Genomic DNA, 112,458 nt, shown 5'->3' on the forward strand with positions numbered 1-112,458 from the left:
ATCCGTCCGGCGCGTCCCACTTAGGCGGCGCTCCGCCCACGAGCGCGCCGGCCGCGGCACCCGCCGCGGCGCCGGCGCCCGCCACGACGGCGGCTGCGCAGGCCGTGAACGCGGATGCCGCCAACATCGTGTACGAGCGCTCGCGCCTGAACACCGACCTGACCTTCGAGAACTTCGTGACCGGCAAGGCGAACCAGCTCGCGCGCGCCGCCGCGCTGCAGGTCGCCGAGAATCCGGGCACGTCCTACAACCCGCTGTTCCTGTATGGCGGCGTGGGCCTGGGCAAGACCCACCTGATCCATGCCATCGGCAATGCGATGGTGGCGGCGGGCACCGGCGTGCGCGTGCGCTACGTGCATGCCGACCAGTACGTGTCCGACGTGGTGAAGGCCTACCAGCGCAAGGCGTTCGACGATTTCAAGCGCTACTACCATTCGCTGGACCTGCTGCTGATCGACGACATCCAGTTCTTCTCCGGCAAGAACCGCACGCAGGAAGAATTCTTCTACGCGTTCGAAGCGATGGTCGCGCAGCGCAAGCAGATCATCATCACCAGCGATACATATCCGAAGGAACTGTCCGGCATCGACAGCCGGCTGATTTCGCGCTTCGATTCCGGCCTGACGGTGGCCATCGAGCCCCCGGAACTCGAAATGCGCGTGGCGATCCTGCTGCGCAAGGCGGAATCCGAAGGCGTGCCCATGCCCGAGGAAGTGGCGTTCTTCATCGCCAAGCATCTGCGCAGCAACGTGCGCGAACTGGAAGGCGCGCTGCGCAAGGTCCTGGCCTATGCGCGCTTCCACGGCCGCGACGTGCTGACGGTGGATGTCTGCAAGGAAGCCCTGAAGGATCTCCTGTCCGTTTCCAACGGGCAGATCACCGTCGAGAACATCCAGAAGACGGTGGCGGATTTCTACAAGATCAAGGTGGCCGACATGTATTCGAAACGCCGGCCCGCGAATATCGCCTTGCCGCGCCAGGTTGCGATGTACCTGGCGAAGGAGCTGACCCAGAAAAGCCTGCCGGAAATCGGCGATCTGTTCGGTGGCCGTGATCACACCACCGTGCTGCATGCCGTACGCAAGATTTCCGATGCCCGCGCCAAGCAAGCGGAACTCAACCATACCCTGCACGTGTTGGAACAAACTCTAAAAGGATGAACATGCAACTCGTACAAACCACACGCGATGCATTGCTGAAACCGCTGTCGACCGTGGCGGGCATCGTCGAAAGACGCCATACCCTGCCCATCCTGGCGAACATCCTCATGCGCAAGGAAGGCAACAAGGTCGCCTTCATTGCGACCGACCTGGAAGTACAGATCACCACGCATGCCGACTTCGGCGTGGGCCAGGACAACGAGTCCACCACCGTCGCGGCGCGCAAGCTGCTGGACATCCTGAAGGCGCTGCCGGACACGGGCGACGTGCGCCTGGCGCTGGCCAGCAACAAGCTGTCGGTGCAGTCGGCCAAGAGCCGCTTCGCGCTGCAGACGCTGGCCGCCAGCGAATTCCCCACCGTGGCTCAGCCCGAGCAGTGGGACGTATCGCTGACCATGCCGCAGCGCACGCTGCGCCACCTGTTCAACATGGTGCACTTCGCCATGGCGCAACAGGATATCCGCTACTACCTGAACGGCATGCTGCTGGTGTTCGAGCCGGGCCGCGTGCGCGCGGTCGCCACCGACGGCCACCGCCTGGCCCATTGCTCCACCGAAGCCGACGGCATCAGCGAACGCCACGAAGTGATCGTGCCGCGCAAGACCGTGCTGGAAATGCAGCGCCTGCTGGAAGACTCCGACGAGCCCGTCTCCATCGACGTGGCGCCGGGCCAGATCCGTTTCCGTTTCGGCGACGTCGAGCTGGTGTCCAAGCTGGTCGAAGGCAAGTTCCCCGATTTCACGCGCGTGATCCCGACGAACTACACGCGCCATTTCCTGGTCGGCCGCGAAGCGCTCCAGGGCAGCCTGCAGCGCGCCGCCATCCTGACCACCGACAAGTTCAAGGGCGTGCGCCTGCAACTGGCGCAGAACCAGATGAAGATCTCGTCGTCCAACGCCGAGCAGGAAGAGGCGCAGGAAGAGATCGACATCGACTACGGCCATGAAGCGCTGGACGTCGGCTTCAACGTGGGCTACCTGCTCGACGTGCTGGCCAACGTGAAGGTCGACAACATCCAGTGGTCGGTCATGCCCGACGCCAACGCGTCGGCGCTCATCACCTTGCCCGAAGACGACCAGTTCAAGTACGTCGTCATGCCCATGCGGATTTGATCCGCGCGCCTATCGTGGGTTTGTGCCGCTTGCGGGCCTGAGGGCTCGCGGGCGGTCCGGCCGCCAGGCCGTTCTTTAAAGCGTTATCGATACAGACATGTCAGATCAGCAGAACACCACTCCCGAGAACAGCGGCTACGGCGCTGACTCGATCAAGATGCTCAAGGGGCTGGAGGCCGTGCGCAAGCGCCCCGGCATGTACATCGGCGACACGTCCGACGGTACCGGCTTGCACCACATGGTGTTCGAAGTCGTCGACAACGCCATCGACGAAGCCCTGGCCGGCTATTGCGACGACATCGTCGTCACGATCCACACCGACAACTCCATTTCCGTCACCGACAACGGCCGCGGGATCCCCACCGACATCCACAAGGACGACGAATTCCACCGCAGCGCGGCGGAAATCGTCATGACCGAACTGCATGCCGGCGGCAAGTTCGACCAGAACTCCTACAAGGTGTCCGGCGGTCTGCACGGCGTGGGCGTGTCTTGCGTGAACGCGCTGTCCGAATGGCTGCGGCTGACCATCCGCCGCAACGGCCAGGTGCATCAGATGGAGTTCCGCCAGGGCGAGCGCGTCGCGCCCCTGGCGGTGACGGGCACGACCGACAAGCGCGGCACCGAAGTGCGCTTCCTGGCCGACCCGCTCATCTTCAACAACATCGAATACCACTACGAGATCCTCTCGAAGCGCCTGCGCGAGCTGTCGTTCCTGAACAATGGCGTGAAGATCCGCCTGATCGACCAGCGCCAGGGCAAGGAAGAGAACTTCGCGTTCTCGGGCGGCGTGAAGGGCTTCGTCGAATACATCAACCGCAGCAAGACCGTGCTGCACCCGAACGTGTTCTCGGTCAGCACCGAGTCCGCCGCCGGCGGCGTGTCGGTCGGCGTCGAAGTGGCGATGCAGTGGAACGACAGCTACAGCGAAAGCGTGCTGTGCTTCACCAACAACATCCCGCAGCGCGACGGCGGCTCGCACCTGACCGGCCTGCGCGCGGCCATGACCCGCATCCTGAACAAGTACATCGCCGACAACGAACTGGCCAAGAAGGCCAAGGTCGAGACCTCCGGCGACGACATGCGCGAAGGCCTGGCCTGCGTGCTGTCGGTGAAGGTGCCCGAACCCAAGTTCAGCAGCCAGACCAAGGACAAGCTGGTCTCCAGCGAAGTGCGCCCGGCCGTGGAAGAAGCCGTGGCCCGCACGCTGGAAACCTGGCTGCTGGAACACCCGAACGACGCCAAGGCGCTGTGCGCCAAGATCGTCGAGGCCGCCCGCGCGCGCGAAGCCGCGCGCAAGGCGCGCGAAATGACGCGCAGGAAGAGCGTGCTGGAAGGCGCCGGCCTGCCCGGCAAGCTGGCCGACTGCCAGGAAAAGGACCCCGCGCTGTGCGAGCTGTACATCGTCGAGGGCGACTCCGCGGGCGGCTCGGCCAAGCAGGGCCGTGACCGCAAGTTCCAGGCCATCCTGCCGCTGCGCGGCAAGGTGCTGAACGTCGAAAAGGCGCGCTTCGACCGCCTGATCGCCAGCGAACAGATCGCCACGCTGATCACGGCGCTGGGCACCAGCATCGGCCCGGACTTCAACGTGGACAAGCTGCGCTACCACCGCCTCATCATCATGACCGACGCGGACGTGGACGGCGCGCACATCCGCACCCTGCTGCTGACGCTGCTGTACCGCCAGATGCCCGAGTTGGTGCAGCGCGGCTACGTCTACATCGCCCAGCCGCCGCTGTACAAGGTCAAGGTCGGCCGTGAAGAGCGCTACCTGAAGGACGACCAGGAAGAAGCGCAGTTCATGCTGTCGCTGGCGCTGAAGGACGCCGAGATCATTTCGGGCGGCAACATCATCCGCAGCGAAGAGCTGAACGAACTGGCCCGCCAGTACGTCGCCGCCGACGGCGTGATCGCCCGCCTGTCGCGCGTGTTCGACACGGCCGCGCTGTCGGCCATGGCCGAAGGCGTGGAAATCAACCTGGAGACGGCCGAGTCCACCGCCGATTCCGCCCGCCGCCTGGCCGAGGCCATGCGCGACCCGGTGAGCGGCAACGGCGTGGACGTCGTTGCGCAGTTCGACGAAGCGACCGAGCGCCACCGCCTGTCGGTGCAGCGCATGCACCACGGCAACGTGCGCGTGAGCCTCATCGACGCGGACTTCGTGAACGGCTCGGACTATGCCATCCTGTCCAAGGCCGCGAAGAGTTTCTCCGGCAAGGTGGGCCCGCGCTCGCTGGTCGCCCGCGGCGAAGGCGAAAAGCGCAAGGAGCAGACCGTGTCCGACTTCCGCGAAGCCATGCAGTGGCTGCGCGGCGAAGCCGAGCGCGGCATCTCCAAGCAGCGCTACAAGGGCCTGGGCGAAATGAACCCGGACCAGTTGTGGGAAACCACGATGGATCCGAAGGTGCGCCGTCTGCTGCGCGTGCAGATCGAGGACGCCATCGCGGCCGACGAAGTCTTCACCACGCTGATGGGCGACGATGTGGAGCCGCGCCGCAACTTCATCGAGACGCACGCGCTGTCGGCGGGGAATATCGACGCGTAGGCATGCAGGATCCCATGTAGGATCCCGCACGCGCCTGGATTCCTCTCGGGACATCCGGACTTCGTAATAGGGGCTGCTTTGGCAGCCCCTATTTCTTTTATCCGCGCCGGCGAGCGCCCTGCGCCGTCGAGAATCCGGGCGGGCCACGGCATTCGCAGCGCTACTTGGGAACGGCGGTCATGTCGGTCGGATTCGACGGATTGGCCCATTTATAGCCAGGGGCCGGGACCCAGGAATCGGGTGTGGCGCCCGCGAGGAGCACAGGGTTGTTGCGGTGTTTCATCCCTGGCGTCCACACTACCGGGCCGAGGTTCGGCGGATCCTTCCATTGATACCCGGGTAGCGGAATCCACCGATTTTCGGATTGCGCGGCAACGACATGCTCATAGTCGGGGTGCTTCGTTCCCGGCGACCAGGTCACGGGGCCGAAGCGGTCCGGGTTCTCCCATTGATACCCGGCCGCGGGACGCCATTTTCCTCGTTCGCTGCCCGCCACCACGTGCGCCAGTCGCGGATGCGGCGCGCCCGGCTTCCATTCCGTTTCCTTGCAGGATGGATCGTTCGGTTCGAGCATGCATGCGAAGACCTGAAGCATCGCGTTCGCGCTGGCGGCCTCGTCCTCATCGTTCTGGCTCTGGGTCAGCAGCCTTTCGGGAGCGACCCAATCGACGGCGCCGTTCGGGAAAAGCACTTTGATCTTCCGCGTCGCCGCGTCGATGGCGACCACCGTGACGAGCACGTTGTCGTCAAGGTCCCGATGCACGTAGTACGAGTCGCCCACGTCTATCCGTGCCAGGGGAACCGCCTGGGCGGCATTCCCCGATCCCAACAACAGGCCGGCGGCGACAACAGCGCAAATGGGTCGCATGATCCTCTCCCGTTAGAGAAGCTGTATTCCAAGACAGCCAATGCAACCGCTGGTGACGAGGTAGTGCGGAAAAACTGTAGGCGAAAAGTCCCGCGGCGTCTCTCCAGCCTTTGGATGGCGCGTCGCGGGCCAGATACCATCCGCGGGCCGCGATGATCTTTGCCGTCGCCATGGAAACCGCTAGGGAAAACACCCATATCCGCTGCCTCCCCATTGCCGCAGAATCGCAAAAATTGTTCAACAATCCTGGCCCGGAAAATGCCTTCCGGCATGGGGCAGACCCAGTCTTGCCGCGGGTTCCAGGGCGTTCAATAGGGGAAATCATGTCCACTACGATTCTGGCGGCATCGCGTCGCGGCATCGCGCGAGCCCTGGCCGCATTCATGTTGTGCGCAGCATCTCCGCTGGCTTTCGCAGCCGCCACCATCAAGGCGGACAGCCTTACCGTGGGCTCGGATCTCACCTATCCGCCCTATGCCTACATGGACGCGGGCAAGCCCGCCGGCTTCGACGCGGATTTCTCCCGGCTACTCGCTTCCAAGCTGTCGCTGAAGCCGGTGTTCGTCGACACGCGTTTTCCCGACTTGATACTGGGCATGCGGGCGCATCGTTTCGATGCCGTGGCGTCCGCCCTGTACGTCACGCCGGAGCGCACCAAGCTGATCGATTTCATTCCGTACCTGAAGACTGGCGCGTCGCTGGTGGTGCTGGCCGCCAGCCAGTACGCGCCCGCCGGGCCGGAGGCGCTCTGCGGCAAGCGGGTGGCGTCGATCAAGGGCGCGTCGTGGACGCCGAAGCTGCAGAAGGTCTCGCGCGAGACCTGCCAGCCCAGGGGACAGGGCGAAATCAAGGTGCTGGAGTTTCCGACTTCTCCCGAGGCGATGATGGCGCTGCGGTCGCAGGCCGCCGACGCGATGATCGAGGACGCCGCGGTGGTGCACGGCATGCTGGCGCAGTCCAAGGACAGCCTCAAACTGACCTCCACCACCTTGCTCTACCCGATCGTGATCGGGCTGGGCATCAACAAAGAGTCGAAGGAGCTTCAGGGCGCGTTGGCCGGCGCGCTGCAGCGCGCTCGCGAGAGCGGCGAGTACCAGGCGCTATTGGCTCGCTACGGGCTGGAGGAGCCGTCCGCGGCGGAAATTCAGGCCGCCCTGATGGCCCCGGGCCGGTAACGCGCCAGGGAAGCCGGAAACATGCATTTCGATTGGGACTATGCCGTCAGCCTGCTCTGGGACACCGATTTCTGGAAGGCGTGCTGGGTGGTGGTGAAGCTGAGCACGGCGACCTGGGTGATAGGCGTGGCGGCGGGTTTCCTGCTGGCGCTGGGCAAACAGGCGAAGAATCCCGTCGTCAGCCGGCTGGCGGGCCTGTACATCTGGTTTTTCCGCAGTTTGCCGCTGCTGGTGCTGCTGGTGTTCATCTACAACCTGCCGCAGGTCTTTCCGGCGGCCGGCGCATTGCTGTCGGATCCGTTCTACGCGGGCCTGACGGCCCTGGTCGTGAGCGAGACCGCCTTCATCGCCGAAATACACCGCGGCGGGATCCTGGGCGTGCCGCGCGGGCAGATCGAGGCCGGGCGCGCGCTGGGCATCCGCTACGCCGGCATCCAGCGCATGATCGTGATTCCGCAGGCATTGCGCATTGCGCTGCCGGCCCTGAGCAACGAGTTCATCACGATCGCGAAGCTGACCTCGCTGGTGTCGGTGATCTCTCTGGCCGAGATCCTGCTGGTCGGGCAGCGCCTGTATACGCAGAACTTCCTGGTGTTCGAGACCATGCTGGCGGTGGCGCTGTACTACGTGCTGATCGTGACGCTGTTCGACAAACTGCTGGGCTGGCTGGAGTCGCACATGAACATCCTGCGGCGCACGCCCAAGCCGCTGGCGCTGGACGAACAGGCGCGCCGCGCGATACGGGAAAGCACGTCGGGGGCCGCGATGAAGGCCGCCGGCGACGAGCCCGCGCTGGAAGTGCGGCAGGCGCGCAAGCGCTTCGGCGACCACGAGGTGCTCAAGGGCATAGACCTGACGGTCCAGCCCGGCGAGGTCATCAGCATCATCGGCCCATCGGGTTCGGGCAAGACTTCCCTGATCCGCACCTTGAACGGTCTGGAGACGCTGGACGGCGGCGAGGTGCTGCTGCATGGCAAGCCCTTCCTCGGCTCGCCCAAGACCGGCGCGCAGGCGGGGCCCGGCGACCGGATCCTCGACATCGGCATGGTGTTCCAGAGCTTCAACCTGTTTCCCCATAAAACGGTGCTGCAGAACGTGATGCTGGCGCCGACCTACCACGGGCGCGGCAACGCCGATACGCTGCGGCGCGAGGCGCTCGCGCTGCTCGACAAGGTGGGCATGCTGGACCACGCGCACAAATACCCGCATCAGCTTTCAGGGGGGCAGCAGCAGCGCGTTGCAATCGCCCGCGCCCTGGCCATGCGGCCGTCCATCATGTTGTTCGACGAGCCCACCTCGGCGCTGGATCCCGAGCTGGTGGCGGAAGTGCTGAAGGTGGTGGAGACGCTGGCGCGCGAGGGCATGACAATGCTGATCGTGACGCATGAAATGGGTTTCGCGTTCAAGGTATCGGACCGCGTGGTCTTCATGGAGGCCGGCCGTGTTCTGCTCGACGCGCCGCCGGCACAGGTGCTGGGCAGCGCGGACCCGCGCGTGAAGGACTTCCTGAGCCATGTCCATGTATCTTGACCGCGATCTGTCTTTCGGGGCTGTGTCGGAATGCCTGGCGCGGGCGGCGGCGGAACCCGTAGCCGCGGCGCAAGCCCTGCTCTCCCGCCGCGACGAGGAGGCGCTGGCCGAGGCGCGCGCGCGCGACGCGCTGCGCGGGCTGGCGCCTAGCGGCGAACCGCTGGCCGGGATGGTGCTGGGCGTGAAAGCCTGTTTCGACGTGCGGGGATGGACGACGCACGCGGGTTCGCGGGTATTGGCCGACGCCCCGCCCGCCGCCGAGGATGCCGCGCTGGTGCGCGCGCTGCGGGCGGCGGGGGCGGTACTGCTGGCGCAGAACAATATGACCGAGTTCGCCTACGGGGCGCTGGGCTTGAATGCCGCCTACGGAACGCCGCTCACGCCGTGCATGACCGACGCGCCGCGCGTGGCGGGCGGCTCCAGCAGCGGCGGCGCGGTGGCCGTGGCGCTGGGCATGGCGCATGTCGCGCTGGTGTCCGACACCAGCGGATCGGCGAGGATTCCCGCCGCGTTCTGCGGCGTGGCCGGCTTCAAGCCGTCCCGAGGCCGATACGACGATGGCGGCATGATGTATCTGTCGCCCACGTTCGACGTGCCGGGCATCATCGCCGCGGACGCCGCCGGCTGCCTGCGTGTGGATAAGGCGTTGGCGCCCGACAGCGCGCTATCGCCGGCGTCCGCAGCCTGCGGCGCGCCGCCGCTGGCGGGCAGGATTTTCGTGGTGCCGGATCACGTCGAGGATATGCTGGTTCCCCAAGTGCGGAACACGTTCTCGGCCTGGCTGGAACGCCTGAGGGAGGCCGGCGCCGTGCTGCGGCGCATGCCGATGCCTTGCATCGCCCAGGCAGGGGCCGTGGCGCGTGACGGCGGCATCATCGCGGCCGAGGCCTATGCGCTGCACGCACCGCGCCTGGCGGTCGACTCGGCCCGCTACGATCCCCGCGTGGGGCCGCGCATGCTGCTGGGCGCGCGCGCGCCTGCGCATGCCTATCTTGCCGCGCAGCGCCGGCTGGCGGAATTGCGCGGGGAATACGACGCCTTGATGGCGGGTGCCGACGCGGTGCTCACGCCGACGGTGCCCATGCTGCCGCCGCCGGTGGCGATGCTGGACGACAACGACGTCTATCTGCGCGAGAACGCGCGGGCGTTCAGCCTGACGGAATTCGCCAACCGCCTGGACTTGCCGAGCATTTCGTTGCCGGGCGCTCCGGCGGCCGGAAACGCCGTGGGCCTGATGGCGACGGGGCTGCGCGGCGGCGACCGCGCGCTGCTGGCCGCCGCGGCGCAGATCGAAGACGTGCTCGGATCGGCTGCGCGCCGACGGAACTGATTTTCTCCACTCATTGCGGATCCGCATCCATGATAGTTATCCACAGCGACGACCTGACCGACACCGAACGCCATGCCCGGGGACCGGGCTGGGAAAGCAAGCGCATCATCGTCAAGCGCGACGGCATCGGTTATTCGGTGCACGAGACCCGCGTCTTCGAAGGCGCCGAGCTGCGCCTGCACTACAAGCACCACTACGAAGCGAATTACTGCATGGAGGGCGAAGGCGAGGTCGAGGACGTGGCCACCGGCACTGTGCACGCCATCAGGCCCGGCACCTTGTACGCGCTGGACAAGAACGACCAGCACGTGCTGCGGGCGGTGAAGGGGGACTTGCGGCTGGTCTGCGTGTTCAATCCGCCCTTGAGCGGGCAGGAAACGCATCGGGAAGACGGCAGCTACGCGGAACCGGAAACGCAGGCGTAGGCGCGTGCCGGAGGCAGCCGGGCGTGCGCCCGGCCGGCCTTATTTGGCCTGCTGTTTCAGGCGCGTCAGGACCGCCATCAGCGTGCGTTCCGAATCGTCCAGGTAGTCCGTCAGGGATTGCGCGGCCAGGTCGCGCCGGCCTTCCACCAACAGGCCGTGGATATGGCGTTCGCGCTCGATCCAGTCGGGCGTCTGGATACGGCTTTCATCGACCTCGGAGGCAAACACCAGGCGCAGTTGCGCACAGAGCGTGAGAAAGAACTCGTCCAGCAGCCGGCTGCCCAATTGCGCGACGATGTGCTGGTGCACTTGCAGGCTCAGCGTGCCGACGTTGCGCCATTGCTTTTTCGACAGTGCGCGCTCGGCCGCGTTGATGGCGGTGTGCATCTTGTCCAGCAAGGCGGGCTGCAGCGGCAGCCCGCCGGCGATGGCCTGTAGTTCCAGCGCGCGACGCGCGGCGTAGATTTCGCGCAGGTCCTTGCGTTCCATGCGGCGGACCACGACGCCCTTGTGGCGGATGAACGTGGCCAGCCCTTCGCGGCCGAGCTGGTGCAGGACTTCGCGGATCGTGTTGCGCGATGCGCCGTAGTCCGCCGCCAGATCGACCTCGACCAACTGCGTGCCGGGCGGCAGCTTCCCTTCCATGATGTCGTCGCGCAACTGGTGGCTGATGCGTTCGGCGATCGAGATTCCGCTGTCGCGTTCGGCGGGCATGATGGCATAGGCTCCTGTAGAAAAGCGCCGCGGTTTGGCCGCGACGCTTGTTTTTCCGCTCGGCTGCCCCGAGGTAAACAGCCCCCTCGGGGGGCGGCCAGCCGAAGGCGCGGCGTTGGGGGGGTATTTTCCCCTTTTATTTCCACTCGACCTTTTCAGGGTGCAGTCCGTGGACGCCCTTATACGGTGAAACCTCGGGCGGTGTCCAGCCTCGCAGCAAGGCCGGATCCAGCGCGTAGACCTCTACGCCCAGCGGGCGGCAGACGTCGATGGGATCGCGCGCCTCGGGGCCCCACATCGGCACGGACAGGTCGCCGCCGGGGCAGGTGGACAAGGCGCACAGCAGGTCCATTTCGGCGAAGAACTCCAGGTAGTCGCCGGGCTTGGCCGGGCACGCCTTCATGAAGTACTTGTCGTCGTCGTTCAGCCCGGTGACCTGGAACACGTTCAGGACGTCGTGGACGTCGAATTCGGTCAGGCCGTGCGGCGCCACCGCGCGCGTCAGGTTGGAATGGCAATGGAAGTGGAAATCCTCGCCCGTCAGCAGCTTGTTGACGTAGGGATCGCAGCGGGTGCCCAGCAGGTCGTGGACCCGGCCGCCGTCGCTGTCCGTGCCGTAGCCGGCCAGCGTGTCGTCGGTGATGGTCACCATGGGGCGCAGATACGGCAGCGTGGACCAGATGCGGTCGTGCGTGCTGACGTGGGCCTGCTGGAGCTGCCGCGTGCGGGACGCCCACATGCGTTCGCGCGGATTGTGCAGGTTCCACATATTGAAGTCCGCCACCTGCGGGCCTTCCAGCGTGACGATGCGGAAAACATGGCCGGCGGGCACCTTCCAGGCGTAGCCGCTGCGGATGGGAACGACGTGCGATTCGACGAGCTTGCGCTTCGCCGGGTCGGCGACCAGCGTCCGGTAGAAATCCCGGTCCACGTTCAATACCGAACCCTTGCTTACCTGATACGCCGCGGGGTAATTCGACATGGCCTGCCTCCTGAAAACGCTCCCGGATCCGATGCCAGGATTGTTGAACAATCTTGGAGGAGTATACAGGAGCGAAGAGCGGCGGGAAGCCCCGCCTTGGGCAAGCGCGGTTCGTGGGGGTCGGCTACAGCGAGCTGCCCAATTTCCGCATCGCCGCGCGGACTTCCTCGCCGGGAATGTCCCGGAATCGGCGGCCGGTGTCGAGGGATAGAACTGCGGCGACCGCGGCGGCGCGGCCGTATTCGAAACATTGGGCGGTGACGCGGGCCGAAGCCAGCGCCTCGTGCTCGGCGCTCAGGCAGCGGCCGGCGACGACGAGATTCTCCCCGTGTTCCGGCACCAGCGCGAGATACGGGACTTCGTAGTAATCGTCCAGCAACCAGTGCAGCTTCGGTTTTTCACCCGCATGCAGTTCGATCGGCCACGGTACTTTGCATATGCCGTCGTCCCGCTTGCGGCAGGACAGCACGTCGTCATTGGTCAGCGTCTGCACGCCAACAATGCTGCGCGTCTGGCGCACGCCGACCTGCGTGCCGGTATTCATCACGTAGCTGGCTTCGCAGCCCGGGATGTTATCCGCCAGGAAGGCGGCGTACTCGCGAACCTGGCGGCGGCCGGCGATTTCGGCTTCGGTAAAGTCTTCCGGATCGATAACGTTGAGCATGCGGCCGTCGCGCGCCGTCAGGCGGGTCGCGTTGACCAGCAGTTCGCCCGGCCGGGTGGTCGGGAAGATCCAGATCTTTTTGCGCGGCAGATCGTAGCGCCTGTCCGCGTCGGCCTGCGCGATGGCGTCGCTGACCTTGGGCGGATTGATGGTGTCCTCGCCCCAGTACGCCAGAAAGCGCGGGATATCTATCTGGCCCAGCCGGAAGAACATGGTTGGGTTCTGGATCCTGCCGTGATCGCCGAAGACGTACCGGTATCCCGCGCGCGCGATGACCGCGGCATCGCCGGAGGCATCGATGATGCGCTTGGCCAGCACCACGGAACGTCCCGCAGCCGATTCGAGAACCACCCCGGTGCACGCGCCCTGCTGCACGATGACTCCGCTCACGCTGGTATGGAACAGTGTCCTGGCGCCGCTTTCCTCGACGAACCTGTCGGCGGTCTCGCTCCACATCAGCGGGTCATGCGTGACGGTCCAGGTCTTGCCGTAGCGCTGCGGCCCGGTGACGCCGTTGCGCTGGGCCAGCGCCGCGCGAAAACGTTCGGTGAATCCTTGCACGACCTGCCGCGGTTCGGCGTGAAGATCGCTCGCCAGGTACATGCCGCAAATGGTGCCGGACATGCCTGCCACCGCCGCGCCGCCGAAGAAACCGTAACGCTCGATCACCAGGGTGGACTTGCCATGTTCGGCGGCCGTGGTCGCGGCGGCCACACCGGCGGCGCCGCCGCCGACCACCAGCACATCGACCTCGGCCAGGACGGGCAGGTCTGGCACGGTGTCGTAGCGGCACTCCAGATGCCATGCCGGAAAATCATTGTTGCTGTCCATGCTGTCTCCTTCAAATGCGGAAGCCGCCGAGGCCGGCGGCTATACCGCTTTAATCGATTTCCTTGTGCACGGTTTCAGGCCCCAATGCGAGCGCGATCACAGTCAGCAGCCCCATGGCTCCCATGTAGACGACAATGGGCCACCAGTGCTGATAATAGGTGTAGAGCGCCGTGGCGATAAAGGGGGCCAGGCCGCCCGCCAACAACGATCCCAGTTCGCGCGAGAAGGCGAAGCCCGCGAGCCGGAATTCGGTGTCGAAGAGTTCGGCGTACCAGGCCGCCTGCGGCGAGAGCATGGCGGGATAGGCGAGGCCCAGACCCACCGCGAACCCTAGAGCCACCGCCCAAAAGGCGTGCACGTCCAGCAGCATGAAGAAGGGCGCGAGCCACAGTATCGAGAAGATTACGCCGGCCAGATAGACTTTCTTGCGGCCGACGCGATCGGACAGGGCTCCGTAGAAGGGAATGGTGACCAACTGGATGGCCGACGCGATGATGACGGCCCATAGGGCCATCGATTTCTCCATCTTCAGCGTGGTCACCATGTACGACACGCAGAACACAGGGTAGAGGTAGGCGAAGCCGTTCTCTCCCATGCGCGACCCGATGACGATGAAGAAGCTGCGCGGGTGATGCTTGATGGCCGAAAGCAGGCCGATCTTCTTGAACTGCTGGGATTGCTGCGCCTTTTCGAAGGCGGGAGGTTCTTCGATGTTGCGGCGGATCAGATAGCCGACCAGCACGCACGCGGCGCCGAGCAGGAAGGGAATACGCCAGCCCCAGGCCATGAATTGCTCTTCGCTAAGTACGTTCAGGAAGAAGAAAAACACGGCGTTGGCCAGCAAGGTGGCCGCGGCGAAGCCCAAGGGGGCCCAGGCGCCTGCCGCGCCGCGCTTGCCCTTCTGGGCGTGCTCCACCGACAGCACGACTGCGCCAGCATATTCGCCGCCCGCGCCAAAGCCTTGCAGCAGACGCATGAGGACCAGCAGAACGGGCGCCCAGACGCCTATGCTGTCGTAGCCAGGAAGCAGGCCGATCGCGGTGGTGGCGCCGCCCATCAGGAAGAGCGTCAGCACCAGCACGGTCTTTCTGCCGACCTTGTCGCCCAGATAGCCGAGGAACAGCCCGCCCAGAGGACGGGCGAGAAAGCCGACAGCATAGGTGGCGAAGGCCGCCAGCGTGCCGACCAAGGGGTCGCTGTTCGGGAAGAAAACCTTGTTCAGCACAATGGCCGCAGCGGTGCCATAGATGATGAAGTCATACCATTCCAGTACGGTTCCGATGAACGCCGCCAAACCCGCTTTTCTGGACTTCTGTGCCTCTGTCTGTGTGGACATGATGGGCTGTCTCCGTGTGTCGTTGTTCTAATGCACCTTGCCGGAGCGCCCGGGAAAGGGCGCCCCCCGGCAGGTCAGGGAATGTGTGCGTGGACCTTGCGCTTGCCCAGTACCGCGCCTTGTTCGATGGGCTGCACCAGTTGGGCGTACTGGAGAAGATAGGTACTGCTACCGCCGCCCAATTCCAGCTCTCTGGGGCGCCATTCGCTCAAGCGGCGTTGTATCTCTACTGCCGGGACATCCATGTCGATACGCCGATTGACGAAGTCGATATGGATGGTCTCGCCCTGCTGGACCACCGCGAGCGGGCCGCCGGCAGCGGATTCGGGCATCAGTTGGCCGACGATGATGCCTCGGTTCAGGCCAGACAGTTCCCCGTCGGTGACGACCGCTACGAACTCGGCGATGCCGGCCCCGTTCAAGGCCGCCACGAAGCTGCATGCGAACACTGTGCCGGGGCCCCCGCTGGGGCCCATGTTGCGCAGAACGATCACGTCGCCCTTGTTGATCTTGCCTTCGCCCAGGGCGGCAATGGCTTCGTCCTCACCTTCGTAAATGTTGGCGGGGCCGGAAAACTCGGCACGTTCGCCTGGAACGGCGGACAACTTCACGATGGCGCCATTGGGTGCGAGATTGCCGCGCAGGATGCCGACGCCAGGCCTGTGGCTGACGGGGTCGGCCAGCGAACGGATGATCTTGCTGTCCTTGACCCGCGCGTCGCGGATGTTCTCGCCGACGGTCTGGCGCGTGACCGTCAGGGCGTCGAGGTACAGGTGCTCGCGCAATTGGCTCATGACGGCGGGCGTCCCGCCGGCCGCTTCCAGGTCTTCCGTGCGGAAGGGGCCGTTGGGACGCACGGCGGTCAGCAGCTTGATGGCCTTGCCGTATTCCTCGTAGAGCTTGACCACGTCCAGCGGCAGTTCCGCTTCGGTGGCGATGGCGGCGATGTGGCGCACGGTGTTGACCGAGCCCCCGACGGCCAGCACCATCATTACCGCATTGCGGATGGCCTTTTCGGTGATGATCGAGCGCGCGGAGACGCCGTGACGGGTCAGCTCGACGATCTGGCGCCCCGCCTGTTGCGCGTACTCGTTGAGACGGCGGCCATTGGCCCAGATGGGTGAATTGCCGGGCAGCGTCATGCCGAGCGCCTCGGCCACGATGTGCATGGAGTTGGCCGTTCCCAGGCCGGCACAGACGCCGGGCGACTGGATGGCGGCGTCCGTCATATCGGTGAGGTCCTTGAGCGTGATCTGGCGGGTCGCCAGCGCTCCGATCTGCTCGTAGACGTCATCGATGTCAAAGAACTGGTCCTCGAATTTCTCGTTCGAGCATTTGCCGCCGATCTGGTAGCCGCAGGTGAGAAGCAATGACGGCACGTCCAGGCGCGCGGCCGCCATCAAATGGGCGGGCGTGGTCTTGTCGCACGAGGACAGGCAGATCATTCCGTCCAGCACCGCGCCTTCCATCATGCACTCCACCTCGTTGACCATCAGGTCGCGGGTCGGCATGAGGTAACGCGCCTTCTTGCCCGCGCTGGTGACGAAGTCGCTGGGCGCGACTGTGCGCACTTCGAAGGCGAGGCCGCCGGCATCCCGGATGGCCTGCTGGACCAGGGCGCTGATGCTGTCCAGGTGCACATAGCAGCAGGAGAGCTTGTTTGAGGTATTGATGATCGCGATCTTGGGTTTTTCCATGTCCTCTTCACGGATTCCCATGCTGCGCCACTGGCTGCGCCGCACCGCCCAACGAGTGGAGCCGGGTTCGAAATTGCTTCTGTACATCGCTGCTGTCTCCTGGTTTCGCTGTCCGCGCGCGCATTCATCGCCGGCGGCCGAGCCCTTGGTAACCGGTATGCTATCCGACTTAAAGTGGTAGGACAACTTACCAATTAATCCAAATTATCCCCTATTGATGGCAGGATTGAAGTGGTGTACATGGAAGTGGACGGACCATTTGGCCGAAGAATGGTAAAGTCCAACGTCCCAGTTTTCGGATGTCCGGCATCGAGTCCACATGAGCAAGCCCCGTTTCTCAATGCTCCCCATCAAGCGGACAGACATCTTTCAGGAGGTCTGTCAGCAACTCGAGAATCTCCTGAACAGCGGCGAGTTCCAGATCGGCGACAAGCTGCCTTCGGAGCGTGAGCTGTCGGAGAGTTTTTCGGTAAGCCGCTCTTCGATCCGGCAGGCGCTCAAGGTCCTGGAGGCCGCCGGACGCATCGAGACGCGGGTCGGCAGCGGCACCTACTTCGTCGAGAAGCAGGCCGTCGCCAGCGGCAACGACAATCTGAACGCACTGCTGGCGCTGGGCGTCACCAAGGAGTTCATGCAGCAGTTGATCGCCGCACGGACCGCGATCGAGCGGGCGATTTTCGAGGCCTATGCCGTCAAGGCCAACAAAAGCGGCATCCGCGCGTTGAAAGAGCTGATCGACGAGAATGCCCAGGACAAGACGGCCAGCGGCGAGTTCGAAGAGAACGCCGGCCTGGATATGAGCTTCGAGGCCAAGGTGGCCGAACTGGCCGGAAATCCCATCCTGTCCGCCCTGCAGCGGCAGATCCATCAGTTATGGATACAAGCCTGGCGCGTGTACGGCTTCGTGCCGGAAAGCCGCCAGACCCTGCATCAGGAACACTGCGCGATCATCGAGGCGCTCGCTTCGAAGAACACGCCGCGCGTGATCGACTTGGTGGTCCAGCACGTGGACAAGGAAGTCGAGTAAAGCGGCCGGCCGCCGCGTCACCGCGCCGCCCGCGCCTTCAAATCCCCCATCTCTTCCAGCATGAGCTGGTGGGCATAGCGCGAGAACACGCTGACCAGCCGCGTGCGGGTATGGTACGGCGGGTAGAGCAGCGCCACGGTTACCGGCACCGCGGGGCTGAAGGGCCGCACTTCCACACCGTTGGTCTCGAATTCCTCGCGGGCCGCCAGCGGGTTGATGAGCGCCACGCCCAGGCCCGCGCCGACCAGGGCGCAGATGGACGAGCCCAGTCCGGCCTCGGCCACGGTCTGCCGCTCGACCTTGGCCGCCTTGAACACATCGTCGATCCGTTCGCGCAGCGGCGTGCCGCTGGTGAAGGCCACGAACGGCTCGCCGGCGAAGTCGGCGGGCTTGAGCTTTTTCAGCCTGGCCAGGCGGTGCCCTTTCGGCACCACGGCCACGCAGCTCATCGACAGCACGGGCTCCACCTGGATGCCGGGGGATTCTCCCGACAGCATGGCCAGGCCGGTGTCGCAGAACCCCGAACTGATCCAGTTGTGCACCGTGCTGGCGTTGCCGGAATGGATGGACACCATGACGTCCGGGTATTCGGTCTTGAAGGCGGCGACGATGCGCGCCAGCAGGCCGCCGGCCAGCCGCGGCATGGCCGCCACGCTCAGGCGGCTGGCGCTGAATGAACGGATGCTGGCCGCCGCCGACTCCAGCCCGGCCAGGCCGATGAAGGTTTTCTCCACTTCCTGGAAGAAGCGCGACCCGTCCTGAGTGGGGGTCAGGCGGCTGCCGTTGCGGTCGAACAAAGGGAACTGGGTGATGGCTTCCAATTGCGCGATTAAGCGGCTAACGTGCGGCTGCGAGGTATGCACGCGCCGCGCGGCGGCCGTCATCGAGCCGGTCATCATGACGGCCCGGAACGCCTCGATGTGTCGCAAGCCCATCCGTGGAATGGCCATGTCAAATCCGTATAGAGGAATACTCGATTGGAACTGGATAAAACCATACTGCTAGTTGATACTTTTCGCCAGCCGCGGGGCTCATCGCGGGACGAGGCGGCCGCCAGCCAGACTGGAGCCGTTGGTCGTGAACATAAGCATGCGCCGCTCGAACGGCGCCAAGGGAATCAGATGAAAGCACTTGCTGCGATCTCCGTCGCCGCGGCCCTGCTTGGCAGCGCCGCATCCGCCCACGCCGAAGGCCCGAGCCGCCTGGACAAGATCAAGGAAACCGGCGTGATCACGCTGGGCCATCCCGAGACCTCGGTGCCCTTCGCCTACCTGGACGGCAACCAGAAGCCGATCGGCTACACGGTGGAGATCTGCCAGAAAATCGCCCAGTACGTGAAGGCCGCGCTGAAGCTGCCCAAGCTGGAGGTGCGCTACAACCCGACCACGTCGGCCACGCGCATTCCGCTGCTGGCAAACGGCACCATCGACCTGGAATGCGGCAATACCACCAACAATCTCGACCGCCACAAGCTGGTGTCGTTCGCGCCCACGACCTTCGTGGCCCAGGTGGTGCTGGTGGCGCGCAAGGACGGCGGCGTGGACCCCAACAACCTGGAGTCCTTCCGCGGCAAGTCGATCGCCGCGCAGGCGGGCGGGCAGACTTTCCGGCTGATTTCCCAGTTGAACGCCAAGGGCAACCTGGGCATCACCATGGCACCCACCAAGGACACGGCCGAAACCATCCTGATGGTGGAGTCAGGCCGCGCGGCGGGGTCGGCCAATGACGACGGCATCGCCTATGGCGCGGTGGCCTCGTCGAAGAACCCCGATGCGTTCGTGATCGGCACGAAGGGCCTGGAAATGGCGCCCTACGGCATCATGGAGCCCAAGGACGACCCCGCCTTCAAGAAGGTGGTGGACGACGCCGTGCGGGACCTGATCAAGACGGGCAAGGTGGCCGCGATCTACGACAAGTACTTCAATTCGCCGATCCCGCCCAAGCAGATCAACCTGAAGTACCCGATGAGCGACGCCCTGAAGCGCGCGCTGGCCAATCCCACCGATTCCGGCGACCCCAAGGCCTACGAGTAGGCAGGCGGCCCGCGGGAGGCGAACCTTCCCGCGGCCCTTGCCGCAGCATGGATGCCGCCCGCCGGGCGCGGACGGCATCGCCATCGGGGGAAAGGCATGAACTACAACTGGAGTTGGGACGTTTTCCTGGAGATGTCGCCGGATGGCGTGCATACGTTCCTGGAGACGATTCTGATCGGCGTGGGCTGGACCCTCGCGCTGGCCCTGACGGCGTGGGTATTCGCGCTGGCGCTGGGGTCCTGGCTGGGCGTGATGCGCACCGCGCAGTCGCGCCTGATGAACGCGGTCGGCGCGACGTACGTGGAGGTGTTCCGCAACGTGCCGCTGCTGGTGCAGATGTTCCTGTGGTATTTCGTGCTGCCCGAGCTGCTGCCGCATGCCTGGGGCCTGGCCATGAAGCAGATGCCGCAGCCGTGGGGCCAGTTCGTGCCGGCCGTGCTGTGCCTGGGATTCTACGGGTCGGCGCGCGTGGCCGAGCAGTTGCGCGCGGGCATCCAGTCGCTGCCGCGCGGCCAGTTCCAGGCGGGCACCGCGCTGGGCCTGACCGAGACGCAGGTCTATCGCTACATCATCCTGCCCGAGGCATACCGCATCGTGCTGCCGCCGCTGACGTCCGAGTTCATGGGCACCATCAAGTATTCGTCGGTGGCGCTGACGATCGGCCTGCTGGAACTGACCGGTCAGGCGCGCTCGATGGCGGAGTTCAGCTTCCACATCTTCGAGGCGTTTTCCGCCGCGACGGTCGTGTACCTGATCCTCAACGGCATCGTCGTCTTCGGCATGCGCACGATCGAACGCCGGGTGGCGGTGCCCGGCCTGATCGGCGCCGCGGGCAAGAGCTAGCGCCATGGGCAAATTCGATTTCGACGTTATCGGCAGCGCCCTGCCGTATCTGTTCCAGACGGGCATGGCGTTCACGCTGACGCTGACCGCGCTGGCGGCCGTGATGGGGCTGGCGCTGGGCACGCTGCTGGCCATGATGCGCCTGTCGCGGTACCGGATACTGTCGGTGCCGGCGGGCATCTATGTGAACGTGATGCGTTCGATCCCGCTGCTGCTGGTGATTTTCTGGTTCTACTTCCTGATGCCCTACATGGCCGCCTGGGTGGTGGGGTCGCCCACGCCGCTGCGCGTGGGCGCGTTCAACTCGGCGGTGATCACCTTCACGCTGTTCGAGGCCGCGTATTTCTGTGAAATCATGCGCGCGGGCATCCAGTCGATCGCGCGCGGGCAGGTGTCGGCCAGCATGGCGCTGGGCCTGACGCCCTGGCAGGGCATGCAGTACGTGGTGCTGCCGCAGGCGTTCCGCAACATGGTGCCGGCGCTGCTTACGCGCGTCATCATCCTGTTCCAGGACACCTCGCTGGTGTACGTGCTGTCCCTGACCGACTTCCTGGGCGCGGCGTCCAAGATCGGCCAGCGCGACGGCCGCCTGGTGGAACTCTACCTGTTCGTCGCGGTGGTGTATTTCGTCATCTGCTTCACGGCGTCCCGCCTGGTCAAGCGGCTGGAGAAGCGCACGCGGGTGCTGCGCTAGCCGTTTCCCGTCCCTTCCAAGTTATCCACAGGTTCAACGATGCAAGATATCCCCAAGCCTCCGATGATCGAGATCAGCCGGGTCAGCAAGTGGTACGGCGCGTTCCAGGTGCTGGACGATTGCTCGACGACCGTCGGCCGCGGCGAGGTCGTGGTGGTCTGCGGCCCGTCCGGGTCCGGCAAGTCCACGCTGATCAAGACCGTGAACGCGCTGGAACCTTTCCAGAAGGGCGACATCGTGGTCAACGGTATTCCGGTGGGCGATCCGCGCACCGACCTGCCCAAGCTGCGCGCCGTGGCCGGCATGGTGTTCCAGCATTTCGAGCTGTTCCCGCACCTGTCGGTGACCGAGAACCTGTGCCTGGGCCAGGTCAAGGTGCTCAAGCGCGGCAAGGACGAGGCCCGCCAGCGCGCGCTGGCGCTGCTGGAGCGAGTGGGCCTGTCCGCGCACAAGGACAAGCACCCCGGTGAACTGTCCGGCGGCCAGCAGCAGCGCGTGGCGATCGCCCGCGCGCTGTCGATGGATCCGGTGGTGATGCTGTTCGACGAGCCGACCTCGGCCCTGGACCCCGAGATGGTCAACGAAGTGCTGGACGTGATGACCGACCTGGCGGGCGACGGCATGACCATGATGGTGGTGACCCACGAAATGGGTTTCGCCCGCCGCGTCGCCGACCGCGTGATCTTCATGGACGGCGGCAAGATCGTGGAGGACTGCGCAAAGGAGCAGTTCTTCGGCAATGTGGAGGAGCGTGCCCCGCGCACGCGCCAGTTTCTTTCAAAAATTCTGCAGCACTGATAGCCATGACCCAGCGTATCCCCGCCGCCCGGCGCGCCCGCGTCGACCTGCGCAGCGACACCGTCACCCACCCCACCGAGGCGATGTACGAGCGCATGCGCGCCGCCCCGATCGGCGACGACGGCCTGGACGGCGATCCCACCGTGCGCGAGCTGGAAGCGCACGTGGCCGCCACCCTGGGCAAGGAAGCCGGGCTGTTCGTGCCGAGCTGCACCATGGCCAATCTGCTGGCGGTGCTGGCGCAGGGGCTGCGCAATGAACAGGCCGTGCTGGAATCGTCGGCCCATATGTACACCTCGGAGCGCGGCGCCGCCACGTTCACCGGGCTGTTCTACCTGGGCGTGGCCGGCGCCGACGGCGCCATGGACCTGGGCCGCCTGGAAGAGGCGCTGCAATCCGGCGGGCACCGGCTGAAGACTTCGCTGGTGGCGATGGAAACCTCGCACAACAACGCGGGCGGCACGGTGCTGCCCCTGGACCACATGCAGGCGGTCTACGGCATGGCGAACGCGGCCGGCGCGGCGGTGCACCTGGACGGCGCCCGCCTGTTCAACGCCGCCGTGGCGCTGGGCGTGGCGCCCGGAGCCATTTCCCGCCACGCCGACACGGTGTCCCTGTGCCTGTCCAAGGGCCTGAGCGCGCCCGTGGGCGCCGTGCTGGCCGGAGGCCGTTCCGTCATGGCCAGGGCGCGCACGCTGCGCCGCATGCTGGGCGGCACGCAGCGCCAGTCCGGCATCATGGCGGCGGCCGGCCTGGAAGGCGTGCGGACGATGGGCGGCCGGCTGGCCGAGGACCACGTCCGCGCCCGCCGGCTGAGCGACGGCGTCAACCGGCTTGCGCCGGCGCTGTCCGCGACCGTGCCGCAGACCAATATCGTGCAGGTGGAGACGGCCGGCACCGGCATGAGCAACGCGGAGTGGGTCGCGGCGCTGCTGGCCGCCGGCCTGTTGGTCCGCCCCTGGGGCCGCACGCGCCTGCGCTGCGTAACGCACCGCCACATCGGCGACGAGGACATCGATGCCGCCGTGCGCGCCTTCGAAATGGTGCTGAACGCCCGCTGATCTGCTCCGTTCTCCGGGGCGCGCCCGGTGCGATAATGCCGCATGTCCACGACCCACCTTTCCCGAAAAGACTATCTCTGCGCATTGGCGGTCGTTGTCATCTGGGGTTCGAACTTCGTCGTCATGAAGATCGGCATGCGGGGCCTTTCCCCCATGATGCTCGGCGCTTTGCGCTTCGCCCTGGCGGCCTTCCCCCTGGTCCTCTTCGTGCGTCCGCCGCGCCTGCCCTGGCGCTGGGTCGCGGCCTACGGGCTGGTGCAAGGCCTGGGCCAGTTCGGGCTTCTCTTCACGGCGCTGAAGTTCGGCATGCCGGCCGGCATGGCTTCGCTGGTCATCCAGACCCAGGCGTTCTTCACGCTGCTGCTGGCCGCGCCCGTGCTGCATGAGCGCGCCCAGCGGCACCATTGGATCGGGCTGTGCGTGGCGGCGCTGGGGCTGGCGGTCATTGCCGGCGGCCGCGGCGACGGGCCCGGCCAGATGACGATGCTGGGCTTTGCGCTGACGCTGGGCGGCGCCTTCATGTGGGCCGTGTCCAATATGATCGTGCGCCTGGCCAGCCGCAAGGCGCCGGGCTACGACCCGTTCGCCTTCATCGCCTGGAGCAGCGCCGCGCCGGTGCTGCCCTTCCTGCTGCTGGCCGTGCTGATCGACGGCTGGGATCCGGTGGTCGGCATGGTGACGGGCATGGGGTGGGGCGAGGCGCTGTCGGTGCTGTACCTGGCGGTGCTGGCGACCTTGCTGGCCTACACCCTGTGGACGCAGTTGCTGACGCGCCACGCGGCCGCCAAGGTCGCGCCGTTTTCGCTGCTGGTGCCGGTGGTGGGGTTGTGGGCGGCGTCCGCGGCCTTCGGCGAAAGCCTGCTGCCGATGCAATGGCTGGGGGCGGCCGGCGTCCTGGCCGGGCTGGTGCTCAACCAGTTGGGCGGGCGCTGGCTGCGCACCCGCTGAGCCTGGCGGCCGGCCCTCTCCAGCGCCTCCGCCGTTTCTCCCCCTATCGGACTACGCCTCGCCGCCGGGCAAGGCTGGGGGCCCTATAGCTGCTCAAAGCGGATGTAACGCTTGTCCGTGTACTCCCTGCGCGTCGTGAGCTCTTTCACGTCCGCGCCCGGGGGGCCGCGCCGCAGCCATTCCAGCATGTGGTCGACCTGGTCGGGCGTGCCTTGCACCATGGCCTCGACCGTGCCGTCCGGCAGGTTCTGCACCCAGCCCGTCGCGCCCAGCAGATGGGCGCGGCGGACCGTGGCATGGCGGTAGCCCACGCCCTGCACCGTGCCGCTGACGGTGACGTGGACAGTTTCGATGTGGGAGGCGGAGTTGGGGTCTTGCATGGGTTTCCTTCGGATGATGCGCCGCCCTTGGCGATGTGCGTAGGCGGTATTGGCTACAGCGGATGGTCTATAGGCCCCGGGGGCATCGAAGCGATACGTTAGAGCTCATGTCAAAACGTGCCAACGGGGACACCCACTACCAGAGCTTGGAGAAGCCATTATGGAAGAGACCAGTTTGTTGTCGGAAGCAGAGACAGCGCGCTACAGGGAACAAGGGTATCTGGCCCTGAAGGACATGTGCCCGCAGGACGAGGTGGGGTACATCCGCAGGACCCTGATGGATCTGTTCACGAACAAGACCGGCTACAACGAGGGTGCGCAGTACGACTTCGTCAGCCGCGACGATCCGTCCAAGCCCGCCAAGTTTCCCAGTTTGCACGATCCGCGCCATTATGCCCCGGGCCTCCTGAAGACCACGTATCACGAGCGCACGCTGGAGCTGGCTCGCCAACTGCTGGGCGAGGACGCGGCCCTCTATGGCGAGCACGCCCTGCTCAAGCCCGGCCCCAACGGTCCCGAGACCCCCTGGCACCAGGACGAGGCGTTCCGGTCGCCGGATTTCGTCTACAACGAACTGAGCATCTGGCTGGCGCTGCAACCCGCCACGACGGAGAACGGCTGCATGCAGTTCATCCCGGGCTCGAACAAATGGGAGGTGCTGGAGCATCGGTCGCCGGGGGGCGACAAGAGCCTGCATCCGCTGGAATGCTGCGGCGATTTCCCCCGCGAACAGGCGGTGCCCGAGCCGCTGGCGCCGGGCGGCATCACGGTGCACGACGCCCGGACGCTGCATTTCACCGGCCCCAATACCTCGCAGGCGCCGCGCCTGGCCTACATCCTGATCTACAACACGCCGCCGGTCTACAAGCCGGGCCGCCGCGAATTTCCATGGCTGGAAGGCCGCTGGACCGACAGCCAGACCCGCAAGAAACAGTGGCACAAGCGCGGCGGACTGGCCGTGGACGTGATGCGCCGCCTGCCGGCGGCGCGGCTGACCAGCCCGCGCTGGGTGGCGTGGGCCACGATCCGGGCCGTATCCAAGGTCTGGCCACGATAGGGGGCGCAGGGGACGGAAGAGCCCTTGCGGCAGGGGGGCGACCGAGGCCGGCAAGCGACGCTTGCCGGCCTCGGCGCGTATACTGGGCGGCGCCGCGGGGTTCGTGAGCCCGGCGGAACCGCCTGGGCCGCCCGCAGCCGGTGGCCCCGGGATCTAAAAATAATGAATCGCAACTGGCGCCCCCCTCACTCCAAAGACCACTCCATGACCGCTAACCTTTCTACGATCACCTGCATCGAAGATTTGCGCGCCGTTGCGCAGAAGCGCGTGCCGCGCATGTTCTACGACTACGCGGATTCCGGCGCCTGGACCGAAGGCACCTATCGCGCCAACGAAAGCGACTTCCAGAAAATCAAGCTGCGCCAGCGTGTGGCGGTGAACATGGAAGGCCGGTCGCTGCGCACCACCCTGGTGGGCCAGGACGCGGTCATGCCGCTGGCGATTTCGCCCACGGGCCTGACCGGCATGCAGCATGCCGACGGGGAAATCCTGGCGGCCAAGGCGGCGGCCGATTTCGGCGTGCCCTTCACGCTGTCCACCATGAGCATCTGCTCGCTGGAAGACGTGGCGGAGGCGACCCGCAAGCCGTTCTGGTTCCAGCTCTACGTCATGCGCGACCGCGAATTCGTGGGCAACCTCATCGACCGCGCCAAGGCCGCCGGCTGCTCGGCGCTGGTGCTGACCCTGGACCTGCAGATCCTCGGCCAGCGCCACAAGGACATCAAGAACGGCCTGTCGACCCCGCCCAAGCCCACCCTGCGCAACCTCATCAACCTGGCGACCAAGCCGCGCTGGTGCATGGGCATGCTGGGCACCAAGCGCCGCACCTTCGGCAATATCGTCGGACACGCAAAGGGAGTGAGCGACCTGTCGTCGCTGTCTTCGTGGACGGCCGAGCAATTCGACCCGCGCCTGAGCTGGGACGACGTCCAGTGGATCAAGCAGCGCTGGGGCGGCAAGCTCATCATCAAGGGCATCCTGGACGTCGAGGACGCGCAACTGGCCGCCAACAGCGGCGCCGACGCGCTCATCGTCAGCAACCACGGCGGACGCCAACTGGACGGCGCCATGTCGTCCATCGCCGCCCTGCCCGCGATCGCCGATGCCGTAGGCTCGAAGATCGAGGTGTGGATGGACGGCGGCATCCGTTCGGGCCAGGACATCCTGAAGGCCGTGTCGCTGGGCGCGCGCGGCACGATGATCGGCCGCGCGTTCCTGTACGGCCTGGGCGCCTACGGCCAGGCCGGCGTGACCCGCACCCTGGAGATCCTGTACAAGGAAATGGACACGACCATGGCGCTTTGCGGCCGCCGCTCCATCGAGCCCGGCGACCGCAGCATCCTGCTGCCGGGGACCTACCCGACCTGAAAAGGCCGGCACCGACGAGAAAGCCTGGACGCGCGCGTCCAGGCTTTTTTTGTCGCTGAATCACAAGAGGCTCAAACGCGGGAGTCACCATGACGGACAGGAAAAAGAGCGCGGCGCGCTGGCGGCGCGCGGGGAAATGGCTGCTGGGCGCCGCCTTCGCGGCGCTGCTGCCGGCGGGCGCGCTGGCGCAGCAGAAGACGCTGTACGTCGGCATGAACGGCGGCGACATGGAGCGCGCGTTCACGCAATACGTGTTTCCGGATTTCGAGCGCGCCAACGATGTGAAGATCGTCGTGGTTCCGGGCACCTCGACGGACGTGCTGGCCCGCGCGCAGGCCTTCAAGGACAAGCCGCGGATGCACGTCATGTTCCTGGACGACGGCATCATGGCGCGCGCGATCTCCATGGGCCTGTGCGAGCCGCTCAACGACGATCCGGTGCTGAAAGAGCTGTACCCCACCGCGCTGATGAAGGGCCGCATGGCCGCGGGCATCGACGTCGGAATGACGGGCCTGGGCTACAACACCCGGATATTCGCCGACCGCGGGTGGGCCCCGCCGGCCTCCTGGATGGACCTGGCGGATCCGAAGCACAAGGGCAAGGTCGTGTTCCAGTCGGCTTCGGGCAGCACCTTCGGCCTGCATGCGTTCCTGATGTTCAACCGCATCCAGGGCGGCGACGACCGGAATCTCGAACCGGGCTTCCGGCAGTGGCCGGCCTTCATCGGCCCCAATGTGCGGGAATACATTCCCAATTCGGACAAGCTGGCGGAGATGATCCAGTCCGGCGAGGCCGCGATCTTCCCGCTCACGCCGACCGCCATTTCCCGTCTGAAGCGGCGCGGGATCCCCGTGGAGTACGCCCATCCGAGGGAGGGGGCGGTGATCCTGATGGTGGGCGAATGCGTGGTCGCCGGGAACAGCGAGCCCGAACTGTCGCAGAAGCTGGCGCTGTACCTGCTTTCGGCGCAGGCGCAGGCCAAGGCGCTGGAATGGGCGGGCAACTTCCCGTCCAACAAGAACGTCCAGGCGCCCGCCGACAACGCCGAGGCGCTGAAACGCTTCCAAGGGTATATGGCGAACGCTAAGATCGTGGACTGGGACCAGATCAACGCGGCCCGGCCGGCCTTCAACGCCCGCTGGAACCAGACGATCGAACGTTGAACCGAAGGACCGACATGCGGCTCATCATCAATTCCGGCGGGGCTCAGGCCATCGACGACTGGCGCGCGAACTTCCAGGCGTTCGCGCCCGGACTGGAGGTGGCCGGCTGGCACGATGACGTCGACCCCGCCAGCGTGGACTACGCCCTGGTCTGGGAGCCCGACCCCGGCCGGCTGGGCACGTTCCCGAACCTGAAGCTCATCATCAGCGCCGGCGCCGGAGTGGACCACATCCTGGCCGATCCGCAGTGGCCGCGCCACGTGCCGATCGCGCGCATGGTGACCGCCCGCACCCAGACCGAAATGGCCGAATTCGTGCTGACGTCGGCGCTGATGCTGACCCGCGACATCAAGCGGGCTGTGGACAACCAGGCGCGCCGGCACTGGGAGTTCTTCGATTCCGTGCGCATCGCCGCCGATCTGCGGGTCGGCATCATGGGCCTGGGCCACCTGGGCGTGGCGTCGGCGCAACTGCTGTCGCGCGTCGGCTTCCAGGTCAGCGGCTGGTCGCGCGGGGCGAGCCGGCTGGAGGGCCTGCCGAGCTACGCCGGGCAGGACCAGTTCGGCGCGTTCCTGGCCGCGGCGGACATCCTCGTCTGCCTGCTGCCCGCCACCGATTCCACCCGCGGCATCCTCAACGCCGCCACGCTGTCGCGGTTGCCCCGCGGCGCCTGTCTGATCAACGCGGGCCGCGGCTCGCACATGGTCGCGCGCGACGTCGTCGCCGCCCTGGATAGCGGCCAGTTGAGCCAGGCCGTCCTGGACGTGTTCGACGAGGAACCCCTGCCGCCGGAATCCCCGCTGTGGTCGCATCCGGGCATCATCGTCACGCCGCATTGCGCGGCGATTCCGGACCGCCGGGAACGCGCGCGGCATACCGCGTTCCTGATCGCCGCCAACGAGCGCGGCGACGCCTTGCCGAACGTCTACGACGCGCGGCGGGGATACTGACCGGCGCCGGGCGCGCCTGCGGCCTAACCGAGCACGCCGGCCAGGTACTGGCGCAGCCAGGCGTGCGCGGGATCGTCCTGGTAGCGTTCGTGCCAGTAGAGCGACACCGCGATCGGCGGCAGCGTCAGCGGCACCTTCTGCGTGACGATGCGCGCGCTGCCGGCCATGGCGCGGGCGATGCTGACGGGCATGGTCGCGATCAGGTCCGAGCCTTCCACGATGAACGGGCACACCAGGTAGCTGGACAGGGTCGCCACGATCTTGCGGCTGCGGTTGTGGCCCATCAGGATGCGGTCGATCGCGGTGCTGAAGTAGCGCGTGTGCGCGGCCAGGTCCAGGTGGCCGTAGCTCAGGTAGGCGTCCAGGTTCCAGCGCTTGCGCAGGCAGGGATGGCCTTCGCGCACGATGCATACGGCCGGCTCCTGGTACAGGAAGCGCGTGCGCAGGTCGGGCGCCGGGTCGGGAAAGTAGCCCGCGATCAATTCCACGTGGTTCGTGTCCAGCATGCTCAGGCCATGTTGCGGCCGGGCCGGCACGATCTGTAGCTGGAAGTGCGGCGCGTCCACGGCCAGCCGGGGAATCAGCCTGGGCAGCAGCGTGTATTGCACATAGTCGGTGGCGTAGAACGATAGCGTGCGCGACGAATGCGCCGGATCGAAGGCCTCGCGCGTGCGCGTGGCGCGATGCCAGCCCTCCAGCAGCGGCTTGAAGTTCTGGTGCAGTTCCAGCGCCCGCAGGCTGGGCTGCCAGGCGCCGCCCTCGCGCACCAGCAAGGGGTCGCCGAATAGCTGGCGCAGCCGGTTCAACGCCGCGCTCATGGCCGGCTGGCTGATATCGAGCAGTTCGGCCGCGCGCGACACGTTGCGGCAGGCCATCAGCGCATCGAAATGCAAAAGCAGGTTCAGGTCCGGATTCTTCACCGAGGCGCCCCTATAAATGGCGTTTATACAAATATAAACCTGCGGGGCTGCTGTCATCGAATCCACAGGCCTAGCATGGCCTTGTTGTTGCAGTGAACGAGGATTCGGCGGGCTCTTTCCGAGGCGCCGGACATAGGCCGGACACGCATGATCCGGCCACAAGGAAGTTCTATCAACAAGGGGAAACCAAGCATGGACCTAGGGCTTTTACGCAGTTGCTGTCGCATTGCCGCCGGTGTCGCATTGTCTGTGGCGGCCGGTTCGGCCAGCGCCGCCTGGCCGGAAAAAGTGATCCGCATCGTGGTGCCGTTCGCCGCGGGCGGGTCCACCGACCTGATCGCGCGCAAGGTGGCGGAAGGGCTGGGCCAGCGCCTGTCCGCCAACGTCATCGTCGAGAACCGCCCCGGCGCGGGCGGCACCGTGGGCACGGAGTACGTGGCCCGCCAGCCGGCCGACGGCTACACCATCCTGATGGGATCGGTCAGCACGCACGGCAGCGCGCCCTGCGTCTATTCCAAGCTGCCCTACGACGCCGTCAAGGACTTCACGCCGCTGGCCGTGGTGGCCACGATTCCCAACGTGATGTCGGTGAACCAGTCGGTGCCCGCCAACAACCTGCAGGAATTCGTGGCGCTCTTGAAGAAGGAACCCGAGAAGTATTCCTTCGCCTCCAACGGCCAGGGCACGTCCAATCACCTGGCCGCGGAACTGTTCAAGACCACCGCCGGCGTGTCCATCGTGCACGTGCCGTACCGCGGCTCCGGACCGGCGCTGATCGACCTGGTGGGGGGGCAGATCAATATGATGATGGACGTGGTGATGACGTCCTACCCCTACATCAAGGACGGCAAGATCAAGGCGCTGGCGGTCACGTCGCCGCAGCGTTCTTCCATGCTGCCCGACGTGCCCACGGTGGCGGAATCCGGCTACCCGGGCTACGAGGCCATGGTGTGGTTCGGCATGCTGGCGCCGGCGGGCATGCCCGAACCGCTGCGGCAGAAGCTCACCGACGGCCTGGTGCAGACCCTGCACGCGCCCGCCATGAAGACCTATCTGGAGCAGCAAGGCGCGCAGGTGTCCGACGTGGCGGGCCCGGCGTTCGGCACCATGATCAAGGACGAGATCAGCAAATGGTGCAAGGTGGTGAAGCAGGCCGGCATCCACCTGGACTGATCCCCCTCTTCCGCGCGCCGCCGGCACGGGATTCCGTGCGGCATCCAGCCCGCCGGCACGCGCGGCGGCCGGGGAGGATTTTTTTCCGCGAGGCCGGCGCAGGCGGCCTGGCAAGACTTTATCTGGAACAAAAACATGTATCGCATAGGGATAGACGTCGGAGGCACGTTTACCGATTTCACGATGATCGACGAGGACGCCGGCGTGGTGCACTTTCACAAGGTGCCTTCCACGCCGCACGATCCCTCGGAGGCCATCGCCACCGGCATCGGCCAGATGCTGGCGGAGCACGGCGTGTCGCCCTCGCAGGTGTCGCACGTGGGGCACGGGACGACGGTGGCCACCAATCTCATCATCGAGCGCAAGGGCGCGCGCGTCGGACTGATCACCACGCGCGGCTTTCGCGACGTGCTGGAGATCGGCCGCCAGACGCGTCCGCACCTGTACGACTACAGCGTGGGCAAGCCGCCGGTGGCCGTGCCGCGCGAGTTCCGCGCCGAAGTCGACGAGCGCGTGAACGCGGCCGGCGAGGTCCTGAGCGCCCTGGACGAAGAACAGGTGCGGGCGGCGGCGAACCAGTTCGCGCAGGCCGGGATCGAGGCGGTGACGATCTGCTTCCTCCACGCCTACCGCAACCCGGCGCATGAGCGCCGCGCGGGGCAGATCGTGGCCGAAGCCATGCCGGATGCCTACATCAGCCTGTCTTCCGACGTGCTGCCCGAATTCCGCGAGTACGAGCGCCTGTCCACCACGGTGCTGAACGCGGCGGTGGGGCCGAAGATGGCGCGCTATCTCGAACGCTTTCTTCAGCGGGTGCGCGACCTGGACATCCGCCACGAGCCGCACACCATCCATTCCAACGGCGGCCTGATGTCGATCGCCACGGTGCGCCAGTATCCCGTGCGCACCTGCCTGTCCGGCCCGGCCGCGGGCGTGGTCGGCGCCGCGGCGGTGGGCCGCGCCATCGGCAGCCCGGACCTGGTGACCTTCGACGTGGGCGGCACCAGCACGGACGTATCGCTGGTGTGCGACGGCCGTCCGTTGTTCACGTCGCACCGGCACGTGGCGGGATATCCGGTCAAGACGCCGATGGTCGACATCCACGTGATCGGCGCGGGGGGCGGCAGCATCGCGTGGCTGGACGACGCGGGCGCGCTGAAGGTGGGCCCGCACAGCGCGGGGGCGGTGCCGGGCCCGGTGGGCTACGGCCGCGGCGGCCAGGAACCGACCATCACCGACGCGGAGATCGCCTTGCAGCGCCTGAATCCCGTGGCCCTGCTGAACGGCCGCATGCCGGTGCATGCGCAGGCCGCCCGCGAGGTCATCGAGCGGCGCGTGGCCGAACCGCTGGGGCTGGGCATGGAAGCGGCGGCCGAAGGCATCCTGCGCATCGCGGCGGCGAACATGAGCCGCGCCATCCGCGCGGTGTCGACCGAGCGCGGCTACGACCTGTCGCGCTTCGCGCTGTACGCCTACGGCGGCGCGGGGCCGCTGCACGCGGTGGAGGTGGCCGAGGAATGCGGCATTCCCACGGTGATCGTGCCGCAGGAGCCCGGCACCATGTGCGCCCGCGGCATCCTGCTCAGCGACATTTCCTTCGACTTCGTGCAAAGCGAAATCTCGCTGGCCGGCGAAGCGACCTGGCCGGCGATCTCCGCCATCTTCGACGGACTGCGCGCGCAGGCGCGGGACTGGCTGGCCGCCGAGCGCGTGGACCCCGCGCTGCGCGTCTGCCACAGCGCGATCGACGCGCGCTACGAAGGCCAGAACTTCGAAGTGCAGGTCGGCCTGGACGATACCGGCGCCGGCGGGTACGCCGAGTTCGCGCGCCGCTTCGCCGAGGCGCACGAACGCGAATACGGCTACACGGTGGACGACCGCAAGGTGCAGATCATCAACTGCCGCATGCAGGCCGTGGGCCAGGTGGTGAAGGCGCCGCTGGCGCCGCGCCACGTGGGCGGCGCGCTGGAAGACGCCAGGATCGGCGAGCGCAAGACCTATTTCGGCGCCGGGCGCGGCTGGCTGGATACGCCGGTCTACGACCGCGACCGCGTGCCCACCGGCGCGCGCTTCACCGGCCCCGCGCTGCTGGAGGAAATGAGCTCCACCACTGTCGTGGGCGTGGGGCACGACGTGACCGTGGACGAATACGGCAACCTGATCATCCGTTTGCAGTGAGGCTTGCATGAACAAACCCAATAATCCCGGCGCCGCCGCCGCGCTGTCGGACCCCATCGGCATGGAGGTGTTCTGCAACCGCCTGCTGTCCATCACCGAGGACATGAACAACACGCTGGTGCGCGCATCGTTCTCGACCAACATCAAGGAACGCAAGGACTGCTCCGTGGCGCTGTTCGACGCCCAGGGCCGCCTGGTGGCCCAAGGCACGCAGATACCCTTGCACCTGGGTTCGCTGGACGGCGCGATGGGCGCGATCCTGCGCGCCTACCCCCTGGACCGGATCCGCGAGGGCGACGTCTTCATCTGCAACGACCCCTATCTGGCCGACGGCAGCCACCTGCCGGACATCAACGTCGTCACCCCGGTATTCTGGGACGGCGCGCTGCGCTTTTTCGCGGCCAATATCGCGCACCATTCCGACGTGGGCGGCGCGGTGCCGGGCTCGATCGCGGGCGGGCTGAAATCCATTTTCGAGGAGGGCATCCGCATTCCCGCCTGCCGTATCGCGAAGCACGGCGAAACGGACGAAGACATGCTGCGCCTGATCTGCGCCAACACCCGCGACCCCGAGGAGCGCGTGCTGGACCTGCGCGTACAGATGGCCACCAACCGCCGCGGCGCGGCCGCCGTGCAGGGCCTGATCCGCCAGATGGGCCTGGAGGCGGTGCTGCGTTCGGTGGACGACGTGATCGCCTATACGCGCCGCCGCCTGCTCAACCGGATCGCCGAATTACGGCAGGGCAGCTATACCTTCCGCAGCGACCTGGACGACGACGGCATGGGCGGCGACCCCGTGCCCATCCAGGTGACGCTGACCGTCGGCCCGGACAACCTGCACTTCGATTTCGAAGGGTCGGGCAAGCAGGCGCGCGGCGCGATGAATCTGCCGTTCAATGCCTTGCGGGCCTGCGTGTACTACGCCGTGAAGGCCCTGCTGGATCCGGACCTGGCACCCAACGCGGGCCTGTTCGATCCCATCACCCTGTCCGCGCCCGTGGGCACCATCACCAATCCCGAGCATCCCGCGGCGGTGGGCGCGCGTTCCATCACGGCGCAGAAGGTGGCCGGCGCGATCTTCGGCGCCTTCCGCGGCCTGCTGCCGCCGGAGAAGATCATGGCGTCGAGCAACGATTGCTGCCCGGCGATCGTGTTCTCGGGCCGCTGGCGCGAGCGCGCCGGGCATTTCGTGTACCTGGAAACGCTGGGCGGCGGCGCCGGCGCGCGCCTGGATACCGACGGCATGGACGCGGTGCACGTGCACATGACCAACACGTCGAACCTGCCGGTGGAAGCGCTGGAAAACGAGTATCCGCTGCTGATGGACGAGTATGCGCTGATCCAGGATTCGGGCGGCGTGGGCCGCACGCGCGGCGGCATGGCGATCGCCAAGCAGATCCGCGCCGTGGGGCCGGGCATCGTGTTCTCGGCGCGCTCGGACAGCCACACGGTGGGCGTGGCGGCGGGCGTGGACGGCGGCGGCGATGGCAGGCGCGCGCGGCTCATCCGCAACTTCGGCACGCCGCGGGAAGAAGAGTTGTTTTCCAAGACCGCGAACATCGCGCTGGCGCCCGGAGAAAGCGTGCGCATCGAAACGCCCGGCGGCGGGGGATACGGCGCGCCCGCCGAACGCCCGCGGGCGCGCATCGAGCGGGACCTGGCGGACGGCAAGATCAGCGCGCAGGCGGCTCGCGCTGCCTATGGCGAGCGCGCCGCGGGGGACGTCACCCCACGTTGAGGGTCATGGAGTACTTCATTTTGTCGTGGGGGAACGTGGTGATGGTGGCCAGCAGCAGCACGCCGCCATCGCCGTAGTAGCGGCGCGTGATGACGAAGCCCGCCGTCCTGGGTTCGACCTGGAGCTGCCTGGCCATCGTTACGCCGATGGGCGTGGCGGAGAACTCCTGGTTGACCTCGGTGATGCGGTCGCCGAAGTGGTCTTCGATCAGGCGCAGGAGCGAGATGCGCGATTTGATTTCGACCCGCAGGTCCGAATGCGCGGGATCGGTGTAGATCAGCGTGCAGGCGGCGGCGGTGTCCTGGTCGTCCAGCGTTTTGATGGAGTTGATATGCAGCCAGGACAGGCCGGGTTCGCAGCCCAGCGTTTCGGCGAGCCGCTTGCCGAGCTTGATGGTGCGCACGTCCTGCACCAGCAGCGCGGCGTTGCGGGCGTACTGCAGCAGGTCGGGGAACTGCGAAATGCGTTGCGTGAAGCGGGTGCGGGCGCTGGCGGTCTCCACGCGTGTGCCCACGCCGGGGCGGCGCGAAACCATGCCCGCCACGGTCAGCATGCGGATCGCTTCGCGGATGGTGTGGCGGCTGGCGTTGAACTGATCGCAAAGCTCGTGCTCGGTGGGCAGCAGCGTCATGACGGGGTAGCGGCCCGAGCGGATGTCCTGGGAAAGCGTTTGGTAAATGCTCTTGTAGCGGGGGCCGCCGGACGTGCCGCCGGGAGCCGGCGACTCCGGCTTGCCGTGCGCTTGCCGTGCTCCGCCGGGGCCGGCCGCGCGCTCGGAGGATCGGGTCATGGGGAGGCTCCTAGGATCGTTATATGGGGTTTGTACCGACAGTAACCCATTGACAAGGACATGTTGCCGGATTCATTATTTGTCCGGACATTCATGTACGGACAAATTGTACGCGGACATGAAGTCCAGGAACGTGGGAAGAGGAATTTTTGTGCCGCGCCGATCGCCCGGCCATTCCCGCGGATCTGGCGGCATTCGGCAGTTCTTGCAGTTTCTTCCAATATTCGGGGGTTCTCATGGGCAAGGTACTCGCAGTGCTAGCGGCGGCAACGGTGGCCGCCGGACTCAGCGCCAATGCGGCGGCGCAGAAACTGGTGGTGGCCGGATACGGCGGCTCTTTCGAAGACATCATGCGCAAGGACATCTTCCCGCCCTTCGCCAAGCAGCACGGCGTCGAGCTGGACTATGTGGCCGGCAACTCCACCAACACGGTGGCGCGGCTGCAGGCGCAGAAAAGCAATCAGCAGATCGACGTGGCCATCATCGACGACGGCCCCATGTACCAGGCCATCGCGCTGGGCTTTTGCGAACCCATCAAGGGACTGCCGGCCGACGACATCTACGGCACGGCGCGCTACAAGGACGACAAGGCGGTGGCCATCGGCATCGTGGCGACCGGCATCATGTACAACAAGAAGGTCTTCGACGAAAAGAAGTGGGCGCCGCCCGCCTCGTGGAAGGACCTGAAGGATCCCAAGTACAAGAAGCAACTGGTGATCCCGCCGCTGAACAACACCTACGGCCTGCACGCGCTGGTGGAATACGCGCGCGAAGGCGGCGGCGGCGAAAAGAAGATCGATCCCGGCTTCGCCACCTTCAAGAACGAGGTCGGCCCGAACGTGCTGGTCTATGAACCCTCGCCGGGCAAGATGACGGAGCTGTTCTCCAGCGGCCAGGCGGTAATCTCGGTCTGGGGCAGCGGCCGCGTCAAGGCCTTCGCCGATACCGGATTCCCGGTGGGCTTCGTGTATCCGCAGGAAGGCGCCTACGCCCTGCTGTCGTCCGTCTGCCCGGTCGCCAAGTCCAATGCCAACCCGCTTGCCCAGGCCTTCGTGCAGTACCTGGTCTCTCCCGAGGTGCAGGAGAAGCTGGCGACCGCCTACGGCTACGGCCCGGTCAACAAGAAAGCCAAGGTCACCGACGATCCCCGCGTGCCGCTGCCTATCGGCAAGCGGGCCGCCGACCTGATCGTGATCGATTGGGACACGGTCAACCAGAATCGGGACGACTGGAACAAGCGCTGGACGCGGGAAATCGAGCGCTGAGGGCCGACATCCATGACCTACCTAGTGTTGAACCGCCTGAGCAAGCGCTACGGCGACACAGTCGCCGTGCAGGACTTGAGCCTGTCCGTGAACCGGGGCGAATTCATTTCGCTGCTGGGGCCGTCCGGCTGTGGCAAGACGACCACCCTGCAGATGATCGCGGGGTTTGTCGAGCCCACCGGCGGCAGCATCGTGCTGGACGGCAGGGACGTCAGCAAGGTGCCGGCCAACAAGCGCGGGCTGGGCATGGTGTTCCAGAACTACGCCCTGTTCCCGCACATGACCGCGGCCGAGAACGTGTCGTTCGGGCTGGAGATGCAGCGGGTCAGGAAGGACGAGCGCGAGGCGCGCGTGGCCGACGCGCTCAAGCTGGTGGGCCTGGAGCACCTGGCCGACCGCCATCCCGCGCGCATGTCCGGCGGCCAGCAGCAGCGCGTGGCGCTGGCGCGCGCGCTGGTCATCCGGCCCAGCGTGCTGCTGCTGGACGAACCGCTGTCCAACCTGGATGCCAAGCTGCGCGAGGAAATGCAACTGGAGCTGCGCAGCATCCAGCGCACGGTCGGCACCACCACCATCCTGGTGACGCACGACCAGTCCGAAGCGCTGGCGCTGTCGGACCGGATCGTGGTGATGAACCAGGGGCGCGTGGAACAGGTGGCCGAGCCCTTCCAGGCGTATGAAGGGCCGGCCAGCCAGTTCGTGGGCGGCTTCCTGGGCAAGGCCAACGTGTTCACGCCGCAGGCCGAACAGTACGGCGGCGAAACGCGCGCCCGCGTCGGCGAGGCGCACGTTTCGATGGAAGGGGCGCCCGTGCCGCTGGGCGCGGTGATCGTGCGCCCCGAAAAGATCCTGTTCTCCGAGCCGGCCGCCTGTGCCCTGCCCGGCCGCATGAAGACCCGCGTGTTCCAGGGCAACCACTGGCTGTGCCAGGTGGAAACCTCGGTGGGCGAAGTGATGGTGATCCGCCAGAACGACGGCGTGCCCGTGCCGGCCGAAGGCGAAACCGTGCACCTGCGCTGGCGCGCGCGGGACATGTGCGAGGTGGCTCCGGCGCCGCCAGGGCGGGCGCCATGAGCACGCGCGTCAATCCCTGGGTGCTGAGCACGCCGGCGCTGGCGGTATACGCCACTTTCCTGGTGGTGCCGATGGCGCTGGTGATCCTGATCAGCTTCTTCGATTTCCAGTTCTACGGCGGCATGCAGGCCACGTTCACATGGAAGAACTACGTCGAGATCCTGTCCGACGGCTACTACTACGAGATCTACGCCCGTACCTTCGGCGTCGCCGCCGCCGTGACGCTGGCCTGTCTGGTGCTGGGCACGGCGGAGGCCTACGTGCTGTCGCGCATGGCCAACCCCTGGAAGGGACTGTTCCTGATGGTGGTGCTGGGTCCGCTGCTGATTTCGGTCGTCGTCCGCACGCTGGGCTGGGCGCTGCTGTTCGGTTCCACCGGGCTGATCAACAAGGTCTTGATGGGCATCGGGCTCATCTCCACGCCGGTCGACCTGATGTACAGCAACCTGGGCGTGGCCATCGCGCTCACGCACGTGCTGGTGCCCTTCATGGTGATTTCGGTGTGGGCGTCGCTGCAGCGGATCAACCCGTCGACGGAAGCGGCGGCGCTGTCGCTGGGCGCGACGCAGTTCACCGTTATCTGGCGGGTCGTCATCCCGCAGGTCATGCCGGGCATCCTGTCGGGCGCGATCATGGTGTTCGCGATGGCGGCCAGTTCCTTCGCCACGCCGGCCATCATCGGCGGGCGCCGCCTGAAGAACGTGGCCACCGCCGCCTACGACGAATTCCTGAACACCTTGAACTGGCCGCTGGGCGCGGCGCTGGCGGTGGTGCTGCTGCTGGCGACGGTCGTGGTGCTGCTGTCGGCCAACCGGATCATCGAGCGCAAGTACGGCGCGGTCTTCAATCAGGCGGGAGGCTGACATGCAGTTCAAGAACGGCCCCATCGGCCTGCTGTTCCACACGCTTTTCATCCTCTTCATCCTGGCGCCCATCGTCATGGTCTGCGCGGTGGCGTTCACGTCGGAAGGCTTCATCTCGCTGCCTTCGGGCGGCCTGTCGCTGCGCTGGTTCCGCGCCATCCTGGACAACCCGCGCTTCGTCGAGGCCTTCTGGTTCAGCCTGGGCCTGGGCACGCTGTCGGCCAGCCTGGCGATTGTGCTGGCCGTTCCCAGCGCGCTGGCGCTGGCCCGCAACCGCTTCCGCGGCCGCGAGGCGCTGGTGGCCTTCTTCCTGTCGCCGCTGATGATTCCGCACGTGGTGCTGGGCCTGGCCTTCCTGAAGTTCTTCACGACGGTGGACCTGGCGGGCACGTATGTGGGCCTGGTGGTGGCGCACGTGATCCTGATCATGCCCTACGCGCTGCGGCTGGTGCTGGCCTCGGCCACGGGCATCGACCCCGCGCTGGAACGCGCCGCGCAGTCGCTGGGCGCGTCCAACTGGACGGCCTTCCGGCGCGTGGTGCTGCCGCTGCTGCTGCCCGGCGTCGTCAGCGGCTGGGTGATCGCGTTCATCACGAGCTTCGACGAACTGACCATGTCCATCTTCATCGCATCGCCCTCCACGACCACGCTGCCGGTGCGCATCTTCCTGCATATCGAGGACACGATCGACCCGCTGGTGACCGCCGTGTCGGCCGTGCTGATCTACGTGACGATCATCGCCATATTCATCCTGGACCGCGTGGTCGGCCTGGAAAAGTTGTTTGTAGGAAAGGGACGCCAATGACGGACGAGAGAGAACTGGCGCCGCGCGCGCCCGCGCATCGCGGGATATACGACGCGGCGGTGATAGGCGGGGGGCTGGTCGGGTCGGCCGTCGCCTACGGCCTGCGGCGCGAGCTGGACCACGTGGCCGTGCTGGACGAAGGCGACGTGGCCTACCGGGCCTCGCGCGGGAACTTCGGGCTGGTCTGGGTGCAGAGCAAGGGCATGGGCCTTCCGCGCTACGGCGTGTGGACCATGACCTCGGCATCGGGCTGGCCCCGGCTGGCCGCGCAGTTGCTGGAAGAAACCGGGGTGGACGTGCACCTGGAACAGCGCGGCGGCCTGCATGCGCTGCTGAGCGACGAAGAACTGGAGGCCCGCGTCAAATTCATGCAGACCCTGCTGGCGCAGCCGGGCATGGCGAAGTACGACTGGAAGCTGCTCGACCGCGCCGAGGTGGCCGACCTGGTGCCGGGGATCGGCCCGGACGTGCGCGGCGCGACCTGGACGCCGGTGGACGGCATCGCCAATCCGCTCAAGCTGCTGCGCGCGCTGCACACGAGTTTTGCACAGCGGGTTGTGGATTACCTGCCGCGTCGTCCGGCGCAGCGCGTCCGCCAGCGCGACGGCGTGTTCGAGATCGAAACGCCGGCCGGCACGGTGCGCGCGCACAAGATCGTGCTGGCCTCGGGGCTGTCGAACAAGGAGCTGGGCGCGCAGGTGGGCCTGGACGTGCCGGTGCGCCCGCAGCGCGGCCAGATCGTGGTGCTGGAACGCACGCGCCGCATGCTCGAAACGCCATTGTCCACCTTGCGCCAGACCGACGAAGGCACCTGGCTGATCGGCGATTCGCAGGAAGAGGCGGGCTACGCGGACAATCAGGTGGGCCTGCCCATCCTGGGCACGCTGGCCGACCGCGCCGTGCGCACCCTGCCCGCGCTGCGCGAGGTGCGCGTGGTGCGTAGCTGGGCGGCGCTGCGCGTGATGTCCAAGGACGGCTTTCCCATCTACCAGCAATCCGAAACGTGCCCGGGGGCCTTCGTCGCCACCTGTCATAGCGGCGTGACGCTGGCCGCCGCGCACGCGCTCAATCTGGCGCCCATGATCGCCGCCGGCTCGCTGGCCGGCGACATGGCGCCCTTCTCGACCCGGAGGTTCCATGTTCAAGAGGCTTGACGAGGCGCAACGCCAGGCGCAGGGCGCGCCGGTGCGCGTAACGGTCAACGGGACCGAGCTGTTGTGCCGCCAGGGCGACAGCGTGGCCGCGGCGCTGTTCGCCGGCGGCGTGCAGGCCTGTCGCGATACGGCGGTCAACGAAGTGCCCCGCGGACCCTATTGCATGATGGGCGTGTGCTACGACTGCCTGGTCACCATCGACGGCCAGGCGAACCAGCAGGGCTGCATGATGGCCGTGCGCGAGGGAATGAAGATCGAGCGCCAACTGGGCGCGCGCAAGGTGCAGGCATGATCGATACGACGCAATGCGATTTGCTGGTGGTGGGCGCGGGCCCGGCCGGACTGGCGGCGGCGACGCTGGCCGCGAAGCTGGGCGTGGACACGGTGCTGCTGGACGAGCAGCCGGCGCCGGGCGGCCAGATCTATCGCGCCATCACGACCACGCCCGTGACCGACCGCGCCATCCTGGGCGAAGATTACTGGCACGGCGCGTCGCTGGTGGCGCCCTTCCAGCAGTCCGGCGCGCGTTACGTGCCGGGCGCCACGGTGTGGGCGGTGGCCGAGCGCACCGCGCCGCAGCCTGAAAAGGGCTTCGAGGTGGCGTATTCCGTGGCGGGCGAGGCGCGCATCGTGCATGCGCGCCGGCTGCTGCTGGCCACCGGCGCCCAGGAACGCCCGTTTCCCATTCCGGGATGGACCCTGCCCGGCGTCATCACGGCCGGCGCCGCGCAGATTCTGCTGAAGTCGGCCGGCGTGGTGCCCGCCGACCGCACGGTGCTGGCGGGCAGCGGCCCGCTGCTGTACCTGGTGGCCTGGCAGTACCTGAACGCCGGGGTGAAGATCGACGCCCTGCTCGAGACCACGCCGCCCGGACGCATGGGCCAGGCGCTGCCCAAGATCTGGGGCTTCCTGCGCTCGCCATACCTGGGCAAAGGCCTGAAGCTGCTGCGCGCGGTCAAGGCCGCGGTGCCCATCACGCGCGGCGTGACGGCGCTGGAAGCCGTCGGCGACGGCAAGCTGCAAAGCGTGCGCTACACGGCTGGCGGCGTCACGAAGACGCTGCCCGCGGAGCAACTGATGCTGCACCAGGGCGTGGTGCCCAACGTGAACCTGTCGCGCGCCGTGGGCGCGGAGCACCGCTGGAACGAGGCGCTGGACTGTTGGGAGCCGCAGGTCGACGAATGGGGCCTGACCTCGGTGGATGGCATCGGGATGGCGGGCGACGGCGCGGGCATCGCGGGCGCGCTGGCGGCGGAACACCGGGGCCGACTGGCGGGCTTGCAGGCCGCCCATTTGCTGGGCCGCATCGACGCGGCCGCGCGCGACCGCGAGGCCGCCGCGCCGCGCGAGGCGCTGGCCCGGGCGGTGCGGGGGCGCGAGTTCTTCGACGCGCTCTACAAGGCGCCCGACGCCTTCCGGCGGCCCACCGGCGACACCATCGTGTGCCGTTGCGAGGAAGTCACCGCGGCGCAGGTGCGCGAGACGGTGAAGCTGGGATGCAGCGGGCCCAACCAGATGAAGGCCTTCCTGCGCTGCGGCATGGGACCGTGCCAGGGCCGCTTCTGCGGGCTGACGGTGTCCGAGCTCATCGCCGAGGAACGCGGCGTGCCGACACCGGAGGTGGGCTATTACCGCCTGCGGTTCCCGACCAAGCCGCTGACGCTGGGGGAGCTGGCATCGCTGCCGCAGACGGACGATTCGCGGCAGGCCGTCGTCCGGCTGAAAAAGTAGACCGAAGGAGTAGACATGACCGGTGCCACGCGGTCGGCGGAAGTCATCATCGTCGGCGGGGGGCTGCACGGCAGCTCGGCGGCGCTGCATCTGGCGCGCGCGGGGGTGCGGGCCCTGGTGATCGAGAAGAACTACGTGGGCCGGCACGCGTCGGGCGTGAACGCGGGCGGCGTGCGCACCCTGTCGCGGCATCTGGCCGAGGTGCCGCTGGCCCTGGCCTCGCGCGAACTCTGGTATCGCATTGGCGATCTGGTGGACGACGATTGCGGCTTCGAACAGCACGGGCAGGTGCGCGTCGCGGAGAACGCCGCGGACGCCGCGCTCCTGCGCGACCGCCTGCGGACCATGACCGGCCACGGCTATACCCACGAGCAGTGGATAAGTGCCGAAGACCTGCGGGACTTGATTCCGGCGCTGGCGCCGACCGTGCAGGGCGGGCTGATCGCGCGCGAGGACGCCGCGGCCGACCCCTACCGCACGACCCTGGCCTTCCGAATGAAGGCCGCCAGCCTGGGCGCTAGGTTCATGGAGGGAGTGCGCGTGCGTGAAGTGGCGCGCCGCGACGGCCAGTGGTGCGTGGAGACGGATGCGGGCGTGTACACCGCCCCGCAGGTGCTGAACTGCGCGGGCGCCTGGGCCGACCGCATCGCGGCGCAATGGGGCGAGCCGGTGCCGCTGACCGCCATCAGTCCCATGATGCTCGTGACGCTGCGCATGGACCATTTTCTGGACCCGGTGGTGCTGGGAACGGGCCGCGCCCTGTCGTTCAAGCAGCGCGCGAACGGCACGGTGCTGATCGGCGGCGGCCGGCGCGCCTGGGTGGACCGCGACGCGGAATGGACCGAGCTGGATTTCCGCTCGCTGGCCGAAGGCGCGCGCACGGTCTGCGACCTGTTCCCGCACATGCGGGATGCGGTCGTGAACCGGGGCTGGGCGGGCATCGAGGCGGCCATGCCGGACGAGATCCCCGTCATCGGCCGCAGCAGCCGCCACGAGACCGCGTTCCATGCCTTCGGGTTCTCGGCCCATGGCTTCGAACTGGGGCCTATCGTGGGCCGCATCATGGCCGACCTGATCACCGCCGGCGCGACGGATATGCCGATCGCGCCGTTCAGGATCGAACGTTTCACGGACGCCGCGCCGGGGTCCGATCCATCCGAAAAGGAGCAAGACGAATGACTGATATCGTGCGCAAGGATTCCAACCAGCGCCTGAGCCGCATCGTGATCCACGGCGATACGGTGTACGTGGCGGGAGTGACGTCGTCGGCGGCCGGAGGCATCGTCGGGCAGACCCGCGACGCGCTGGCGAAGATAGACGGTTATCTGGCGCAGGCGGGCACGGACAAGTCGCGCCTGCTGTCCGTGCAGATCTGGCTGAAGGACATCGACCGCGATTTCGCCGGTATGAACGCGGTGTGGGCCGAGTGGGCGCTGCCGCAGGCGATGCCCACCCGCGCCACCTGCGAGGCCAGGCTGGCCGCGCCGGAGCTGCTGGTGGAGATCATCGTGACGGCGGCGCGGCGCCCTGGCGCCGTCAGCGGGCCGGTGTCTGAAAGCTGACCTGGCCGGGACGTCCGGGCAGGTTCAGGGTGGCGGTGGCGGGCGGCGTGGTGGCGATCACGTTGCCGCCGCGCATCACCATCAGGCGGGTGGCGCGCAGGCGCAGCGCTTCGACGGGATCGCGCGCCTGCAGCAGCACCAGGTCGGCGCGCTTGCCGACCGCCAGCCCGGTTTCGTCCAGCCCCAGGATCTGCGCGGGCGTGGCGGTCACCGCAGCGAAACAGGCGCGCATGGCGTCCTGGCCCGTCATCTGGGCGACGTGCAGGCCCATGTGCGCCACTTCCAGCATGTCGCCCGACCCCAGGCTGTACCACGGGTCCATCACGCAATCGTGGCCGAAGGCCACCGGCACGCCGGCCGCCAGCAGTTCAGGCACGCGCGTCATGCCGCGGCGCTTCGGATAGGTGTCGTGCCGGCCCTGCAGCGTGATGTTGATGAGCGGATTGGCGATGGCGGCCACGCCGGCCTCGCGTATCAGCGGAATCAGCTTGGACACGTAATAGTTGTCCATGGAGTGCATGGACGTCAGGTGCGAGCCCGTGACGCGGCCGTGCAGGCCCAGGCGCTGCGTGTGGCAGGCCAGCGTCTCGATGTGGCGCGACAGCGGATCGTCGCTTTCGTCGCAGTGCATGTCCACGCGCAGGCCGCGTTCGGCGGCCAGTTCGCACAGGATGCGCACGGATTCGGCGCCGTCCTGCATGGTGCGTTCAAAGTGCGGAATGCCGCCCACCACGTCCACGCCCATGTCCAGCGCCCGCTTCAGGTTGTCCAGCGCGCCCGGCGCGCGCAGCACGCCGTCCTGCGGGAAGGCCACCAGTTGCAGGTCCAGATAGGGTTTGACCTTCTCGCGCACGTGCAGCAGCGCTTCGGTCGCCAACAGGCGCGGGTCGCACACGTCGACGTGCGAGCGGATGGCCAGCAGGCCGCGTGCCACCGCCCAGTCGCAGTACGCCAGCGCGCGTTCCACCAGCGCTTCCTGGGTCAAGAGCGGCTTCAGCTCGCCCCACAGCGCGATGCCTTCCAGCAAGGTGCCGGACTGGTTCACGCGCGGCAGTCCGAAGGACAGCGTGGAATCCATGTGGAAGTGCGCGTCCACGAAGGGCGGCGACACCAGTTGCCCCGCGGCATCGATGGTCTGGCCGGCCTCGGCCTTCAGCGCCGGCTCCAAGGCCACGATGCGGCCATTGGCGACGCCGATGTCGATGTCCTGGCGGCCGTCCGGCAGCGCGCAGTGTCTAAGAATCAGATCGAGCATGGGGTTCCCTGCGGGAGGTTTCAGTTGTTCATGGTACTGCGCAAGAAGCAGGCACCCCCCCAATCGGGGTCGCACGGAGCCGGCTCCGCCGGTCCGTAGCGACGCCCCTGGGGGAAGCGCGCAGCGCTTCGGGGGGGGCCTCTACCTTTCGCCCTTGCGGTACGGCTTCATCAGGGCCTGCGGGTAGGCGGCGCGGCGCGCCATCATCACCAAGGCCAGGATGGACAGGATGTACGGCAGCATCAAGTAGACCTGATAGGGCAGCTCCGGCAACCCCGGAAGCGCCGCCCCGCCCTGCTGCATGCGCAGTTGCAGTGCGTCGAAGAAGGCGAAGATCAGCGCGCCCAGTAAAGCCTTGCCGGGGCGCCACGAGGCGAACACCACCAGCGCCACGCAGACCCAGCCGCGGCCGTTGACCATGTTGAAGAAAAAGGCGTTGAACGCCGCCAGGGTCAGGAAGCTGCCGGCCACGCCCATCAGCGCCGAGCCGGCCACGATGGCGCCCATGCGCAGGCGCGTCACTGACAGGCCCTGGCCCTCGGCGGCGGCGGGGTTTTCGCCCACCATGCGGATCGCCAGGCCGACCGGCGTGCGGTTCAGCACCCAGGCGAGTATCGGCACTGCGGCCAGGGCGATCAGCGTCATGGGCGTCTGCCCCGCCAGCACCGGCCCGATGAGCGGGATGCCGGCGAGGAACTTCATTTCGGCGAACGGCACGATGGTGGGCGGCGTGTCCACGCTGGGGAAGGTGACGCGATAGGCGAAGTAGCTCAGGCTGGTGGCGAGCAATGTCACGCCCAGCCCGGACACGTGCTGCGACAGGCCCAGCGGCACGGTCAGCACCGCGTGCAGCAGGCCGAACACGGCGCCGGCCAGCGCCGCGGCCAGCACGCCCACGTAGAGCGGCGCGCCCAGGTACACCACCAGCCAGCCGGTGAAGGCGCCGGCCACCATGATGCCTTCGATGCCCAGGTTCAGGACGCCGGCGCGCTCGCACAGCAGCACGCCCAGCGTGCCCAGTATCAGCGGCGTGGCCAGGCGCAGCACGGCGACCCAGAAGGCCGGGGAACTCATCAGATCCATCCATTCCATGATTCAGCCCCGGTTGTGGCGCAAGCGGTACTGCGCGAATAGCGTCGCGACCAGCATGGCGAGCAGCGAGGTGGCGACGATGACGTCGGCGATGTAGTTGGGGACGGCGATGGCGCGGCTCATGCTGTCCGCGCCCACCAGCATGCCGGCCACGAAGAGGCTGGCCAGGATCACGCCCAGCGGGTGCAGCCCGGCCAGCATGGCCACCACCACGCCCGTGTAGCCGTAGCCCGGCGACATGTCCAGGGTGACGTAGCCGGTCCGGCCCGCCACCTCGATCGCGCCCGCCAGGCCGGCCAGCGCGCCGGAAAGCATGGCGGTGCCCAACATGACGCGGTTCACGGGGAGCCCCAGGAAGCGCGAGGCGTGGGTGTTGGCGCCCACGGCGCGCATCTGGAAGCCGAACACCGTGTAGCGGTTCAGCAGCCACAAGCCCAGCGCCAGGCCGGCGGCCCACAGCAGGCCGGTGTGGGCGCGCGTGCGTTCGATCAGCTTGCCCAGTTCCAGGTCGCCGTTGAGCGCCACGGATTGCGGCCAGCCCATGGCCATCGGATCCTTCATCGGGCCGTCGAGCATCATGGACACGAACAGCAGCACGATGAAGTTGCCCAGCAGGGTCGTGACCACTTCGTCCACGCCCAGGCGGGTCTTCAGCAGCGCGGGGATGAGCAGCAGCAAGGCGCCCGCCAGCGCGGCCGCCAGCATCATGCCCGCGAACAGCGCGGGCACCGGCAGGTCGAAGCCGGTGCCGTCGTGCAGCCCGCCCACGGCGACCGCCGCCAGCGCGCCCAGGTACAGTTGGCCTTCGGCGCCGATGTTGTAGAAGCGGGCGCGGAACGCCACGGCGCAGGCCAGTCCCGTCAGCATCAGCGGAGTGGCGCGCGTGAGCGTTTCCGACAGGGCGAAGCGCGAGCCGAACGCGCCCTCGAACAGCAGCGCGTAGGTGCGGCCCACGGGCGCGCCGGCCCAGGCCACCAGTACGGTGCAGACCGCCAGCGTGAAGAGGATGGCCGCGATGGGGGCCAGGGCCAGCGCCAGCCGGCTGGGCTCGGGGCGGCGTTCCAGGATCAGTTTCATGCGAACAATGCTCGATAGAAGGGGATGCGGCGGTCCATCAGGCGCGGGTGCCCGTCATGGCCAGGCCCACCGTGGCGGGCGTCCAGTCGGCCACCGGCTTGACGGCGACCAGCTTGCCGCCGCACAGCACGGCGATGCGGTCGGCCAGCGCGAAGATCTCTTCCAGGTCCTCGGACACCAGCAGCACGCCGGCGCCGCGCTTGCGCGCGGCCAGCAACTGCTCGCGCACATAGGCCACCGCGCCGATGTCCAGGCCCCAGGTGGGCTGGTCGGCCACGATGAAGCGCGGTTCGCGCGCCAGCGTGCGGCCCAGGATCAGCTTCTGCATATTGCCGCCGGACAGGCTGCGCGTGCGCACGTCCAGCGAGGCGGCGCGCACGTCGAACTGCCGGGCCAGCGATGCCGCGTAGGCCTTGCCCGCGCGCGCGCGGATCAGGCCGTAGCGCGCGAAGCGCTTGTCCTTCAGGTCCTCGACGATGGCGTTTTCCCACAAGGGGCTGTCGCCGATCATGCCTTCGCCGTGGCGGTCCTCCGGAATGCGGCCGACGCGGGCGGCCGTCCAGCCAGCCGGCGTCGTGGGCGCGGCCGCGTGCTCGGGGCCCAGGCGTATCGTGCCCTCGGACGGCTGGCGCAGCCCGGTCAGCACCGACACCAGCGCCTGCTGGCCGTTGCCGGCCACGCCGGCGATGGCGACGATTTCGTGTTTGTGCACCGTCAGGTCCAGGCCGTCCAGGCGCAGCGCGCCGTCGCGGCCGTCGCGCACACAGACCTGGGACAGGGTCACCACGGGCGCGGCCTGCTCGGCCGCCGCCACGGCCTCGGCGTGCGGCATGACGACCTTGCGGCCCACCATCAGCTTCGCCAGTTCGGCGGGGCTGGTGCCGGCGGTGTCGCGTTCGGCCACCAGCTTGCCCTGGCGCAGTACCGCCACGCGGCGCGACACGGCCATCACCTCGTCCAGCTTGTGCGAAATGAAGATGACGGCCAGCCCTTCGTCGACGAAGCCGCGCAGGGTGGCGAACAGATCCTGCACCTCCTGCGGCGTGAGCACGGCCGTGGGTTCGTCCAGGATCAGCACGCGGGCGCCGCGGTACAGCGCCTTCAGGATCTCGACGCGCTGCTTCTCGCCGACCGACAGCGCGCCGACGCGCGCGTCCGGATCCACGCCCAGGCCGAAGCGCTGGCCCAGCTCCACCAGGCGCTTGCGCGCCTTGCCGCGGCCCGACGCCAGTTTCCACAGGGATTCCGTGCCGACCATGATGTTGTCCAGCACGGTCAGGTTGTCGGCCAGCGTGAAGTGCTGGTGCACCATGCCGACCCCGGCCGCCAGCGCGGCGTCGGGCCGGCCGGCGGGCAGGGGCTGGCCGAAGACCTCGATGCCGCCGGCGTCGGCCACATAGTGGCCGAACAGGATCGACACCAGGGTCGATTTACCGGCGCCGTTCTCGCCCAGCAAGGCCAGCACTTCGCCCTGGGCGAGCGTCAGCGATATGTCGTCGTTGGCCGTCAGGCTGCCGAAGCGCTTGGTGATCCCCGTCAGTCGCAGGGCGAGAGGCGCTGGTTTCATCGTGCCGAGGACTTGGGTTCTTTGTCGACGACCTTCACGCTGAAGCTGCCGTCCAGGATGGCTTTCTGCCTGGCTTCCACCTTGGCCACCAGGTCGGCGGGAATCTTGGCCGCGAACGTGCCCAGCGGCGCCAGCGACGAGCCCTGGTGCTTCATCAGCGAATACTGGCCGTAGTCGTCGGCCTTGAAGGTGCCCGCCTTGACCTGCTTGAGCGCTTCGTCGATCGTGGGTTCCATGCTCCACAGGGCCGAGGCGACCACGGTCTCGGGGTATTGCGGCTGCGTGTCGATCACGTTGCCGATGGCCAGCTTGCCGCGCTCCTTGGCGGCGTCCGACACGCCAAAGCGCTCGGCGTAGAGCACGTCCGCGCCCTTGTCGATCATGGCGAAGGCGGCTTCCTTGGCCTTCGGGGGATCGAACCAGGACCCGATGAAGGTCACGGTGAACTCGGCCTGCGGGTTCACTTCCTTGGCGCCTTCGATGAAGGCCTGCATCAGGCGGTTCACTTCGGGGATGGGGTAGCCGCCCACCAGGCCGATCTTGCCGGTCTTGCTCATGCCGGCGGCGATCATGCCGGTCAGGTAGGCGGGTTCCTGGATGTAGTTGTCGAACACCGAGAAGTTGGGCTGCTGCGGCTTGCCGGAGGAACCCATCAGGAAGGCGGTCTGCGGATAGTCCTTGGCCACCTTGCGGGCGGCGGCTTCCACCGCGAAGGCCTCGCCCACCACCAGCTTGTTGCCCTGCTCGGCATACTGGCGCATGACGCGCTCGTAGTCGGCGTTGGTGACGTTTTCCGAGAACGTGTAGTCGATCTCGCCGCGGTCGCGGGCGGCCGTCAGCGCCTTGTGGATGCGCGATACCCATTGTTGCTCGACCGGCACCGTGTAGATGGCGGCGACCTTGGTCTTGGCGGGCGCCTGGGCTTGGGCGGCGCCGGTGAACAGCAGCGCGCCGGCGGCGACCGCCGCCAGCTTGAGCAGGCCGCGGCGGGCGATGGCGCCGGACAGGGGGAACAGGGCTTTCATGCGGGTGACTCCTACGCGGGAAGGAAGGGGATCGGGAGTATGGCGGGACGCGCCGCAGAATGGCGGCCGCCGGCGGGCAGGCCGGGGCGAGCGGACGGAAGCGAGGGCGCGGGATCGGTCATTGGACGGGAAGCGCAAGGCAGGCGCGTCCCATCCGAAGGGGCGAGTTCGCGGCCAGTCCGAGCGAAGCAAGTTGTATGCCATGGGGCATTCCCGCGACAAGTCGGGGAAACCTGATGGCCGGGCAGGATTATAGGCACCCTGGCGGGGAAGCGCGGCACCGATGTGGTGCGCGCCGTTCCAGAAGGCGGACGATGCTCGCCCGGAACGGGCCGTTGCGGCGCCGGAGGCGATCCGGCGCGGGCCCGCGAGCCTAAAATCCGGGAATGAGCCGCGCGCGGCGCGGCGAGCTGGAAGACCCCATGCAAGATATTCAACTGCTGCTCGAACAGTACGGCGGGTGGCTGGTGTTCGCCAATGTGCTGGTCGAGCAGGCCGGCCTGCCGGTGCCCGCTTATCCCATGCTGATCGCCGCCGGCGCCCTGGCCGGCGCGGGCGGCTGGGCCGTGCCCTGGCTGGCGGCCACCGCCGCCTGCCTGCTGGCCGACACCCTGTGGTACCTGGCCGGCCGGCGCTACGGCTCGCGCCTCCTGGGCGTGATCTGCAAGATGTCGCTGTCGCAGGATTCCTGCATCCGGCAGACGCAGCGCCTGTATTTGCGCATCGGCGTGCGGGCGCTGCTGGTGTGCAAGTTCCTGCCGGGCGCGGGGGCCTTGTCCACCGTGATGGCGGGCCTGACGGGCACGGCGTACCGCCGCTTCCTGCTCTACGACCTGGCGGGCTCCCTGTTCTGGGTCGGTTCGGCCCTGCTGCTGGGGGGCCTGTTCCACAACGTCGTGAACGACGTCCTGGAGATCCTGGGTACCTACGGCGCGATGGGCCTGGGCGTGCTGGCGGCGGTGCTGGCGCTGTACATCCTGGCGCGCTTCCTGCGGCGCAGGATCCTGCTGCGCAGCCTGCGCGTCATTCCCCGCCTGTCGGTGGACGAACTGATGCAATGGCGGCAGGACGGACGCAATACGCTCGTCTTCGATGTGCGCCCGCAGGCGCTGCGCGACGAGCAGCGGATCCCGGGCGCGATCGCCGTGGACCTGAAGGCGCCCTTGCCCGAACTGGGCGCGAATGCGCTGGAGTCCGACATCGTCGTCTATTGCGCCTGCCCCAACGAGGTATCGGCCGCGCTGCTGGCCTCGCGGCTGCGCGCCGCCGGCTATCCCAACACCTGGGCCCTGCGCGGCGGTTACGAAGCCTGGGCCGAGCGCAAGCGCCCGGCGCCCGGGCAAGGCGCATAATTCCGCCATCGGCCCGCGGCATCGGCGGGCGGCCATGACAGGAGAGAGACATGCGGTTGTTGTTCTTGGGCGCCGGCGGCACCGGCGGGTATTTCGGAGGGCGCGCCGCCCAGGCGGGCGCGGACGTGACGTTCCTGGTGCGCGAACCGCGCGCCGCGCGGATCCGCGAGCACGGCCTGCGCATCCAGAGCCCGCTGGGCGACGTCACGCTGCATCCCCAACTGGCCACGCAGGATACCCTGCAGGGCAGCTACGACGTGGTGGTGCTCAGTTGCAAGGCCTATGACCTGTCCAGCGCCATCGAGGCGATCCGGCCCGCCGTCGGGCCGGACACGGCCGTGCTGCCCATCATGAACGGCGTGCTGCAATACGACGTGCTGGACCGCGAATTCGAGCCCCATCGCGTGCTGGGCGGCCTCTGCCAGATCAACGCGACGCTCGGGCCCGAGGGCGAGGTGGTGCACCTGGGCAAGTACGCCAGCATCGTCTTCGGCGAGCGCGCGGGCCCGGCCCGCAGCGCGCGCTGCGAGGCCCTGGAGCAGGCGCTGGCCGGGGGCGAGTACACCAGCCGCCTCAGCGGCGAGATCTACCAGGACATCTGGGAAAAGTACGTGTTTCTGACGACGCTGGCGGCCGGCACCTGCATGATGCGCGGCTCCGTCGGGCAGATCGCGTCCACCGACGACGGCGCGGACGTCCTGAGCATGCTGCTGCAGGAATCCCAGGCCGTGGCGGCCGCGTCCGGCCATGCGGTCCGGCCCGAGGCCGACGCGTCCGCGCGCAAGATCCTGGCCGACCCGTCCCAGTCCATGACGGCCTCGATGTTCCGGGATCTGCGCCAGGGGCTGCCGGTCGAGGCGGACCACATCGTCGGCGACATGGTCCGCCGCGCCCGCACGCTGGGCGTGGACGCGACCTACCTGCGCGCCGCCTACGCCCATCTGCAGGTCTATCAGGCGCAGCGCGCCGCCGGCTGAGCGCCCGCCGGTCCGCGGCCCCTGTTCAAGCGGGGCCGCGGGGTGCACACTGGCATGGCGGTCCGGGCCGTTCGATTCGCCTTCTTGGCCTCATCCGATCCCATGGGATTGGTGCATGAAATGCAAAAAACTCTTCCGCTTTTGCGGGTTTTTTGATCGGATTCGACCGAATAGTATGGCTTTGCCTGAGCCGGACGACCCGGCTTCCCCTACCTAGGAGCAAGACCATGAAAGTCGCATTGATCGGAATTACCGGCCGCGTGGGTTCGCGCGTGGCGGATGAATTGCTCAAGCGCGGCCACCAGGTCACGGGTGTCGCCCGCAACCTGTCCGACGTGAATCCCCAGCCCGGCCTGACCATCAAGCAGGGCGACGCCACCGACCCGGAGGCATTGACCGCCATCCTGGCCGGCCATGACGCCGTGATCAGCGCATCGCGCTTCGTCTCGTCCGACGCCAAGCCGCTGCTGCATGCGGTAAAGGACGCCGGCGTGCCGCGCCTGCTGGTGGTGGGGGGCGCGGGCAGCCTGATGGTGGCGCCCGGCAAGATGCTGATCGATACGCCCGAGTTCCCGGACGCCTACAAGCCCGAGGCCCGCGCGGGCGTGGTGTTCCTGGACGCGCTGCGCCAGGAAAAGGTGCTGAACTGGACGTTCCTGTCGCCTTCCGCGCTGTTCGAGCCGGGCGAGCGCACCGGCAAGTTCCGGGTGGGGGACGACACCCTGCTGGCCGACGAGGAAGGCAAGAGCTGGATCTCGATGGAAGACTACGCCATTGCGCTGGTCGACGAGCTGGAGACGCCCAAGCACTCGCGCCGCCGTTATACGGTCGGATATTGACCCTGCCGGAGGGCGGAGGGAAAAAAAGGGCCCGGTCGGGCCCTTTTGCCATTGGGGAAAAGGCCGCGATATCCGCCCTTTTATTTGTAAACTGGCACACCGCGCCAACCGGCGTCACGACCTGAGTTGTCCTGTATGCGTATGAAGTTGAAATCGTTGGCCCTCTGTATGCTGGTCGCCGCCGCCACCCTGGCGATCGCGCCGGCGCGCGCGGCCGGGCCCCAGTCCAACAAGGACATCGTGGTGGCGTTCTTCCGCATGATGTTCCAGGACCGCAACGTCGACGAGGCGGTACGCCGGTACGTCGGTCCGGGCTATACGCAGCACAATCCGTACATGCAGGACGGCGTGGAACCCATGGTGGACTTCTTTCCAGCCTATTTCGAGCAGCATCCGCAGTCCATCGTCGAGATCAAGCGGGTGATCGCCGAAGGCGACCTGGTGATGATCCACAACCTGTGGCGCGATTCCCCGGAAGATCGCGGCCAGGCCGTGGTCGACATCTTCCGGGTGGAAAACGGCAAGATCGTCGAGCACTGGGACGTGAGCCAGGAAATTCCGGAGAATCCGGCCAACAAGAACGGCATGTTCTAGACCATGTCTTCCCGCATCGAACCCGTCGACCTGCCGCGCGCCTACCTGCTGCTGAACCACGGCCCCACGGTGCTGGTGACCAGCGCGCACGGCGAGGCGCGCAACGTCATGGCGGCCGCCTGGGCCATGCCCCTGGATTTCAGCCCGCCCAAGATGCTGGTGGTGGTGGACAAGAACACCTATACGCGCGAACTGATCGAAGCGTCCGGCGAGTTCGCGCTGTGCATCCCCTCGCGCGCGCAGGCCCAGGCCACGCTGCGGGTGGGTTCGCATTCCGGGCGCGGCGAGGACAAGTTCCTGGCCAGCGGCCTGACGACGTTTCCGGCCAGCAAGATCGGCGCGCCGCTGGTCAGCGGCTGCCTGGGCTGGCTGGAGTGCCGGGTCGTGCCCGAGCCGCACAACCAGCAGGCCTACGATCTGTTCATCGGCGAAGTCGTGGCCGCGTGGGCGGCGCCGGACGCGTTCTCGGGCAACCGCTGGCATTTCCCCGACGGCGAGCGCCGCTCGGTCCATTACCTGGCCGGCGGGTCCTTCTTCGCCACGGGCGAGGCCTTCAACGTCTCCGATCCGGAGTAGCGCCATGCGCAGCGTGTACCTCGCCGGTTTCGACGTATTCCTGCCCGACGCCGAGGCGCACGGCGAACGCCTGAAGGCGCTGGCCGCCGCCCACGGCTTCGAGGGCCTGTTCCCGCTGGACAACCGGGCGCCCCGCAACCTGTCCGGCCCGGCGCTGGCGCAATGGATCTACCGCGAGAACGTCGCCTTGATCCGGCGCGCCGACTTGGTGATGGCGAACCTGAATCCGTTCCGCGGGGCCGAGCCCGATTCGGGCACGGCGTTCGAGGTCGGCTACGCCATCGCCTGCGGCAAGCCCGTCTGGGGCTATACCCGCCAGGCGGGGTCGCTGATCGACCAGGTGGCCGTGGGCGCGGCGGCCGACGACGGCGCGTCGCGCATGGTGGACGCCGAGGGCTATACCGTCGAGGATTTCGGCCTGAGCCTGAACCTGATGCTGGCGTGCAGCGCCCGCATCGTCCAGGGCGACGCCGCCGACTGCCTGGCCCGCATGGCCGAGGCGTCCTAGCGCCGCGCTGCTTTCTTCGCCGCCGTCCTGCGCGGCGCCGGCCGGGCCGCGGGGGTGCCCAGATACCCCATCACCGCATCCACCACCGCCTGTTCAAGCTGTGCGGGCGAAAAGCCCGCGGGCGGCTCCAGCGCGGCCGCGTGCACCAGGGACTCCATGATGCGCAGCACCACGTAGGTCGCCAGGTCGCGGTCCTGCTGCGCGATCTCGTCGCGGTGGAATTCCAGCAGGTGGCGCATGCGGCGATGGATGTCCTGGTCGGCGCGGCTGTGTTCGCGCGGCAGGTCGAACAGCGGGAATTCCCGCTCCAGCACGCGGTGCAGCGCGGGCTCCAGCAGATGCGCGTGCAGCATGGCCTGGACGATGGCCGCGACGCGTTCGCGCAGCGTGGCGGCGGGATTGCTGTTCAGGACCTGGTCGATCACGTCCAGCATCTGGTTGTCGTGGCGGTCGTGCAGCGCCGCGATCAGCGCGTTCTTGTTGGGAAAGTACTGGTACAGCGACCCGACGCTGACGCCGGCGGTTTCCGCGATCAGGTTGGTGTTGGTGCCGGCATAGCCGTGCGTGGCCAGAATGCGAGCCGTGGCTTGAAGAATCGTCTCCACGGTGTGCTGGGACCTGAGCTGGCGCGGCGATTTCCGGGGCTGTGGGATGGCGGTCATGGTTGCGGTGAAAGGCGAGTATCGAACATGAGCAATCGCTCATAAAATTTTCGGCAGGCGGTCCTGGCGGCTGCCCGCAAGGGCGGATTATGCCATCGCCGGTTTTGGCGCGATGGCGGCGGGCCCGCAATCACCTGATCGAGGAATATCCATGTCGAACTCATCTGCGGCCGGGGCCTTGCCCGCGGCCCACGGACCCGCGCGTTCCGTTTTCGCGCAAGTGCTGCCGCTGGCCCTGGCGGTATTCGTCGGCTTTTTCATGATCGGCCTGCCCATGCCGGTGCTGCCGCTGTACGTGGACGGCGCGCTGGCGCTGGGCGCGTTGGCGGTCGGGGTGGTGGCCGGCGTGCAGTTCGCCGCCGCGCTGTTGTCGCGCGCCTACGCGGGTTCGCTGGCGGACCGCCGCGGCGCCAAGCGGGCGGTGGCGGGCGGCTTCATGCTGGGCTCGGTCGCGGGCCTGTTCTATCTGCTGGCCGAGGATCTGTCGCCGCGTCCGCAGGCGGCGCTGGCCGCCCTGCTGGCCGGACGCGCGCTGATGGGATGCGCCGAAAGCCTCATCGTCACGGGCGCGCTCAGTTGGGGCGTGGGCCGCGCGGGGCCGCAGAACGCCGGCCGCGTGATGGCCTGGGTGGGCGTGGCCATCTACGCCGCCTATGCGCTGGGCGCGCCGGCGGGCATGCGGCTGTACGGCGTTGCCGGCTTCGCCGGCATCGCCTGGGCCACCGTGCTGATCCCGCTGGCGGCCCTGGCGCTGGTGCTGCCGCTGCGCGGGGTGCGCGCCGCGGGCGGCTCGCGCACGCCCTTCTACAAGGTGCTGGGGCTGGTGCTGCTTCCGGGCCTGGGCCTGGCGCTGTCCAGCGTCGGCTTCGGCGTGATCACGGCCTTCGTGAGCCTGCTGTTCGGGCAGCGGGGCTGGGACGGCGCCGCATGGATGTTCACCGCGTTCGGCGGCGGCTTCATCCTGGCCCGGGTGTTCTTCGCGGGCCTGCCGGACAAGCTGGGCGGCGCGCGCGTGGCGCTCGCATGCGTGCTGATCGAAGCGGCGGGGCAGTGGCTGATCTGGTCGGGCGCCACGCCGACCTGGGCCTATGCCGGCGCCCTGTTGACGGGCGCGGGGTATTCGCTGGCCTTCCCGGCCTTCGGCGTGGAGGCCGTGCGCCGCGTGCCCGCCGCGAGCCGCGGCGCGGCCATGGGGGCCTACGTCGCCTTCCTGGACGTCGCCCTGGGCCTGAGCAGCCCGGCGGCCGGCTGGCTGGCCGGCGCGCAAGGCTATGGCGCGGTGTACGTGATGGGGGGCGCGTGCGCCCTGGCCGCGATGGTCGTCGCGATGGCGCTCAGGGGCCGCGCATGACGGCCGGGCGGCGCCTCCAGGCTGGGGGCGCCGCCCGCGGGATCAGGCCGTCGCGGCCATCTCCAGGATTTCATCGTCGATGGCTTCGGCCTGGCCGTCCTTCAACTGTTGCAGATGGTCGGCCAGTTCGGCGATGGTCAGCGCTACCAGCCCGTGCAGCGCGGCATAGCGCTCCAGCGCCGCGCCGCGCATCATCGTGCCGTCGGCGTTCATCAGTTCGCACAGCACGCCGGCCGGACGCAGGCCGGCCAGCACCGCCAGGTCCACGGAGCCTTCCGTGTGGCCGCGGCGGGCCAGCACGCCGCCCGGCTGGGCGCGCAGCGGGAACACGTGCCCCGGGCTGACGATGTCGTCGCTTTGCGCCGCCGGGGAGATGGCGGCGCGGATCGTGGTGACGCGGTCCACGGCCGACACGCCGGTGCTTACGCCTTCGCGCGCCTCGATGGAGACGGTGAAGGCGGTGGCGTAGCGGCTCTGGTTGCGCTGGACCATGGGCGGCAGCCCGAGGCGGTCCAGGGTTTCGCCCGGCAGGCACAGGCAGACGATGCCGCTGCCGTCGCGGATCAACTGGGCCATGACGGGCACGGTCAGCTTATCGGCGGCGACGATCAGGTCGGCCTCGTTTTCGCGGTCGAAGTCGTCCATGAGGATGACCGGCCGGCCCAGGCGCAGATGGTGCAGGGCGCGCTGCAGGCGAGCGGCGAAAGGCTGCGAAGCCAGGCTGGGGATGGGGGACTGCGGGGTAAGGGTAACGTTGGACATTGAAACGCTCTCGCAAGTTTGAAGGGGCGAAAAACGTTTCAGGGCTACTCGACAGCCGAACGCAATACGATCGTCTGGACGCGGGCGCGCCTGGACGAGCGGGTTTGTGCCGGCACATCTTCTCTCATCCGGACTGTGACCGTCGGCCCTGGCATCTCACCAGATCTGCTGACCCCGGTGTCCGTGAAGGACGCCGGGCGCTCGCGGGCTTGCCACATTGCATGGCATACCGCCGGTGGGGAGTTTCACCCCGCCCTGAAGACGTACTGCATGTCGTGTTAACGACCCAGTGATTGTACGCCTGTCCGGGGCGGGGCGTTGAATATGCTTATTGCGCCCGGGGTCTTCGCCTGCCGCGAGGGACGGACCTCCCCTCCCGTTTACGAGGCCGCTTCGGGCTTGTCCGCCTTCTTCTTTTTTGCCGGCAGCGCCAGCATCGTGCCGCGGCACGGCGGCGTGCCGCAAAGGCAGCGGTAGCCTTCCTTGAGCTTCTTGGTGATGCGGCCGTCCAGGACCAGGCCGTAGTCGTAGGACAGTTCGGTGCCGCGCGGAATGTCCCGTAGCGCGACGATGTAGACGCGCTTGCCGTGCTTACCTTCCTGGGCCTCGCAATTGGGTTCGCAGGAATGGTTGATCCAGCGGGCGTCGTTGCCCTGGTCGCCGCCGTCGATCACGCGGCCGGAGCTGAGCGCGAAGAAGAAAGTATGGAAGGGATCGTCCGGATTGGTGGGGTGGCGGCGGTCCGCTTCCTTGGCGCTGATGCGCTCGCCGCCGTATTCGATGATGCGCGTGCCGGCGGGGATCTTGCGCGCGGCGAAGACGCCGTTGCCGTGCAGCTTGGAGCGGCGGACGACGTGCCAGGGCTTGATCGGAGTAGCTTCGGTGGTCATTGGGCGGCGGCGGTGGCGGTGAGTCGAAACAGAATTATATCGGCGCGCATTTGGCGCGATGACGGGCGTATAGTGTGCGCCGCCCTGTTCCCGATCGAATACGCATCATGATCGTCCGTCCGCGTCCTTCCGCGCTGGCCCTGTTCTTCGTTCTGCGCGGCTCCATCATTCCGCGCATCCTCAGCCGCATCCTCGTCATCACGCTGCTGTCCTGTCTGGTGGTGTGGATGTACCACCGGCAATGGTTTTCGCCGGCGCACCTGTCGGCGGTGCCGTTTTCGCTGTTCGGCCTGGCCCTGTCCGTGTTCATGGGCTTTCGCAACAACGTCTGCTACGACCGCTGGTGGGAAGCCCGCAAGCAGTGGGGTGAACTGATCGTGCAGGCGCGCAGCCTGGCGCGCGAAAGCGCGGTGCTGCTGGCCGCCAGCACCGCCAACCCGGTGCAGGAGCGCATCGTGCGGCGCTGCATCGGCTTTGCCTACGCGCTGGCGGCGCGGCTGCGCGAAGAGGACATGGCGGCCGCGGCGCGCCCCTGGGTGCAGCAGGACGAGGCCGAGACGCTGGCCGGATGCCGCAATGTGCCGGACGCCCTGCTCATGGCCATCAACCGCGACCTGGCCGCCTGTCTGCGCCGCGGCGAGCTGAGCGACATTCTCTACGAGGGGCTGACCCGGCGCGTGGCCGCCTGCGCCGCCATCCAGGCGGCCTGCGAACGGATCAAGTTCACGCCCTCGCCGTTCGCCTATTCGCTGCTGCTGCACCGCACGGCGTGGCTGTTCTGCCTGTTGCTGCCGTTCGGGCTGGTGGGGGCGCTGGAATACCTGATGCCGGTGGCGGTCACCATCGTGGCCTACACCTTCTTCGGCCTGGATGCCGTGGGCGACGAGCTGGAAGATCCGTTCGGCGTCGACGAGAACGACCTGCCGCTGTCGGCCCTGGCCCGCGTGATCGAAATCGACCTGCTGGAAGGCCTGGGCGTGCGGCCGCTGCCCGAGCCCGCCCAGCCGGTGGATTTCGTGCTGCGCTGACGCCGTCAGTCCGCCGGGCCCGTCAGCGGCAACTGGGTTTCCTTCAGCCGGCGCAGCACGAAGCACGATTTGCTGTGCCGGATCCCCGGGATCCGGTAGAGCTGTTCGCGCAGCAGGCGTTCGTAGTCGCGCGTGTCGCGCACGGCGATGCGGATGTAATAGTCATAGTCGCCCGAGACCAGGAAGGCCTCCAGCACCTCGGGGATCTGCGCCAGCGCCCGGCCGAACTCGTACAGGGTCTCCTCGCTGTGGCTCTCCAGGGTGACGTGGACGATCACCGTATCCATGAAGCCCAGGCTGGCGGGGTCGATGTCCACGGTGTAGCCGCGGATCACCCCGGCGCTCTCCATGCGCTTGATGCGGTTCCAGCAGGGCGTGGACGACAGTCCCACCGCTGCGCCGATGTCGTTCAGGCTGGCGCGCGCGTTCTCCTGCAGCACCCTCAAAATCGCCAGATCAAACTTGTCCAGGTTCATTTTCTTTGATTCCTCCAAATCGAAGATAAATTTACTGCGTTTACGGGTTATCGGTGGAAAAGAAGATAAATATTCTTCCGATATACCAATAAGATAGATAGCATGAACGATCGCCTGCACCCCACCGCCGCCGCCGCGCTTGCCGCCTCTGATCGCCCCGCTGACAACGGGGCGAAAATTCTGCTCGATACGTTGATCGCCCACGGCGTGGATACGGTGTTCGGCTACCCCGGGGGCGCCGTGCTGCCCCTGTACGACGCCCTCTATGCCGAGCCGCGCCTGAAGCACGTGCTGGTGCGGCACGAACAGGCGGCCGTGCACGCCGCCGAGGGCTACGCCCGCAGCACCGGCCGCACGGGCGTGGTCTTCGTCACCTCGGGCCCCGGCATGGCCAACACCACGTCCGGGCTGCTGGACGCCATGTGCGACTCGATTCCGGTGCTGTGCGTCAGCGGCCAGGTCGCCACGGCCGCCATCGGCACCGACGCCTTCCAGGAGTGCGACGCCATCGGCATCTCGCGCTCGGTGACCAAGTGGAACACCCAGATCCGGGCGGTGGACGACGTGGCCGGCGTGGTGGGCCGCGCGTTCGAACTGGCCCGCCAGGGCCGCCCCGGCCCGGTGCTGGTGGATTTCCCGAAGGACGTGCAGTTGGCCGTGCCGCGCGACGCGGACGACGGCATCCCGGCCGCGCCCTCGCAGCAGAAGCTGGCCGCGCTGCGCGCGCGGCGCCAGGCCGGCAAGCTGGCCCCCAAGCTGCCGCAGTCGGCCGTGCGCCGCGCCGCCGCGCTGATCGCCCACGCCAAGCGCCCCATCTTCTATGGCGGCGGCGGGCTGGTGAACGCCGGCCCCGAGGCCTGCGCGGCGTTCACGGACCTGGTGCGCCATACCGGCGCGCCCTGCACGCTGACGCTGATGGGCCTGGGCGCCTTCCCGGCGTCCAGCCCGCAATTCGTCGGCATGCTGGGCATGCACGGCACGGTCGAGGCCAACCTGGCCATGCACAACGCCGACCTGGTGGTCTGCATCGGCGCCCGCTTCGACGACCGCATCACGGGCAAGCTGTCCGAATTCTGTCCGCATGCCCGCAAGATCCACATCGACATCGATCCCGCTTCCATCAACAAGGTGGTGCGCGTGGACGTGGCGCTGGTGGGCGACTGCCTGCCGCTGGTGAGCGCGCTGCGCGCCGAGCTGGGCGACCAGCCCCTGGAAGCGGCGCGGCTGGCGCCGTGGTGGTCCCGCATCGCGGCCTGGCGCGCCCAGGACTGCCTGGGCTACACGCCCGCGGCCGACGCCATCCTGCCGCAGCACCTGATGTCGCGCCTGAACGCGGCGCTGGAAGGCCGCGACGCCATCGTCTCGACCGACGTGGGCCAGCACCAGATGTGGGCGGCCCAGTACCTGCGCTTCGACGAGCCGAACCGCTGGCTGACCTCGGGCGGCGCCGGCACCATGGGCTACGGCGTGCCCGCCGCCATCGGCGCGCAGGTCGGGCACCCCGGCAAGACGGTGGTCTGCGTCAGCGGCGACGCGTCGGTGCTGATGAACATCCAGGAACTGTCCACCGCCATGCAGCACCAGACGCCCGTCAAGGTCGTGCTGTGCAACAACGGCTACATGGGCATGGTGCGCCAGTGGCAGGAACTGATCCACGGGGGCCGCTACAGCCACAGCTACAACGCGTCGCTGCCGGACTTCGTGGCGTTGGCGAAGGCGTTCGGCTGGGGCGCCGCCCGGGTGGACGATCCGGCAAAGTTGGACGCGGCGCTGGCCGAATGCCTGGCGCACGACGGCCCCTATTTCCTGGACGTGGCGGTCACGGCGCAGGAGAACTGCTTCCCGATGATGCCCGCGGGCCACGGCCACCAGAAGATGATGCTGGCCGAGGGGGTGTGGTATCAGGATGAGACGACTTGATTTTGTCTTTGGTGTCTGACACCCGGGGAGGGGCGCTTCAACTTGTTCCGCCGCCGCATCGGGTGTCAGACACCTGCGCAGTCCGTCTCGTACGGGTGTCAGACTCCTCTGCAAAGGGCGTCTGGTCGCGCAGGTGTCTGACACCCGTACGAGACACTCTCTCGGACTGAAGCCGGTGCACCCGGGTGTCTGACACCCACCCACCTAGCCCGTTTCAAAACTGTATCGACAACCCCCCATCCACCACCAGCACGTGGCCGTTCACGTACGAGGCCGCGGGCGAGGCCAGGAACACGGCGGCCCCGGCGATCTCTTCCGGTTCTCCCCAGCGGCCCAGCGGGTTGCGCGAAGCGACGCGCGGCCCGATTTTCGGGTCCGCGACCATATCCGCGTTGGTTTCCGTGGCGAAGGTGCCCGGGGCGATGGCGTTGCTGGTGATGCCGCGCGGGCCGAATTCCGCCGCCAGCGCGCGCACCATGCCCGTCAGGCCCTGCTTGGCCGCCGGGTAGACCGCGTCGCCCGGGCGGGCCAGTTCGCCGACCACCGAGGTGATGGCGATCAGGCGCCCGCCGCCCTGGCGCACCATGCGTTCGGCGGCGAACTTGGCCAGCAGCATGCCGGCCACCAGGTCCGTGTCGATCAGTTCGCGGATCTCGGCCGGCGTAGTGTCGGCCAGCGTCTTGCGGTTGCGCGCGCCCACGTTGTTCACCAGGATGTCCAGCCGGCCGTGTTCGGTATCGACGCGGCCGAACGCGGCCTGCATGGCGGCGTCGTCGCTGATGTCGAAAGCCAGCGCGTGCGCGTCCAGGCCGTCGCGCTTCAACGTGTCGACGCTGGCCTGCGCGGCGGCCGCATTGCGGCCGTTGATCAACACGCGCGCGCCGCAGCCGGCCAGCGCCCGCGCAATGCAGAAACCCAGCCCGCGGGCCGACCCGGTCACCAGGGCCACCTGGCCGGTGAGGTCGAAGTTGCGCAGATACGGTAGCGTGTTCATGTCAATCGTCCTCACCCTTCGCGGAACTCGGGCGCCCAATGCAGCAGCCGGCGTTCCAGCCAGGTCACGCAATAGACCAGCGCGATACCCACGACCGACAGCAGCGTCACCGCCGCGAACATGTCGGTGGCGTTCAGGGTCGCCAGCGCCGTGATCATCAGGTAGCCCATCCCCGTCGTGGAGCCGACGAATTCCGCCAGCACCACGCCGATCAGCGCGAAGCTGATGGCGTTGGGCAGCGCCGCGAAGGTCCACGCGGCGGCGGTGGGAATGCGCACCCGCCACAGGATCTGGCGCGGCGAGCCGCCCAGCGTGCGGCAGAAGTCCACCAGTTCGCGCTCCACGCTGCGGCCGCCCTTGTAGGTGTTGAAGAACACCAGGAAGAACACCACGAACCACGACGTTACCACCTTGGAGGCCAGCCCCAGGCCGAAGAACATGGTGATGAGCGGCACGAAGGCGATGCGCGGCATCGAATTGAACGCCACGATGAACGGGTTGAACACGTCGGCCAGGAAACGGCTGCGGCTGAGCGTCATGCCCACGATGAAGCCGCTGCCCACGCCCACCAGCAGCCCCACCATGGTGGCCTGCAAGGTCAGCCACAAGTGCGGCCAGACCGACCGGGGGCCGGGCTGCAGCCATTCCCACAGCCGCACCGCCACGCGCGAGGGCTGGCTGATGAAGAAGGGGTCGAACAGGGTGTTCTGGGCGAACCACGGAATGCGCGTCAGGATTTCCCAGGAACCCAGGATGATGGCAAGGATCAGCACCTGCCACAGCGTGATGCGCAGCCGGCGCGCCATGCCGGCGCGGCGGTCCAGCCGCAACTGGTCCTGCAGGGAATCGGAAGTATCGGTCGGGATCATGATGATTCAGGCGGCGGCGCGGAACTGCTGTCCCAATACGCTCCAGAGGCTTTGCACGTGGGTCACGAACTGCGGGGTTTCGCGCAGCGTGAAGACGTCGCGCGGATGCGGGATGGCGATGCGCTCGTCCAGCAGCACGCGGCTGGGCGGGCCGGACAGCACCACCACGCGGTCGGACAGCAGGATGGCCTCGTCCAGGTCGTGCGTGACCATGACGATGGTCTGGCCCAGCTTGCGCCAGATCTCGATGAGTTCTCGGTGCAGGTGCGTCTTGGTGTGCGTGTCCAGCGCGCCGAAAGGTTCGTCCAGCAGCAGGATGCGCGGCTCCACCGCCAGGCTCATCAGCAGCGCCACGCGCCGCCGCATGCCGCCGGACAACTGGTGCGGAAAGGCGTCGGCGAATGCCGACAGGTGGCCCAGTTCCAGCAGCTCGGCCACGCGGCGCTCGATCCTGCCGGCGGGCACGCCCTGGAACTTCAGGCCCAGCGCCACGTTCTTCCTCACGCTGAACCAGGGCAGCAGCGTGTCCTTCTGGAAGATGTAGCCCAGCGCGGGCGGCACCTGCCCGTCCACGGTCCGGCCATCCACGCGGATGGTGCCCGTGGTGGGGCGCAGGAAGCCCGCGATCATGTTCAGCAGCGTGCTCTTGCCGCAGCCCGAAGGGCCCACGATGGAGACGAATTCGCCCTCCGCGACCGTCAGGCTGACTTCGCCCACCGCGTGGGTCGTGGCCTGGCGCGTCTGGTACGCCTTGCCGACCTTGTCCAGCTCGATCATCAGAGACCCCGGGCGCGGCGCACGAAGCTCATGTTCACGCAACGGTCGTAGGGCACCGTCTTGATCTCCTCGTTGGAGAACTGGCGGCCGTCGCCCATGATGGCCGTCATGCGGTCGTAGGCTTCCTGGGTGATGAGGTTGTCTTTGAGGAACACGGTTTCCTTGTAGACGCCCAGCGTCTTCTCGATCGCCTCGCGCGGGAAGGCGTTGAGGTAATCGTCGTAGATGGCGTCGGTGACGGCCGCGGCGCTGTTGGCGCTGATGAAGTCCTGCGCCCGCACCAGCCCCGTGACGAAGGCCTGCACCACTTCCGGGCGCTTCTGGATGGTGTCCTGCAGGGTCAGGGCCGCGATGCCGGGCACGTCGCCGCCCATGAACTCGTTCCACGAGCTTTCGGTGGTGGCGTCGAAGATGGGCACGCCCCAGCCCTCCTGGCGGGCCTGCTCCATCATGGACATGGTGGCCATGCTGGCGGACACCGAACCCGTCTTGAGCGCGCCCAGCATGGTGGCCAGGTCGCCCAGGGGGCGGATGTCGACCTTGTCGGCCACGCCGGCTTTTTGCATCAGGTACAGCGCCATCAGCCAGGTGCTGGACTGCGGCTGGGTGGCGCCCACCCGCTTGCCGGCCAGGTCCTTCAAGGATTTGATCTTGCCGCTCTCGAAATCCTCGCGGCGCACGATGATGTTGGCGTAGGTGAGCTTGCGGTCGAAGCCGAACACCAGGGTGGCGGGCTTGCCGGCCAGGGTCAGGGCCGGCGCCGCGGTGGCGGCGGTGGCGCCGAACACGATCTGGCCCGCGGCCAGCAACTGGTTGGTGCGCGGGCCGCTCTGCGAATTCAGGTATTCGACTTCGAGCCCGCCTTCGCCGAAATAGCCCTTCTTCAGCGCCACGTAGCCGGCGGCGAAGAACGGATCGATGCTGCCCTGGCCATAGGCCACGCGGCCGAGTTTGGGCTGGGCGAACGCGACGCGGCCGTTGACGAGGCCGATGCCGGCCAGCGCTCCGGCTGCGGTCAGCACGCGGCGGCGGGTGGTGAAATCGGGGCTAGCGCTCATTGTCATCCTCGGTTTTGGTCTGGTTGCTGCGGTTTGGCGTAGACAATACCCCAGCATCGGGCGTCCAACAATGGAAAACGCCCGGTTGCCCGGGCGTTGCGGAACTGCTGGCAGTATGTCAGGTGTCTGACACCCGATGAGACGGCCTGGCCGCCCGCACCGGCATTCCAAGGGTGTCAGACACCCGCGGTCTTCTTCGGCGCTGCCTTCTTGACGGCCTTCTTCGCGGCGGTTTTCGTCGCCGTCTTGGTCGCGGTCTTTTTCACCGCGGCCTTCTTGGCCGGCGCCTTCTTCGCGGCGGTCTTGGCTGCCGTCTTCGTCGCCGTCTTGGCCGGCGCGCCCGCGCGCCCCGGTTTTTCTGGACGTGGTTCGAACTCGAAGCCGATCTTGCCGTCCGGCTGGCGGACGAGGAAGGCCTTGAACTTGCGGTTCGTGCGGCTGGAGACGAAGCCGTCGAGCAGGTCGGTACGGCCGTCGGCCAAGAGTTTTTCCATCTGTTCGCGCGAGATCTCCTGCTGAAGGATGACCTTGCCCGAACGGAAATCGCAGCTCTTTTCGGGGCCGACGGATTTCTCGCAGACGTAGCTCATGCCGTGCTCGAACACGCGCGACTGGCACTTGGGGCACTTGCCCACCGGCGTGTGGCCGGAGAAGTCCACGGCCTCGTTGTCGTCCTCGTCGTTCTGGCCGAAGTCGAATTCCAGCTTGTACTCGTCGCTGATGCGCAGAATGGCGGCGAACGGGCGGCCCATCTTGCTGATGAAGCCCTGCAGCGGACCGATCTCGCGCTTGGCCAGCAGCTCTTCCACTTCGGGCAGTTCGAAGGTGCGGCCGCCCGGGTGCTTGCCGATGGAGAAATCGCAGGCGGTGCAGGCGAAGCGGCGATAGTTCTCCTTCACCACGGCGCCGCATTTCGGGCACGGCGTCTGCAGCGTGGCGTAGTCGCCGGGCACCGTGTCGCGCTCGTATTCCTTGGCGCGCTTGACGATCACCTGCGTCATCTGCGCGATTTCGCGCATGAACGCGGCGCGGTCCAGCCCGCCCTGTTCGATTTGCTTGAGCTTGTGTTCCCATTCGCCGGTCAGTTCGGGCGACGTGAGTTCGGAGACGTCTAGGCCGGACAGCAGCGTCATCAACTGGCGCGCCTTGGCGGTGGGCACCAAGTCGCGGCCTTCGCGGCGCAGATAGACTTCGTTGAGCAGGCCTTCGATGATGGCGGCGCGCGTGGCCGGGGTGCCCAGGCCGCGCTCGGACATGGCTTCGCGCAGTTCTTCGTCGTCCACCAGCTTGCCGGCGCCTTCCATGGCCGACAGCAGCGTGCCTTCGTTGAAGCGCGCCGGCGGCTTGGTGGTCAGGCCCACGGCTTCCACGTCCTCGGTGCGCACGGTCTCGCCGTCCGCCACCGGCACCAGGTTGGCGTCCTCGCCCTGGGCTTCCTTGCCGTACACGGCCAGCCATCCCGGGTTGACCAGCACCTTGCCGTCGGTGCGGAAGCGGTGCCCCTGCACTTCGGTCATGCGCGTGGTGACGCGGTATTCCGCGGCGGGGAAGAACACCGCCAGGAAGCGCTTGAGCACCAGGTCGTACAGCTTGCCCTCGGCCTCGCTGAGGTCGTGCGGAATCTGCAGCGTCGGGATGATCGCGAAGTGATCCGACACCTTTTTGTTGTCGAAAATGCGGCGGTTCGGCTTCACCCATTGCTTGCCGACCACCGTGTCCGCGTGGCGGGCCAGGCCGCCCACCGCGTTGGAGCCGCCCTTGGCCAGCGCCCGCATGGTTTCCTGCACGGTGGCGATGTAGTCCTCGGGCAGATAGCGCGAATCGGTACGCGGGTAGGTCAGCGCCTTGTGGCGTTCGTACAGGGTCTGGGCCAGCGCCAGCGTGGTCTTGGCCGAAAAGCCGAAGCGGCCGTTGGCTTCGCGCTGCAGGGACGTCAGGTCGTACAGGGCCGGCGACATCTGGGTCGACGGCTTGGATTCTTCGGTGACATTGCCGGGCTGGTCGCGGCAGGCGGCCACCACGCTCTGCGCGGCGGCCAGCGACCACAGGCGCGATTCGCGCTTTTCGGGGTCGCGTTCGTCTTTCTTGAAGTCGGGGTCGATCCAGCGGCCTTCGTACAGGCCGGCGGCCGCCACGAACTGCGCGCGCACTTCCCAGTAATCGCGCGGCACGAAACGGCGGATGCGCTCCTCGCGCTCGGCCACGATGGCCAGCGTGGGAGTCTGCACCCGGCCCACCGGCGTCTTGAAGAAACCGCCGTCCTTGCTGTTGAAGGCGGTCATGGCGCGCGTGCCGTTGATGCCCACCAGCCAGTCGGCCTCGGCGCGCGACCGGGCGGCCGCTTCCAGCGGCTTGAGCTGGACGTCGTCGCGCAGGTTGGCGAAGGCTTCGCGGATGGCGGCCTGGGTCATCGATTGCAGCCACAGGCGCTGGATCGGTTTTTTCACGCCCGCGTACTGAATGATGTAGCGGAAGATCAGTTCGCCCTCGCGTCCCGCGTCACAGGCATTGATGATGGCGTCCACGTCCTTGCGCTTGGCCAGGCGGACCAGCAGCTTCAGGCGCTCCGCGGACTTCTTGTCGGTGGGGCCCAGCTCGAATTCAGGCGGGATCACGGGCAGGTGCGTGAAGCTCCATTTCCCCTTGACCGGATCGTTGGGCGCGACCAAGCTGAGCAAATGACCGATGCTCGATGCGAGGACGTAACGTTCGCTTTCAAAATAGTCGCCCTCGCGCGCGAAGCCTCCCAAGGCGCGTGATATATCAAGGGCCACCGAGGGCTTCTCGGCAATAATCAGCGTTTTATTCATGTGTATCCAGTGGCGGTAGACCCGCCTTAGTAGCGCGGATAATAAGATCGGAGATTCGCGAGATGCAAGTCGGCACTGAAAGACAAGCGGGATCCGAACTGCACGCTTGGCGTCAATTTCTGGCGCGAAGCACCCTCTGGCTGGGCGTTTTGCTGCTGGGCAGCGCGGCGGTTTGCTGGGTCGCCGCCAACTGGCAGGACATGACAAAAGTACAGCGCTTCGCCGGTATCCAGGGGCTTTTGGCGGCCTGCGCGCTGGCCGCCGCCTGGGCCGGAATGCGCCTGCGCGCCACCCCCGGCGTGCGCCGCAGCATTCCCGGCGCCCTGCTGGCGCTGGCCGGCATCCTGCTCGGCGCCCTGCTCGCGCTATTGGGCCAAACTTACCAGACTGGCGCCGATACCTGGGAACTGTTCGCCTGGTGGGCGGTGCTGCTGCTGCCCTGGGCCCTGGCGGCGGCCAGCCAGGCGGTCTGGCTGCTCTGGGTGTTGGTGCTGAACGTGGCCATGGCCCTGTGGCTGGGCGAACGCGCCTTCGACTGGTGGATGGTCTTCGGCGGCCCCGGGGCCGCCAGCCTGATCGTGGCGGCCCTGAACCTCGTGCTGCTGCTGGCCTGGGAAACGGCCGCGCGCCGCTGGCGGGCCAGCACGCTCTTCGGGCCGCGCATCCTGGCCGCCCTGACCATCAGCGTGCTGGTCGTGTCCCTGATGTTCGGCGACTACATCCTGCGCGGCCTGGGCACCGCCAACGGCGTGGCCTGGCTGGCGGTCACGCTGGGCCTGGGCTTTTATTATCAGCGGGGCCGGCGCGACCTGGTCATCCTGGCCATGCTGGCCGCCGGCGTGATCTGTGTGTCGCTGCGGGTGGTGGGCGAATGGCTGCTGCGGCTGGAACCCGGCGTGTGGGCCGCCCTGCCGCTGGCCGCGCTGCTGATGGCCGAAGCGGTCTGGGCCGCCCGCTGGCTGCGCCGGCTGGGCGCGGAACCGGCGGCGCCGGTGGCGGCGGCGGATGCCGAACCGGCCGCCGCGTCGGCGGGCAACGCGGTCGATCCGGCCGAATCGGGCGCGCCGGTGGCGCAGTTGGCGCCGGCCGCCGCGGCGCAGGCCGACCCGCCCTGGTTCGTGCAGTGCCTGCTGGGCCTGAGCGCCTGGCTGGCCACTCTGCTGCTGCTGGTGTTCGTGGCTTTCTCCGGCGTGATCACGACCGAGGAAGGCGCGCTGGTGGCCGGCCTGGTGCTGTGCGCGGCGGGCGTGGCGGTGCTGCGCAGCGACGCCGGGCCCTTCTGGCGCCAGTGCGGCACGGCCATGGCCTTCACCGGCCAGATCCTGATCATCTACGGCCTGTCCAGTTCCACCTCGTTCACCAACGCCTGCCTGTTCGTGCTGCTGATGGCCGCGGCGGTCTATGCGCTGGGTCCGGACGCGATCCTGCGCTTCCTGAGCGGGCTGCTGATCGCCCTGGCGGCCGCCGGCCTGATCTGGCGCGGCGTGGCGCCGGAACTGATGCGCGACGACCTGCTGGACGCCTGGCTGGATTTCGACGTGGCGCAGGCCACCTTCGTCTGGCTGCCCATCGCGGTGACGGGCGCCTGGGCCACGGCGGTCCTGTTCACCCTTGGCCGCCGCCTGGGCGGCAGGCGCGGCCATACGCTGCAGCCGCTGGCCTGGGCTTTCCTGCTGTCGGTCCAGGGCATGGTGTGGCTGGCCAGCGGCATTTCGGCCCAGCAGTTGCCGGCGATGTGGCAGCTCAACCCCCGGACGGCGGTGCTGGTGACGGCCGGCGCCGTGCTTCCCGCGGCCGCGGCCCTGGCGGTGCTGTGGCCGCGCCGCCGCATGCTGACGGCGGGCGTGACCTGGGGCGTCCCGCTGGCGCTGCTGGTCCTGGCCCTGTTCTGGCTGCCCAGCCCGGGCGTGGGCTTCGCCCTGGCCTGGCTGCTGCTGGGCTTCGGCCTGAACCAGCCGCGCCTGGTCATTTTCGGCGTGCTCAGCCTGCTGGCCTACCTGGGCGTCTATTACTACCAGCTCGACGTGCCGCTGCTGCAGAAGGCGCTGTGGCTGGGCGGCGCGGCGGTGCTGCTCTTCCTCCTGCGGGGCCTGGTGTGGCTGGTGCCGCGCCTGATGCGCACGCAGACGGCCGCCGCCCGCGGGCCGCTGCCGCCGGTGTCGGGCGCGCTGCGCTGGCGCACGCTGGCCATCCTGGGTGGCCTGGCGCTGGTGCTGGCGGTGGCCAACGGCGGGATCTGGCAGCGCGAAAAACTGCTGGCTTCCGGCAAGGTGGTCATCCTGGAACTGGCGCCGGTGGACCCCCGTTCGCTCATGCAGGGCGACTACATGGCCCTGAACTTCGCCGCCAGCCGGGAGGTCACGCGGCTGCGCCTGGGCGGCGAGAGCCAGCGCGATGACGCTTCCATCCTGGGCTACGAGCCCGACGGCTACGTCATGCTGGCGCGCGACGAGCGCGGCGTTGCGCAGCCGCTGCGCATCCAGTCCGAGGTGCATCCCCATACCGAGGGCGAGGTGCCGCTGCGCTACCGCGTCCGCAACAACGGCGTGCGCATCGTGACCAACGCCTATTTCTTCCCCGAGGGGCAGGCGGAGCGTTACCAGGTCGCGAAATACGGCGAACTGCGCGTGGCCGAGGACGGCGAGGCGCTGCTGGTGCGGATGCTGGGCGCGGACTTGCAGCCGCTGTAGGCGGCCGGGCATGCTGGAAGCCAGGTGTTGGAAGTCAGGTGTCTGACACCCGTACGGGATGCCCGTCAGGCTGAAGCTTCTGTTTCCCGGGTGTCTGACACCCGGGAAGATCGGCGACAGCCCGTACCGGCATCCCGTACGGGTGTCAGACACAGGCAGTCTTAGAGCCTACGGGAAGCGCCGCGCCCAACGCGCGGCGGCTTCGCGCAGGAAGGCAGCGCGGTCCGGGGCCTCGAAGGAGGGGAAGCCCAGCGCGTTCCACGCGGCTTTCAGCGCCTCCAGCGGCGCGCTGGTATCGACCGCCGGCGCGCCGTTCTGCTTGGACAGCTTCAGCCCGCTGCCCGCGTCCAGGATCAGCGGCACGTGCAGGTAGCGCACCGGGGGCAGGCCCAGCAGGCGTCCCAGCACGCGTTGGCGCGCCGTGGAACTGAGCAGGTCCGCGCCCCGCACCACGTCCGTGACGCCCTGCGCCGCATCGTCCACCACCACGGCCAGTTGATAGGCCCACAGGCCGTCCGCGCGCCGCAGGGCCATGTCGCCCACGGCCTGCGCCACATCCTGTTCCTGCGGGCCCAGCCAGCGGTCCTTGAAGCGTTCCACGCCTTCCGGCAGCCTCACGCGCCAGGCGCGCGCCTGGCGGCCTTCCGGCAGGCCGTGGCGGCAGGTGCCCGGGTAGGGCCGTTCGCCGTCGGTGCCGGGCTGGGCCTGGCCCCGCAGGGCGGAATCGGCGATTTCGCGGCGGGTGCAGCCGCAGCCGTAGATCAGGCCGCGCGCCGCCAGACTGTCGAAGGCGGCCTGGTAGGCGTCGCCGCGGCGCGATTGCCACATGACCTCGCCGTCCCAGGCCAGGCCCAGCGCCTCCAGTTGCCCCATGATGCGCTCGGCCGCGCCGGGTACGGTGCGCGGCGTGTCCACGTCTTCGATGCGCAGCAGCCAGCGGCCGCCGTGCGCGCGCGCGTCCAGCCAGCTCGCCAGCGCGGCGACCAGCGAGCCCGCATGCAGCGGGCCGCTGGGGCTGGGAGCGAAACGGCCTACGTAGTTCACGGGACTAGGCCCGCGCGGTAGCGCGCGGGGAGCGGCAAGGGGGATCCGGTGCGGCGGCGCGCCGCGCTCAATGCAGGCGGCGCGTGCCGTCGTCGTCCAGCAGTTCTTCCAGGACCAGATTGTCGATCTCGGCCTCTTGGCTCCAGAGGACCATGAGGGCGATGATCTTGATCTTGGAGAGCGGCACGGGCGATTCCGGCGCGGCCAGGCCCCGGTCGATGACGATTTCGCGCAGGGGCGCGGGCAGCACGCCGGCCGATTCCAGGAAGGCGATGAAGCCGATGGATTCGGTGCCGAGCTGCTGGTATTCGTGATCGGTGTAGATGCGGGTGCCGGTGGTGGGTGCCTGGGCCAGGTCGACGCATCGTTCCGTGGTCTCGGCCAGCCCATAAAGCCACCCGAGAGCGTCGTCGATGTCTTCGTGCTCGAACCCGGCGGCGGCAAGCCGCTTGGCCAGCACGTCGGCCGCAGGACAGGCTTGCGGCGTGTAGTAATTCTCGTACAGATAAACCAGGATATCGAACATATGGCGCAGTTTTGTGCCTGTTTGCACAGTCGGCCCGCATATCGGCAGACCAGCAAACATGAATTTTACTTTACGCTGATTTATAGGGCCGGGCAACCGGCCCGGCGGGGGAATGTTGTATGCCGTCACCCTGGGGCAACAGCCGCGCCTTCTTCGGTCAATTGCTGCCAAAATACCTGATTCCGGAATAAAAGGGGCGGACCAGTCAGATCCGCCCCTTTTATTTTGCGGGCAGGCGCCTCAAGCGGCCTTGGGCGCGCTTTCCAGCTTGAGCTGCGCCAACTGGCGCACGAACACCGGAATGCAGATCGCCAGTCCGATCAGGCCGCTGGTCAGCCCCGGCACGATAGTCAGCAGCGCGCCGATCGTGCACAGCCAGCGTTCCCAGCTTTTCATGCCCACCAGCATGTAGCGCGAGAACGCGGCCGACAGCAGCACCAGGCCGACGATGCAGCCGAACAGCGTCACGAAGAAGTCGTACAAGGTGAAGCCCTGGACCGAAATCAGCAGCGACGGCGAGAACACGAACACGAACGGCACGATGAGCTTGGTGATGCCCAGCCGGAACGCCGTGTTGCCGGTTTTGAATGGGTCGCTGCCCGCCATCCCCGCCGCCGCGTAGGCCGCCAGCGCCACGGGTGGCGTGATGTCCGCCAGGATGCCGAAATAGAACACGAAGAAGTGCGCCGCGATGGGCTGCACGCCCAACTGCACCAGCGTGGGGGCGGCCACCGCCACCATGATCAGGTAATTCGCCGTGGTGGGCACGCCGCAGCCCATCAGCACGCAGACGATGCCCGTCATCAGCAGCGCGGCGACCAGCGTCAGCGACTGCATGTCGGCGATCGACGCGGGCAGGATCATCGCGGCGCCGCTGGCCAGCACCTGCGAGGCCGAGATCACGATGTACGAGATCTTGAAGCCCACGCCGGTCAGCGTCACCACGCCGATCACGATGCCCACCGTGCCCGCCGCCGCGCCCACGGCCAGCGCGTACTTCGCGCCGGTCTCGAAGGCCTCGTAGAGGTCGCGCCAGCGCAGCCGCTGGAAGGGGTTCAGCAGGCCCACCACGATGCAGCCCGTGATGCCCGCGAACGCCGCCAGGTAGGGCGTGCGGCCGCTGGCCAGCACGCCGATCAGCAGCACCAGCGGGATCAGGGTCGGCCAGCGCATCTTGAACGACTGCTTGAGCTTGGGCATTTCTTCTTCGGTCAGCCCGCGCAGGCCTTCGCGCTTGGCCTCGAAGTGCACTTGCATGAACATGCCGAAGAAATACAGGAAGGCCGGAAAAATGCCCGCGATGGCGATCTGCTGGTACGGGATGCCCAGGAATTCGATCATCAGGAAGGCGGCCGCGCCCATGATGGGCGGCGTGATCTGCCCGCCGGTGCTGCTGGCGGCCTCCACGCCCGCGGCGAAGTGCCGCGGATACCCGATGCGGATCATGGCGGGAATCGTCAGCGACCCCACCGTCACCGCGTTGGCCACCGAGGAGCCCGACAGCATGCCGAACATGGCGGAGCCGAACACCGACACCTTGGCCGGGCCGCCGGCGTAGCGGCCCGCGACGGTGGAGGCCACGTCCAGGAACAACTGGCCCAGCCCGATGCGCGTGGCCAGCACCCCGAACAGCACGAAGTGGAACACGTAGGTCGCCACCACGCCCACCGCCACGCCATATACCCCCTGGCTGGTGAGGTACATGTGGTTGACGATCTGCGACCAGTTATTGCCCGCGTGCTTGAGCAGGCCCGGGAAGTACGGGCCGAACATGGCATATGCCATGAAGACCAGCGCGATGATGGGCAGCGGCCAGCCCATGGCGCGGCGCGTGGCCTCCAGCAGGCCGATCAGCAGGATCGACCCCATGAGCACGTCTTCGGGCAGCGGATTCCCGACCCGGAACGCCAGGTCCTCGAAAATATAGGGGATGTACAGCACCGACAGGGCCAGCACGATGGCGATGATCCAGTCGTACAGCGGAATGCCGCCGGGCGCGTACCAGGTCGATTTGGGCTCGCGGGTGTAGTGCGCCTTGGAAAAGCCGAACACCAGGAAAATGAGGCTCAGCACGAACGCCAGGTGCACGCCGCGGTGCGTGGCCTCGCGCAGCAGCCCGAAACCCGCCGTGTAGTAGTGGAAGATCGAGAGCGTCACCAGCAGGCCGGAGACAATCCAGGTGGCTGTCTTGTCCAGCGGCCGGAAGCGGATTTCCGAATCGTACTTTTCCGCGAGCTGCTGGGTCTTGTCGTGGTCTATTTCCATCGCCGTGATTCTCAGGATGATTCAACAAGCAGGGCCGCTCATGGCGGCCCCACTCAAGCGCGGCGCAGCGCACCGCAGATAGGCAAACTCCGTTTCCCAAGCAGCAAACTCGCCGCACGCCGCCGCAGCTCCCCGATCGGGGCCGCGTGGATCCGGCTCCGCCGGTCCACTGCGGCGCCCCTGGGGGAAGCGCCGAAGGCGCTCGGGGGGCCTACTTCAGCAGCCCGATTTCCTTGTAGAACTTCTCGGCGCCCGGGTGGAACGGAATTCCCGCGCCCTTGACCGCGTTGTCGCGCGTGATGAGCTTGCCCTTGGAATGGCCGGTGTCCAGCGTCTTGCGCGTGGCGTCGCTGTACAGCGCCTTGGTGACGTCGTAGACCACCTGCTCGGGCAGCTTGGCCGACGTGACCATCTGCGCGTTGACCGAGATGGTCTTCACTTCGCCCACGTTCTGGTACGTGTTGGCGGCGATGCTGTCGGGCGTGAAGAACTCCTGCTTGGCGCGCAGCGCGTCGATCTCGGGACCGACCAGCGACACGATCTCGATGCCGGCGCCGCTGGAGGCCAGTTCCGAGATGGCGCCGGCGGGGGCGCCGCCCACGAAGAAGAACGCGTCCAGCCCGCCGTCCTTGAGCTTGTCGCCGGCCTGGTTGGGCTTGAGGTATTCGGCCTTGATGTCCTTGTCGGTCATGCCGTAGGCGCCCAGGATCAGGCGCACGTCGACCAGCGTGCCCGAGCCCGGCTCGTCCATCGACACGCGCTTGCCCTTCAGGTCGGCCACGCTCTTGATGCCCGACCCCTTGCGCGCCACCAGGTGGATGCTTTCCGGATACAGCGTGGAGATCAGGCGCAGATCCTGCGCCTTGGGCTTGCCTTCGAAGGTGCCGGTGCCGCTGTAGGCCCAGTAGGCCACGTCGGATTGCGTGAAGCCCGACTCGAACGAACCGCCGAGGATGCCGTTGATGTTGGCCACCGACCCGTTGGAGGCGACAGCCGTGGCGATCAGCTTGCCAGGCTGCGACACCGCGTTGGCGATGATGCCGCCGATGGGGTAGTAGGTGCCGGCCGTGCCGCCCGTGCCGATACGGAAGAATTGCTGCGCCTGGGCGGTGCCCGCGGCGCCGACCGCGGCGACGGCCAGGGTCAGGGTGGTGATCCAGTGCTTCAGTTTCATGCGGGCTTCTCCGTGACGTTGCTGACGATTCGAATATTGTTGGTTCTTGCCGCCGGGTCTTGTGCCCGGCGGCAAAAACGCGCCTCCCCTCGGGGGCTTTCTTTATGATGAAATTCTGTCATGTCGACCTTCTGTAGCCAATGCTTACCGGGCTATCGTTTACCAGGGGGTCGCATGGCCTTTAGGTTATGACCGGCCCATGTTTGGTTATGGCGTGGTTACATCCCACGCGGTGCAATAACAACGGAGCGTCCCCGATGTCCCAGGAAGTCATACGCGGCATAGCGCTGCCCCCCGCGGCCCAGCCGGGCGATCCCTTGGCCCGAGTCGACACGCCCAGCCTGGTGCTGGACCTGGCGGCCTTCGAAGCGAACCTGCGCGCCATGCAGGCATGGGCCGACCGCCACGACGTGGCCTTGCGGCCCCACGCCAAGGCGCACAAATGCCCCGAGATCGCGTTGCGCCAGTTGGCCCTGGGCGCGCGCGGCATCTGCTGCCAGAAAGTCAGCGAAGCCCTGCCTTTCGTTGCCGCCGGCATCCGCGACATCCACATCAGCAACGAAGTCGTCGGCCCGGCCAAGCTGGCGCTGCTGGGCCAGTTGGCGCGCGCCGCGAAAATGAGCGTCTGCGTGGACAACGCCGGGAACCTCGCGCAGTTGTCGGCCGCCATGGTCCAGGCCGGCGCCGAGATCGACGTGCTGGTGGAAGTGGACGTGGGCCAGGGCCGCTGCGGCGTGTCCGACGACGCCACGGTGCTGGCGCTGGCGCAGCAGGCCCGCGCCCTGCCCGGCGTGAATTTCACCGGCCTGCAGGCCTATCACGGCGCGGTGCAGCACTTCCGCACGCGCGAAGAACGCGCCGCCACCTGCCGCCAGTCCGCCCGCATCGCCGCGTCCTATGCGCAGTTGCTGCGCGAAAGCGGCATCGCCTGCGACACCATCACCGGGGGCGGCACCGGCAGCGCGGAATTCGACGCGGCCAGCGGCGTCTACACCGAACTGCAGGCCGGCTCCTACGCCTTCATGGACGGCGACTACGGCGCCAACGAATGGAACGGACCGCTCGTGTTCCAGAACAGCCTCTTCGTGTTGTCCACCGTCATGAGCACGCCGGCGCCCGACCGCGTCATCCTGGACGCCGGCCTGAAATCCACGACCGCCGAATGCGGCCCGCCCGCGGTCTACGGCGAACCGGGGCTGGTCTACGCCTCCATCAACGACGAACACGGCGTGGTGCGCGTGGAGCCCGGCGCGCAGGCGCCCGCGCTGGGCGCGGTGCTGCGCCTGGTGCCCTCGCACGTCGACCCCACCTTCAACCTGCACGACGGGCTGGTGGCGGTGAAGGACGGCGTGGTGCAGGACGTATGGGAGATCGCCGCGCGCGGATTCTCGCGCTGAAGCGCGCCGCGGGAATCATGCGCCGGCCCGCCCGAACGCAAAAAGGGCCGGCGCGTGATCAGCGCGCCGGCCGTAAACGCAGGCTCCCCCTTGAGGGGGCTACTGGGCCTTCTGCTGGATCTTCTCCCCGCCACGTTCGATGTCTTTGCCGGCACCTTCCATCGTGTTGCAACCCGCCGTGACGGCGGCGACCGCCAGCATCAGCGCAAGCCAGATTCGATGGGTCATGTTCTTCTCCTTTAGGCGTTCATTGGACATAGCGAGGCATGCCGGCGGGCAGCCGCGCTTATTTCTTGCCCAGCAAGTCCCGTGCCTGATCCTTGGCTTCGCCTACATTGCGTTGCACTTTGCCGACGGTCTTCTCCGTCTTGCCTTCCACTTCCGTTTCGCGGTTGCCGGTCACCTTCCCGGCGGTTTCCTTGATCGCGCCTTTGACTTCCTTGGCGGCGCCCTTGATGCGGTCCTTGTCCATGCCGTCGCTCCTTGCGTTCCGGGTTACATGAGACCGCAAGCCAGGAGAACCCCGGCTGCGGACGAACCCACTATAGGAATCGCGCGGGAAGCGCGTAAGAAGCAGGCGCACCAGATGGAGGGGTGCTTTTTTACCGACTGTGGAAGCGCGGCCGCGGGATAGGCAAAAAGTACTAGAGGGATTCGTCCTGCGTGATCTGGGCGCGGCGGCCCGCCGCGCCTATCGTGGACTTGCACCGCGCGCGCCGCCCTGCGCGAATCGCAATCGCATTGGGCGCGCAGCCGGGGAGCACCCGCTCCAACGCACCTTCAGGAGACACTCATGAACGCGCACCAGCAGCCTGACGATCCTTCCATCCCGCCCATCGACGATCCGTCGCGCCCGCCCGGCCAGGATGACACCGAGCCCGGCCGCAAGCCGCCGGACGTGCCGGGGCAACCTGGCCGGCCGGATCTGCCGGGAGGGCCGGGGCGGCCCGACGATCCCCCCCTGACCCAGCCGCGCTAGGCGCGGTGGGCGAGCGATCCCGGCAAGCGCCGGGATCGCGGCACGGCGCTCAGTCGACCTGCGCGCCGGATTGCTTCACGGCCTTGCCCCATTTCTCCACTTCGCCGGCGATGAACTTGCCGGTAGCGTCGGGCGTCAACGGCATCGGTTCCGCACCACGGTCGCGGAAGAACTTCTGCATTTCCGGCGCATTCAGCACCTGGCCGATCTGCTGGCTCAGGTAGCCCGTCACTTCCGGCGGCGTGCCTTGCGGCGCCAGGACCGAGGCCCACCCAATGGCCTCGAAGCCCGGATAGCCCGACTCCGCCACCGTCGGCACGTCCGGCAGTTGTGGCAGCCGCTTGGCCGTCGTCACGGCCAGCGCCACTGCCTTCTTGCTCTGCACGTGCGGCAGGCCCGCCGTCACCGAATCCACCATCAGCGGAACCTGATGACCCAGGAAATCCGCCTGCGCCGGGCCGCTGCCCTTGTACGGAATGTGGCGGATGTCGATATCGGCGGCCGCCTTGAACATTTCGGCCGACAAGTGCTGCGTGCCGCCGATGCCCGCGCTGGCATAGGCCAGATCGCCCGGCTTGGCGCGCGCCTGCTCCACCAACTGCTTGAGCGATGTAATGCCCGAAGCCGGCGTCGCCAGGAACATCAGCGGCACCGAAAACACCCCCGACACCGGCGCGAAATCCTTGGTCAGGCTGTAATTGATGGTCTTGTACAGCGTCTGGTTGACGGCCGCGGCAGAGCCTGCGATCACCAGCGTGTAGCCGTCCGGCGTGGCGCGGGCGGCCTGCTCCATGCCGATATTGCTGCCGGCGCCGGCGCGGTTCTCGACCACGATGGGCTGCTTCACGGCCGCGCCCAGCTTTTCGGCCAGGGCCCGGGCGAAGATATCGGTGGCCTGGCCGGGCGGGAACGGCACGATCAGGCGGATGGGGCGTTCGGGGAACGCGGCGTGGGCGGTAGCCGCCGCCGCCGTCAGAGCCAGGCCGGCGGCCAGACTGGAAAGAATACGTTTCATGATTGGTCAGTAAAAAGCAACAAAGGGCTGCGCGCGAGGGGCGCGCCACTTGCATAAAATAGAGCGCCCGCGCTGGCGGCCCTTTTGAGGCGGCCCGGGGCGGATCGGCAGGGGGTGCGTCACGATAGCATCCCTGCGTCGGTGCTACATTTGCGTTTTCTCGACCCCCGAAGTTTCCCTACCCTGTCCTTTCACCCCGCAGGAACCGCCATGGAATTCAGCCAGTTCAACGTCAACACCCTCATGGAGATCACCTCCCGCCCGGACCTCGTGTTCGTGCGAGGCCAGGGATCCTGGCTGGAGGATCACGCGGGCAAGCGATACCTGGACTTCGTGCAGGGCTGGGCGGTGAATACCCTGGGCCACTGCGCCCCGGAAATGCAGCGCGCCCTGCTGGAGCAGTCCAAGCTGTTGATGAACCCCTCGCCGGCCTTCTACAACGTGCCGTCCATCGAACTGGCCCAGCGCCTGACCGGCGCGTCCGTCTTCGACCGCGTCTTCTTCGCCAACAGCGGCGGCGAAGCCAACGAAGGCGCCATCAAGCTGGCGCGCAAATGGGGCCAGGTCAACAAGAAGGGCGCGTACAAGATCATCACCATGAACCACGGCTTCCACGGCCGCACGCTGGCGACCATGTCCGCGTCCGGCAAGCCGGGCTGGGACAAGATGTTCGCCCCGCAGGTCGAAGGCTTCCCCAAGGCCGAAATCAACGACCTGGAATCCGTGCGCAAGCTGATCGACGACCAGACCGTCGCCATCATGCTCGAACCCGTCCAGGGCGAAGCCGGCGTCATCCCCGCCACCAAGGAATTCATGCAGGGCCTGCGCAAGCTGGCCGACGAACACAAGCTGCTGTTCATCGTCGACGAAGTGCAGACCGGCATGGGCCGCACCGGCACCCTGTTCGCCTACCAGCAATCCGACGTGGTGCCCGACATCATGACGCTGGCCAAGGGCATCGGCGGCGGCGTGCCGCTGGCCGCGCTCCTGGCGCGCCAGGAAGTCTGCGTGTTCTCGCACGGCGACCAGGGCGGCACGTACAACGGCAACCCGCTGATGGCCGCGGTCGGCGTCGCGGTGTTCGACGCCCTGGCCGCGCCGGGCTTCATGGAATCGGTCAATGCCCGCGCCAAGCAACTGTCCGAAGGCCTGCTGGCCCTGTCGGCCAAGTACGGCATGAAGGGCGAGCGCGGCCTGGGCCTGCTGCGCGCGCTGGTGATGGATCGGGATGATGGTCCCGCCATCGTCGACGCCGCGCGGAATCTGGCTCCGGCCGGGTTGCTGCTGAATGCGCCGCGCGGGAACCTGTTGCGCTTCATGCCGGCGTTGAATGTGACGGCCGAGGAAATGGATACGATGCTGACGCAGTTGGATGGGTTGATTGCGCAGGTGCGTAAGGGGTGATCGAATAGATTCGCCGAGCTGTGACGATGAGGGCCGCATAAGCGGCCCTCATTTTCTTGCATGCCCTGAACGCAAGACATGGACTATCATCAGCCGGCATTCATGTGTGTGCATCGCAGTATCGACCCATTGTTGAACTAGCCTGCGCTCAGGACGGCATTGCATCCGTTCGCCAGAATTCGCCGCTGGACGACCGCTATCAGCGCAAGACCGCAACTGACGGCTCGCCTTATTTCACGTTGATTGCGGCGAATGGGCAGTCCATCGGGCGCAGTGAAATGTATTCGAGTACCGCAGCGCGAGACAACGGCGTTGCGTCGGTAAAAACGAACGGACCCACGGCCGTGGTGAAAGACAACACCTGAATGGTCTGCGGCCAAGCGTAAGGCTTGATTCGGCGCTATCGCTGACAGGCGCAAAGCGCCGCATAGCGCGGCGCTTTGCCACGGATCCCAAGCCCAAACCCTAGAACGCGTACTTCGCCGTCAACAAAAACGACCGCGGCGCCCCGAAGTGGTTGTTGTCCTGGTTGCTGCCTATCGCCTGGTAGTAATACTTGTCGAACAGGTTGTATACGTTCAAGCGCAGATCCAGATTCGGCGACGCCCGATACGCCACCACCGCATCCCACACGCTGTAGCCGGGCTGGCGCACGTTGTAGGCGGGCAAGCTGATCGCGCTCTGCACGCGCACCGCCCCGCCCACCCGCCACGCATTCAGCGCGCCCGGCAAGGTGTACATGGTCGATAGCTTGAACAGATGGCGCGGGGTTTGCGTGTCGTAGGCCGCGCCCGCCCGCAGGCTGCCCGAATCCTCCAGGTACTTGGACTGGTTGTACGTATAACCGGCCGACACCTGCCAGCCCGGCGTGATCGCGCCCGCCACTTCGAACTCCACCCCCCGGCTTTGCACCTTGCCCGACGGCGCATAGCATTCGATCACCCCTGGGCCGCACGCGGACGTGGCCAGCGCAACCGGACGGTTGCGTTGGCGGATCTGGAACACCGCCGCGCTGGCGTTGAGCCGGCCGTCGTAGTACTCCCCCTTGATCCCCGCTTCCAGATTGGTGCCGATGACCGGGTCCAGCGGCGCGCCGCTGGTTGACTGGCTGCTCTGCGGCTGGAACACGCTGGTCCAGCTTGTGTAGACGGAATGCTGGCGGTCCAGGTCGTAGATCAGGCCCGCGTAGGGGGTCAGCTCGTGCTTGACCTTATAGTCCGCGGGCGGGCTGACGTAGTCGCCGGACTTCAGCGTCATGTCGTACTCATACCAGTCCAACCGCGCGCCCAGCATCAGCGTCAGCGGATCGGCAAGGCTCAGGCGGGTGGTGGCGTAGCCGCTCATCTGGCGCTGGTATCCCTTGCGCGACCAGGGGTAGACGAACGCGGGCTTCGCCACGGCGCTGGAATCCCAGTGTTCCGGGTCGACCGTCATGTTGTAGTCCAAGGGCCAGCCGCCGGGGCCGTCGTCGTCCTTGTTCTTCAGGAAGCTGCCGCCCAGCACCAGTTCATGCGTGCGGCCCAGCAGCGTGAAGGGGCCGCTCAGGTAGCCGTCCACGCTGTACTGGGTCTTGTCATAGGCATACTGGCCCAGGCCCTGCCCGAAGAACGTCGAGTCTTCCAGCGGATACAGATAACTGCCCAGCATGTTCATCTTGGCGCGCAGCGTGCGGGCGGTGAGCTTGCCGGACCAGCCGTTCTCGAAACGGTGATCGAGTTCGGCGAAGAAGCTGGTGTTTTCCTTGTTCCAATAAGCCCAGTCCGGCGACAAGCGGATCGAACGATTGAAGTCATAGAAGCTGCCGTCCCGGCGCGTAGGCAGCCCATTCCAGTCCGCGCCCGGGTTGTCTTCGCGGTTGTAGTAGCCGCCGATGCTGAGCGTGGTGTTGGCCGTGAGATCGGCTTCGATGGTGCCGTAGAAGAGCTGGCGCTGGTGCTCGTAGGCCTTCTTGAAGGTATTCGAATCCTGATAGGCCACCACACCCCGGGCGCGCAAGGTACCGGCCTCGTTCAGCGGGCCCGAGCCGTCGACCTCGCCCCGGTAATTGTCCCAACTGCCCGCGCTGGCCGTCACCGAGAACTGCGGCACCGCCGTGGCGCGCTTGCGCACCAGGTTGATGGTGCCCGAGGGATTGCCGGCCCCCGTCATCATCCCGGCCGCGCCGCGCAGCACCTCGACGTGATCGTACATGGCCAGCGTCGCCACGCCCTGCGTGTCGTAGTCGTAGCCCAGCGGCACCCCGTCAGCCAGGAACGAACTGATCTCGAAACCGCGAGAGAAGAACTGCGTGCGTTCCCCGCCGCCGATCTGGCGCGTGGTCAGCCCGGTCGTGTCGCGCGCCACATCGTCCAGCGACTGAAACCCCCGGTCCTCGATCTGCTGGCGCGTCACCACGCTGACCGACTGCGGCGTCTCGCGCGGAGACAGCGCGAACTTGGTGGCCGTGGACATGACCGGCGTGGTGTAGGAATGGGTCCCCTCCGTCACGCCCAGCGTGGCCGCTTCCACCGTCACCGGCGCCAGCGTCGTCGTGCTGGCCGGCGCCACCGTCAGGCTGCCGTCCGGCGTGCGCCGCAGCTCCAGCCCGCTTCCAGCCAGGGCGCGAGCGGTGGCTTCTTCCAGGGACAACTGGCCGGAGACGGCCGGCGCGGACTTGCCCGCCACCAGATCCGCCCGAAACGAAATCACCGCGCCCGCGATGCGCGCAATCTGGGTCAGCGCCACATCCAGCCGGCCCGCGGGCAAATCGTATTGGCGCAGCGCCTGGGCATGGGCGACGCTGGCTGCGGCTGCGAGGACGCAGGCAGCGGGAAACCTCAGGGAAAGCATGGAACACTCCGTGGATGCGTGAGCACGCGTTCCCTGTATGTGCATCGGCGCCATCAAAAAAACACCCGGCGCGTAAAAAAAGTTCAGGCCAGATCGATCATCACGTACCAGCGGCTCAACCGCTGCAATCGGATCGGCAAGGTATTCCTCAGCGCCTCCAGCGCCCGGTCGCCATCGTCCAGCGGAAACAGCCCCGTCACGCGCAGCCGCGCCGCCTGCGGCGACATCCGCAGCCAGCCCGGCCGGTACCGGGCCAGCGCATCCACCACGGTTTGCAGCGGCTCGTCATGGACTTCCAGCTCGCCGTTCTGCCAAGCGGCGGCGTGTTCCTGGCCGTTCTGCACCGCATCCACCTGCCGCGCGTCGAACCACACGCTCTGTCCTGGCGCCAAGGGCTGGCGCACGCCCGCCAGCGTGGTCACCTCCGCGGCCCCGCTCAAGGCCAGGCAGAAACTGCGCCCGGCCCCGCAGCGCACCATGGCGCGCCCCTGGCCGAGCCTGACCTCGCCTTGCGGCAGCCGCACGTGCAGCCCCTGGCTGCCCCCCACCTCAAAAATCGCCGCCCCGGCCGACACCCGCACCACATGCTGCCCCTCCCACGACGCCGCGCTGCGCGCATCCAGCTCCATTGTGTTGCCGTCCGGCAAGGCCACCCGCCGGCGCTCGCCGGTGCGGGTCACATAGCCCGCCGCCAGGGATTGCAAGGGCACATAGCGGTCCGCCACGCCCGCGCCCAGCAGCAGCGCCCCGCCCGCCAGCGCCAGCTTCACCAGCCGCCGGCGCTGCGCAAGCTGCGGCCCCACCAGCGAACGCCGCAGCGCATCGCCATCAGCCAGCAGCCCCGGCCGCAACGCATGCAACGTACCGTTCAGCGCCGCATTCAGCCGCTGCCACGCCGCGCCGTGGCTCGGGCTCTCCGCCAGCCACCGATCAAACGCCGCGCGGTCCGCATCGCTGGCCTGCCCGCTGGACAGACAGACCTGCCATTCAATCGCCGCCTCGCGGGTGCGCGCATCCCAGGCCGTCATACCCCAAACACCTCGCAGCAACGGCGCAAGGCCTGCACGATGTACTTGCGCACCATGGTCGGCGACACCTTCAGCCGCGCGGCAATCTCCACATGCGTCATGCCATCGAGCTGGCTATACAGAAACGCCATCCTGGCCTTGGCAGACAGCCCGTCCAGCGCCGTATCCAGCGCCTGCAAGGCCTGCAGCGTCTGCACCCGTTCCTCGGCCGACGGCTCCAGCGGCTCCGGCTGCAAGCGCAACATCTCCAGCCAGGCCTGTTCCAGCTCACGCCGCCGCCACAGCCGCCACGTGATACGCCGGGCAATCGTGACCAGCATGGCCCGCGGCTCATTCAACTGCTCCAGCGCCGGCAAGCACAGCAACTGCGTAAACGTCTCGCCCGCCACATCCTCCGCGTCCTCGCGGTTGCGCAACCCATTGCGCAGCCGCCGCTCCAGCCACGGATGGTCGTTCTTATAAATGGTGGAAAACCGGCTATCGCGTGTCGAGTCCACGGCCTGCGCTATGAATGAATAGGAATCGTTATCAATTATTGCATAGCGCGCGCCGCCGCTTCTAGTCCCCCCTGATCCTGCGTAAACTCCCCGCCATGCTACGACTCGACAATCTCAGCAAACGCTACGGCGACTACCTCGTCTTCCAGGGCCTGACCCACCGCTTCACGCCCGGGTGCGTGGCGTTATGCGAAGAAGACAGCACCGGCAAGTCCACTCTCCTGAACCTCATCGCCGGCGCCATCACGCCGGACAGCGGAGACGTCTGGATAGACGGCCATTCCCTGACCCACGCGCCCCAACAAGCCAAGGCCCGCCTGGCCTACGTGCCCGACAACTGCCTCGTGTTTCCCACGCAGACGGGGCGCGGGCTGCTGGAACAGGTCGCGGCGGAAAAGAACGTGGCGCTGGATGAGGCCACGTTGGAGCTGGCCTATGACCTGGGGCTGGAACCGCATCTGGACAAGCGCTTTGAACAGATGTCGACCGGGACGCGGCGCAAGGTGTTCGTGACGGCGGCGGCCTTGGGCGATCCGGCGGTGGTGATCGCGGACGGGCCCAGCAATGGGTTTGATGCGCGGGGGCGGGCGGTGTTGGCGGAGCTATTTAAGGCTTGGGGGAAGGATCGGGTGGTGTTGTTTGCTAGTCATGATGGGGAGCTGGTGGAGGGGTGTGGGGCGGAGGTGGTTGATGTTGCCGCGTTGCGGTAGTGGCAATATTGAGGTTACGCGTTGAACGGCCATGTCTGAAAGTAGGATGGTCGTTCCGGAAATAGAAACTGTAGTCTGACACCATATGCCAGAAGTCTGTACCAAGTGGTCGGATGCCTGAGAGCTACGCGTACATCCAGACCAGGAGTGTGATCACTGTCGACGGGGCGAGTTTGGACCCGTCTCCTCGGCTGTTTGGAATTACGAAGTCTCTGGCCTGAAGGTCGTGCAATCCTGGCTGGGTTACCGGGTGAAAGATCGAGAGGGAAAGAAGTCGTTCCCTTTGGATGCGATCACTCCCAGGGAATGGGGCAGTGAAATCACAACGGAATTTCTCAATTTGCTGAATCTGCTAAACGTAACGCTGGAATTGCAGGAGCAGCAGAAGGAGCTGCTTGCGCGCATCTTTGACCGCCCTTTAATGTCAGCTGCGCAACTTGGTGTGGTCCCGGCACAATGGAGGAACGCACCGAAGATTCAGGGCAAGCAACAGGCATTTTCTTTACACGAACAAACGGGCGGCGACAGCATGGCGAAAAACCTCAGTTAGGTTTCTCCTTCCCGGTAATGGAGGGCCATCCGGGGACGTGCTCAAAGGACGCCGCAAAATTAAAAGTGTTAGACCACAGTTCTTGCCCTGGATATGTAGTCTGACACTGAGGTTTCCCCCGACTGCCTGCTCGTGCAGTCAGAATACATTTGATCGGTCGCGAGGCTCCTGCCTGTCAAGCCTTAGCAAGCTTATTAGTTCTTGATCGCCCTCTTGGCCAGAAACACTGTCCAGAACCCAGGTTGTTAGCTCGACATAATCAGCTCGTTGAAGTTTTAGTCTGCCGGTACCAAGAGCAAACGCGAATTCCGCAATCGCTTCACCTTGCTGCCTTAATCGAGACAAAAACATCTTCTTCAAAAGCAATAACATATATTGGCTTTCGGCAGGGAGGGTCGAATAATCAAGTTCGGATGGGTAGGCCTGCCGCAGAATAGCGGCCTGAATTATTCCGTCGTTGTATCGATTAAAATTCTGTGGATCCAGTACAACTTGCTGAAATGCCTCTGAAGTTAAGCGGTGATCGTCCGATGAGAATTCCTCCGTTCTCGCCCGTTGCAAAATTGCGCCTATTGTGAGCAGTACCATGGGCGCGTGCTGAGCACTTTCGCTATATTTGCAGTTCCAGAAGACAAAATCTGGTCTTAGCCTTAGTCTATGATCGCCCACCACTAGGGTGGGCAACAAGGTGTCTTCGACGAGCCCACTACGCCTGCTCGGATCCCAACGATATTGGAGTGCCTTTGCACGTACATCAGAGGGTTGCGTTGCTTCCTCCTCGTCTCGGAAAGAGTGATGAAGAGCTGACCCGACAGCTAACGTGTGATGACATTCAAAAACACAAGATTTATCTTTGGTTTGTGTCAGATTACGCTTCAAAAATGACGCGTCAGAACTAGTTTCACATATTTGCACGCCCACGAGGTAAGTTTTGGCTCCTACATGTGTCGCTCGCAAATCGCGAGACACACCGAGTAGCATCGAACCTTTACTTATCACAGCGGCCACAATGAGCAGCCCACGGTCCGGACATAGAGATTCGGCAGCGAATTCAAGGTTCGAACTAGCGCGAATTCCCCACGGTAGAATAATTGATAGCTGAGTGAAGTAAGCTGCGCAATTTTCTGCCATCACCCTACTCGCGGGATCGTCCTGGAATACTATTCCTTGAATGGAAGCGGGAACTTTTGCTCGCAATTGTTTGTGAAGCCAAGTGATGAACGGTTCGGTTTGAGTTAGCGCCTGACCGTCGACAAGTAATGTACGTCGCTGCCCCTTGTTGTCTAGGCCATTAGTCGAGAGAAGATTTTGATCGCGGAAATCCTCTGCAAAATTTGCAGCCCTCTCACAGCGATGAAGATTGAGCGCCAGAGTGATTTTTTTGGGAAGAATCTGCTCGGGATGAAATCTCTCCCCGTAAATTCGCAGAGGCCGAACGCCTGCAACTGGGGCGCTGCCGTCTATCCATGTAGATGGTCGAGGGAGCTTGCACAGCGCTCGGTCAGCGTCTTGGGCGTCCAGAAATGTTAATAACGTCACAACATCATCATCGGCACAACGAGTATGCGATATCCATCGTCTCTGCAAAGACATAGACGACGATGCGGAAATGATGCAGAAGAACGTCTTGTGGGGCGGCACCTCAATATTTTGCATTCCACCATGTGAATGGAAGCTGATAATCTGGGGACTGCCTTGCTTCAGCTTATACAGCATATCTCGCAGCGAGTACGCTATAGGCGATATAGCCATAGAGTCGACAAAGATGACCTTCAGGTCATCAATCCTCAGCCTGGCCAACAATGCAAACGCCAAAAAATCTACAGATGCACTTGTGGATAGTGCTTCTTCTGTCCGCAAGAAATGGCTAGATCTCTCGCCAGATGGTTTTACAAATTCGAACCCTGAAGGCGCACGAATGATGGCCTTTTCATCGGCAAAAACCGCTTCAACACCACAATATAGGATATTGGAAAATACCTCTACTAGGCGGCTCACGGTGCACAGCCCGTCTGTTGCGACGGTTGTCTCTATTTGAATTACCTCTACTGGTCGGCACGTTATGTCGACGCAAACGAGATGCACACTAGTCTTGCCCTTGAATCGATTGACGCTCTGCTTAACCATCACACTGGAGAGCAGCGCTGAGGTTTCCTCACGATCACTTTCCAGGCACACGACCAAGACGCCGTCCGGATAAAGAATACGCTGAGCCACATCGGTTAGAGCCGTGGCGAGGTCAGCTGCAGACAATGCCCCCGGATGCTTGAAAACCACTTCAAACATCGCGTTCGACGGGTGCGCCCAATGATACGAGAATAATGGGCTCATTCTCGCCCCCGTGACAATGGAATTGCTATGGTGTATGAAGTGCCAGCAGTTATCGGAAGCTCTGGACGTTTTAAATGCCAAGGCTCGGGCGCAAATTTTGTAGTGTTGGGTTTTGAGAAATCTTGATGTAAAAAAAGACGCCCGGTTCGCAATGAGAGAAAAGCGCCAAGAGCTTTTAACGCTTCGAGCGAAGAGCTGAGGCCTTGACCATACCCTCTAGATTGTTTTGTAGTCGCATGCATCTCAAAGCAAGCTTTCACATAATCGGCTTCCTTTCCAATAGAAATTTTCTGAAAGTCGACGGAAGGTGCATGCTGAGTGGCCCATCGCCTAGCGAGCCCAGGCCCTGTGTCATAGACAGTGACCTCGAGCATACGCGTACTGACGAGAGGGGCAGTAGTTGACTCGCGATGCGGCCTCATTTTCTCGAACCGCCGCAAATTCTCCTCAGCAGACGGACGATGTATCTTCCTTTGCGATGAAGACCAAGCAAAATACCGTCCTAACGGGCCACTATCATCCCCGGACTCCGTTCTTCGCGCACGGTATTCAAATGTCCGCATGAATATCCCTCGCATGTTTCCATAGGGATATGCCAGTCCGTTCTCGTCCATGCGAGCGTGGTCATGAGTGTTAGCGAAGAGCTCCTCGACGAGAGTACTGAGATATTCTAGCCTTTCGGCCGAGATAGCACGTAGGGCCACCGGCTCGAACGACTCAATCATCTGCCGCGTTAACGTCTGAAAGCCGTCCGATTTGCGAAGCGTTGCCGCGTCTCTTTGGCCGTAAAGAGGAAGGAGAAACTCGTTCGCTGCGCCCTGAAAGCAGCAAAGGTGAGCGCCACGACTTCCGTTGGTGTCACGGTATCGGGATGACTGCATCGCGACAAGAGTTGGCACGAGGTACCTACGAAGCTCAGCTGATGTCGCAGAAAACTCCAACGCTCCAACGGCACTCCCAGCGAAGTACATGGCTGCACATCCGTGGGGCTCAAGTGCTAACTTGGCTAGCACAGCGCTAGGAGGTGATCCGACAACTTTGAGTCGGCGAGCCTCACTGAGCCGAGACCATTTGGCGAGACACTGTATTAGCATTCCGCTCATAGCAAACCGTCCACCATCCTGAAATTTGGAGGGCACAGAAATTGAGTCGGCTATTAGGTGAGGAAGCGACTCGACTAAGTCAACTAACTGGGTATAGTTTAAGTCACGCGGAATGGATACCATTCAATCCTCGATAAAGGGCGGCCTCTGCAAGCCGTACTCAAATTGCATGACGATCATAGCTGTATGATTCTAGACTCAAGTTCGCATATTCGGCTACGCTATCGACAACCCTGCCAGAAGAAACCTCTTTCTCCTCTGGAAAAAATTCGGTCTGGCATCTTCTTTTTACATTAAACATTAGATCTCACTGATGGCCGCAGAATCCTCTACGTTTGCCAAGGGAAACTCACTTGAACGCCGTATATTTGAGCTTTTCAAGACAGAGATTGATGCTGACAGGTTTTGGGCCAAACAGGATTGTTGCAAAATCTTCTGGAAGAAGGGCTACTTCTCCAGGGACCGTGGTACAGACATCATCTTCGATGTAGCAATCGAAGTGTATCTCCCTGGAGCGCAAGATTATTCCTGTCTTGTTCTAATTGAGTGCAAGAACTACCAACACCCCGTCCCAGTAGACGATGTGGAGGAATTTTTTGCAAAGGTCCAACAGGTTGCTGCGGCTAAGGGCAAGGCAATTGTCGCATCCGTTGCTGCTTTTCAATCTGGAGCGCGCGAATTCGCGAGATCAAAAGGCATAGGCCTTATGCGCTACTTTGGTCCAGAAGACTTTAAGTGGGAACTCAAGCGCTCGCCTTCCGCATCTTCACGGTCCGGGGTACCCGAGGCCGCTGATTTAATAGCCTCTGCACTATCTACTGATACCTTTCAAAGCCTGGCATTCGACCTCTATTTACAGTCACCAATACGAGAGACGAACTCCTTGTGGAGTTTTTTCGAAGACTTGGTGGTTGATGCACTTGGTAAGGAACAGGCCTGTCCAGTGGCGAATCGGCGAAGCTCACTGAATAGCCGTGTTCCCTTCTATGACAAGAACGACTTAGAGGATAAAGCTACTAATATTCTCGCAGAACTAGATTATTCCCGAGGAGTGGTGGATCTCGACTTGTTGTGTGAACATGAGGCCATCCGCTCTGGTTTGAAAGTGGAGAGAGATGTACCCGTATCGGTCTCGCCTACAAATGCTCCGGTTCTGGGGCGAATAACTTTTGACCCACCCGTTATCCAGATCTACGCGGCTGTTTCTCCTCACCCCGCGCGAGCCCGTTTCACTCTCGCACACGAACTTTCCCACCACTTGCTGAATCACGGGCGTTTTCTTATTCGAGAGTCGTGCGATGACACTGACTTTTCGCTGGATCGTTCCTTCGCAGTTGAGGGTGCCGATGTCGCTCGCATGGAGCTTCAGGCGAATCTCCTAGCGGCGAGCTTGTTAATGCCCCGAATTCAGTTTACACATGACTTTCTCCGCTTCGTAAAAGTACTTGATATTCCAAATCGAGGTTTCGGACAACTGTATGTTGACAACCAGCCCTGCAACCTGCGGCACTTTGATGCAGTAACCAACGAATTAATGCAGAAATACGGCGTCTCCCGACAGGCAGCAAAAATTCGATTGGAATCTCTGGGACTGCTAACGGATGCTAGAGGCCTGCTCGGCTGTCGATCTGTCCAGTCTATTTTGGCCGAATCGCATGGTTAAACGCGATCCGGCAATGCTTTTGCCTATCCCGATTTTGTAGATCAGTTGTGCATGCTCCGACTATCGCAAAAATCGATACGCTCCTCCAGTTATGAACCAATACGCTACTACGAGAGAGCCGACCATAAAGCCGAGATGCTTAAAGCTTCCATATGATCGCGTCCGGACAGCTACAGCAACCCACCATTGGCTTGAAGAACCTGCTGCTATTTTTGATAACGCTAAGTAGTGAACGATTCGCATCGTTGCGGATATAGAACACGTAATGACGAGGCAAAATCCTACCAAAATCCAGGCCATCCAACGCCAATATTCTGGACTAACAGCTTTCAAAAAATCGAAAGCTGCCGAGAAAACATGGCTAAGCCTGTCGGAATTCGCGTCAAACGAATTTTGTGCATATCTAACAACATCTGGATGAATAGCATCAAAGGCCATGCCGATTAGAACAAAGCAAGCTGCCGCGACCATAGACGAGAATATCGCCAGTAGCCACCAGTGCATGGAGCGTACCCAACCATTCAGCGCTCCAAGCACCGCTGACGTCAAGCCAAATACCAATGTCGCCGCATTCAAGAGCTGAATACCGTCCGTCAGCGCGGGTAAGAACGCGGCAAAGAGAAAAGCTATCAAAGCCCCCACAATTACTGCCCCGAAGGCGAATCCGTTGTCGGACTGGCTTTGTTTATAGAGAACTGTGGAACGGAATTTGTAAATATTTACCGGAAGTGGCTCCGTCGGACGATTTTCGCTCTTGGCACTACCGCCACCGAAGCCTTGGAGCAAAAATGCGGCTACAACTCCTGCTATGGGGCCACCGACGTACGCTTCAAAATGGGCGTTTCCAAGCACCTCGATAAATCTATCAAGCATGTGACATGACCCTAGAAATTTTAAGAATAGGCGCTATTCATAACGGCAAGTTGCTCCAACTTCTTTAGCGTTTTCCTGTACAAGAAAGTGCCATTTCTGTCTAGGGTTAACTGCTGAAGGAGAACAACATAAAAAGAAAAAGGCCACAGTTTGCAATGCGGCTCTTGACTTAATACCCAATTAGTAGGGTGGCATTCAAAGACAGCAGCGTTGGTTGGGCTTTGAATTTAGATTTTCGGCGACGCCGAGATATCAATCGTCCCGCCGATGTGTGCCGTCGGTGAGAAAGTAAGCCTCAACAATAAAAATTAAAACTAGGAAGCAAGTCGATGTTGAGGAGTTTAAGTGGCAGCAAGCGTTTAGGTCGAGTGCAGTTAGGGGCCGACTTGCAGCGTTATCGTCTTTCCTGCTTCTTGCGCTGCTCGGTGCTGCGAAATCATATCTTCTATAAGATTGCCTTTCCCTGGCTGCTTGTAGTGATGCAGGAGCCATTCTAGGCGACGTTTTCTCACCTCTACGAGAGGTCTTATCCGAGCCAGAGTCTGATCACAAACCTGCATTTGCTTCATCAAAGCGGTGTGCTGCTCTGATGACACGGCAATGCCATCATGAACATATGCCTCGCCGTCCCGGTCGACTGAGATATCGATGTTTTTGGGCTGATTAGCCAGCATTTTTTCATGGCTCACGAGTTCAAAAACAGCGGTTCGGAGTTCGTCGTTGAGAATGTACTTGTCGATCGCCCACCAGAGAACCGCATCTCGTCCAACAAGCAGCAACGGTTGAATCGCGTAGATCAGTACGCCGGTGATGGCGAGCTTGAACAAGCTCCCCCAAGTTATGAATTCGTTCATTGGGTCATGATTATGTGAGGCCAAACAGCGAGAAAAAGGGTATCAGATCTCAGTCGTCCTTCTCTAGCAAGTGGTTGCAGTAGCCACAGAACCCACCAAACTGCTGCTCCTCGCTCGAAAGAGATTGGCTACATCGTCCGCAGCACGTGAACTCATAGGCCTCTCCGCATTTCGCGCAGAGACCATCCTCGGCAATGTAGGAGTCGCTGTCACATTGCTCGCAGTAGTCTAGGGGAGGGTCGCCCCCCCTCGTCATGGCGCAGTATTGATCCACGAAAAAACACTCATCCAAGGCCGCCTGAATTAGGTCTTCCAGGATCATTGAAGTATTGCACGCAGTGCAGAGCAGAGGCTGAAGCTGTAGCTCGGCGGATTTTGCGCTGATACCGTTTGGCCTAATTAGATCAGAGCCGCAGTGATTACAGCGCAGGAATGCGGACGCTTGAGCCATCCCTGGCGACCACCATTTCAGCTTGTCTAACTCGGCCAAGCAGGTCTTCCGCTGAGCCTCATAGACCTCGCTAACTTCCAGCATGACCCTCCACGTCTTCTCACCAAAGAGCTCGTGCGCCTCCAGACCCAATTCGTGAGTGACAAAGTCTCGGACGACAATGAACGTATCTGCGATGAGTTCCCTCACGCGGCTCGCCGGTTCTGCGCTGAGATAGTGCTCGACGTCATTGAGAACCTTGATGATGGCATCAACTCGGGCCCAATGAATAGCGATACCAAGGGATTTGAAGCGCTCCTTGATCTGTTGGACGTCAACCGTCTTAGCGCCGGAGCCGACAAACTTAATGCTGTTGCTTGCATCGCGGGCCGGCCGAATGTTCCGCTTAATCAGCACCTCATCTGAATCTGCGGGCGACAACTCGCGTAACTTCTCTTTGAACAACAGCAGTACGCCCGCGGAGATATTGCGAACGGCAGAAAGAACGCGTCGTGGATCGGTCGAGCTATGGTCTTCGATACCAATCTGGATTGAGCCGACGGCGTTGTCGAGTAGAGTCTTCATATAGTCGAAAATTCTTATCCAATGATGTTCTGCTTGGACTAATTATCTCCGGGCGGTCATCATTGACAAATGATTCCAGCAGTCACTGACCTTGGGTATTAAACCCCGCGACGCTAATGGCCGCAACGAGTCGATAGCAGACCTAGCCTTAATGAACGTTCGCCACTACTGTCGCCAAATTGTCTCCCTTAGCCGCTAGGGTTCCGCCATCGCCGTATACTCCCCCTACTACCCCACAACGGTAGCCCGGTTTGGAAGCCGGAAATGTCTTTGGCGGACTGCCGCCGCTTCTGCGGCATTTTCACGTCCGAACGCCTTTGCACGTCCCTATGGGCGGGCCTTGGCGAGGGTGCGTTCGCGCACGCCGGTTTCCAAAGACGCCGGTCTTCCAACCTTGCTTTGTGCCCGCCCACCCCATTTGGAAGTGGGGAGCAGGCCTAACTTGTCTTTGGAGCCTGTCATGCCATCCCACCCCCTCACCCAAAACCCCTGGTCCGTAGACTCCGACCCCGAGCACGGCCTGGTCCCCCTATCCCCTCTCTACCAAATCGACCGAGCCCGCTACGCCATCGCGGCCATGGCCCGCATGGTGGGCAACAGCGCGTCCGAGCCTGACGCAACCGGCGGGCAGCCGCTAGACGCGTGGACGGTGGCGGCGTTGATGGGCGGGGTGGAAGGCTTGTGCGATCACTTGGGGACCTTGACAGACGCCATGCTGGAGCAGGCGCGGGCTTGCGGCGCGGATGCGGATCCTTGCGGCGTGTTGCACGACGCGCCAGCGTCGTTGCAGTAGGCACCCACCCAACGACAAAGACCCGCCCGCGCCGGCGGGCATGGGGGACGAACACCGGGCTTGTCCCGGCATTCGTCTGGATATAATGGAAACAATTCCCATTCCCAACATATCCCCATGTCCGCCACCCCCAGCGCCAGTCCCGACGCCGGTATCGCGACGCTGTACCGCGACCATCATTCCTGGCTGCACGGCTGGCTGCGGCTGAAGCTGGGCGATGCGCATCGCGCGGCGGATCTGGCGCAGGACACGTTTGTGCGCCTGTTGTCGGCAAACTCCACCTCTCCCTCTGACACCGCGCTGCGCGAGCCGCGGGCCTATCTGCGCACCATCGCCAACCGCTTGCTGGTGGACCATTGGCGGCGGCTGGAGATCGAGCGCAGTTATCTGGCGGTGTTGCAGACTTATCCGCAGAGCCATTGGCCCTCGGAAGAGTCGCGGCTGTTGATTCTGGAGTCGCTGGAGCAGGTGGCGCAGATGTTGGGCCGCTTGAAGCCGGAGGTGCGCGAGGTGTTTCTGTTGGCGCAGATGGAGGGGCATACGTGCCCGCAGATTGCGCGGCAGGTGGGGAAGTCGGTGGCGACGGTGGAGCGTTATCTGGCGCAGGCGTTGCAGCACTGCTATCGGCTGGTCTATGGGGTTTGATCGGGCGGGCGTGTCGCCCGGGGCGCCAGGCGCGCGTGCGGAGGACTGCGCGGAGGACGGCGCGGAGGGCGCGGCGGATCGGGCGGTGTTGGACGAGGCGATCCGCTGGCGCATCAAGCTGCAATACAACACGGCGGACGCGTCGGCGTGGCAGGCGTTCGACGCCTGGCTGCGGGCGCAGCCGGCGCATGCGTTGGTGTGGGAGCGTTTGCAGGCGCTGGGCGCGCGTTTGCAGCGGCCGGCGGCGGAGATGCCGGGCGAGGCGGCGGCGCGGATTCTGCGGCAGACAGAGGCGGCGCAGGCGCGGCGGTCGCGCCGCAAGGCCTTGATGTCGCTGGGTGCGCTGGCGGCGGGCGGTTGGGTGGCGTGGCGGGCGGGGGATGTGCCTGCGGTGCGGCAGGCGTTGGCCGATGTGTCTACGTCGCGGGGCGAGCGGCGCCGCGTCGCGCTGCCGGATGGCGGGACGCTGGTGCTGAATACGGAGACGGCGGTCGATATCGATTATGGCGGGCCGGTGCGGCGCATTCGCTTGCTGGCGGGCGAGGTGTATGTGATCTCGGGGCATGACCCGTTGTCGCGGCCGCTGTTCGTGGAGACGCGTGATGGGCGGGCGCAGGCGCTGGGTACGCGGTATCGGGTGCGGCAGTGGGACGACGGCAGCGAGGTGACGGTGGATGAAGGCGCGGTGGCGTTGCTGCCGCGCGATGGCGCGGGCGAGGCGGCAGGCGCGACGCTGCGGGCCGGGGAGTCTGCGCGGATGACGCCGCAAGGCGTGCGGGCGCTGGCACCGGTGGAGGGGCGCGTGATGGATGGTGGGGCCTGGGTCGAGGGGGCTTTGTCGGTGCGCGATATGCCGCTGGACGCTTTCTTGCAGGAACTGTCGCGTTATCACGGGCCGATCGAGTGCGATCCGGCGGTGGCGCGGTTGCCGGTGTCGGGGGTGTTCCAGTTGGACGATACGCGCAAGGTGCTGGCGCTGCTGCGTCAGATTCTGCCGGTGGAGCCGCAGGCGGGACGCTTGTGGTGGGGCGGGCGGGTGACGCGGGTTCGGGCACGCGCACGGGCGCCGGAACGGGCGCGGGGCTGAACAAACAAAAAATGCCCCCACGCTGCGCCTGCGGCTTGCTGCCCCCCGAGGGGGCGCTTTTTGTCTTGGGGCGGCCCGGCAACAAAAAAATCTGAGGGGATGGGCGAATTCGTTCGTCATACCGGTTGTAGCAGTGCGCACGGCCCAGCACCGACCGACCCTCATTGGAGTATCCCTTTCGTGAAGACCCATCGTCTCCGGGCCGCGACGCCGTCGTTCGGCGCGCGGGCTTGCTTGCGCGCTTGCCCCCAACCCTTCTTTACCGTGCTGCTGCCGTTGGCGGCGGCCTTGGCCGCCTTGTTGGCGCCGCCGCCCTCCTACGCCCAGGCCGCGCCGGCCGCGGCGGCGCAGTCCGATGCCGCCCGTGTGTACGCGATTGCGCCGGGGCCGTTGAATGACGCGCTGGCCGCGTTTGCGCGGCAGGCGGGGATTTCGTTGGGGTATTCCTCGTCGCAGTTGAGCGGGGCGCGCAGCGCGGGCCTGAATGGCCAGTACGGCGTGGCGGAGGGCTTGCGCGCGCTGTTGGCGGGCACGGGGTATCGCGCGGTGAATGTGGACGGCGGCATCCGTGTCGAGGCCGAGCCGCAGTCCGCCACCAGCACGCTGGCGCCGGTGCTGGTGACGGGCGCCTATCATGCGCAGACGGAGGGCACGCAGTCTTACGGGTCCAGCATGGCGACCATCGGCAAGACCGAGCAGGCGCTGAAGGACATTCCGCAGTCGGTCACGGTGGTGACGCGCAAGCGCTTGGATGACCAGAACCTGTCGACCATCAGCGAGGTGTTGGAGAACACCACGGGCGTGACGATCAGCGAGGTGGCCGACGGCGGGCGCAATTTCTATTCTCGCGGGTTCAAGATCACGAATATCCAGTACGACGGCGTGCCGCTGTCGCGCAGTTTCTATGCGGTGGGCAATAGCTTCACCGGCAGCACGGCGTATCTGGACCGGGTGGAGGTGTTCCGCGGCGCGCAGGGCCTGTTCGAAGGCGCGGGGCAGCCGGGCGGCTCGGTGAATCTGGTGCGCAAGCGCCCTACCGCCGAGACGCAGGTGTTGATGGAGGCGCGCGCGGGCTCGTGGGACCACGTGGGCGGCATGCTGGATGCGGGCGGGGCCTTGAACGCGGACGGCAGCCTGCGGGCGCGGGCGGTGCTGGATCTGGATTCCAAGGGGTCGTTCATCGACGTGGTGAAGGAGCGCAACACCAATCTGTACGTCGCGCTGGATTACGACCTGTCGCCCAGCACGACGGTGGGCGCGGGCGTGCTGGTGTCGCGCCTGCGGTCTACGCCGTTCTTCGGCGGCTTGCCGCGTTATAGCGATGGCAGTTCGCTGGGGCTGAAGCGGTCGACGTTTCTGGGCGCGGACTGGAATCAGTGGGACCGGGACGAGACGCAGGTGTTTGCGGACCTGACGCATCGTTTCAACAGCGATTGGCGCGTGAACGTGGCGGCCACCTACGTGAAGGAGAAGAGCCTGACCTCGGCGCTGGACGCGACGGGCGCGGTGGACCCGGTGACCTTGATGGGGCCGATGCGCAATGCCTGGAACTACGACAAGTCGGCGGAGCACATCGGTTTTGATGCGAATGTGAACGGCCGCTTCACGGTGCTGGGCATGGCGCAGGACCTGACGGTGGGCGTGAGCCTGTCGCGGCTGACGTCGACGGACCGCATCGAGTACGCGTCCAACTATCTGCCGCTGGATGTGTTCCACCCCGATCCGCATGTGCCCAAGCCAGACAGCTTTCCGGATTCTCAGCGCACGTCGCGCTACGAACCGCATGTGCAGAAAGGCATCTATGCGCAGTTGCGCAGCAGCCTGACGGAAGACCTGACGCTGGTATCGGGCGGGCGCTTTAGCTGGTTTGAAAGCCGCTACACCACGCAGGCCGCGACGTGGGACGACGTCAGTACCGCCAAGGCCAGCGCGGAGTTCACGCCCATGGTGGGGCTGGTCTACGTGCTGACGCCGCAGTGGTCGGCCTACGCCAGCTACGCCGATATCTTCGAGCCGCAAACGGCCACCACGCTGGACGGCAGCATCTTGAAGCCCATCGTCGGCGCGAACTACGAAGTGGGCGTGAAAGGCGAACTGATGGACGGCAAGCTGAATACGTCGTTCGCCCTGTACCGCATCGATCAGAAGAACCGCGCGGTGCAGGACTACGAGGCGGGGCCGGTGTGCAACGGCGGGTATTGTTCGCGCGCTGCGGGCAAGGTGCGCAGCCAGGGCTTCGAGACGGAGATGAGCGGCGAGCTGATGCGGGGCCTGCAAGTGGCGGCGGGCTATACCTTCAACAGCAACAAGTACCTGAGCGACCCGGACCGCGAAGGCCAGACTTTCAGCGAGGAAACGCCGCGGCACCTGTTGCGCCTGTGGAGCGAATACCGCTTGCCCGGTCAGTTGAACCGCCTGAGCGTGGGCGCGGGCGTGAATTGGCAGAGCGCGCTGACCAACAGCATCTCGAAGGTGCGCCGGCCGTCGTACAGCGTGTGGAACGCCCGGCTCGCGTATGACGTGACGTCGAATTGGACGGCGGCGTTGAACGTGAACAATCTGTTCGACAAGGTGTATTACGAATATCCGGGCTATGTCGAGAACCGCAACAACTACGGCGCGCCGCGCAACATGATGCTGACGCTGCGCGGGCGGTTCTGATGCTTGCGCGGGCGGGGGGCGGGGCTGACGCGATATCATGGCCTGGCCTTTCCCCGCCGGGGTATTGCCTGGCTCTGCCGCTTGCAATGCCCCGTTCCTTCCCGCCTCGGACACAGGAACCCAGAACGATGCCGCTTTTCCCCCCGCTTGCCCGCGTCAGCCTGCTTGCCCTTTTCGCCCCGGCGCTGGCGCTTGCCCAGCCCGCCGAGCCGGATTTCGCCGCGCGCACCGCCGCGTTGGTGGAGCGCCATCGCGTGAATGTGGATGAATTGCTGGGCAACGCACGGCAGGAGGGAATGGCGCTGCTGGTGATTCCAACCCTGAACCTGGACGCCGGGCCCCAACGCGATTTCGAGGATGATGCGACGCGCGACCGCTTTGTGCGTCAGCGCAGCACGTTCGTGCACTGGAACCACAAGACGGAAGAGGGCTACGCGATCAGCGCCGGCGCGGGGGACCACAAGCTGGATCCGACGGACCCCGGGCCGCAGTTCCAGACGGTGCGCGGCAAGCTGCTGTATCAGGTGATTCCGGTGTGGCCGGGCGAATACCGGCTCAACCGCATCACCTATCATCAGCCCCGCACCGAGCTGCCCGACACGGTGCCGCCCCAGAGCGCCATGGAGAGGCTGAAGAAGATCGGCATCGCGACGCTGGATTACGCGGTGGATCGCGAGTTCAAGATGACCACGCCAAAACCGCCATCCGGGAAAGAGGACGAAGACGGCCTGGGCAAGGGTTGCGAGGTGCTGTTGCGGGTGGGTGGCGGTTGCGACGAAGCGGCGCGCGAGGTGCGCTGGCGGATCAACGGCGAGATCGCGTTCAATGCGGGCCAGGCCGATGCCGCGCCTGCGCCCGGCATCGAAGCCGAACTGCTTTTCGCGCCGATCGCGGCGATCACGCTCGTAGCGGGCGAGGCCGTGCTGACGGATGGTTTCGTGTTGCCCGTCGATCAGCCGGTCATGACGCCGGATTCGTGCGAAGACACGTCCCTCGGCCCCACCTGCACGATGGACTCGTTGACGTTGACGCGGTTGCCCGCCAGCCTGGACGATTTCCGGCAGGCGCCGGGGGCGGCCAGTTTCAATTTGCCCAAGCTGGATGCGGCGCTGCGCGACCTTACGTATCGGGCGCCCACGCTGTACTACAAGCCGGCGTCCGAGGCCGAGCCGAACGTGATCCGGGCCGTGGACAGGAAGTAGGACTCGGCAGGAAACGATATGGACGCGAAGGAATTCGTCGCCAGTCGATGGCGGCAGGCGGTGTCCGGTCAGCGCGGCTTCCAGTTCAGCCCGTCTTTCGAGCGATATTCAGGTGTGCCCGTGCAGCACCCGCCTGCGCCAAACGCCTGGCGTCCGATGAAGGCCGTGATGAAGCCTTTGCCTTCGGTAAGCGATTGGCTGATGCACGACGTGGGCAGCGGATAGAAATCGCCCTCCAATACCAGCGTCCAGCTCACATTCTCGCCTTCGGCCGCGTCCACCTTGTAGACCTTGCAGTTATTGACGAGCAAGTGAATGGGCTTGCCGGCCAGCACGCCTTTGAACTGGCGTTCCGGCGGCGTTTCGCGCGTGGCGATGGTTTCGGCGGTAAGTGTCGACCCGGGCGGCGGCGGAGGCAGCGAAGAATCGCAACTGGCCAGCGCGCCTGCCGCGCACAGCGTCAGGGCCATTCGGAGGGCAAGGCGCGTCATCTGCGCGTACTGCCGTCAGGCAACGTTGGCGAAGCGCTGTTCCAGGTAGGCGATGATGTCGCTGGACTCGTACATCCAGCGCGTGCCGCCCGCCTCTTCGATACGCAGGCAAGGCACCTTGACCTTGCCGCCACCTGCCAATAACGCTTCGCGCGCTTGCGGATCACGCTTGGCGTCATGCAGCGCCACGGGCACGTTCAGCCGATGCATGGCACGTCGCGTCTTGATGCAAAACGGGCAGGCGTGAAATTGGTAGAGCGCAAGCGAGGCCGCCTCGCTGTTCACGGCGGCCTGGCCTTGCGGCGTACGCTTTTGAGGACGCGGGCGCGTAAGCGCGTCGCCCGCGACGATCAATTGGCCCAGGCCGACACGCAAGGCTTTAACAATCATGGATAGGGACTCGAAGAGGCAAAGGAAAGGGCCCAGTCTACTCTCTGCGGGTCCTCTACACTTGAACCCTCTGGGTTCTGCCCTCGCCAGACCTCATGCCCCCCCGCGCCGCCCACCCCGCAAGGCGCCGGCATCGCCGCCGGCCCGCCGCCTGATGAGCCGGGCGCTTAACGCGTCGTCGACTGCAGCAATTCAATGAATGCGCGGCTGAAGGCGGGGATGTCGTCAGGCTTGCGGCTGGACACCAGCGATCCGTCGACCACGACTTCCTCATCGACCCACTGCGCGCCTGCGTTCACCAGGTCGTCGCGCAGCGACGGCCAACTGGTCAGCGTGCGGTTTTGCACGACGCCTGAAGAAATCAATAGCCAGGCGCCATGGCAGATGACCGCCACGGGCTTGTCCGCCTTGAACATCGCGCGCACGAATTCCTGAGCCTTGGGCTGCATGCGGATTTCGTCGGCATTCACCACGCCGCCCGGCAGCAATAGCGCGTCGAACACCACCGGTTCCGAGGCGGCTTGTAAAAAAGTCATGTCCACGGGGAAGCGATCGCCGGGTTTGTCGTGGTGCATGCCCAGGATCGGATCAGTCTTGGCGGAAATCAGCACCGTGCGCGCGCCTGCTGCCTGAAGGCTGTCACGCGGGCCGGTCATCTCTACCTGCTCGAAGCCATCGACGGCCAGAATCGCCACATTTCGTTCCTTGAGGGTTGCCATGGTTGCTCCTTGATCATCGGCTCCGGCGTATGCATGCGCGGCGCGCCGGAACCCCACGCGCCGCTGCCGTCGTGCAGCAAGCGCCATGCCGTCGCAGGGCAAGGAGGCGTGCGGCGGCGCTGTCCCTGCGCGTGGGGACGGATGGGCGATGTGGATACCATCCCGGACGGTGTGACGCCTTTTTATGGATTAATCCCGCTCGGATCACGTCATCCCGATATCAAATGTGGCGGCGGACGCTCGTTCGCGCCCATTGCAGGAAAGACGAGGTACACGCATGCTGAACCGTCGATTTCCGTTGAAGATCCTGGCGGCCATGGGCGCCGTGATGGCGATGGCAAGCGGCGTCGTTCACGCCCAGGCCAGCGGCCAGACTGGCGTCGCCGCGCCTGAGCTGGCGCCCCTGAGACGCTGCGACTGCCCATTCGCATCGAAGCAATACCTGGCGTACAGCATTGATGGCATGTGCACCGTACAAAGACACAGCAGCGGGCGCGAATGCGAATTCGGGTTCTCGGGTGTCGGGGCTAATCGTGCGGTCGTCAATGCGCTGCTTGGCCAGGAGGCATTTGATGCGCAGTTGCGAATTGCGTCCGAGATTTTTGCGCGCTACGTGGCGTTTGCGCAATCCGGCGATCCGGCTTCCTTAAGCGACAGCAAATTCATTGAAACCGCCTTGCCCGTTCTGAGTCGGGCCAGTCTGTTCCGCGAGGCCGTCGTTCATGCCGATTTGCCGGTCAAGCAGATGGACGCGGAAATCGGGGAATTCTCAAGAAAGTACAGCCTGGTTATTTCCGAGGTATTTCGCGGCAAGCAGGCGCCTCAGACAATCAAGTGGAGTCCCAACAGCCAGTTCGAGATCGGGCAAGGTTTCGTGCTGATGGATTTTCGTCAGCAGTCGCAATTGCTGGTCTTGTTCTTTACCCCTGCGAAACGGTGAGCAACCATGGATCTAAGCTGCGTGCGCGAATTACCCGGGTTGGATTTGACCATGCTGATCCTGCTTGTCGTGCTGGGGTTGGGGTTCCTGGCGCTAGGGGTGTACTTGTTGCTCCGTCGAGGCGCCGGGCCAGACGATCCGCCGATAATTCTGTGGATTGATAAATATCGCTTGAGAGCGCCCGTCGGCTTTTTCCTCATATTGATGTCGCTGGTGCTGTGGTGGCTGGCATATACGCAGCTCAATCAGCGATTCCCTGCCGGAGGGGAAGCCTTTTCCGGGGCGCCCCGAACACTGGGCTCCATCGCGGAAGGCCTGCGCCGCAACTCAAACGCCGATATTCAATTGAAAGGTGACGTGGACACGGTCGTCATTGCGCAACCGGTCAGCGGCGCGTGTGTGACGGCGTTGCTGGATGACCTGTGCGACAAGTATCGCGGCACGTTGACATGCAGCCAGCAGGGAAATAGACGCGTGATCGAGCGCGGCCGCTGATGCGCGCATGGTGAAAAAGAGTCAGACTACAATTTCCCAGCCCATCATTGCCGAAATTGTAGTCTGACACCTTGTATCTTGGTCTCCGTGGTGATTAGCTATCACCACAGCGGATTCGAGCAGCTTGTTCTGACACCCAAAGCTTGGACTTTGTCTCTTAGATTAAGCCTCGATCCGCACCTCTGAGCCGGCTGGACACTGGACGGTAGCCTAGGGCATTGGGACCCTGCATGTACAAGGCAAGTGGGCGCAGCGGGCTTCTTTGGTATTGGCAAAGGAGCTAAGTCATGTTTTTTCTAGGAATCGACGTCTCCAAAGCGAAACTGGATTGCGCGCTGCTGGGCAGTGAAGGAGACAAACGCAAGACCAAGGTCGTCCCCAACTCGGTAGCCGGCATCCAGACGCTGCTGCAATGGTGCGCCAAGCAAGGCGCCCAGCCGCAGCAGTTACACGCGGTACTCGAACCGACGGGGCAGTATCACGAACAGGCCGCCACCGCGCTGCATGACGCTTCGGTCAGTGTCTCCGTGGTGAATCCAGCCCAGGTGCGCGACTTCGCGGGTGCGCTGGCGGTGCGGTCAAAGACCGACGGGATCGACAGCTACGTGCTGGCCCGTTACGGTCAGGCGCTCAAGCCGGCGCTATGGCACCCCGCGCCCCTGCATGCGCGGCAGTTGCGTGCCTTGCTGGCGCGGCGCAACGCGCTGAGCAAAGACTTGTTGCGTGAGCTCAACCGGCAGGAGAAAACGCAGTTCAGTGATCCGCCCGTCCTGGTCGAAGGCTCCATCGCCAAGGCCGTTGCGTTCCTGCGCGAAGAGATCAAGCGCCTGGAGCGGGCCATCGATGACCACATCGACCGCCATCTCGACTTGAAGGAAGACCGGGAGTTGCTCACCAGCATCCCGGCCATCGGCCCGCAGGCCAGCAACGCGATCCTGTCGATCATGCATAGCAAACGCATCGAGTCTGCCGAGGCCTTGGCGGCCTATCTAGGGCTGGTTCCCGTGCAGCGTCAGTCGGGCACCAGCCTCAATGGCCGTGCGCACTTGTCAACGGCCGGTCCTGCCCGGGTGCGTGCCACGTTCTACATGGCTGCCATCGTCGGCATTCGTCGCAATCCCCATATCCGCGCGCTCTACGAGCGACTGCTGCTGGCGGGCAAAAGCAGAATGGCCGCGCTCGGCGCGGCCATGAGAAAGCTGGTGCATCTATGCTTCGGCGTGCTTAAAACCCGATCACGATACCGACCAGACTACGTCTGATCGCTTGACGGCCAAGACGGTATCTTACTGGGCTTTCATCTCCTCCTCCTCCTCCTTCTCTTTCTCCTTCTTCTCCTTTTTTTCTCCATCGTAGTGAGACTTGATGGCGAGAAACATGCCCGTGCCCAACACGAGGAGCTTGAACGTACCGAAGACGACAGGGACCCAAAAATTCATTATTTCCTCAAAACGCTGCTTCAGCAGCTTCATTTACGACTCGTGGGCCAGGCAAAGAGAAACGAACGATAGCGGTGTGGGCATGACTGCCGACATGGCAGTTCGATGCTTTTCGTTGGGACGGTAGCGTCAGCGTCACGCCTGCGCCGGGCAATACGCTCCCAATCGTACCTGCGTTATTCGGCAATCGACCGGATCAGTTTGGCCGAATTTCTAGAGATCAGTGTGTTCGCAGGTACGTTCCTGGTGACGATGGAACCCGCCGCGAAAAAAAGTCAGACCACAATTTCTCAGCACATAAGTGCCGAAATCGTAGTCTGACTTCAGGCCCTCCCAGGCCTCTGCCAAGCCCCTACGCGCGGGTCGCGTCGGGGTCTTCGCGCGCTTCGAGCTCGTTGCCCAGCACCTCGGCCGAATCCTCGCCCGGCGCTTCCGGCTTCAGGCGGCGGCGCGTGTGGCCCGCCGCGCGGGCATTGCTGCCTTCGTTGGGGCGGTCGGGCTGCACGAACACATTGGCGGGCGGCGCATAGCCCCGCTTGTCCTGGCCGAAGTACACGACGGTGTGCGGGTACGGCAGCTCGATGCCGGCGGCGTCGAAGTGTTTTTTCAACAGGCGGTTGTAGCCGCGCTGCACGGCCCATTGCATGCCCGGTGTGGTCTTGATCAGGATGCGGATGGTCACGCCCTTCTCGTTGACCGCGGTAACGCCCGCGACCGTCATCTCTTCCAGGATCTCAGGCCCCAGCACCGAATCGGTCATCAGCTCGGCGAAGGCGGCGCGCAGGTGCGCGATCGCGTCGTCCACGCTCTCGCGATGCGCGATGGTGTATTCCCCGAGGTGGTAGGAGAAGTCGCGCATGTGGTTGGCCACCACGTCGACCGACGAAAACGGCACCAGGTGATAGCCGCCGTCCAGCGTGCGGATGCCCACCGAGCGTATCGTCATCTTCTCGACCGTGCCGAACACGCCCGCGACCTGCACCACGTCGTTTTCGTTCATGCCGTTTTCGAGCTGGATGAAGATGCCGGTAATGATGTCCTGCACCAGCTTCTGCGAGCCGAAACCGATGGCCAGACCGACCACGCCGGCGCCGGCGATCAGCGGCCCCACGTCGATGCCGATCTGCGACAGCAGCACCATGACCGTCATGGTCACAATGACGATCAGCGCGGCGTTGCGAAACAGCGCCAGCAGGGTTCGTTCGCGCGCGCTGGGCATGCCCCGCCCCTCGCTCTGGCTGAGACGGTGCTCGATGATGCTTGCGGTCACGGTCCAGGCCAGCGCCGCGATCAGCAGCACGATGCCGATGTTCACCACCATCTTGATGGCGGCGGCCCCGGCGTCCGAGGCCAGCCAGCGCGACAGGTCGAAGGCATGCCACGCATCGAGCACCAGCAGCAGCAGGACGATGCGGATGATCAGGCCCACCAGCTTCAGAATGGCCGGCACGTAGGCGTTGACTCGCGCCTCCAGCAGCGGCAGGCGCCGCCGCAGGTCTTCGGGCAGCTTGATCGGCTTGGACAGCACCGTGTTCAGCAGCAGGATCAGCAAGCTGCCTACGACAAGAACCAGCAGCGTCTGCGCGGTGGCGCGGGCCATGAAGGGGAGGGCGTTGGTCGGGTCGACCTGGCTGACTACCAGCAGGATCGTGAAGTAGACGATGCCCAGCACGTGCCACACGCGCGACAGCACGCGCAGCCGAGAGCCCATGAAGGTTGTCGCGCCGGCGGCGCGGCGGTCCAGGCGCTCTCGCACCGACTGGCGGTTCTGCCAGATGACGCGCACGGCGTACACGTACACCGCTAGCATGATGACCAAGTTGGCCAGCCGGCCCAGGGCAGGCGAAAGTGTGGCTGTGATCACAGGGTCGACCAGCAGCGTGCCATAGCCCGCCGCCATGGCGATGCGCACCAGCCAGGTGTTCCAGTACCGCGCCAGTTCGTCGGACATGGGCAGCAGGCGCAGGCTGGGATGCCGCACGGCGAACACCGTGCGGATCAGCACCTTGACGATCTCCACCGCCACGAACGCCTGCAGGAACACAAGGGCCAGAGTGTCCAGCGTGCCGCGCCCGGGCGTGCGCCACAGGGCCGCGGCGGCGCCCGCCAGGGCGGCGAGAACCACGACGCCTACGTCGATGGCCAACGCCCCCACGATGGCGCCCATGCGCCGGTACAGCGCGCGCAGGGAGGTCGGCGCGCCGCGCCTGGGCGTCGCTTCGGGCGCGCGGCCCTGTGCCGCGACCCAGCGATCGATGCGCGCATAGATACGGATGGCGATCGCGCGCAGCAGGAGGAAGGCAATGATCGTGGCGATGGCAGCCAGCGCCAGGGGCAGCAAGGCGTTGCTGGCGGTGTCGCCGTCCATCCGCAGGCTGCGTCCCGAGGCCAGCGCGCGCATGTCGTCCGCGCCCTGCCCCATATCGCTGGCCAGGCCGGTCAGAAAGCGCTGCACATTGTCGGCCACTCGCTCCCGCAGACCGGGTTCGGCCGGCTGCGCGGACGGCTTGGCAGCATTCGTGGATTGAGACGCGCCGGGCTTCGTTCCGGAGGCCTGCGCCCGCAGCTCGTCCACCAGCGCCTTGCGCGCATCGGGATTCTCCAGCAGGTCGGCCAGCGCCGCAGGAGTCAGCGCCTGGGACGAAGCCGCCGCCTCCTTGGCCGGCTGGGGCAGCAGGCCCACTGCCTGGGCCTGCCAGGCGAACATCATGCAACACAGCATCGTTGCCAGCAGCAGTGCCGCCAGCCAGGGTCTCTCCCGTCGGCGCCGCCAGTAACCGGCGACATGGGTACGGGGACGGAATGAATTCGATGCTGTCGTCGCGGATCCAACCACTAGGGAACCTCCTTTGCGATCAAGGCCAAAAGACGGCGTGGCGACCGCGGTCGCCACGCCGCTGGACCTTAAATCATAAAGGCTTGGCCAAAAGAGACCTTTCCACCGGGAGGGAGATTGGAGCATGATGGTGTGCCTACGTCCGTGGAGGACTGACATGACCGACCCCTCAATCATCCAGATTGGCCAGTTGTCCATCCGCTACCTCGTGGACGGCTCCAACACCGGTAGCGTGGGTATGTTCGAGCTCACGGTTCCGCCGAACTCCAACGTTCCGCCACCGCATAGCCACGCCAATAACGACGAATGCGTCTACGTCCTGGAAGGCACGCTGCGGTACGCCGTGGATGCCGATACCCGCGACCTTGGCGCCGGAGAGTGGATGTACAGCCCGAAAGGAAGCATCCACCAGTTCTCGAACCCGTTCGACGGACAGGCGCGGGCCCTCATCGTGCAGTCGCCCGACATCGGTGCCCAGTACTTCCTGGACGTGCAGGCGACGGCGAGCGCCGGCGGGCCGCCCGACAAGGCGGCCCTGGTTGCGGTGATGGCCCGCTATGGATTGGTTCCGCGTCCATAGTGTCAGACTGCAATTTCACCCTAAGCGATCCCATAGGCAGCCAGACCCACGCCATGCCGGAGCAGGCGCGGACTGGCGCAGTTGATGCAGGCCAAGATGGCGGCGTGATGTACCGCGAGTCGGGGAGCCGGCCCACGTCGGCGGGCCATCGGAGAAATGGCGTCCGACATTTTTCCGACCCGGGCCCGTTGCTGGACGCGGCCCGGGAGGGCCTGGGCATGGCGTCAATACGTCGCCCGCAGATTCAGCATCACGCTCCTCGGTTCGCCATAGTAGTTCGACCCATAGGCCGCCCACACGCGCTGGTAGTAGACCTTGTCGAACAGGTTGTTCACGGTCAGGGTCGCGTCCAGGTGCTTGTTGAAGCGGTAGCCGGCCTGCGCGGACACGGTGGTGTACGGGCGCTGCTCGAATTTCACCGGGCCGTTCAGGCGGTACATGCTGCTGACGCTGCGCAGTCCCGCGCCCAGCGACAACCCTTCCAGCGTTCCGGTGGCGAAGGTGTACTTGGTCCACAGGTTGAAGGTGTGGCGCGGCGTGATGAAGGCGTATTGCTGCGACTTCTGTTCTTCCGTGCCCTTCAGGGTCTTGGTGGCGGTGTAGGCGTAGCCGGCGGTGACGTCCCAGCCCGGCGCCGGGCTGCCGCTGATTTCGGCCTCGAAGCCCTGGCTGCGCATCTTGCCGGCGGCCATGGAGAAGAGCGGGTTGTCCGGGTCGGTCATGGCGCGGTTTTCGTCTTCCATGCGGAAGAGCGCGGCGTGGCCGTTCAGGCGCTTGTCCAGGAATTCGCCCTTCAGGCCGATCTCGACCTGCTTGCCGGTGCGCGGGTCCAGTAGTTGGCCGTTGGCGTCGGTGGTGGTCTGCGGCGTGAAGATGCTGGTGTAGCTGGCGTAGGCGGACAACTGCTCATTCAGGTTCACCACCAGGCCCAGGTAGGGCGTGAACTTGCCGTTGATGTCGCTCTTGGTGTTGGTGAACTGGTTGAAGTAGGCGTTGCGGTTCTCGGTGCGGTTTTCCCACCAGGTCAGGCGGCTGCCGGCGATGATGGTGGCGGCGTCGGTCACGCGCAGGTTGGCGCGCGCATACAGACCGTACTGCTGCGTCTTGCTGTCGTTGCCGTTGGTGAATTCGTAGTCCGGCTTGGGGACGTCGTTGTCGGGGTGGTACAGGTTGATGTCGGCGTTGTCGCCACCGCCGTAGCGGAAGTTCTTGTGGATGTCGCGGTAGTCGGCGCCCACGATCAGTTCGTGTTCGCGGCCGAAGGCCTGGAACGGCGTGGCGACGAAGGCGTCCAGGCCGTAGGTCTTCCAGTGGCTGCGGTATTTCCACGAGACCAGGCAGGTGTCGCCCGTGGCGGGGTCGACGGCGCAGTCGGACCAGCCGAATTCGCGGCTGGGTTCGTCCTGTTCGCGGTAGATGCCGCTGACCTTGATGCGGCCGCCGTTGGACAGGCGGTGTTCCACGTCGGCGAAGTATTCGGTGATTTCTTCGGTGATGTGGTTCCAGCTAGGGTCCAGGTTGGTGGAGCGGCGCACGTCCAGCAGTTCGCCGTCGGTGTAGCCGGGCAGGCCGAAGAACGGGCGGCCCTTGTATTGCTGGTAGGTGGCGCCGGCGGTCAGCACGGTGTCGGGCGTGAGGTCGAAGCTCAGGGTGCCGTAGAACAGCGGCTTTTCGGTGTAGACGCCGTCGACGAAGGAGCGGCGGTCGTCGTAGGACGCGACCAGGCGGCCTCGCAGCCGGCCGTCGCTGTCCAGCGGGCCGGTGATGTCGGCCTCGGTGTAGTAGCGGTCCCAGGACCCGGCCATGACCTGGCCGCTGAAGGCGAAGTCCTTCTGCGCGCGCTTGCGCACCAGGTTCACGGTGCCGCCGGGGTCGCCCGCGCCCTGGAACAGGCCGGAGGGGCCGCGCAGCACTTCGATGCGGTCGTAGATGGCCAGGCCGAAGCCCGAGCTCAGATCGTTGCCGGTGCTGGCCGGCGTGTTCACGCCGTCCACCTGGATCGTGTCCAGCGCGTAGCCGCGCGAATAGAAGTTGCCGTGGTTGCCGCCGATGCTGCCGGCTTCCACCGTGATGCCGGTGACGGTGCGCATGGCGTCGTCCAGGTTCACCAGGTTCTGGTCGTCGAGCTGCTGGCGCGTCACGACGGAGATGGATTGCGGGATTTCGCGCAGGCTTTGCGCGTTCTTGCCCAGCGTGACGGCGGGGGTGGTGTAGGAACCCGTGCCTTCGGTGGTGGCGAGGTCGCGGCCGGTGACCGTGACCGGCGCGAGGGGCGTGGCGTCGGAGGCCGAGGAACCTGCCGGCGGCCGGACCACGAAGCCGGTGGCGCTGGGCACGGCGACCAGCCCGCTCTTGGCCAGCAGGCGGTCCAGGGCGGCCTGGGCGCTCATCTTGCCGGAGACGGCGGGCGCCTGCCGTCCGGCGACCGTGTCGGGGCTGAACAGCACTTGCACTTGCGCCTGGCGGCCCAGCGCCACCAGCGCGTCGGCCAGGTTTCCGGCGGGCAGGTCGAAGGCCTGCGCGGCCGCGCCCTGGGCGTGGGCCTCGGACGGCGCGAGCGCCTGGACCGCCAGCGCGGCGTTCATCGACAGCGCGCACAGCAGCGCGTAACGGCCGGCGTTCAGCCGACGGCGGAAATGGCGTTGCGCCATGGACTTTCCCCAGTCTGGAAGTGGATCTTGATAGGGGAAGACGCGCCAGACGCCGGAACCCGTACGTCCCGAAAGAAAAATTATTAGCAAGCGAGGGGGGACGCCGTTTACCGGCTGGCGATCACCGCCGAGCCGTCGGGCCGGCGGGTCAAGGTCACGGGCAGCAGGCCGGGCAGCGTGTCCAGGAAGGCCTCAGGGTGGCGCAGGTCCAGCGTGCCGGACAGGCGCAGGCCGCGGGCGCGTGCGTCGGCGAAGCGCACCGGCGCGTCGCGGTACAGGGCCAGGTAGCCGGCCAGTTGCTGCAAGGTGGCGTCGTGCACCACCGCCACGCCGTCCTGCCAGGCGCCGATCTCGCCGGGCGGCACCTGCTGGCGGCCCAGCAGCCGGCCGCCGGCGCGCGACAGCAGCACGGTGTCGCCGGCCCGCAGCGTGTGTTCCTTCGGGCCGTCCGCGCCGCTGGCGTCCAGCATCACCTGTCCGCTGCGCACGCCGACCTGTAGTGTGTCGGGCAGCAGCAGCACGTTGAATTCGGTGCCGATGTCGCGCAGTTCGGCGCCGCCGGCGGTCACGACGAGGGGGCGGCGGTCGGACGCGGCGTCGATATAGACCTCGCCGCCGGCTACGTCGATGCGCCGCTCGGCCAGCGTGTAGCGCACGCTGACGCGCGTGCCGACGTTGGCGTGGATCCGCGTGCCGTCGGGCAGGTCCAGGCTGCGGGTCTGGGTGGACGCGTTGGCGACCGATTCATAGCTGACGGGCAGGTACTGGTAGGCCGCGCCGGCCACCAGCAGCAAGGCGGCCAGCGCTCCGCCCCAGCGCAGGAACGCCGGCCGGCGGACTGGCGCGGGCGCCTGGGCGCGCGCCGCCGCCGGGCGCGGCAGGGACGCCATGTCATCCCAGACCTGGGCCAGGCGTTCGTACTCCTGTCCATGCAGCGGCGATTCCGCCAGCCACGCCTGGAACGCCTGTTCGGCGCCGGCATCGGACGCGCGGTCCCGGCGGCGCATGAACCATGCGCTCGCGGCCTCTTCGACGGCGGATAGGGGACGGGGTCGGGTCATGATGCTTCGCCGTGGACATGGCGCTTGCAATGCGCCAACGCCAGTTGCAGGTGCTTTTCCACCGCACGCACCGAAATGCCCATGCGGCCGGCGATCTCCTCGCAACGCAGCTCATCAT

At 65.8% G+C, this 112,458-nt stretch carries 101 protein-coding genes, 1 pseudogene and 1 riboswitch (2 of these 103 only partly in view); of the genes and pseudogenes, 56 read left to right on the forward strand and 46 right to left on the reverse strand.

The genetic code is table 11. The features are described from left to right. From dnaA to gyrB, 3 genes are all read left to right on the forward strand, one after another. A protein-coding gene (gene dnaA / locus WHX56_RS04795) for a chromosomal replication initiator protein DnaA (protein ID WP_338880600.1) crosses the window boundary here: on the forward strand, positions 1–1,160 show its 3' portion. Its footprint begins 301 nt before the window's first position; the window shows 1,160 of its 1,461 coding nt (coding positions 302–1,461); its start codon lies off the left edge, out of view; it ends in the stop codon at positions 1,158–1,160. 2 nt (positions 1,161–1,162) lie between these two features. Then, positions 1,163–2,272: a DNA polymerase III subunit beta gene (gene dnaN, locus WHX56_RS04800; RefSeq protein WP_165360198.1), complete on the forward strand. Its 1,110-nt coding sequence runs from the start codon at positions 1,163–1,165 to the stop codon at positions 2,270–2,272. A 97-nt stretch (positions 2,273–2,369) separates the two neighbouring features. Continuing rightward, complete coding sequence (gyrB, locus tag WHX56_RS04805; protein ID WP_129241807.1) at positions 2,370–4,817, forward strand: DNA topoisomerase (ATP-hydrolyzing) subunit B; 2,448 nt, start codon at positions 2,370–2,372, stop codon at positions 4,815–4,817. A 160-nt stretch (positions 4,818–4,977) separates the two neighbouring features. Here the strand turns inward: gyrB and WHX56_RS04810 are convergent, their stop codons facing one another. Then, complete coding sequence (locus tag WHX56_RS04810; RefSeq protein ID WP_287753891.1) at positions 4,978–5,685, reverse strand: hypothetical protein; 708 nt, start codon at positions 5,683–5,685, stop codon at positions 4,978–4,980. 323 nt (positions 5,686–6,008) lie between these two features. Here WHX56_RS04810 and WHX56_RS04815 point away from each other — a divergent pair, with 323 nt between their 5' ends. The 4 genes from WHX56_RS04815 to WHX56_RS04830 are packed head-to-tail and all read left to right on the forward strand — an operon-like array spanning position 6,009 to position 10,145. Next, positions 6,009–6,860, forward strand: coding sequence for an ABC transporter substrate-binding protein (locus tag WHX56_RS04815; protein ID WP_422393639.1), 852 nt, complete (start codon positions 6,009–6,011; stop codon positions 6,858–6,860). A gap of 21 nt (positions 6,861–6,881) precedes the next feature. Then, the gene (locus WHX56_RS04820; protein ID WP_338880601.1) at positions 6,882–8,390 is read left to right on the forward strand and encodes an amino acid ABC transporter permease/ATP-binding protein; all 1,509 of its coding nucleotides are present in this window, start codon (positions 6,882–6,884) and stop codon (positions 8,388–8,390) included. Then, positions 8,374–9,720 (forward strand): amidase, encoded by a 1,347-nt coding sequence (locus WHX56_RS04825; RefSeq protein ID WP_338880602.1) that lies wholly within the window; start codon positions 8,374–8,376, stop codon positions 9,718–9,720. The genes WHX56_RS04820 and WHX56_RS04825 overlap by 17 nt, the downstream gene beginning before the upstream one ends. A gap of 29 nt (positions 9,721–9,749) precedes the next feature. Continuing rightward, on the forward strand, positions 9,750–10,145 hold the full coding sequence (locus WHX56_RS04830) for an ectoine synthase (RefSeq protein WP_338880603.1): 396 nt from the start codon (positions 9,750–9,752) through the stop codon (positions 10,143–10,145). Positions 10,146–10,184: 39 nt separating this feature from the next. Here the strand turns inward: WHX56_RS04830 and WHX56_RS04835 are convergent, their stop codons facing one another. The 5 genes from WHX56_RS04835 to WHX56_RS04855 form a co-directional block, all read right to left on the reverse strand. Continuing rightward, positions 10,185–10,859, reverse strand: a complete 675-nt coding sequence (locus WHX56_RS04835; protein WP_129241813.1) for a GntR family transcriptional regulator — start codon at positions 10,857–10,859, stop codon at positions 10,185–10,187. 136 nt (positions 10,860–10,995) lie between these two features. Then, positions 10,996–11,841, reverse strand: coding sequence for an urea carboxylase-associated family protein (locus tag WHX56_RS04840; RefSeq protein WP_338880604.1), 846 nt, complete (start codon positions 11,839–11,841; stop codon positions 10,996–10,998). Between the two features lie 124 nt (positions 11,842–11,965). Further along, positions 11,966–13,336 carry an FAD-dependent oxidoreductase gene (locus WHX56_RS04845; RefSeq protein ID WP_338880605.1) on the reverse strand — a complete coding sequence of 457 codons (1,371 nt, stop codon included), beginning with the start codon at positions 13,334–13,336 and terminating at the stop codon, positions 11,966–11,968. Between the two features lie 49 nt (positions 13,337–13,385). Then, the gene (locus WHX56_RS04850) at positions 13,386–14,672 is read right to left on the reverse strand and encodes an MFS transporter (protein ID WP_338880606.1); all 1,287 of its coding nucleotides are present in this window, start codon (positions 14,670–14,672) and stop codon (positions 13,386–13,388) included. 74 nt (positions 14,673–14,746) lie between these two features. Further along, on the reverse strand, positions 14,747–16,456 hold the full coding sequence (locus WHX56_RS04855) for a dihydroxy-acid dehydratase (RefSeq protein WP_129241817.1): 1,710 nt from the start codon (positions 16,454–16,456) through the stop codon (positions 14,747–14,749). A gap of 232 nt (positions 16,457–16,688) precedes the next feature. Between WHX56_RS04855 and WHX56_RS04860 the strand changes: the two genes are divergently transcribed. Then, positions 16,689–17,396 (forward strand): FadR/GntR family transcriptional regulator, encoded by a 708-nt coding sequence (locus WHX56_RS04860; protein ID WP_129241818.1) that lies wholly within the window; start codon positions 16,689–16,691, stop codon positions 17,394–17,396. A 17-nt stretch (positions 17,397–17,413) separates the two neighbouring features. Here WHX56_RS04860 and WHX56_RS04865 read toward each other — a convergent pair whose 3' ends face one another. Then, the gene (locus WHX56_RS04865) at positions 17,414–18,346 is read right to left on the reverse strand and encodes a LysR substrate-binding domain-containing protein (protein WP_338880607.1); all 933 of its coding nucleotides are present in this window, start codon (positions 18,344–18,346) and stop codon (positions 17,414–17,416) included. A gap of 171 nt (positions 18,347–18,517) precedes the next feature. Here WHX56_RS04865 and WHX56_RS04870 point away from each other — a divergent pair, with 171 nt between their 5' ends. The 6 genes from WHX56_RS04870 to WHX56_RS04895 all read left to right on the forward strand — a co-directional run bounded on the left by WHX56_RS04870 (position 18,518) and on the right by WHX56_RS04895 (position 23,773). Then, positions 18,518–19,429: an amino acid ABC transporter substrate-binding protein gene (locus tag WHX56_RS04870; protein WP_338880608.1), complete on the forward strand. Its 912-nt coding sequence runs from the start codon at positions 18,518–18,520 to the stop codon at positions 19,427–19,429. Between the two features lie 96 nt (positions 19,430–19,525). After that, positions 19,526–20,272: an amino acid ABC transporter permease gene (locus tag WHX56_RS04875; RefSeq protein ID WP_129241821.1), complete on the forward strand. Its 747-nt coding sequence runs from the start codon at positions 19,526–19,528 to the stop codon at positions 20,270–20,272. A 4-nt stretch (positions 20,273–20,276) separates the two neighbouring features. Next, complete coding sequence (locus WHX56_RS04880; RefSeq protein WP_129241822.1) at positions 20,277–20,966, forward strand: amino acid ABC transporter permease; 690 nt, start codon at positions 20,277–20,279, stop codon at positions 20,964–20,966. 63 nt (positions 20,967–21,029) lie between these two features. Beyond that, positions 21,030–21,764, forward strand: a complete 735-nt coding sequence (locus tag WHX56_RS04885; protein WP_129241878.1) for an amino acid ABC transporter ATP-binding protein — start codon at positions 21,030–21,032, stop codon at positions 21,762–21,764. Between the two features lie 5 nt (positions 21,765–21,769). After that, a complete protein-coding gene (locus WHX56_RS04890) occupies positions 21,770–22,825 on the forward strand; it encodes a GntG family PLP-dependent aldolase (protein ID WP_338880609.1) in 1,056 nt (351 codons plus the stop codon). Positions 22,826–22,867: 42 nt separating this feature from the next. Beyond that, positions 22,868–23,773, forward strand: a complete 906-nt coding sequence (locus tag WHX56_RS04895) for an EamA family transporter (protein WP_338880610.1) — start codon at positions 22,868–22,870, stop codon at positions 23,771–23,773. 83 nt (positions 23,774–23,856) lie between these two features. Here the strand turns inward: WHX56_RS04895 and WHX56_RS04900 are convergent, their stop codons facing one another. Then, positions 23,857–24,153 carry an acylphosphatase gene (locus tag WHX56_RS04900; protein WP_129241825.1) on the reverse strand — a complete coding sequence of 99 codons (297 nt, stop codon included), beginning with the start codon at positions 24,151–24,153 and terminating at the stop codon, positions 23,857–23,859. 160 nt (positions 24,154–24,313) lie between these two features. Between WHX56_RS04900 and WHX56_RS04905 the strand changes: the two genes are divergently transcribed. The 4 genes from WHX56_RS04905 to WHX56_RS04920 all read left to right on the forward strand — a co-directional run bounded on the left by WHX56_RS04905 (position 24,314) and on the right by WHX56_RS04920 (position 28,691). Beyond that, a complete protein-coding gene (locus WHX56_RS04905) occupies positions 24,314–25,210 on the forward strand; it encodes a phytanoyl-CoA dioxygenase family protein (protein ID WP_129241826.1) in 897 nt (298 codons plus the stop codon). A 204-nt stretch (positions 25,211–25,414) separates the two neighbouring features. Next, the gene (locus WHX56_RS04910) at positions 25,415–26,578 is read left to right on the forward strand and encodes an alpha-hydroxy acid oxidase (RefSeq protein ID WP_338880611.1); all 1,164 of its coding nucleotides are present in this window, start codon (positions 25,415–25,417) and stop codon (positions 26,576–26,578) included. Between the two features lie 89 nt (positions 26,579–26,667). Further along, positions 26,668–27,741: an extracellular solute-binding protein gene (locus WHX56_RS04915; RefSeq protein ID WP_129241828.1), complete on the forward strand. Its 1,074-nt coding sequence runs from the start codon at positions 26,668–26,670 to the stop codon at positions 27,739–27,741. 14 nt (positions 27,742–27,755) lie between these two features. Continuing rightward, entirely contained in the window at positions 27,756–28,691 is a 936-nt protein-coding gene (locus tag WHX56_RS04920) for a glyoxylate/hydroxypyruvate reductase A (protein WP_338881744.1), read from the forward strand. A 23-nt stretch (positions 28,692–28,714) separates the two neighbouring features. Here the strand turns inward: WHX56_RS04920 and WHX56_RS04925 are convergent, their stop codons facing one another. After that, on the reverse strand, positions 28,715–29,611 hold the full coding sequence (locus WHX56_RS04925; RefSeq protein ID WP_244235063.1) for a LysR family transcriptional regulator: 897 nt from the start codon (positions 29,609–29,611) through the stop codon (positions 28,715–28,717). A gap of 249 nt (positions 29,612–29,860) precedes the next feature. On the opposite strand from WHX56_RS04925, the gene WHX56_RS04930 reads away from it, so the two are divergent. The 3 genes from WHX56_RS04930 (at position 29,861) to WHX56_RS04940 (ending at position 34,700) form a co-directional block, all read left to right on the forward strand. Beyond that, complete coding sequence (locus tag WHX56_RS04930; protein ID WP_287753903.1) at positions 29,861–30,784, forward strand: Bug family tripartite tricarboxylate transporter substrate binding protein; 924 nt, start codon at positions 29,861–29,863, stop codon at positions 30,782–30,784. Positions 30,785–30,919: 135 nt separating this feature from the next. Continuing rightward, the gene (locus WHX56_RS04935; protein ID WP_338880612.1) at positions 30,920–32,962 is read left to right on the forward strand and encodes a hydantoinase/oxoprolinase family protein; all 2,043 of its coding nucleotides are present in this window, start codon (positions 30,920–30,922) and stop codon (positions 32,960–32,962) included. A 7-nt stretch (positions 32,963–32,969) separates the two neighbouring features. Further along, the gene (locus WHX56_RS04940) at positions 32,970–34,700 is read left to right on the forward strand and encodes a hydantoinase B/oxoprolinase family protein (protein WP_338880613.1); all 1,731 of its coding nucleotides are present in this window, start codon (positions 32,970–32,972) and stop codon (positions 34,698–34,700) included. On the opposite strand, the gene WHX56_RS04945 is transcribed toward WHX56_RS04940, so the two are convergent. Continuing rightward, positions 34,687–35,490, reverse strand: coding sequence for a GntR family transcriptional regulator (locus WHX56_RS04945; RefSeq protein ID WP_129241833.1), 804 nt, complete (start codon positions 35,488–35,490; stop codon positions 34,687–34,689). The genes WHX56_RS04940 and WHX56_RS04945 overlap by 14 nt on opposite strands. Before the next feature lie 236 nt (positions 35,491–35,726). On the opposite strand from WHX56_RS04945, the gene WHX56_RS04950 reads away from it, so the two are divergent. The 9 genes from WHX56_RS04950 to WHX56_RS04990 are packed head-to-tail and all read left to right on the forward strand — an operon-like array spanning position 35,727 to position 43,944. Beyond that, positions 35,727–36,755: an ABC transporter substrate-binding protein gene (locus tag WHX56_RS04950; RefSeq protein ID WP_287753876.1), complete on the forward strand. Its 1,029-nt coding sequence runs from the start codon at positions 35,727–35,729 to the stop codon at positions 36,753–36,755. A gap of 12 nt (positions 36,756–36,767) precedes the next feature. Next, positions 36,768–37,829, forward strand: a complete 1,062-nt coding sequence (locus WHX56_RS04955) for an ABC transporter ATP-binding protein (RefSeq protein WP_338880614.1) — start codon at positions 36,768–36,770, stop codon at positions 37,827–37,829. Further along, a complete protein-coding gene (locus WHX56_RS04960) occupies positions 37,826–38,692 on the forward strand; it encodes an ABC transporter permease (RefSeq protein ID WP_338880615.1) in 867 nt (288 codons plus the stop codon). Before WHX56_RS04955 ends, WHX56_RS04960 begins: the two co-directional genes overlap by 4 nt. A 1-nt stretch (position 38,693) precedes the next feature. Further along, positions 38,694–39,497, forward strand: a complete 804-nt coding sequence (locus WHX56_RS04965) for an ABC transporter permease (RefSeq protein WP_129241837.1) — start codon at positions 38,694–38,696, stop codon at positions 39,495–39,497. Continuing rightward, positions 39,494–40,651: an NAD(P)/FAD-dependent oxidoreductase gene (locus tag WHX56_RS04970; protein ID WP_287753874.1), complete on the forward strand. Its 1,158-nt coding sequence runs from the start codon at positions 39,494–39,496 to the stop codon at positions 40,649–40,651. Before WHX56_RS04965 ends, WHX56_RS04970 begins: the two co-directional genes overlap by 4 nt. Next, on the forward strand, positions 40,635–40,943 hold the full coding sequence (locus WHX56_RS04975) for a (2Fe-2S)-binding protein (RefSeq protein WP_338880616.1): 309 nt from the start codon (positions 40,635–40,637) through the stop codon (positions 40,941–40,943). Before WHX56_RS04970 ends, WHX56_RS04975 begins: the two co-directional genes overlap by 17 nt. Next, complete coding sequence (locus WHX56_RS04980; RefSeq protein ID WP_129241839.1) at positions 40,940–42,382, forward strand: NAD(P)/FAD-dependent oxidoreductase; 1,443 nt, start codon at positions 40,940–40,942, stop codon at positions 42,380–42,382. The genes WHX56_RS04975 and WHX56_RS04980 overlap by 4 nt, the downstream gene beginning before the upstream one ends. Positions 42,383–42,397: 15 nt before the next feature. Beyond that, the gene (locus WHX56_RS04985; protein ID WP_338880617.1) at positions 42,398–43,561 is read left to right on the forward strand and encodes an FAD-dependent oxidoreductase; all 1,164 of its coding nucleotides are present in this window, start codon (positions 42,398–42,400) and stop codon (positions 43,559–43,561) included. Continuing rightward, positions 43,558–43,944 carry a RidA family protein gene (locus tag WHX56_RS04990; protein ID WP_129241841.1) on the forward strand — a complete coding sequence of 129 codons (387 nt, stop codon included), beginning with the start codon at positions 43,558–43,560 and terminating at the stop codon, positions 43,942–43,944. Before WHX56_RS04985 ends, WHX56_RS04990 begins: the two co-directional genes overlap by 4 nt. On the opposite strand, the gene WHX56_RS04995 is transcribed toward WHX56_RS04990, so the two are convergent. The 5 genes from WHX56_RS04995 to WHX56_RS05015 form a co-directional block, all read right to left on the reverse strand. Next, positions 43,919–45,199, reverse strand: a complete 1,281-nt coding sequence (locus WHX56_RS04995) for an amidohydrolase family protein (protein ID WP_338880618.1) — start codon at positions 45,197–45,199, stop codon at positions 43,919–43,921. The two genes, WHX56_RS04990 and WHX56_RS04995, sit on opposite strands and share 26 nt — an antisense overlap. A 141-nt stretch (positions 45,200–45,340) precedes the next feature. Next, positions 45,341–46,291, reverse strand: a complete 951-nt coding sequence (locus WHX56_RS05000) for an ABC transporter permease (RefSeq protein WP_287753455.1) — start codon at positions 46,289–46,291, stop codon at positions 45,341–45,343. A gap of 3 nt (positions 46,292–46,294) precedes the next feature. Next, on the reverse strand, positions 46,295–47,368 hold the full coding sequence (locus WHX56_RS05005; protein WP_338880619.1) for an ABC transporter permease: 1,074 nt from the start codon (positions 47,366–47,368) through the stop codon (positions 46,295–46,297). 37 nt (positions 47,369–47,405) lie between these two features. Further along, the gene (locus tag WHX56_RS05010; RefSeq protein ID WP_338880620.1) at positions 47,406–48,935 is read right to left on the reverse strand and encodes an ABC transporter ATP-binding protein; all 1,530 of its coding nucleotides are present in this window, start codon (positions 48,933–48,935) and stop codon (positions 47,406–47,408) included. Further along, positions 48,932–49,960 carry a BMP family protein gene (locus tag WHX56_RS05015; protein WP_338880621.1) on the reverse strand — a complete coding sequence of 343 codons (1,029 nt, stop codon included), beginning with the start codon at positions 49,958–49,960 and terminating at the stop codon, positions 48,932–48,934. The genes WHX56_RS05010 and WHX56_RS05015 overlap by 4 nt, the downstream gene beginning before the upstream one ends. Positions 49,961–50,382: 422 nt before the next feature. Between WHX56_RS05015 and WHX56_RS05020 the strand changes: the two genes are divergently transcribed. The 6 genes from WHX56_RS05020 (at position 50,383) to WHX56_RS05045 (ending at position 54,806) form a co-directional block, all read left to right on the forward strand. After that, positions 50,383–51,312 (forward strand): DedA family protein/thiosulfate sulfurtransferase GlpE, encoded by a 930-nt coding sequence (locus tag WHX56_RS05020; protein WP_287753449.1) that lies wholly within the window; start codon positions 50,383–50,385, stop codon positions 51,310–51,312. Between the two features lie 50 nt (positions 51,313–51,362). After that, positions 51,363–52,289 carry a 2-dehydropantoate 2-reductase gene (gene panE / locus WHX56_RS05025; RefSeq protein WP_129241848.1) on the forward strand — a complete coding sequence of 309 codons (927 nt, stop codon included), beginning with the start codon at positions 51,363–51,365 and terminating at the stop codon, positions 52,287–52,289. Positions 52,290–52,516: 227 nt separating this feature from the next. Beyond that, positions 52,517–53,128, forward strand: a complete 612-nt coding sequence (locus tag WHX56_RS05030; RefSeq protein ID WP_129241849.1) for an NAD(P)-dependent oxidoreductase — start codon at positions 52,517–52,519, stop codon at positions 53,126–53,128. 135 nt (positions 53,129–53,263) lie between these two features. Then, positions 53,264–53,722, forward strand: coding sequence for a nuclear transport factor 2 family protein (locus WHX56_RS05035; RefSeq protein ID WP_129241850.1), 459 nt, complete (start codon positions 53,264–53,266; stop codon positions 53,720–53,722). Positions 53,723–53,725: 3 nt separating this feature from the next. Beyond that, the gene (locus tag WHX56_RS05040) at positions 53,726–54,298 is read left to right on the forward strand and encodes a flavin reductase family protein (RefSeq protein ID WP_129241851.1); all 573 of its coding nucleotides are present in this window, start codon (positions 53,726–53,728) and stop codon (positions 54,296–54,298) included. Positions 54,299–54,302: 4 nt separating this feature from the next. After that, complete coding sequence (locus WHX56_RS05045) at positions 54,303–54,806, forward strand: nucleoside 2-deoxyribosyltransferase (RefSeq protein ID WP_338880624.1); 504 nt, start codon at positions 54,303–54,305, stop codon at positions 54,804–54,806. Here WHX56_RS05045 and WHX56_RS05050 read toward each other — a convergent pair. Continuing rightward, positions 54,803–55,468: a TetR/AcrR family transcriptional regulator gene (locus WHX56_RS05050; RefSeq protein ID WP_338880625.1), complete on the reverse strand. Its 666-nt coding sequence runs from the start codon at positions 55,466–55,468 to the stop codon at positions 54,803–54,805. The two genes, WHX56_RS05045 and WHX56_RS05050, sit on opposite strands and share 4 nt — an antisense overlap. A 151-nt stretch (positions 55,469–55,619) precedes the next feature. Here WHX56_RS05050 and WHX56_RS05055 point away from each other — a divergent pair, with 151 nt between their 5' ends. After that, complete coding sequence (locus tag WHX56_RS05055; RefSeq protein WP_338880626.1) at positions 55,620–56,819, forward strand: arabinose transporter; 1,200 nt, start codon at positions 55,620–55,622, stop codon at positions 56,817–56,819. Between the two features lie 42 nt (positions 56,820–56,861). Here the strand turns inward: WHX56_RS05055 and ribB are convergent, their stop codons facing one another. Together ribB and WHX56_RS05065 are read right to left on the reverse strand one after the other, a co-directional pair. Beyond that, the gene (ribB, locus tag WHX56_RS05060) at positions 56,862–57,581 is read right to left on the reverse strand and encodes a 3,4-dihydroxy-2-butanone-4-phosphate synthase (protein ID WP_129241855.1); all 720 of its coding nucleotides are present in this window, start codon (positions 57,579–57,581) and stop codon (positions 56,862–56,864) included. 112 nt (positions 57,582–57,693) lie between these two features. Further along, a riboswitch (FMN riboswitch) is annotated at positions 57,694–57,848 on the reverse strand. A 113-nt stretch (positions 57,849–57,961) separates the two neighbouring features. Beyond that, a complete protein-coding gene (locus WHX56_RS05065; protein ID WP_129241856.1) occupies positions 57,962–58,471 on the reverse strand; it encodes an SET domain-containing protein in 510 nt (169 codons plus the stop codon). A 107-nt stretch (positions 58,472–58,578) separates the two neighbouring features. On the opposite strand from WHX56_RS05065, the gene WHX56_RS05070 reads away from it, so the two are divergent. After that, entirely contained in the window at positions 58,579–59,499 is a 921-nt protein-coding gene (locus WHX56_RS05070) for a bestrophin family protein (protein WP_129241857.1), read from the forward strand. A gap of 5 nt (positions 59,500–59,504) precedes the next feature. Here WHX56_RS05070 and WHX56_RS05075 read toward each other — a convergent pair whose 3' ends face one another. After that, entirely contained in the window at positions 59,505–59,975 is a 471-nt protein-coding gene (locus tag WHX56_RS05075) for an Lrp/AsnC family transcriptional regulator (protein ID WP_129241858.1), read from the reverse strand. 93 nt (positions 59,976–60,068) lie between these two features. Between WHX56_RS05075 and ilvB the strand changes: the two genes are divergently transcribed. Beyond that, positions 60,069–61,895: a biosynthetic-type acetolactate synthase large subunit gene (gene ilvB, locus WHX56_RS05080; protein ID WP_338881747.1), complete on the forward strand. Its 1,827-nt coding sequence runs from the start codon at positions 60,069–60,071 to the stop codon at positions 61,893–61,895. 214 nt (positions 61,896–62,109) lie between these two features. Here the strand turns inward: ilvB and WHX56_RS05085 are convergent, their stop codons facing one another. The 5 genes from WHX56_RS05085 to WHX56_RS05105 all read right to left on the reverse strand — a co-directional run bounded on the left by WHX56_RS05085 (position 62,110) and on the right by WHX56_RS05105 (position 68,403). After that, positions 62,110–62,889: an SDR family oxidoreductase gene (locus WHX56_RS05085; RefSeq protein WP_338880627.1), complete on the reverse strand. Its 780-nt coding sequence runs from the start codon at positions 62,887–62,889 to the stop codon at positions 62,110–62,112. A gap of 11 nt (positions 62,890–62,900) precedes the next feature. After that, positions 62,901–63,758, reverse strand: coding sequence for an ABC transporter permease (locus WHX56_RS05090; protein ID WP_338880628.1), 858 nt, complete (start codon positions 63,756–63,758; stop codon positions 62,901–62,903). A gap of 6 nt (positions 63,759–63,764) precedes the next feature. Next, complete coding sequence (locus WHX56_RS05095; RefSeq protein ID WP_338880629.1) at positions 63,765–64,535, reverse strand: ABC transporter ATP-binding protein; 771 nt, start codon at positions 64,533–64,535, stop codon at positions 63,765–63,767. Continuing rightward, positions 64,535–65,599, reverse strand: coding sequence for an ABC transporter substrate-binding protein (locus tag WHX56_RS05100; RefSeq protein ID WP_422393640.1), 1,065 nt, complete (start codon positions 65,597–65,599; stop codon positions 64,535–64,537). The genes WHX56_RS05095 and WHX56_RS05100 overlap by 1 nt, the downstream gene beginning before the upstream one ends. A 170-nt stretch (positions 65,600–65,769) precedes the next feature. After that, on the reverse strand, positions 65,770–68,403 hold the full coding sequence (locus tag WHX56_RS05105) for a DNA topoisomerase III (RefSeq protein ID WP_287752806.1): 2,634 nt from the start codon (positions 68,401–68,403) through the stop codon (positions 65,770–65,772). A 62-nt stretch (positions 68,404–68,465) separates the two neighbouring features. Here WHX56_RS05105 and WHX56_RS05110 point away from each other — a divergent pair, with 62 nt between their 5' ends. Then, positions 68,466–71,093, forward strand: a complete 2,628-nt coding sequence (locus WHX56_RS05110) for a GDYXXLXY domain-containing protein (protein WP_338880631.1) — start codon at positions 68,466–68,468, stop codon at positions 71,091–71,093. Positions 71,094–71,261: 168 nt separating this feature from the next. Here the strand turns inward: WHX56_RS05110 and gluQRS are convergent, their stop codons facing one another. From gluQRS to WHX56_RS05130, 4 genes are all read right to left on the reverse strand, one after another. Then, positions 71,262–72,137, reverse strand: coding sequence for a tRNA glutamyl-Q(34) synthetase GluQRS (gene gluQRS / locus WHX56_RS05115; protein WP_338880632.1), 876 nt, complete (start codon positions 72,135–72,137; stop codon positions 71,262–71,264). Between the two features lie 67 nt (positions 72,138–72,204). Further along, positions 72,205–72,663, reverse strand: a complete 459-nt coding sequence (locus WHX56_RS05120) for a DUF494 family protein (protein WP_129241883.1) — start codon at positions 72,661–72,663, stop codon at positions 72,205–72,207. A gap of 240 nt (positions 72,664–72,903) precedes the next feature. Beyond that, positions 72,904–74,928, reverse strand: a complete 2,025-nt coding sequence (locus WHX56_RS05125; RefSeq protein ID WP_338880633.1) for a TRAP transporter permease — start codon at positions 74,926–74,928, stop codon at positions 72,904–72,906. Positions 74,929–75,139: 211 nt separating this feature from the next. After that, positions 75,140–76,102: a TAXI family TRAP transporter solute-binding subunit gene (locus WHX56_RS05130; protein ID WP_129241866.1), complete on the reverse strand. Its 963-nt coding sequence runs from the start codon at positions 76,100–76,102 to the stop codon at positions 75,140–75,142. Between the two features lie 257 nt (positions 76,103–76,359). On the opposite strand from WHX56_RS05130, the gene WHX56_RS05135 reads away from it, so the two are divergent. After that, positions 76,360–77,499, forward strand: a complete 1,140-nt coding sequence (locus tag WHX56_RS05135; RefSeq protein WP_338880634.1) for a DSD1 family PLP-dependent enzyme — start codon at positions 76,360–76,362, stop codon at positions 77,497–77,499. A 99-nt stretch (positions 77,500–77,598) separates the two neighbouring features. Here the strand turns inward: WHX56_RS05135 and WHX56_RS05140 are convergent, their stop codons facing one another. Beyond that, positions 77,599–77,727, reverse strand: a complete 129-nt coding sequence (locus WHX56_RS05140; protein ID WP_129241868.1) for an entericidin A/B family lipoprotein — start codon at positions 77,725–77,727, stop codon at positions 77,599–77,601. Positions 77,728–77,785: 58 nt separating this feature from the next. Then, a complete protein-coding gene (locus tag WHX56_RS05145; protein ID WP_129241869.1) occupies positions 77,786–77,971 on the reverse strand; it encodes a CsbD family protein in 186 nt (61 codons plus the stop codon). A gap of 321 nt (positions 77,972–78,292) precedes the next feature. On the opposite strand from WHX56_RS05145, the gene WHX56_RS05150 reads away from it, so the two are divergent. After that, positions 78,293–78,478 carry a hypothetical protein gene (locus WHX56_RS05150; protein WP_338880635.1) on the forward strand — a complete coding sequence of 62 codons (186 nt, stop codon included), beginning with the start codon at positions 78,293–78,295 and terminating at the stop codon, positions 78,476–78,478. A gap of 49 nt (positions 78,479–78,527) precedes the next feature. Here WHX56_RS05150 and WHX56_RS05155 read toward each other — a convergent pair whose 3' ends face one another. Continuing rightward, a complete protein-coding gene (locus WHX56_RS05155) occupies positions 78,528–79,493 on the reverse strand; it encodes a Bug family tripartite tricarboxylate transporter substrate binding protein (protein WP_129241871.1) in 966 nt (321 codons plus the stop codon). A gap of 210 nt (positions 79,494–79,703) precedes the next feature. Between WHX56_RS05155 and WHX56_RS05160 the strand changes: the two genes are divergently transcribed. Further along, positions 79,704–80,897, forward strand: a complete 1,194-nt coding sequence (locus tag WHX56_RS05160) for an acetylornithine transaminase (RefSeq protein WP_287755299.1) — start codon at positions 79,704–79,706, stop codon at positions 80,895–80,897. A 56-nt stretch (positions 80,898–80,953) separates the two neighbouring features. Beyond that, complete coding sequence (locus WHX56_RS05165) at positions 80,954–81,262, forward strand: YegP family protein (protein ID WP_338880636.1); 309 nt, start codon at positions 80,954–80,956, stop codon at positions 81,260–81,262. Positions 81,263–81,362: 100 nt separating this feature from the next. On the opposite strand, the gene WHX56_RS05170 is transcribed toward WHX56_RS05165, so the two are convergent. From WHX56_RS05170 to WHX56_RS05180, 3 genes are all read right to left on the reverse strand, one after another. Beyond that, complete coding sequence (locus tag WHX56_RS05170; RefSeq protein ID WP_338880637.1) at positions 81,363–83,726, reverse strand: TonB-dependent siderophore receptor; 2,364 nt, start codon at positions 83,724–83,726, stop codon at positions 81,363–81,365. Between the two features lie 83 nt (positions 83,727–83,809). Beyond that, positions 83,810–84,754 (reverse strand): DUF4880 domain-containing protein, encoded by a 945-nt coding sequence (locus WHX56_RS05175; RefSeq protein ID WP_338880638.1) that lies wholly within the window; start codon positions 84,752–84,754, stop codon positions 83,810–83,812. Next, positions 84,751–85,251, reverse strand: coding sequence for a sigma-70 family RNA polymerase sigma factor (locus tag WHX56_RS05180; RefSeq protein WP_276242746.1), 501 nt, complete (start codon positions 85,249–85,251; stop codon positions 84,751–84,753). The genes WHX56_RS05175 and WHX56_RS05180 overlap by 4 nt, the downstream gene beginning before the upstream one ends. Before the next feature lie 95 nt (positions 85,252–85,346). On the opposite strand from WHX56_RS05180, the gene WHX56_RS05185 reads away from it, so the two are divergent. Continuing rightward, positions 85,347–85,961, forward strand: a complete 615-nt coding sequence (locus WHX56_RS05185; RefSeq protein WP_338880639.1) for an ABC transporter ATP-binding protein — start codon at positions 85,347–85,349, stop codon at positions 85,959–85,961. A 175-nt stretch (positions 85,962–86,136) separates the two neighbouring features. After that, a pseudogene (locus WHX56_RS05190) lies at positions 86,137–86,511 on the forward strand (type ISP restriction/modification enzyme); the annotation flags it as partial. A gap of 138 nt (positions 86,512–86,649) precedes the next feature. On the opposite strand, the gene WHX56_RS05195 reads toward WHX56_RS05190, so the two are convergent. Next, positions 86,650–88,842 (reverse strand): hypothetical protein, encoded by a 2,193-nt coding sequence (locus tag WHX56_RS05195; protein WP_338880640.1) that lies wholly within the window; start codon positions 88,840–88,842, stop codon positions 86,650–86,652. A 1,416-nt stretch (positions 88,843–90,258) separates the two neighbouring features. Between WHX56_RS05195 and WHX56_RS05200 the strand changes: the two genes are divergently transcribed. Continuing rightward, entirely contained in the window at positions 90,259–91,608 is a 1,350-nt protein-coding gene (locus tag WHX56_RS05200) for an ImmA/IrrE family metallo-endopeptidase (protein WP_338880641.1), read from the forward strand. Positions 91,609–91,668: 60 nt separating this feature from the next. Here the strand turns inward: WHX56_RS05200 and WHX56_RS05205 are convergent, their stop codons facing one another. From WHX56_RS05205 to WHX56_RS05215, 3 genes are all read right to left on the reverse strand, one after another. Further along, positions 91,669–92,481, reverse strand: a complete 813-nt coding sequence (locus WHX56_RS05205; protein WP_338880642.1) for a hypothetical protein — start codon at positions 92,479–92,481, stop codon at positions 91,669–91,671. Positions 92,482–92,855: 374 nt separating this feature from the next. Then, the gene (locus WHX56_RS05210; RefSeq protein WP_338880643.1) at positions 92,856–93,335 is read right to left on the reverse strand and encodes a hypothetical protein; all 480 of its coding nucleotides are present in this window, start codon (positions 93,333–93,335) and stop codon (positions 92,856–92,858) included. Positions 93,336–93,384: 49 nt separating this feature from the next. Continuing rightward, the gene (locus WHX56_RS05215) at positions 93,385–94,350 is read right to left on the reverse strand and encodes a hypothetical protein (protein ID WP_338880644.1); all 966 of its coding nucleotides are present in this window, start codon (positions 94,348–94,350) and stop codon (positions 93,385–93,387) included. Between the two features lie 460 nt (positions 94,351–94,810). Here WHX56_RS05215 and WHX56_RS05220 point away from each other — a divergent pair, with 460 nt between their 5' ends. The 5 genes from WHX56_RS05220 to WHX56_RS05240 all read left to right on the forward strand — a co-directional run bounded on the left by WHX56_RS05220 (position 94,811) and on the right by WHX56_RS05240 (position 100,738). Further along, a complete protein-coding gene (locus WHX56_RS05220) occupies positions 94,811–95,143 on the forward strand; it encodes a hypothetical protein (RefSeq protein WP_338880645.1) in 333 nt (110 codons plus the stop codon). 117 nt (positions 95,144–95,260) lie between these two features. Beyond that, positions 95,261–95,788 carry a sigma-70 family RNA polymerase sigma factor gene (locus WHX56_RS05225; RefSeq protein ID WP_338880646.1) on the forward strand — a complete coding sequence of 176 codons (528 nt, stop codon included), beginning with the start codon at positions 95,261–95,263 and terminating at the stop codon, positions 95,786–95,788. Positions 95,789–95,873: 85 nt separating this feature from the next. Beyond that, positions 95,874–96,875 carry a FecR domain-containing protein gene (locus tag WHX56_RS05230; RefSeq protein ID WP_338880647.1) on the forward strand — a complete coding sequence of 334 codons (1,002 nt, stop codon included), beginning with the start codon at positions 95,874–95,876 and terminating at the stop codon, positions 96,873–96,875. A 180-nt stretch (positions 96,876–97,055) separates the two neighbouring features. Beyond that, positions 97,056–99,536, forward strand: coding sequence for a TonB-dependent siderophore receptor (locus WHX56_RS05235; protein WP_338880648.1), 2,481 nt, complete (start codon positions 97,056–97,058; stop codon positions 99,534–99,536). 128 nt (positions 99,537–99,664) lie between these two features. After that, on the forward strand, positions 99,665–100,738 hold the full coding sequence (locus tag WHX56_RS05240) for a hypothetical protein (RefSeq protein ID WP_188589718.1): 1,074 nt from the start codon (positions 99,665–99,667) through the stop codon (positions 100,736–100,738). A gap of 68 nt (positions 100,739–100,806) precedes the next feature. Here WHX56_RS05240 and WHX56_RS05245 read toward each other — a convergent pair whose 3' ends face one another. From WHX56_RS05245 to WHX56_RS05255, 3 genes are all read right to left on the reverse strand, one after another. After that, positions 100,807–101,229: a hypothetical protein gene (locus WHX56_RS05245; protein ID WP_088148305.1), complete on the reverse strand. Its 423-nt coding sequence runs from the start codon at positions 101,227–101,229 to the stop codon at positions 100,807–100,809. 15 nt (positions 101,230–101,244) lie between these two features. Then, positions 101,245–101,619 (reverse strand): glutaredoxin family protein, encoded by a 375-nt coding sequence (locus WHX56_RS05250; protein ID WP_338880650.1) that lies wholly within the window; start codon positions 101,617–101,619, stop codon positions 101,245–101,247. Between the two features lie 167 nt (positions 101,620–101,786). Continuing rightward, positions 101,787–102,338: a type 1 glutamine amidotransferase domain-containing protein gene (locus tag WHX56_RS05255; RefSeq protein WP_338880651.1), complete on the reverse strand. Its 552-nt coding sequence runs from the start codon at positions 102,336–102,338 to the stop codon at positions 101,787–101,789. A gap of 277 nt (positions 102,339–102,615) precedes the next feature. Between WHX56_RS05255 and WHX56_RS05260 the strand changes: the two genes are divergently transcribed. From WHX56_RS05260 to WHX56_RS05270, 3 genes are all read left to right on the forward strand, one after another. Further along, the gene (locus tag WHX56_RS05260; protein ID WP_338880652.1) at positions 102,616–103,278 is read left to right on the forward strand and encodes a hypothetical protein; all 663 of its coding nucleotides are present in this window, start codon (positions 102,616–102,618) and stop codon (positions 103,276–103,278) included. 51 nt (positions 103,279–103,329) lie between these two features. Beyond that, on the forward strand, positions 103,330–103,773 hold the full coding sequence (locus WHX56_RS05265; RefSeq protein WP_338880653.1) for a hypothetical protein: 444 nt from the start codon (positions 103,330–103,332) through the stop codon (positions 103,771–103,773). A gap of 287 nt (positions 103,774–104,060) precedes the next feature. Next, the gene (locus tag WHX56_RS05270; protein ID WP_338880654.1) at positions 104,061–105,035 is read left to right on the forward strand and encodes an IS110 family transposase; all 975 of its coding nucleotides are present in this window, start codon (positions 104,061–104,063) and stop codon (positions 105,033–105,035) included. Between the two features lie 24 nt (positions 105,036–105,059). Here the strand turns inward: WHX56_RS05270 and WHX56_RS05275 are convergent, their stop codons facing one another. Both WHX56_RS05275 and WHX56_RS05280 read right to left on the reverse strand, forming a co-directional pair. After that, positions 105,060–105,245, reverse strand: a complete 186-nt coding sequence (locus WHX56_RS05275; protein ID WP_338880655.1) for a hypothetical protein — start codon at positions 105,243–105,245, stop codon at positions 105,060–105,062. Positions 105,246–105,564: 319 nt separating this feature from the next. Beyond that, positions 105,565–107,922: a mechanosensitive ion channel domain-containing protein gene (locus WHX56_RS05280; RefSeq protein ID WP_338880656.1), complete on the reverse strand. Its 2,358-nt coding sequence runs from the start codon at positions 107,920–107,922 to the stop codon at positions 105,565–105,567. A 283-nt stretch (positions 107,923–108,205) separates the two neighbouring features. Here WHX56_RS05280 and WHX56_RS05285 point away from each other — a divergent pair, with 283 nt between their 5' ends. After that, positions 108,206–108,628, forward strand: a complete 423-nt coding sequence (locus WHX56_RS05285) for a cupin domain-containing protein (protein ID WP_338880657.1) — start codon at positions 108,206–108,208, stop codon at positions 108,626–108,628. Positions 108,629–108,852: 224 nt separating this feature from the next. Here WHX56_RS05285 and WHX56_RS05290 read toward each other — a convergent pair whose 3' ends face one another. The 3 genes from WHX56_RS05290 to WHX56_RS05300 form a co-directional block, all read right to left on the reverse strand. Then, the gene (locus tag WHX56_RS05290) at positions 108,853–111,279 is read right to left on the reverse strand and encodes a TonB-dependent siderophore receptor (RefSeq protein WP_338880658.1); all 2,427 of its coding nucleotides are present in this window, start codon (positions 111,277–111,279) and stop codon (positions 108,853–108,855) included. A 107-nt stretch (positions 111,280–111,386) separates the two neighbouring features. After that, entirely contained in the window at positions 111,387–112,340 is a 954-nt protein-coding gene (locus WHX56_RS05295) for a FecR family protein (protein WP_338880659.1), read from the reverse strand. Then, a protein-coding gene (locus tag WHX56_RS05300; RefSeq protein ID WP_338880661.1) for an RNA polymerase sigma factor crosses the window boundary here: on the reverse strand, positions 112,337–112,458 show its end. The gene runs 424 nt beyond the window's last position; 122 of the gene's 546 nt are visible here — the last part of the coding sequence; its start codon lies beyond the right edge, outside the window — the gene reads right to left on this strand; its stop codon occupies positions 112,337–112,339. Before WHX56_RS05300 ends, WHX56_RS05295 begins: the two co-directional genes overlap by 4 nt.

The sequence above is a fragment of the Achromobacter veterisilvae genome (genome assembly GCF_037619525.1).
Taxonomy (GTDB): domain Bacteria; phylum Pseudomonadota; class Gammaproteobacteria; order Burkholderiales; family Burkholderiaceae_B; genus Achromobacter; species Achromobacter veterisilvae.

Bases quoted from the DNA above. Each gene is read 5' to 3' on its own strand.
- WHX56_RS05020 (WP_287753449.1), top strand. From the start codon at position 50,383: ATGCAAGATATTCAACTGCTGCTCGAACAGTACGGCGGGTGGCTGGTG.
- WHX56_RS04880 (WP_129241822.1), top strand. From the start codon at position 20,277: ATGGGCAAATTCGATTTCGACGTTATCGGCAGCGCCCTGCCGTATCTG.
- WHX56_RS05160 (WP_287755299.1), top strand. From the start codon at position 79,704: ATGGAATTCAGCCAGTTCAACGTCAACACCCTCATGGAGATCACCTCC.
- WHX56_RS05255 (WP_338880651.1), bottom strand. From the start codon at position 102,338: ATGGCAACCCTCAAGGAACGAAATGTGGCGATTCTGGCCGTCGATGGC.
- WHX56_RS04945 (WP_129241833.1), bottom strand. From the start codon at position 35,490: ATGACCCGATCCTCCGAGCGCGCGGCCGGCCCCGGCGGAGCACGGCAA.
- WHX56_RS05195 (WP_338880640.1), bottom strand. From the start codon at position 88,842: ATGAGCCCATTATTCTCGTATCATTGGGCGCACCCGTCGAACGCGATG.
- WHX56_RS04845 (WP_338880605.1), bottom strand. From the start codon at position 13,336: ATGGACAGCAACAATGATTTTCCGGCATGGCATCTGGAGTGCCGCTAC.
- WHX56_RS05075 (WP_129241858.1), bottom strand. From the start codon at position 59,975: ATGAACCTGGACAAGTTTGATCTGGCGATTTTGAGGGTGCTGCAGGAG.
- WHX56_RS05240 (WP_188589718.1), top strand. From the start codon at position 99,665: ATGCCGCTTTTCCCCCCGCTTGCCCGCGTCAGCCTGCTTGCCCTTTTC.
- WHX56_RS04815 (WP_422393639.1), top strand. From the start codon at position 6,009: ATGTCCACTACGATTCTGGCGGCATCGCGTCGCGGCATCGCGCGAGCC.
- WHX56_RS04965 (WP_129241837.1), top strand. From the start codon at position 38,694: ATGCAGTTCAAGAACGGCCCCATCGGCCTGCTGTTCCACACGCTTTTC.
- WHX56_RS05280 (WP_338880656.1), bottom strand. From the start codon at position 107,922: ATGATGTTCGCCTGGCAGGCCCAGGCAGTGGGCCTGCTGCCCCAGCCG.
- WHX56_RS05090 (WP_338880628.1), bottom strand. From the start codon at position 63,758: ATGATCCCGACCGATACTTCCGATTCCCTGCAGGACCAGTTGCGGCTG.
- WHX56_RS05010 (WP_338880620.1), bottom strand. From the start codon at position 48,935: ATGAAACCAGCGCCTCTCGCCCTGCGACTGACGGGGATCACCAAGCGC.
- WHX56_RS04830 (WP_338880603.1), top strand. From the start codon at position 9,750: ATGATAGTTATCCACAGCGACGACCTGACCGACACCGAACGCCATGCC.
- WHX56_RS05065 (WP_129241856.1), bottom strand. From the start codon at position 58,471: ATGACCACCGAAGCTACTCCGATCAAGCCCTGGCACGTCGTCCGCCGC.
- WHX56_RS05200 (WP_338880641.1), top strand. From the start codon at position 90,259: ATGGCCGCAGAATCCTCTACGTTTGCCAAGGGAAACTCACTTGAACGC.
- WHX56_RS05070 (WP_129241857.1), top strand. From the start codon at position 58,579: ATGATCGTCCGTCCGCGTCCTTCCGCGCTGGCCCTGTTCTTCGTTCTG.
- WHX56_RS04920 (WP_338881744.1), top strand. From the start codon at position 27,756: ATGCGGCTCATCATCAATTCCGGCGGGGCTCAGGCCATCGACGACTGG.
- WHX56_RS04980 (WP_129241839.1), top strand. From the start codon at position 40,940: ATGATCGATACGACGCAATGCGATTTGCTGGTGGTGGGCGCGGGCCCG.
- WHX56_RS05045 (WP_338880624.1), top strand. From the start codon at position 54,303: ATGCGCAGCGTGTACCTCGCCGGTTTCGACGTATTCCTGCCCGACGCC.
- WHX56_RS04935 (WP_338880612.1), top strand. From the start codon at position 30,920: ATGTATCGCATAGGGATAGACGTCGGAGGCACGTTTACCGATTTCACG.
- WHX56_RS04870 (WP_338880608.1), top strand. From the start codon at position 18,518: ATGAAAGCACTTGCTGCGATCTCCGTCGCCGCGGCCCTGCTTGGCAGC.
- WHX56_RS04885 (WP_129241878.1), top strand. From the start codon at position 21,030: ATGATCGAGATCAGCCGGGTCAGCAAGTGGTACGGCGCGTTCCAGGTG.
- WHX56_RS05085 (WP_338880627.1), bottom strand. From the start codon at position 62,889: ATGAACACGCTACCGTATCTGCGCAACTTCGACCTCACCGGCCAGGTG.
- WHX56_RS05245 (WP_088148305.1), bottom strand. From the start codon at position 101,229: ATGACGCGCCTTGCCCTCCGAATGGCCCTGACGCTGTGCGCGGCAGGC.
- WHX56_RS05035 (WP_129241850.1), top strand. From the start codon at position 53,264: ATGCGTATGAAGTTGAAATCGTTGGCCCTCTGTATGCTGGTCGCCGCC.
- WHX56_RS05225 (WP_338880646.1), top strand. From the start codon at position 95,261: ATGTCCGCCACCCCCAGCGCCAGTCCCGACGCCGGTATCGCGACGCTG.
- WHX56_RS05040 (WP_129241851.1), top strand. From the start codon at position 53,726: ATGTCTTCCCGCATCGAACCCGTCGACCTGCCGCGCGCCTACCTGCTG.
- WHX56_RS04905 (WP_129241826.1), top strand. From the start codon at position 24,314: ATGGAAGAGACCAGTTTGTTGTCGGAAGCAGAGACAGCGCGCTACAGG.
- WHX56_RS04940 (WP_338880613.1), top strand. From the start codon at position 32,970: ATGAACAAACCCAATAATCCCGGCGCCGCCGCCGCGCTGTCGGACCCC.
- ribB (WP_129241855.1), bottom strand. From the start codon at position 57,581: ATGTCCAACGTTACCCTTACCCCGCAGTCCCCCATCCCCAGCCTGGCT.
- WHX56_RS04950 (WP_287753876.1), top strand. From the start codon at position 35,727: ATGGGCAAGGTACTCGCAGTGCTAGCGGCGGCAACGGTGGCCGCCGGA.
- WHX56_RS05120 (WP_129241883.1), bottom strand. From the start codon at position 72,663: ATGTTCGATATCCTGGTTTATCTGTACGAGAATTACTACACGCCGCAA.
- WHX56_RS04990 (WP_129241841.1), top strand. From the start codon at position 43,558: ATGACTGATATCGTGCGCAAGGATTCCAACCAGCGCCTGAGCCGCATC.
- WHX56_RS05205 (WP_338880642.1), bottom strand. From the start codon at position 92,481: ATGCTTGATAGATTTATCGAGGTGCTTGGAAACGCCCATTTTGAAGCG.
- WHX56_RS05055 (WP_338880626.1), top strand. From the start codon at position 55,620: ATGTCGAACTCATCTGCGGCCGGGGCCTTGCCCGCGGCCCACGGACCC.
- WHX56_RS04865 (WP_338880607.1), bottom strand. From the start codon at position 18,346: ATGGCCATTCCACGGATGGGCTTGCGACACATCGAGGCGTTCCGGGCC.
- WHX56_RS04860 (WP_129241818.1), top strand. From the start codon at position 16,689: ATGAGCAAGCCCCGTTTCTCAATGCTCCCCATCAAGCGGACAGACATC.
- WHX56_RS05220 (WP_338880645.1), top strand. From the start codon at position 94,811: ATGCCATCCCACCCCCTCACCCAAAACCCCTGGTCCGTAGACTCCGAC.
- WHX56_RS04850 (WP_338880606.1), bottom strand. From the start codon at position 14,672: ATGTCCACACAGACAGAGGCACAGAAGTCCAGAAAAGCGGGTTTGGCG.
- WHX56_RS04975 (WP_338880616.1), top strand. From the start codon at position 40,635: ATGTTCAAGAGGCTTGACGAGGCGCAACGCCAGGCGCAGGGCGCGCCG.
- WHX56_RS04910 (WP_338880611.1), top strand. From the start codon at position 25,415: ATGACCGCTAACCTTTCTACGATCACCTGCATCGAAGATTTGCGCGCC.
- WHX56_RS05290 (WP_338880658.1), bottom strand. From the start codon at position 111,279: ATGGCGCAACGCCATTTCCGCCGTCGGCTGAACGCCGGCCGTTACGCG.
- WHX56_RS05185 (WP_338880639.1), top strand. From the start codon at position 85,347: ATGCTACGACTCGACAATCTCAGCAAACGCTACGGCGACTACCTCGTC.
- WHX56_RS05150 (WP_338880635.1), top strand. From the start codon at position 78,293: ATGAACGCGCACCAGCAGCCTGACGATCCTTCCATCCCGCCCATCGAC.
- WHX56_RS05125 (WP_338880633.1), bottom strand. From the start codon at position 74,928: ATGGAAATAGACCACGACAAGACCCAGCAGCTCGCGGAAAAGTACGAT.
- WHX56_RS04955 (WP_338880614.1), top strand. From the start codon at position 36,768: ATGACCTACCTAGTGTTGAACCGCCTGAGCAAGCGCTACGGCGACACA.
- WHX56_RS04970 (WP_287753874.1), top strand. From the start codon at position 39,494: ATGACGGACGAGAGAGAACTGGCGCCGCGCGCGCCCGCGCATCGCGGG.
- WHX56_RS04840 (WP_338880604.1), bottom strand. From the start codon at position 11,841: ATGTCGAATTACCCCGCGGCGTATCAGGTAAGCAAGGGTTCGGTATTG.
- WHX56_RS04890 (WP_338880609.1), top strand. From the start codon at position 21,770: ATGACCCAGCGTATCCCCGCCGCCCGGCGCGCCCGCGTCGACCTGCGC.
- WHX56_RS05155 (WP_129241871.1), bottom strand. From the start codon at position 79,493: ATGAAACGTATTCTTTCCAGTCTGGCCGCCGGCCTGGCTCTGACGGCG.
- WHX56_RS05130 (WP_129241866.1), bottom strand. From the start codon at position 76,102: ATGAAACTGAAGCACTGGATCACCACCCTGACCCTGGCCGTCGCCGCG.
- WHX56_RS05095 (WP_338880629.1), bottom strand. From the start codon at position 64,535: ATGATCGAGCTGGACAAGGTCGGCAAGGCGTACCAGACGCGCCAGGCC.
- WHX56_RS05110 (WP_338880631.1), top strand. From the start codon at position 68,466: ATGCAAGTCGGCACTGAAAGACAAGCGGGATCCGAACTGCACGCTTGG.
- WHX56_RS05270 (WP_338880654.1), top strand. From the start codon at position 104,061: ATGTTTTTTCTAGGAATCGACGTCTCCAAAGCGAAACTGGATTGCGCG.
- WHX56_RS05215 (WP_338880644.1), bottom strand. From the start codon at position 94,350: ATGAAGACTCTACTCGACAACGCCGTCGGCTCAATCCAGATTGGTATC.
- WHX56_RS04875 (WP_129241821.1), top strand. From the start codon at position 19,526: ATGAACTACAACTGGAGTTGGGACGTTTTCCTGGAGATGTCGCCGGAT.
- gyrB (WP_129241807.1), top strand. From the start codon at position 2,370: ATGTCAGATCAGCAGAACACCACTCCCGAGAACAGCGGCTACGGCGCT.
- WHX56_RS05260 (WP_338880652.1), top strand. From the start codon at position 102,616: ATGCTGAACCGTCGATTTCCGTTGAAGATCCTGGCGGCCATGGGCGCC.
- WHX56_RS05210 (WP_338880643.1), bottom strand. From the start codon at position 93,335: ATGAACGAATTCATAACTTGGGGGAGCTTGTTCAAGCTCGCCATCACC.
- WHX56_RS05005 (WP_338880619.1), bottom strand. From the start codon at position 47,368: ATGAAACTGATCCTGGAACGCCGCCCCGAGCCCAGCCGGCTGGCGCTG.
- WHX56_RS05170 (WP_338880637.1), bottom strand. From the start codon at position 83,726: ATGCTTTCCCTGAGGTTTCCCGCTGCCTGCGTCCTCGCAGCCGCAGCC.
- WHX56_RS05050 (WP_338880625.1), bottom strand. From the start codon at position 55,468: ATGACCGCCATCCCACAGCCCCGGAAATCGCCGCGCCAGCTCAGGTCC.
- WHX56_RS05285 (WP_338880657.1), top strand. From the start codon at position 108,206: ATGACCGACCCCTCAATCATCCAGATTGGCCAGTTGTCCATCCGCTAC.
- WHX56_RS05000 (WP_287753455.1), bottom strand. From the start codon at position 46,291: ATGGAATGGATGGATCTGATGAGTTCCCCGGCCTTCTGGGTCGCCGTG.
- WHX56_RS05250 (WP_338880650.1), bottom strand. From the start codon at position 101,619: ATGATTGTTAAAGCCTTGCGTGTCGGCCTGGGCCAATTGATCGTCGCG.
- WHX56_RS05275 (WP_338880655.1), bottom strand. From the start codon at position 105,245: ATGAAGCTGCTGAAGCAGCGTTTTGAGGAAATAATGAATTTTTGGGTC.
- WHX56_RS04835 (WP_129241813.1), bottom strand. From the start codon at position 10,859: ATGCCCGCCGAACGCGACAGCGGAATCTCGATCGCCGAACGCATCAGC.
- WHX56_RS04820 (WP_338880601.1), top strand. From the start codon at position 6,882: ATGCATTTCGATTGGGACTATGCCGTCAGCCTGCTCTGGGACACCGAT.
- WHX56_RS05100 (WP_422393640.1), bottom strand. From the start codon at position 65,599: ATGACAATGAGCGCTAGCCCCGATTTCACCACCCGCCGCCGCGTGCTG.
- panE (WP_129241848.1), top strand. From the start codon at position 51,363: ATGCGGTTGTTGTTCTTGGGCGCCGGCGGCACCGGCGGGTATTTCGGA.
- WHX56_RS04900 (WP_129241825.1), bottom strand. From the start codon at position 24,153: ATGCAAGACCCCAACTCCGCCTCCCACATCGAAACTGTCCACGTCACC.
- WHX56_RS04960 (WP_338880615.1), top strand. From the start codon at position 37,826: ATGAGCACGCGCGTCAATCCCTGGGTGCTGAGCACGCCGGCGCTGGCG.
- WHX56_RS05140 (WP_129241868.1), bottom strand. From the start codon at position 77,727: ATGACCCATCGAATCTGGCTTGCGCTGATGCTGGCGGTCGCCGCCGTC.
- WHX56_RS04825 (WP_338880602.1), top strand. From the start codon at position 8,374: ATGTCCATGTATCTTGACCGCGATCTGTCTTTCGGGGCTGTGTCGGAA.
- WHX56_RS05105 (WP_287752806.1), bottom strand. From the start codon at position 68,403: ATGAATAAAACGCTGATTATTGCCGAGAAGCCCTCGGTGGCCCTTGAT.
- WHX56_RS05265 (WP_338880653.1), top strand. From the start codon at position 103,330: ATGCTGATCCTGCTTGTCGTGCTGGGGTTGGGGTTCCTGGCGCTAGGG.
- WHX56_RS05015 (WP_338880621.1), bottom strand. From the start codon at position 49,960: ATGAAAGCCCTGTTCCCCCTGTCCGGCGCCATCGCCCGCCGCGGCCTG.
- WHX56_RS05030 (WP_129241849.1), top strand. From the start codon at position 52,517: ATGAAAGTCGCATTGATCGGAATTACCGGCCGCGTGGGTTCGCGCGTG.
- WHX56_RS04810 (WP_287753891.1), bottom strand. From the start codon at position 5,685: ATGCGACCCATTTGCGCTGTTGTCGCCGCCGGCCTGTTGTTGGGATCG.
- dnaN (WP_165360198.1), top strand. From the start codon at position 1,163: ATGCAACTCGTACAAACCACACGCGATGCATTGCTGAAACCGCTGTCG.
- WHX56_RS05295 (WP_338880659.1), bottom strand. From the start codon at position 112,340: ATGACCCGACCCCGTCCCCTATCCGCCGTCGAAGAGGCCGCGAGCGCA.
- WHX56_RS05135 (WP_338880634.1), top strand. From the start codon at position 76,360: ATGTCCCAGGAAGTCATACGCGGCATAGCGCTGCCCCCCGCGGCCCAG.
- WHX56_RS05175 (WP_338880638.1), bottom strand. From the start codon at position 84,754: ATGACGGCCTGGGATGCGCGCACCCGCGAGGCGGCGATTGAATGGCAG.
- WHX56_RS05145 (WP_129241869.1), bottom strand. From the start codon at position 77,971: ATGGACAAGGACCGCATCAAGGGCGCCGCCAAGGAAGTCAAAGGCGCG.
- WHX56_RS04855 (WP_129241817.1), bottom strand. From the start codon at position 16,456: ATGTACAGAAGCAATTTCGAACCCGGCTCCACTCGTTGGGCGGTGCGG.
- WHX56_RS04915 (WP_129241828.1), top strand. From the start codon at position 26,668: ATGACGGACAGGAAAAAGAGCGCGGCGCGCTGGCGGCGCGCGGGGAAA.
- WHX56_RS04895 (WP_338880610.1), top strand. From the start codon at position 22,868: ATGTCCACGACCCACCTTTCCCGAAAAGACTATCTCTGCGCATTGGCG.
- WHX56_RS04985 (WP_338880617.1), top strand. From the start codon at position 42,398: ATGACCGGTGCCACGCGGTCGGCGGAAGTCATCATCGTCGGCGGGGGG.
- WHX56_RS04995 (WP_338880618.1), bottom strand. From the start codon at position 45,199: ATGCTCGATCTGATTCTTAGACACTGCGCGCTGCCGGACGGCCGCCAG.